Origin of the sequence: Gardnerella vaginalis (assembly GCF_001546455.1) — a bacterium.
Classification (GTDB): Bacteria; Actinomycetota; Actinomycetes; order Actinomycetales; family Bifidobacteriaceae; genus Bifidobacterium; species Bifidobacterium vaginale_B.
The window spans coordinates 74433-167246 of sequence record NZ_KQ956825.1 but is presented as its reverse complement, the minus strand read 5'-3'; the positions used below and the strand labels follow the sequence as shown (position 1 = coordinate 167246).

The window sequence follows — 92814 nt, the reverse complement described above, 5'->3', positions numbered from 1 at the left end:
CCTCTGCGTTAGGGGCGCAGAGAAAAATTTGCCTTTGCGGTTTCCCGCGTAGTTCCCCGTGAACTAGGGATTCACTGGTAACTGACTTAAAAGATACAGCATGCTATGGCAAAAATCAACCAAACATTCAGCTAACGTTAAGGTTTGGTCTAAATATTTTATTGTAAATCTACTAAATTAAGAGTTTTTACCGTAAATTTTACACATAAATCGCGAATAAGCCGTAAAAATACGCATTTCAAGGTTTTTAAAGAATTTTCCCAGGTTTTTTTAAGGAAAGACTTTTCGGGTGTGTCGCACGCGACGACCTGCCTTTTCGCTTGAGAAGCGTAGCGCGAAAAGGCAATTCGGAGCGCTGAGCTTGCTCAAAGTTGAAAGCACACCGTGCTTTCAACGCAAGCGAAGACGTGAGCGCGGCTAATCTGCGTGCGAGTCGACGATTTCGAGCTGCATAATGCGCGAGAAATCACCTCGACTCGCTGAGCCGCTCAGGCAGAAGCACTGCTTCTGCGCGGCGAAGACGTTCGCGCGCGTAGACCGCGCGAACGACGACCTACATTTCCGCTTTTTGTTGCTAATTTTGGCGTTTAGAACTACAAAGTCGGGAAAAATTTGCGCTTTTTGTAGCTGATTTTGTGGTTTTGAACAACATTCTCGGGAAAATCGGGTATAGGCCAACAAAAAAACGCCACTGTGCGAGCAGTGGCGTTTTTGCGTTTGTGGAGTCGCGGGGAATTGAACCCCGGTCCGGAAACCGTACCCTCGGTCTTCTACGTGCGTAGTCTGCTGGCCATTCGGCAATTTTTCTGCCCCCATGTTATTGCAGACAATTCATGGCGAGCATATCTACAGTAAAAGTCCCTGAATCGCCCTGCAGCTCGGCAATTCAAGCAAGTCTTCTAATGACGTTTAGCACCACCCCGAAGACGTGAGTGGGTAAACGGAGCAGCTGCTCACTGGTTAATCCTGGCGCGAAGCTCAGGCAGCAAGAGCGAACTCAGTGCGATTAGATTTAGCACTTATTCTTTTGCGAAAGGACGTTTACGAGCGGACTTTCGCATTCTCGGCACGCTTCCCCGCGGCGAACAGATCACCGTCGAAACCGATCGACCCCTTTTAATTTATCAAACTGGTTTATCAAACTAATGATTAAACACTAACCAATGATTAAACACTGGCAAAAGCCAGAATAATTATTATAAATAAATACAGTGATAGAGTCAACCTGTTTTAAGTTTAATTGCTATCGCCAGCAGTGCCACTATCGCCAGCGCCACCAGCAGCGCCCTCAGCACCAGCACCGCTAGCAACGCCCTTGGCAAGCTTCTTCGATTTTTCAACAAATCTTCTATTAACAACAAACGTACAAATTGACACAACAAACACGCAAATAAATATTGTAACGTTTCTAGCTCTAGCATTTCCAAGGCTCTTTACAGCATTAGCATGAAGAGCAACAGCAGACTCCGCCGCAATAGTGGTCTCTACCTTACCGCCGCTAACGCTAACGGTTTTACTGCAATCTTTAGACTCGTAAACATTGCAATATTCGCCGTCTGGCAAATCGGTTTTATAACTCACTTTTTGCGGCTTTTCCGTGTTGTTAATCGCAAGAAAACCCTTGTTTCCTCGGCTAAACGCAACGTTATTATCGTCGTCATCTTGCCAATTAGTAACCTTAGTGCCCTTAACAGCGTTGTAGAACCCAATCATTCCGCGAATCGAAGTCCACCTTTGCGTACACTGCCATCTGGAACCGCTTGCACAACTTACATCTGGAATCGAAGTGCTTGTTGCCCCAGGCGCTCCCTCGTCTCTTTGCGTAAACTCATACCCCGAAAACACGTTTGGGGTCCCGTACGGGTACGCAAGCATAAACGCATTTGCAAGCTTATACTTTTCGCCATCTTTGTACGTTAAAACTCTGCTTGCATTATCTCGCTCAGTATCCCAATTTGTAACAAAAATCGCAGCTTTTTTGCTTGGAATCAACTTATCTGTAATATTCTTAAGATTTTCAATAGAACCGTAAAAATAATTACGCAACCTGTAGGAGTATTGAAACTCCTTAACTTCGCCCGTTTCCAAGTATTGGTCTGGCTCAATTCTAGGGTCTTCTTCCCCAGGCGCCCCGATTGTTTCTTGCATCCACCAAATCTTATCTGGCGTTGTTCCAGCAGCCTTAGCCGCCGCCGCTTTTATGCCTTTTACATCTTGCGGAGACATATGCTTTACGGCATCTACCCTAAACCCAGCAACTCCAAGCTTTAGCATGTACGCAAAGTATGCTCCCAAAGTTTGCTGAACGTGCTTGCTAGACGTGTCTAGGTCTAAAAGCCCAACAAGCCTATTATTCCAAACAACTTCAGCTTTTTTGTAGGTTCCTATGCTTTCTGTAGATTTGTGAAAATCATCTTTTGTATACCCAGCATCTGGGAACGATTGATTTGCAGCATCATACTTGCTTCCACCAACGCCAACGGTATCTTTGTTTGCAAAACCACTAGTGTGATTTATTACAGCATCTACTACTATTCCCACTCCAGCAGCTTTGCAAGTTGTTACCATATTTTTAAATTCTTCTTCGTTGCCAAGCTTTGAGTTGACTTTATAGCTTACTGGCTGGTAACTTGTCCACCACTGATTGCCCTTAATATGGTCTTGAGCTGGCGATACTTGCACGTATTTTACGCCTTCTGGGCCGTACGTTTTTTTGCATTCCTTGGCTATGCTTTTCCAATTTTGTTGGAATGCTGTTACGATTACGCCTTTTTCTGCAGTTTTTTGAGATGATTTTGAGCCAGCATATGCGATCGCTGGGCTGCTTGCGACTACTGCTCCCGCCAAAACGGTAGCAACACAAGATGTTATAGCCGCAACTCTTGCCAACACAAACTTTAACTTTACAAACGCCTTTTTATTAAAGCCTGTAAATGCTTTTATGCCGTGGATCATCGTTGTTCCTTTCTGCAAGAATTGCGGCTTTGCTTTGTTCTTACTTCACTCCTTATATATAGAGCTATGTAGGACTATATTAGTCCTATCTATTCCCACTCTTCTTTTCCAAACGTCCGACATATCCCAAACCATTAAAAATACTAGACTCTATTTTTTAGAGTATCACCAAATCCACCTAATTATAAGACGTTTTCAGATTTTTAGTCCCGTCCCAGTCCCAGTACCGGAGAAATTATAATTGTTCCGAACTAAGTTTATATCAATGTTTAATCCGAAAGCCTTGGGACATAGTTTTTAAATATTCCAAATACTTCCTCGTGTTCCTTATTTCGCAAAATAGAAATAACTGTATTTAAGTAATCATTGTCTTTTAAACTAAGATAATGGCCTATTGATTTAGCTAAGCCTTTTTCATTAAACATTTCCAACACTTTTTTGTAATTATTACTTATCAATGCTTCTTCATATGAATTTAATGTTTCTTCATAAATACTGTCAGCATTAATACTTTCAATAGCATTAGTGAAACTATCTTTTGTATTTATTTCAGAAATTTCAGCCATGGATAATTCATACTTTATCTGAGATACTACATTTTTCCTAACCTGACTATAAATTTGATTACCAAATCTTTGCTTAATTATATAATTATTAATATTACTAAAAACATCACTAAAATTCTTACCTAAATGATTTGCTACAAAACTTATCAGTTCTTCTATAACAAATAAATTTTCCACTTCTGAGACCTTTAATGTATAAATATTATCTTTTTCTAATTTATTTATTTCAACCTCTGTCCTAAAGTCGCGGTCAATTATTCCATAAACATTATAGTTATGAATATTTTGAGTTGATTTAAAGGATTTTGTTCTCATGATAACCTGCATACAGCTTCCACAAGGAATAATAAAATAATTAGGGTATAAGATAGAGTACAATTGAGTATCAAAACTACTCTCTTCTCCTTCTACAAACAAAATATTTTTACGTGACCCTAAAATATCAAATAGCAACTTTTCTGGTAATTCATTAGAAATTATTTTTTCTAAATCCCAATTTTCCCCATCGTAATATTTCACCCATATCTTTTCTGAATTTTTATGAGAGGCAGCAAAATTTGTATCATGTGTTATATAAATAAATAAGCAATCAGAGCGATATTCTTCTAAACTTTCCCATAACTTATTCATTATTGTTCCATGAAGATGTATTTCAGGCTCGTCGATTATTAGTGTTTTATTTTCAGGAATAGCTAAAACTTGTGAAGCCAAGTATAGTACTGCTCTTTCTCCGTCACTCATTTGATTTGCAGAATACTTTTCAGAAGGCTTGATTACTTCATGGGCATAAAATTTAGAATCTTCAAACAGAAGATTTCTTTGCGGAAATATACTATTCCATATTTCCATTAGTTTGTCTATGACAGTCAAGGGAGTTTTTGGCTTAACTAAATTGTTTTTTTCCGCATTTTTACAATTTTTAAAATATTCTAATGTCTCATTGTGATACATTGCTATTAAAGCTGCCAATACATCATCAAAATCATCTATCAGCTTAGTAGTTTTAGACTTTCCCCAATTCCATCTAACTGTTTTATCACGTCTTTTAACGATATCTTCATCATCTGTTCCGTAAATTATTTTATTCTTTGCATCATCATAATTACTAAGCGGTAAATTAGGATTAAAATTAAGATTTCTTTGGGCTCCAATTCGGTGAACAATATCAGAATCTTGATCTTCTATCCACGCTCCTAATTTACTTTTCCCACTACCATTTGCTCCTATAATTATTACTGAATTATTATTTATTGTGTGTTCTTCAATACCACCATTAGTTTTAGGTAGCTTATATTTATAACTTTTCAAATTCTTCAACATATTGCTCACCTCTTAAACTTAGCTTCAAATTAATACAATCGTTTTATTTAAATCTAACTTGAAGATTTAACTTAATAAAATGGTTCTATAATAAATGTTGGAGTCTAGGTGGATCTCAACATTTATTATAGAACCATTTAAACTACGGTCTAATTTTTTGTTCAAATCTAAACCACTTGGAACTATTATTTAGTTTATTCTTTTTTACTTCCAGTACCATTTGAGTACCAGTAGCCATTTTTCATTCTCTTTATAGCTTGTAATTAAGGCATTTTAGAAAATTTTGCGATTACTCCCACTCGATTGTTGCTGGTGGCTTAGATGTAACGTCTAACACAACGCGATTAATCTGGCGACATTCGTTTGTGATTCGAGTAGAAATCTTGGCTAGAACATCGTATGGAACTCGCGACCAATCAGCGGTCATAGCATCCTCAGAGCTTACTGGGCGAAGCACGATTGGCGAGCCATATGTGCGCTCGTCTCCCTGAACTCCAACAGAGTGAACATCTGCCAAAAGAACAACTGGGCATTGCCAAATATCGCGATCTAATCCAGCTGCCGAAAGCTCTTCGCGCGCAATTGCATCTGCTTCTCGAAGCACAGCTAAACGCTCGCGCGTAATCTCGCCAACAATGCGAATTCCCAACCCTGGGCCTGGGAACGGCTGGCGCCACACAATAGCGTCTGGAAGCCCAAGCTCCGTACCAATTGCGCGAACTTCATCCTTAAACAAAGTGCGCAAAGGCTCAATAAGCTTAAACTTTAAGTCCTTTGGCAAGCCGCCAACATTGTGATGCGACTTAATATTTGCAGCGCCATCCCCGCCGCCAGATTCCACAACATCTGGGTAAAGCGTGCCTTGTACAAGGAACTTAACTTCTGCTCCAGATTTGCCAGCTTCTTCAATAACTTGTCGCTGCGCTTTTTCAAATGTGCGAATAAACTTTTCGCCAATAATCTTGCGCTTGCGCTCTGGCTCGCTAACACCCTTAAGCGCATCTAAAAAGTCATCTTCTGCGTCTATTGCAATAAGCTTAATTCCAGTGGCCTCAACAAAATCGTGCTTAACCTGCTCAACTTCGCCTTTTCTAAGCAAACCGTGATCCACAAAAACGCAAGTGAGCTGATCTCCGATTGCTTTATGCACTAGGGCTGCTGCAACAGCGGAATCAACTCCTCCAGAAAGTCCGCAAATAACCTGCGCACTGCCAACTTCTGCGCGAATCTTTGCAACCTGATCTTCAATTATGTTAGAAGGATTCCAATCATTTTCCAACCCTGCGCACTCGTGCAAGAATGTGGAAATAAGCTTTTGACCTAAAGGCGTATGCTTGACTTCTGGATGCCATTGCACTCCGTAAAGCTTGCGATTTTTGTCTTGCATAGCCGCAACTGGAGCGCCTTGAGTGTGAGCAAGCACCTCAAATCCTTCTGGCGCGCTCTTAACTGCCACTCCGTGGCTCATCCAGGTACTTTGATCTGCTGGAGAATTAGCAAGCAATCCTTCTGCATCGTCAATAGTTGCATGCGTTTTTCCGTACTCGCCCAATGCAGCTTTATCTACAACGCCGCCAAGCTCGTGAGCCATAACTTGGAATCCGTAGCAAATTCCAAGCACTGGAACGCCCGCATTAAAAATCTTTGTGTCAATTTTTGGCGCTCCTGGCTCATAAACGGAAGCAGGGCCGCCAGAAAGAATTATGGCTTTTGGATCTTTTGCCAGCATCTCTTCTACTGGCATGGAGTGTGGAACAAGCTCCGAATAAACGTTTGCTTCCCTCACTCTTCTAGCGATTAGCTGGGCATATTGGGCACCGAAGTCAACTACAAGTACCGGACCGTTTGCCATGATTCTCCTTATATATAAGAAACACATTTAGAAACACATTTATAGGTGATTCAATTTATACTAATGGCGCTTTTAGACGTTGGCGTTGTGCGAAACGCCGCAACTTAACAAATCATAAAAATTGTAAAAATAAACAACCTTGACATAACAACAAAGTTAACATCAAATATAACATAATTGATACTTTTAAGGTGATTTTTGTTAACACTTTAACACATTTTTTCAACAAATTCGCACGTAGTAACTAATCAAACGCACAAAAGTCAAAAGCTATTACTATACTGAAAAAGATGGAAAAAGAGGCGAATACGTTTGTTTTTTAGCCTCTATAACCAAATGGTAATGATTAAAATTGCACTGAAAAGTGCTTGAGTACAGGAGTACACATGACGAGTCCTGTTATTGGCACCCCTTGGAAGAAGCTTAACGCTCCAGTTTCCGAGGCGGCCATCGAAGGCGTAGACAAGTACTGGCGTGTTGCCAACTATCTTTCAATCGGCCAAATTTATCTTCGTAGCAACCCTCTAATGAAGGAGCCGTTTACTCGCGAAGACGTTAAGCATCGTCTAGTGGGTCACTGGGGTACCACTCCAGGCCTTAACTTCCTTATTGGCCACATTAACCGTTTCATTGCTGAGCATCAGCAGAACACTGTGATTATTATGGGTCCAGGCCACGGCGGCCCAGCTGGTACTGCTCAGTCTTATCTTGACGGTACCTACACTGAGTACTATCCAAAGATCACCAAGGACGAAGCTGGTTTGCAGAAGTTCTTCCGCCAGTTCTCTTACCCAGGTGGCATTCCTTCTCACTTTGCTCCAGAGACCCCAGGTTCCATCCACGAAGGTGGCGAGCTTGGTTACGCTCTCTCCCACGCTTACGGCGCTGTTATGAACAACCCAAGCTTGTTCGTTCCAGCAATCGTTGGCGACGGCGAAGCAGAAACCGGTCCTTTGGCTACTGGTTGGCAGTCCAACAAGCTCGTTAACCCACGTACCGATGGTATTGTTCTTCCAATCTTGCACTTGAACGGTTACAAGATTGCTAACCCAACCATTCTTTCCCGCATTTCCGACGAAGAGCTTCACGAGTTCTTCCACGGCATGGGCTACGAGCCATACGAGTTCGTTGCTGGCTTCGACGATGAGGATCACATGTCCATTCACCGTCGCTTCGCCGACATGTTCGAGACCATCTTCGACGAGATTTGCGATATTAAGGCCGAGGCTCAGACTAACGATGTAACTCGCCCTTACTACCCAATGATTATCTTCCGCACTCCAAAGGGTTGGACTTGCCCTAAGTTCATCGACGGCAAGAAGACTGAAGGCTCTTGGCGCTCTCACCAGGTGCCACTGGCTTCCGCTCGTGATACCGAAGCTCACTTTGAGGTTTTGAAGAACTGGATGAAGTCCTACAAGCCAGAAGAGCTCTTCGACGAAAACGGCGCTGTGAAGGAAGACGTTCTTTCCTTCATGCCAAAGGGCGAACTCCGTATTGGCGAAAATCCAAACGCCAACGGTGGTCGTATCCGCGAAGATCTTAAGCTTCCAAAGCTTGAGGATTACGAGGTTAAGGAAGTTAAGGAATTCGGTCACGGTTGGGGTCAGCTCGAAGCTACCCGTCGCCTTGGTGTTTACACCCGCGACATCATTAAGAACAACCCAGATTCCTTCCGTATCTTCGGCCCAGATGAGACCGCTTCCAACCGTTTGCAGGCTGCTTATGAAGTAACCAACAAGCAGTGGGACGCAGGCTACCTCTCCGAATTAGTCGATGAGCACATGGCAGTTACCGGTCAGGTAACCGAGCAGCTCTCCGAGCACCAGATGGAAGGCTTCCTCGAGGCTTACTTGCTCACTGGTCGTCACGGCATTTGGAGCTCTTACGAGTCCTTCGTACACGTTATTGACTCCATGTTGAACCAGCACGCAAAGTGGCTTGAGGCTACAGTTCGTGAGATTCCATGGCGTAAGCCAATCTCCTCCATGAACTTGTTGGTATCCTCTCACGTATGGCGTCAGGATCACAACGGCTTCTCGCACCAGGATCCAGGCGTAACCTCCGTGCTCTTGAACAAGACCTTCAACAACGATCACGTAATCGGCATCTACTTCCCAGTAGATTCCAACATGTTGCTCGCTGTTGGTGAGAAGGTTTACAAGTCCACCAATATGATCAACGCAATCTTCGCTGGTAAGCAGCCAGCTGCTACTTGGTTGACCCTCGACGAAGCTCGCGAAGAGCTCGAGAAGGGTGCTGCAGAGTGGAAGTGGGCTTCCAACGCTAAGAACAATGACGAAGTTCAGGTTGTTCTTGCTGGTGTTGGCGATGTTCCACAGCAGGAATTGATGGCCGCTGCCGACAAGTTGAACAAGCTTGGCGTTAAGTTCAAGGTTGTTAACGTTGTTGACTTGCTCAAGTTGCAGTCCGCTAAGGAAAACAACGAAGCTTTGACTGACGAAGAGTTCACTGAGCTCTTCACCGCTGATAAGCCAGTCCTCTTCGCTTATCACTCCTACGCACATGACGTTCGCGGCTTGATCTTCGATCGTCCAAACCACGACAACTTCAACGTTCATGGCTACAAGGAGCAGGGCTCCACCACCACGCCATACGATATGGTTCGCGTGAACGACATGGATCGTTACGAGCTTACCGCTGAAGCATTGCGCATGGTTGATGCTGCTAAGTATGCCGACGAAATCAAGAAGCTCGAGGACTTCCGCCTCGAAGCCTTCCAGTATGCAGTGGACAAGGGTCTTGATCACCCAGACTACACCGATTGGGTATGGCCAGGCGTTAAGACCGACAAGCCAGGCGCTGTCACCGCTACCGCTGCAACCGCTGGCGATAACGAGTAGTTTTAAGCTATCAACGCTAAAATTGCTTAGCTGATTTTTAGGGAGTCAATCGAAAGGTTGGCTCCCTAAAAAATTAGTCGCACAAAAAAATTAATAATAAAACACATAAAAAATCAGAATTTCCGCTTGTTGTTCTACAAATAGCCTTAAAATAGCTAAGGGTTCTTCGTTCGATATGCAATTTTCAACGTTGAAATACGAAGAATAGCAAAACCGAAAATGCAAAGCAAAATAAAAATGCGAAGCAAAATAGAATAAACACAGACGCATCAAAGGAGAAAAGTCGTGTCGTTAGTTAACGTAACTATTATCAGCTCCGACTGCGCGCAAAGTCGCAATGTTGTAGCACTGGGAGTTACAAAGGCTCTTTCTAATCATTATTCAACAACTGTTTTTAGACCATCTGCAAAGCATGATGACGCGTTTACAAGCGAATTGATAGCAGCAAGCAACACAAAGCCAACGCTGGAACAGGCAATTGCCGCATGCCCATGCGCAGTTCGTAAAAACAAAGACGCTCTAAGAGGAGACATTGTAGCTAGCTACAACGATCTGATTAGCGCAACAAACGCTCAAGGATGCGTTATTGTAGCTAGCGATTCCACTTCCGTATTTGACCCAGATTTGTTTAGATTCGATGCATCTGTGGCAGCCGACTTAGCTTCCCCAGTGTTCTTAAGCGTTTGCGCAGAAGGCAGAGATAGCAAGCAAATCTTGCAAACAATCGAAGCACAATCCGCAAGCGTTAGCAAAGAATACACAAAAGTATTTGGCATATTTGTAACTGATTGCAAAGAAGACTTAGCAAAAGAATTAAAAGAAAACTACGCTCAAAGCAATAATGGCACTCCACTTTGGACTTTGCCTTCTATAAGCGAATCCGAATCGAATAAATTCAGCGATTATGTTGCAAACGAAGAGATTATTAGCGCTTTGCAACAGCCATTTAACGCCCCTACTACCCCGTACGCCTTCCAATACAGCTTGCTTGGAAAAGCCAAAGCAAATAAGAAAACAATTGTGCTTCCAGAAGGCGAAGAAGATCGCATTCTAAAAGCAGCTGACTATTTGCTAGAGCGAGACATTGTAAATCTTATTATTGTTGGCCAAAGCGAATCTATTCTTGCACGCGGAAAAGAACTCGGCTTAAAGTCTCTTAACAAAGCAAGCTTCCAGTCTATGAGCGACGAGGCTGTTCTTAGCAAGATGATTAGCAAGCTCTGCGAGTTGCGCGCAAAGAAAGGCATGACCGAAGAGCAAGCTAGAGAACAGCTTAAAGATGCAAGCTACTTTGGCACAATGCTAGTGGTACTTGGATTAGCAGACGGACTTGTTTCTGGCTCTGTTAACTCAACGGCAAATACAGTTCGCCCAGCTCTTCAAGTTATTAAAACTAAGCCAGGATCTAAGCTTGTTTCTGGAGCATTCATTATGTGCTTTAAAGATCATGTGGCTGTGTTTGCAGATTGCGCAATCAACCTTAATCCAGACGCGCAGCAGCTGGCAGATATCGCTTTGCAGTCTGCACAAACTGCTAAGGCTTTTGGCTTAGACCCTAAGGTTGGAATGCTATCTTACTCCACTCTTGGATCCGGAAAAGGCCCAGACGTTGATCTTGTAGAAGAAGCAACAAAGATTGTAAAAGAAAGCGACCCAGACTTAAAGGTTGTTGGATCTATACAGTTTGACGCTGCATGGTCCGAAACTGTTGCTGCGTCCAAAGCTAAAGGAAATGATGTTGCAGGCCACGTAAATGTGTTTGTGTTCCCAGACTTATGCGCTGGAAACATTGGATACAAGGCCGTTCAGCGCTCCAGCGGCGCATTGGCTGTTGGACCAATTTTGCAAGGACTAAACAAGCCTGTTAACGACTTGTCTAGAGGAGCGTTGGTTCAAGATATTATTAACACTGTTGCTCTTACAGCATTGGAAGCGCAGTTCTAATAATCGCAAGAAATAATCGCAAGTTCCTACAATGATTTGACTTAACAAAAGCATTCATTGTAGGAACTTACATGTACACTTAAATGTGGCAATTTACTAGCCTTATCAACACTTTATGGAGGATGCCCTCATGGCAAAAACCGTTCTTGTTATCAATTCTGGTTCTAGCTCGATTAAGTACCAGCTCGTCGATTTGGAAAGCGGCGAAGGTATTGCGTCTGGTATTGTAGAAAAAATTGGCGAGCCAGTTGACGGACACTACAAGCACGTATTCAATGGCGAAAAGCATGAGTTTGACGAGCCAGTGCACGATCACGAGCAGGGCTTAAAGCGCGTACTCGGCTTCTTTGAGGAATATGGTCCAAATCTTTCCAAGTCTGGAATCGTTGCTGTTGGACACCGCGTTGTTCAGGGTGGCTTAACCTTCCCTAAGCCAGCATTAGTGAACAAAAAGACAATTAATAAGGTAAAGGATTTGGCCGTTTTGGCTCCACTTCACAACGGTCCAGAGGCTGTTGGCGCTGAAGTTATGACTGAACTTTTGCCAGACGTTCCACAGATTATGGTGTTCGATTCTTCGTTCTTCCACGATTTGCCACAGGTTGCTGCGACTTACGCATTGAACAAAGATATTGCAAACCAGTACCACATTCGTCGCTACGGCGCTCACGGCACTTCCCACGAGTACATTGGCTCTGTAGTTCCAAGCGTTGTTGGAAAGCCTGCAGAAGGCTTAAAGCAGATTGTTTTGCACATTGGAAATGGCGCTTCTGCTTCTGCTCAGATTTCTGGCAAGCCAGTTGAAACTTCTATGGGCTTAACGCCTCTGGAAGGTTTGATGATGGGCGGCCGCACTGGAGATATTGACCCAGCTGTAGTGTTCCACCTTATTCGCAACGCTCACATGAACGTGGACGAGCTTGATACGCTCTTTAACAAGCGTTCTGGCATGATGGGCATGACCGGCCACGGCGATTTGCGCGATATTCACGAGCTAATCGCAGAAGGCAACGAAGACGCTAAGCTTGCTCTCGGCGTGTACGTTCACCGCATTGTTGGCTACATTGGCAACTACACCGCTCAAATGGGCGGCGTGGATGTAATCACATTCACCGCTGGCGTTGGCGAAAACGATGAGATTGTTCGCGCTCTTGTGTGCGAAAAGCTTGCTCCATTCGGCGTTAAGCTCGATAAAGAGAAGAACTTGGTTCGTTCTAAGGAGCCACGCGTTATTTCCACTCCAGATAGCTCTGTGATTATTGCTGTAATCCCAACCAACGAAGAGTTGGCAATCGCTAGAAAGTCTGCACAAATCGCAGAAGCTGGCGTGGATTCTTACGGCAACAAGTTTGAGCGCTAAATCGTAGTGTAAAACAACGTAACGTAAAACGTAACGCATAAATAATCCCGGGTTAAAAAACTCGGGATTATTTGTTATTTAAGCATGTTATTTAAGCACACTATTTAAGCATGTTATTCCACATTGTTGGAAAATCTGGAAGTGTTTTACGCGTAGTGGCAATGTTTTTAACATTAATGCCATTAATTCTAAGCCCGAGCATTGCTGCAAACGTGGCCATTCTGTGATCCGCATACGTCTCCATTACTTCCCCATGCATATTTTGGCTAGGAATAATACGGATTCCATCTTCTAGCTCATCAGCGCATATTCCAACGCGATTTAGTTCTGCAACTATTGCACTCAAGCGATTTGTTTCGTGGCCTCTTAAATGCGCAATACCGTGCAACTCGCTTACACCATCTGCAAACGCAAGAATCGCAGCAATACTTGGCGCAACCTCACCAGCAGCAGCCAAATCAAGTGACTTAATGGCATGAATTTTGCCGCTACCAGTTACGCATAACGTTGAAGAATCTGCGCTAGAATGCTCAAAAACGATTTTTGCACCCATCCGCTCAACAATCCCAGGCAACAATCCCCCAGGCTGAGTAGTTTTAAGCGGCCAATTAGGGATTTTAACGCATCCGCCAGCAATCAACGCTGCCCCAATAAAAGGCGCTGCGTTAGAAAGATCTGGCTCCACAACAACTTCATCTGGCAAAGTTAAATCATGTTCTCTAACACGCCAAATTCCACTTTCTGGCATATCTACTACTCCGCCAGCTTTACGCACATCTTCCATTGTCATTTGAATATGCGGCATACTAGGCAATTTGCTTCCAATATGCTCGATTTGTAGACCTTTTGGAATACGCGATGCAATCAACAGCAGCGCAGATATAAATTGAGACGAAAGCGAAGAATCAATGCGAACAACACGATTGCTGCCAGCAGTTTGCTCGCCATCTACCCCATATTCCACAAGATTTTTAGGAGGTGTAACGCTAAATGGTAAGAAGCCCACTTCTCCGTGATATACGATTTTTGCACCCAACTGTTCCAATCCATCTAGAACAGGCTTCATTGGGCGAGCATACGCTTGCTCATCTCCATCAAACTTTACAGACTTATTTGCAAACAGCGCTAAAGCCGTTACAAAACGCATAACTGTTCCAGCCAAGCCACAATTAACAACCGCACAATCATCTACGCTAAAAACGCCATTTTTAGGCGGAATAACGCAAACTGTTGTGCCATCTTCGCTTAATGATTTGCAAGAAACTCCAAATACGCTTAGCGCATTAATCATAAGTTCCGTATCTCTAGAACGCAGCAGCCCCTTTAAAACAACTGGTTTTTTACCAAGAGCTGCCAGAATCAAATATCGATTAGATAACGACTTGCTTCCAGGAACAGAAACTAAAGCATTAATCGCACTATTTGAAAATGGTGCTTTCCAAAGATTGTTTACATCTTTTGCGTTTAAATTCGTAACGTCACTCATACTATGAATTATCTAAGAACGTGTAGAAAACAAGCAGATATAAAAAAGTCGGGGTGACAGGATTCGAACCTGCGACATCCTGCTCCCAAAGCAGGCGCGCTACCAAACTGCGCTACACCCCGATGCTTTCTAGCTGATTACCAGCTCCAAGCACAATCAAATACAATAGCGCACATTGCAGACAAAAGCAAATTTGCAACACGCGCGATAGAATAGAATCAGCATTGAAAATAGGCAACGGATTTAGAGGTTAGCATGGGGCGTTTTCAACGTGCGGAGGCAGCGGGATTAATCGCTTTTCTTGCATGCGCAGTATTTGGCATGATTGTAATGTCTATATACATAAACACAATGCCCGCAATATGGCAGGTTACGCAACGCTTGTTTACAATGGCATCTGGAGTTGTGGCAGCTTGCAGCATGTGCACTTTTATAGTCGGATATTTAAGAACACACAAAGGATTACTTAAAAAGAACTGGCTGCAAATTGCAAAACATGCTTTTGAAATAATCGCACTTTCTACGATTTACGGCGCAACAATGCTATTAATGTCTTTTGCTCTTCTTTCTATAATCAACAGCATTATTGGAAGAAGCGCTGTAAATACTTATCTTCCTGTTCTTTGCTGCGCATTAAGCGGAATTGTTGGGTATGCAACTCTTGTTCAGGCAGAACTTTTAGAGGCAAAAACCGTTGCCTCACTTCTTCCACTATTTGTGATTTCTGGAGCAGCAACTGCTGGATTAACCTCCGACGACCCATATTGGTATAACAATAACTTCTCCCAACTTGGCGACAGAACAACGTTTGCTGCAAGCATGTTTAATGCAACGCTGATTCTAGCTGGAATATGCATTATTATTACAAGCTACTTTGCTATAACCGAGTTTGTTGCTACACAGCACGAAATCTTGCAAAATAAAGGCACTAACGCTACAAAGCATTTTAAAGCTCGAACAACTATTATGGCAGCTCTGCTTATTCTTGGAGGAATAGCATTTATTGGGATTGGAACTTTCCGCTATACCCCACACCCCGTTATACACGATTTATGCGCTAGAGGCGTTACAGGACTTATTTGCACAATGCTTATATGCCTTCCGTGGCTTGCGCCTAGGCTTTCTAAAACATTCTACGTTGCTTCGGATTTAGCTGTTATTCTTACAGCCTGGGTTGGAAACCAATGGGTTCATGGCAATAACACTTTAACAAATGTAGAAGCTTTGTCTTGTTTACTATTTTTAGGATGGATAATAGTGTTTTCCAGGCAAGTGGCAGCTATGCAAAGTGACCGTTTAAGATTTCAAGTCAAATCTTAAATAATGTCTTAAATCAAGATATTAAAAATGTGACCTACGGCTGGCTAAAAGCGCAACCATAGGTCACAATCAATTTAATCCTTAATATTATTCTTGATTATTCTTGCTTTTCGCTCATAAGAAGAAGGAAACTTCTTGATTGAGCAACAATATTAAAACCAGATTCGTAATGCAATTGCGGACCTTTTGGATTATGAGTGTCTACAACAAGAGTCCACTTTTCTCCATAACGCTTATCTGGCAAAGTGAAAGTTATAGGCTCGTAATGCGCGTTGAAAATAAGAATAAAGTCGTTATCGACCATTCTACTTCCATACCAATCGGTTTCTGGAATATCTGAACCATTTAAATAGATCATAACCGAAAGCGCATGAGTATTACTCCAAGCTTCCATATCCATTACGGAACCAGTGTGATCAAACCACTCTACTTGCGGAATCTCTGAGGCATCATCCGAAGGCATACGACCAGTAAAGAACCTACGCCTATGCAAAACGGGGTGATCCAGCCTTAAATGAATAAGCTTGGAAACAAAGTCAAACATATCTTTTTGAGTGGAATCAAAATCCCAATTAATCCAAGAAATAGCATTATCTTGGCAATATGCGTTGTTGTTTCCATTTTGAGTGCGCATGGTTTCATCTCCAGCGCAAATCATAGGAATACCCTGGCTCATTAGCAAAGTGGAGAAAAGATTTCGCATCTGGCGCTGACGAAGCTCGTTAACATCGTGAATATTTGTAGGGCCTTCTACTCCACAATTCCACGAACGATTGTCGTTAGCACCGTCGTTATTGCCTTCTTTATTAGCCTCGTTATGCTTTTCGTTATAGCTCACTAAATCGTTCATAGTAAAGCCGTCATGAGCGGTAATAAAGTTTACAGACGCAACTGGCTTACGGCCGTTTTGCTCATATAAATCGGAGCTTCCCATAAGTCGGCTTGCAAACTCAGGCAAAGTCGAAGGCTGCGAGCGCCAAAAATCTCGCACGCAATCGCGGTATCGGCCATTCCACTCGGACCAGCTTGGAGGGAATCCACCAACTTGGTATCCACCAACGCCAATATCCCAAGGCTCTGCAATAAGCTTTACGCTAGAGATAATAGGGTCTTGCTCAATAATGTCAAAGAATGCAGAGAGCTTATCTACCTCTTGGAACTGGCGAGCTAGCGTTGCAGCCAAGTCGAATCTAAATCCGTCTACGTGCATTTCCGTAACCCAATATCGCAAGCTATCTGTGATTAATCGCAGGGCTTTAGGGGAACGCATAAGAAGCGAGTTTCCTGTGCCAGTGGTGTCAAAATAATGACGCTGATCGTTGTCTACTAAACGATAGTATGCACGGTTATCGATTCCACGGAAGCTTAAAGTTGGGCCTCTATCGTTTCCTTCGGCAGTGTGATTGTAAACAACGTCTAGAATAACTTCCATTCCTGCAGCATGGTAAGCCTTAACCATTGCTTTAAACTCGTTAACCTGCTCGCCGCGCTGACCAGAGCTAGAATAAGAATTTTGCGGAGCAAAGAAGCCAATTGTGTTATATCCCCAATAATTGCTTAAGCCCTTATTTTGCAAGAAAGAGTCGTTTACAAACTGGTGAATAGGCATAAGCTCAATGGCAGTAATACCAAGCTTTTTTAAGTAAGATATTACGCTTGGATGAGCCAATCCTGCGTACGTTCCGCGGATTTCTGGAGGAACATTGCGATTTAGATTCGTCATTCCCCTAACATGAGCCTCGTAAATCACGCTATCGTGATACGGGATCATTGGATGCTGATCGTTTCCCCAATCAAAATATGGGTTTATAACAGCAGCTTTCATAGTGTGGCTTGCAGAATCCAAAGTGTTCATTGCCGATAAATCGTCTGGATTTGCAAACCAGTAGGAAAACAGGCTCTCGTCGCCGTCAATATTTCCCTCTATTGCCTTAGCATATGGGTCTAAAAGAAGCTTGTTTGGATTACACCACAATCCATGATTTGGGTCATACGGCCCGTAAACTCTATAGCCGTACCTTTGGCCTGGCTGTATGCCAGATATGTAAGTATGCCAAACGTAAGAATTCTGCTCCGTCATGTCAATACGAGTTTCGTTGTCTTGCTCGTCAAACAAGCACAGCTCAACGTGCTTTGCCACTTCGGAGAATAACGCGAAGTTTACGCCTGCGCCATCGTAGGTAGCTCCAAGCGGATACATAGAACCTGGTCTAATTTGCATAGTTCCAGTATGGCATATATTTATATAGTTTTCATCAATACCATAGGCGATTCTTAAAAAAGATTAAACTTTTACAAAATGCAAGAGTCTTTTAGAAAATAAAAAAATCTTTTATATAACATGCTGATTTTTCCCTAAATTAAAGGCAACACGCCGAAGTATAGCCTTTAACCACATTGCTTAAAAAACATAGCAAAAAAGCTTTAAGACTGATGAAATAGCAACATGATAAACCAACAAAACATTGCAGCAGAACAATCTCAAGAAGGGCTATTAAGCCGCGTAGCAAAAGTCGAAGAACAACTATGCGACTTTTCAACGCCCAATAAAACAATAGGGAGTCTTGGAGAAGAATACACATCAATAAAACTAATGCTTAAAAATTGGATTCTTCTAGATAGAAATTGGCATAGTCGTTTTGGAGAGCTGGACGTTGTAATGATGGATATTTTAGGAACAATCGTATTTATAGAAGTAAAAACACGTAGAAGCGTACGGTTTGGCACTCCTCTAGAAGCGGTAACAGAAGAAAAACGCATAAAAACACACAAAGCTGCGTTTAAATGGCTAGAAGATCACAAGATGTTTAAACATAGAAGAATACGATTCGACGTTGTATCAATCCTTATTTCAAAAAACAAAAACATTCAAATACAACACATTTTAGGAGCATTCTAATGGTTATTGGCAACGCATTATCTGTAGGACTACTCGGATTAAAAGCCTTTACAATACAATTACAAGCATTTATATCTAGCGGTCTACCTGGATTTTCGATTATTGGACTACCAGATACTTCTTTAAGCGAAGCAAGAGAACGAGTTAAATCGGCATACATGTCTTTACACTGCACTTGGCCAGACACAAGGCTAACAGTAAATCTTTCACCTGCATCTATGCCAAAAAGCGGATCTTCTTACGACCTTGCAATCGCTGCAAGCATACTAAGCGCTAGAGGAATTATTCCACTTAACGAGCTAGAAAACACTATTATTTTGGGCGAGCTTAACTTAGACGGATCTGTTTTGCCAATTCAAGGCATGCTGCCAATCGCACTGTATGCTAAGCAAAAAAATATTACAAAAATGATTATTCCATACAAAAATCTTGCAGAAGCCAAGCTAGTAGACGGCATTGAGGCGATTGGGATTAAGCATATTTTGGATTTAGTAGACGAGCTAAATGGAAAATTAGAAGACGAAGATAGGCCTATTGCCGAAAAGAACAGAGAACGCGCATTAAATGCGATTAACCCGTACGACCACATTATTGTGGAAGAAAGGGAAAATCCTGGAGATTATTGCAATCCTAATAATAACGGCCTTAACAATACAAACTATAAAAAAGAAGACAGCGAAGAGCCACAAAATAACAATAGGCCATTAAACAATAGGCCATTAAACGCTATTGGAGATATGTCGGAAGTTTTAGGCCAAGAGCACACAAAGTGGGCTTTGCAAGTGGCAGCGGCTGGGGGTCATCATGTTATGATGATAGGCCCTCCTGGATCTGGAAAAACCATGCTTGCTTCCAGAATGCCAAGCATAATGTGCCCACTCACCGAACAAGAGCAGCTAGAAGTGGCCTCTATTCGCTCACTTTGCGGAACTCTTGACTACTACGGAATAACGGACATTCCACCTTTTGAAGCACCTCATCACACTTCTTCTGCAGCATCTCTTATAGGAGGCGGCGCAGGACTTGCAAAACCTGGAATAATAACTCGCGCGCATTGCGGCGTTTTATTTATGGACGAAGCTCCAGAATTTTCTCCGCGAGTTTTGCAAACACTTAGAGAGCCATTGGAATCTGGCCACATTGCTGTTTCTAGATCTAAAGGAACAACGCTGTATCCTGCTAAATTCCAGCTTGTTATTGCAGCAAATCCATGCCCGTGCGGATACGCGTACGGAAACGGCGAGCGCTGCACTTGCAAAGAAAAAGAACGCATACGCTATTTTTCTAGACTTTCTGGGCCGATTTTAGACAGAATTGATATTCAAATGGATGTTCCGCCTGTAGAAAAAATCATAACTAAAAAAGCCATGTTAGAAAACGGCGCAAGTCAAATGTCTGGAAAAATTTTGACTAGCAAAATGATGCGTCAAAACGTAAAAAACGCAAGGCTTGTTGCACAAGATCGTTTTAAAAAACTTGGTTGGAGTTGCAATGCTCAAGCCTCTGGAACATGGCTTAGAAAAAACACTTCGCAAGATGCGATTGAGTTAATAAATAGATCACTTGAAAACCACAAACTAAGTTTGCGTGGAGCAGATAGAGCACTCAGACTTGCCTGGACTTTAGCGGATCTTTGCGGGCACACTTGCCCAGATTTAACAGATATGGCTCAAGCAATTAGCTTAAGGACAAGAATATGATTAGCGAAAATAAAACAAACAGCGCAAACAGCACAAGTAGCACAAACATAGCAAACGCGCAAACGGCAGACGTTTATTCAATAGATAACGAAACTTTAGCGCGCGCAATCCTAACGTTTTGCGTAGATGGAGCAGACGCCATAATGTACACGCTTACTATAGGAACTCTTAATGCTGCAAGCATTGTAGACGCGCTATATTCTATTTGTGAATCAATTACTAAAAGCAAAGGCAAAATAAGCAGCAAACAGCTAGAGCTTGATTTTAAAACAAACAGCTATAAGAATAATGGCGATTCAAGCGCAGATGATTTAGACAATGCAATTACAAAGATTGTAAAAAATCACCCGCAAATCAAGGTTTTAGAAAAATACTTTTTGGAAGGTCTTAAAATCTGGGGCGGTAAAAATGCAGACAATAAAAACGAAGTAAATAATTTTGCTGTATTGCATAAATCCGTTAAAAAGTGGTGTTTAAGAATGCAAAACCTACCTTTTTGGGATGCAAATAAACTCAAAAAATGGTTTAGCTCAAACGGAACGCAGTGGATTATATCTCCAAAAAGCAAGTATTGGCCTAAGCAATTGCAAGATTTAGCAACAAAATGTAAGGTTGCTCCCCCACTTTGCTTATGGGGAATTGGAGACCCAAATGCTCTTGTTCAATGCAATCAGCCTCTTGCAATTGTTGGATCTAGAGGCTGCAACGACTACGGGTACGAGCTTAGCTTTACATTTGCTAAATCATGCGCTAAAAAAGGACACACTATTGTTTCTGGCGGAGCATACGGAATTGACGCTGCAGCGCACTGGGGAAGCTTAGACGCATTGGATTGCCACGCAATAAACGCAAGCCCCGTAGGCAAAACAATAGTTGTTTTTGCTGGAGGCCTAAACAATATGGGGCCAACATGCAACGCTCAGCTTTTTAACGCAATTCTTGCAAGCGGCGGAGTGTGTATAAGCGAGCTTTGCCCCGAAACTATTCCAGAAGCACGCAGATTCTTGCTAAGAAACCGTCTTATTGCAGCAATCGCCAGCAAAATCATAGTATCGCAAGCAAGATTAAGATCTGGTGCATTAAACACGGCAAATTGGGCATTGGAACTAAACCGAGAATTGTACGCAGTTCCAGGAGATGTAACTTTACCAAATAATGCTGGCTGCAACATGCTTATTCACGACGGAAAAGCTATGATGATATGCTCACACAGAGATATAGAAAACATCTACCCTACTTCACACCACTATTTACCACATTCGCTAGGAAATAACGAAAGCATTCCAGAAACTTGCACAAACTTCCAAAAGCTTATATTAAAAGCGATTTACAATTGCAAGCACAACAAAATCTGCGCAAATATAGATAACATTAGTGAAACCATTGCAAAAGCAGAAACAAATGACGACTTTTCAATATCAAAAATCTCTGGAGAGCTTGCGATTCTTGAGCTAAACGGTGTAATTAAAAATCAGAATGGAGTTTTTAGCATAAATAGAAAAAAGTCTTAAAGTCTTAATTAAAAAACAAAAAATATGAGAAAATAAGTAGTATGCAGTCAAACTTTAATGAACAAAACGGATTAAACGTAAAAAATCAACAAAAACGCGAGCAGATAAAATTAAATAGCTCTTTTTACAACGTTTTAATTATTGGAGCTGGAGCTGCAGGACTTTCAGCCGCATTAGGCTTAGTAAAGTCTAAAGAATACAAAGAGCTAAAAACACACGGAAAACAGCCTAAAATACTAGTGATTTGCAAACTTCAAGCGTTAAGATCTCACACGGGCTCTGCCGAAGGTGGAATAGCTGCAGCACTAGGAAATGTAGAAAAAGACTGCTGGCAATGGCACTATTACGACACTGTTCACGGAGGAGACTGGCTAAGCGATCAAAATGCGGCAAAAATGCTAGCAAAAGAAGCTAGAGAAACAGTTATTGAGCTTGAACACTTTGGCGTTGCTTTTTCTAGAACAAAAGATGGGCATATTAATCAAAGATTCTTTGGAGGCCACACAGCAGACTTTGGAAAACAGCCAGTTAAAAGAGCCGCCTACGCTGCAGATAGAATTGGTCACCAAATTTTGTACAGTTTGTGGCAAAAATGCTTAGAAGAAAACATTGAAATTAGCGAAGAAACTTACGTTACAGACATTGCAATCAACAGCGAAACAAGTAGCGTAGAAGGAGTTATAGCGCTAAACGAAAAAACGGGAAGCGTAGAAAAAATAATCGCAGATAACGTTCTTATAGCAACGGGTGGAGCTGGAAGACTATTTGAAACAACTTCTAATTCCTGGGATTTAACAGGAGATGGAATGGCTTTAGCTCTAAATGCTGGATTGCAATTAGAAGACATAGAGTTTATACAATTCCACCCAACTGGCTTAGCACACACTGGAATACTGCTTTCGGAAGCGGCGCGTGGCGAAGGCGGAGTGCTTAGAAATTGCAAAAACGAAGCATTTATGAAGAACTACGATAAGATTCACGCGGATTTGGCACCAAGAGACGTGGTTAGCAGGGCGATTATAGCCGAGGTTGACGCTGCCAGGGGCGTAGAAGACACCACCAGCAGCGTTGACAAAAAAGATTGCGTTTGGCTAGACATGACTCATATAGAAAAACAACATATGCAAGAGGCTCTTCCGCAAGTTGTAGAGACGATTGAAAAATACGCGCATTTAGACCCATCAAAAGATTTTGTGCCAATTAAGCCTACTGCACACTACACAATGGGCGGAATACCAATCAACCTTAACGGACAAGTGTATAAATTAGATGGAGGCAAAAAACAAAGCATAAACGGATTATATGCTGCTGGAGAATGTGCATGCTCGGGAGTACATGGGGCTAATCGCCTTGGCGGAAACTCTCTTCTTGACGCTTGCTTATTTGGAAAGCTCGCTGGAAAATCTATTGCAAAGAACGTGCAAGAACAAAGTCAAAATCAAAATAATCAAAATCAAAATAATTTACAAAGCAAAACCAAGAACGAAACTAAAAATCTAGACGAATTAGCTAAAAATCGAATACAAAAAATACAAGATTTTATGCAAATTCGTAACGATGATAGCGCAAATCAAAATCCGTATAGTCTTCTAGACAACTTAGAAAACATTATGGAAACTGCGGCAGCTGTTAGATGTAGCGAAAAAACACTTAAAGATGCTTTGCAAAAAATCGATACGATTATTATTCCAAAAGCTAAAATGCTTGCCGTACATTCTAAAAATCTTGTTTTTAATCAAGAACTAACAGCTATTTTGGAATTGCAAAATATGATTACACTTGCAAAAAGCATTCTAAACGCATCTTTAGCAAGGCATGAATCTAGAGGATCTTTTACAAGATTGGATTATCCAAATCGCAATAACAGCCAAAATCCTCAACATTCTATAGTAGATTTAAGCGGAAACGTGCAGAATATGCCAGTTGTAATCGTTGATTTTAACCCAAATCAGCCAATTAACGGGCAAAATACTAGCGAAATTAAAGAAATTATTGCAAAAATCAATTAATTTTCAACACGCCGAAGCAAAGAGTCAAAAAAGATGTTATAGTTCTATCTGTTGTCTAAAACACCCGTCCGGGTGGCGGAATGGTAGACGCGCTAGCTTGAGGTGCTAGTGCCTATTTGTACAGGCGTGCGGGTTCAAGTCCCGCTCCGGACACAGAATAAAGCCTTGCTGAGAAATCGGCAAGGCTTTTTGCGTATTAATCCCAAGCGCGGGGCTATGGGTTATAGCCCTAATCACGCTAGTTAGTCACGCTAGTTAGTCACGCTAATTAATCACGCTAATTAATCACGTAATTCCAAGGGTCAAATGCCCTACCAATCCACAAGACATCAATCGATTCTCCAAGATTTTTATAAACACTATCTTGAATATCTTTAACTGCGTACTCAAACCACAAAGACTCAATAGCGCTATGAGGGGTGTTTATAAGCATAGGCTTAGCAATACTGGAGTTGGCTAATTTCGATTCATAAACGGCCTGCTCATACGCGTCTGTTGCAGGATGATGCCTTAAATCACTTGTTACATACACATCTGCACCGCAAGCGCGAACAGCATCGAATAAAGAATCGCCCGAACCTGGAAGAACAGCTATTTTGCTAACAATTGCATTAACATCTCCGCACACTTGAACGCCTAACTTAGTAGCAGGCAAAGCGTTAAAAACGCGCATTGCAAACTCTTTAAGAGTGATTTCTTTTTCTAGCACGCCAACTCTGCCAAGCCCAAGAGAAGGGTTGCCATTGCTTGCAGGAACAAGAGGCTGCTGATTTTTAATGCCAAAAGCACTAGCTGCGGCAGCAGCCACTCCCCTAAAAGCCGCGTCCGCATTAGTGTGCCCAACCCACAATCCACAACGATTTTCAATAAGAGTTTGAACTATTTTCCCGCGAACAGAAAAACCAGAAACTTCATGAACTGATCTAAAAAACAAAGGATGATGCGAAACAATCAAATCCGCACCCATTTTGCATGCTTCATTAACAGCCTCAAGCGTTGAATCCGATAAGCAAACGATTTTATTAACTTTATGCGAAGGATCTCCAACAATTAATCCTGGATTATCCCAAGACTCAGCAAGACTTAAAGGATACAAATCTTCCAAAATCTTAACAATATCGCTTAAAGTTGCCATTATTCCTATCCTTTGCAATAGACCTCTACAACAGATTTCTACAATAGACTTCTACATTAGATTCCTACATTAGCCTAAATGGTATTTATAGTAATTTACAAACACACTCAGTGCGCAGCAAGCTGCCAATCGTCGCCCAAACCAGTAGAAACACTAAGCGGAACAGAAAGCTCTACAGTATGCTCCATAGCGTTTTTAACAATATCTTGAACAACATCTACTTCTCCGTGCGCAACTTCAAGAACAAGTTCATCGTGAATCTGCAAAATCACACGACTTTTAACATTAGCGTTTCGCAAATCATCGTCTACTTTAATCATTGCAAGCTTCATAATGTCTGCAGCACTTCCCTGAATAGGCGCGTTTAAAGCAGCTCGCTCTGCAGCTTCTCTAGATGCCCTGTTTGTGGAATTTAGCTTAGGGAAATATCTTCTTCTGCCAAACATTGTTTGCGTATAACCAAGCTTTCTTGCCTTGTCTACCAAAGACTCCAAATAATCGTGCACAGAGCCAAAAGTATTGAAATACTTTTCTTTAAGCATCTCGGCAGCCGCAGGACTAATGCCTAATTGTTTTGCAAGACCGTATGTGCTAAGACCATATGCTAACCCATAGCTCATTGCTTTAACATGACTGCGCTGATCTGAGCTAACTTGTTCTACTGGAATCTTATAAACCAAGCTTGCTACAAACTTATGGAAATCAACTCCAGACTGGAATGCATCAATAAGTGTTTGATCGCCAGAAGCATGTGCCATAATCCTAAGTTCCACTTGCGAATAATCACAGCTCATAAGTTGTTGGTAATTACTTCCTGGAACAAAAGCCGCTCTAATCTCTCTTCCAGCAGCGTTTCTATTAGGAATGTTTTGCAAGTTTGGATCCGAAGAACTTAAGCGCCCAGTAGCAGCAATAGTCTGCTCAAAAGTGGTGTGAATCCTACCATCTTTATATCTTGCAGCATCAATAAGGCTTTGAACAATTTGCTTTAACTTATTAGTTTCACGATATTTTAACAATGCACCCAAAAATTGGCTTGACTTTTCATCTGGATTAGTCTTTGCATACAGCTCTTGCAAAGCCTCGGCATTAGTAGTGTAAGAGCCACTTTTTGTTCTACGCGTAGGCTTTAGACCCATGTCTTCAAACAATAATTGCTGAATCTGCTTAGGACTTTGCAAATTTATTGGCCTGCTGGCAACGTCTAAAGCCATTTTTTGCGCAAATTGAGCTTCGCTTGCAAAATTATCTCGCATAGACGTAAGTCGAAGCATATCTACAGCAGCGCCCGCATCTTCCATTCCTCGTAAAACCCTAGAAACAGGCATTTCAACGTCTACCATTAAGCCAGTTTGCTTGCGTTCATCTAGTTTATTTGCGTACTGCTTAGCCAATAAGCGTATAATCACAGCTGTTTCTAGCATGCCTTTTTCTAATTCTTGGCTATCTTGGCTCTGCGACTCTTGTTCTTTAGAATCCTCGCCGCTTTCTATATCAAAATCAAGCTTGCCCTGCGTTGGCTCAGCGTTTAATTCCGCACCACCTATATGAATGTTTAAAACATGTTCGGCCATATTACAAAGATTTTCATTCTTAAAATCTGGCTCAATTAAGTAAGATGCTAAACGAGTGTCAATTAGCGGACTAAACGAGTAGTTGTTTTCCACAATTTTCAATGACTTTAAAAGAGCAATATTCTTTTTGTAATCATGCAAAACTATTGAAGACTCATGCTTTTTTATAAAATCTTTTAGCTTAGCGCAGATTGTATCGCTATTTTTATTAAGAACATCGGCATACACGATTGCTGCATCATTACCAGCTAGGATTATTAACGCTTTTGCAAAAATGCCAAACTCTTGAGTGTTATTTGGCTCTTCTAAAGCAAATAATGATATTTCTTTGTGCTCTTTTATTGTTTTTGCGCAAGACAAGTCGTTTCTTATAAGATTTGTGCTATCTGGAGCAGAAAAATCGCAAGTCTCCGCCACACAAGAATTTGCTAGATTAATCCAAACATCTAAATCGGATTCTGAATTAATTTTATGCACGTTTATTCGATCTATCAGCTCTTTAATGTCTTCTAAATCTTCTGAATTATCTAACTCAGACGAACTATTATTCTCTGCGTTCGCGCTTGAAGCAGAAATCATCATTTTAATATTCTCGTCTAAAAGCTCTTTGCTTCCGCGCGTAAACTCCTTTAAGATCTTTCTTCTAGTACGCGTACCAAATTCAAGATTTTCAAACAACTCGCCTACAGCTGCAGCGTCCACATTTCCAAATTCAAGATCGCTAATGCTAACACCAAGGTCTAAATCTTTAACAAGAGTATTAACCTTTTTGTTCAAACGAATCTGATCAATACTTTCTCGCAAAGATTCACCTTTTTTACCAGTGATTTGATTTGCGTTTTCAATAATGCCCTCTAAACTACCAAACTGATTAATCCACTTGGCAGCGTAGCCGTCTCCAACTCCTGGAACTCCTGGAATATTATCAGATGTTTCTCCACGCAATGCTGCTAAATCTGAATACTGACTAGGCGTAACGTTGTACTTTTCAATAATCGCATTAGGATCCATTTGCCTTAAATCTTTAAAATGCCTGCCTGGGTACAGTACGTTAATATTGTTATCAATAATCTGAAAAGCATCACGATCGCCAGAAAGAATAAGCGATTTATAGCCAGCATTAGCGCCCATTGTTGCCAGAGTTGCAATAATGTCGTCGCCTTCGTAGCCCTGTTTTGTAATATACTTAACACCTAACGCGCTAAGCATTTTTTGAATAACGGGAAGCTGCGCTATAAGCTCTTCTGGAGCTGCATCACGAGTGCCCTTATATTGAGGCAAAAGCTTGTTTCTAAAAGTTCCGCCTTTAACGTCGAAAGCAACCGCAAGCTTATCTGGTTTCTCTTTTTCTATAACTTGCGAAAGCATAGTAGAAAAGCCCCATATTGCATTAGTTGCAAAACCAGACTTTGTGGAAAAATTATCCGCGGATATTGCGTAGAAAGCACGAAACGCAAGTGAGTGGCCATCTACCACCAACAACGTTCCTTTTTTATAATTGTTCTTAAAAGAATCTTCGTTTGAAACGATGCTGGTATCCACTTAACACCCACCTGCGTTTTCGTAAAATAAATTTTGAAATTATTCAATGCACGCTTGCATACAATCTGCAACGATTATTAAATTTTGTTTTTACTAACTATGACTATTCTTCGGCAGCTGGCTTATCTTCGCCGTACTTAGCAATAATAGCCAAAGCAAGACGCTTCTTAGGAATACGCTGATCCATTGAAGTTTTTTGAATCCAACGGAAAGCACCCTGCTCCGAGAATCCAGCCTTATCCATAAGCAAGCCCTTTGCTCTATCTACAAGCTTGCGTTCTTCTAAGGTATCTTCGGCTTTTTTAAGCTTTTCTTCTGCTTTACGAAGCTGATCTTGAGCATCTTGCAACTTGCTTTCTGTGCGCTCAACACTATCTAGCAAATCGTTAATCTCACTAAACCTACCCATAGCCACTTCTAAGGCTGGCAAGAGCTTTGACTCTTCGTAAGGCTTTGTAACATAAGCCATTGCGCCCGCACCCGTAGCACGCTTAACTAGATCAGCTTGAGAAAAAGCAGTTAGCATAACAACTGGAGCAATATTTTCGTCGCAAATAGCAGCAGCCGCTTGAATTCCATCTACAACAGGCATTTTAACATCCATGCAAACAACGTCTGGACGATATTCGCGAGTAAGATCAACCGCCTCTTGGCCGTTAGCAGCTTGCCCCACAACCTTATATCCGTTGTCTTCTAGCATAGCTACAAGATCCATACGGTTAACTGCTTCATCTTCGGCAACAACAACAGTTTTTGCAATATTTTCGTTTTGTTCACTAGCGTTCTTATTGCTTTCTACGCCATTTTGCGCCCCAGCCGCATTACGCAATTCATCATCTGTAAGCACAACAGGCGCCTTCCCCATCTCTTCATCGCCATTTTCAGCCGACATTTTAACCTCATTTCCTTACCATAAAACACAAGGCAACAGCGCTATGCATTCCACCAACACGTACATTCGCACACTTTAATACTCGCCATCTTTGCGTTTATTTTTAGGCCAGCATCATGCAAGTTTTATGCACAAACACTAAAAAGCACACTGTGCGCGTTGCCACATGATTTTACTCGCATGCGTGTATAAAAATACGTTATAAACCGCATTTTAATGCGGCAAACTGCATGCAAATATTGACAATACAAAAGTCAAGGCACCTAGCATTGCCAGCTTTACGCATAGCGGAAAAGCATTAGCATAATCACTATTAGAAACCGCGCATATTAGCAAATGTGCTTTCTTAATAAACACATAGGTAATCAATAATAACAGAATGCAAGAAACAATAAACACACCTTTATTAAGCAATCCGCTATTTAACGTGCAAACAATTTTATACGGATTACCAATATTTAAAATTACGCCTATAAATCGCGTATAAAACACGTATAACAGCACATATGCAGATTGCAAAATCACCAGAAAACCAACAACGCAAGAAAATACAACACTACCCTTGCGCTTTCCAAGCAACGCCATTGCTGTGATTTTTTTATGACGTATGTCACTTTCTGCGTCTCGCAAATTGTTAATCATCATAAGACAAGCAGAAAATCCACCTGGAATAAAAGATAATAAAACGCAAAATGCGATTTGACTTACGCTAGCTAACGCAATTGAATCTTTAGAAAAACCACTTGCATAAAAAAGCGCGCACAATGTTCCTAAAAACGCAACTGGCCCAAAGAACAAAAACGCACTAAACTCTCCCCAACCGCAGTATCCATATGGATGTGATCCTCCAGCATAAAACCACGCTGCAATCAAGCAGACTAAGCCAAGAGGAATAAACAGCCAAACACCACTTTTAATAGTAATAATCAAGCCAAAAATGCATGATATTAAAGCAGATATTCCAACAGCATACAGCACTGATTTTGGCTTAATACCAGCGTCTGCAAGCCTCCAAGACACATCGCATAATGCTTTACCATCTGCACTCAGTTCTCGCTTAGATCTTTGATTATCTAGCCCGCGCAAACCGTCGCAATAATCGTTTGCATAGTTTACGGAAATTTGCATAAAAGCAGCAACGCCTATGCATAACAGCGATTGAATAACAAAATTTTCAATATTGTATGGTTTAACAAGTATTTGCCCACTAAACAAATATCTTGCAAAAATCGAAATTGCCATAACAACTGGCACAATTCCAATCGGAAGCGTATAAAGTCTTGCACCTTTAATCCAAAACTTAATATTAGTCATTAAAAATCGCCTAAATTCTAGAATTCTTTAACTTATTCTAGATTAGTTTAGACTATTTTAGATTATTTGTGGAGCAAACGTAGACGCAAGAATTGGCAAAGCAATCATTAACGCAGACACAACAAGAAGAACAAATCCACGCCATCCAAAAGAATACTTTTTAAAGGAGGATTTTCTAGTGCGCAAATAGAACCCACGCTCTTCTGCAGCCAGCGCACAACTATCTGCTTTACGAACAGACAAAACCAAAAGAGGCACAATCAAAGGCATCATAAGCTTAATCTTTTTAAAAGGATTTTTAGTATCAAACTCCACTCCTCTAGCCATTTGCGCTTGCGTAATTTGAGACATTTCGTACGCAAAAATAGGAACAAATCGCACAGCAGTAGTGATTGTAAAAGCATAGCAATACGGAATGTGGAAGTATTGAACAACTGCATTAGCTAAATCGTTTAGTTTTGTAATGCTAAGAACGCTTACAAGAGGCAATGCAAAGCAAAACAGCCTTAAAGACGCCCGCAATGCAACAGAAATGCCCTTTGTGCTAAACCATAAGAACATGTAGTTTCCACCTTGGGCAATAACTGTTTGCAAAAAGAACATTACAACGCCAAGAATAAGCATTGCGCGCACAAGAGGAAACAGCGTTTTAAGAATTCCAGCCATAGCCATACCAGCAAGAATAAGAGCTGCAATAACAACAAGAACAGTAAATTGTTGAGCTATAAAAGCAGAAACAACAACACTTATAGCCAGTATGAGTTTTGCAATAGGATTTGCTTTGTGAAGTAAAGTTGAACCTTCGTTATAAGTTAAGATTTTAGTTTGCATAATTCACACCTTGCTTTACAAATTGCAACTCTTTTTAAGAGCATTAACCAGCATATCCCTTTTATATAAGCCTCTGCATGCACTAAAACCGTGTTCCACTAATCCTTTAGACACAGCGCATAAAAGCGGAGCACATAATGCAGCTTCTTTGCAAATGGCGTTGTTTTCAAAAACGCAACTTATGCTGCCGTCTTCTAAAATTTTGCCATCGTTTACTACGATTAAACGCGTTGCAAAGTCAAGAACCACTTCCATATCGTGGCAAACCATTATTACACAGCAACCGTGGTCTCTAAGGTCTTCTACAACTTGCATAATGCGCAAGCATTCCATGTAGTCTAAGCCACACGTTGGCTCGTCTAAAACAAGAATCTTAGGATTTGTTACAACAGTTGCAGCCAAAGCCACCATTTGACGCTGACCTCTAGAAAGCATAAATGGGCTTGCACTAGGATTTAGATTTAGCTTTTTAATCACCTGCATTGCATGATCATTAGCTTCTTTAACAGATTCGCCTAGAAGAATGCAACTAAACGCAACTTCTTCTAAAACAGTGTCTTTGCAAAGCTGACGGTCTGGATTCTGGAAAAGCGTAGAAACATAGTGAGCAATCTGGCTAATCTTCATATTGCTAGTGTCTTTGCCGTCAATAAAAATGCTGCCGCTGCTGGCCTTAAGCAAACCATTGATTAGCTTAGTAACAGTTGTTTTTCCAGCACCATTTCTTCCAACAAGCGTTACAAGCTCCCCAGCATAAGCTTCAAAAGATACATCTTTTAAAGCATTAACGCCACTAGGGTAGGAAAAACTGACGTTTTTGAGCGAAAGGCACGGAGAAGAGTTTTGTTTGGAGACTTGTTTGGAGACTTGAGATTCATTGGAAAAGTCGCAAGCAGCCGAGCATTCAGCATCTGCACATTCGCCATCCGCACAATCAATATTTGAATCTTTACTATTAAAATTGCTGCCATTAATCGTATTAACAATAGTATTTACTGTATCTTCTACAGACACAGGCAAATCACTTTTAGCGCAAATATTTTCACGCTGCAAGTCGTTAACCAAATGCGTAGTGCGTGGATAATTTATTCCAATAGAATAAAGCAAATCCATACTTTTCAACGCTTGGCTAACAGGCAAATCAAGCGACAAAGTGCCGTTAGAAAGCACAACTAAACGCTTGCAATACTCGCTTAAAAGCGCCACTTTTTGCTCAATTACAACAACCGTTATTCCAAAATTCTTGTTTAAATCTTTAAGAATCGAAAAAATCATTCTAGAAGAAACAGGGTCTAAAGCACACGTAGGCTCATCTAACACCATAACTTTAGGCTTTAGCGCAAGAATAGCAGCAATCGCAACCTTCTGCTTTTGGCCGCCAGAAAGAGTGTCTAAATCGCGGTTACGCAGATCGCTAATGCCAACAATTTGCAAAGCTTCATCTATTCGACTTGGTATTTCGCTATGTGCAACGCCAAAGTTTTCTAGCCCAAAAAGAATCTCATCTTCTACGTTTGCAGCCACCATCTGTGCATCAATATCTTGAATAACAGATCCAATTAAACAAGCTATATTAGTTAAAGCAAGATTATTAGTGTCTTGACCAGCAATTTTAACGCTTCCAGAAAGTTCGCCAGAATAATGATGCGGAATAGCTCCAGAAAAAAGCGAAGCTAACGTTGTTTTACCAGACCCAGAAGGCCCGATTATTCCAACAAATTCGCCAGATTCTATGCTAAGACTTACATCTTTTAAAGCAAAAGCGGAATTTTGCGCCTTTGAAGAATTGAAAGAATCATCCTTATTACGATTCGCATACTTAAAAGATACTTCTTTTAATTCCAGCAAAGGCACAATAATTCCTAACTCTTAAAACCAATAAATTGATTACTAATTATTGATTAGTATCTAACGATTATATAATTTACCAAATATTCCTAACACATATTGCGTAACACAAACTATGCTACTTGTGCAAAACGAGTCGGATTGGAGTGTAAAGAACTTCAACAACAACAGCATTAAACACAGCAGTTCCCAAAATGATTGGAAGCATAACAAGAACAGTGTTTGGAGAATGAAGAATAAAGAAGGATGCGATTGTTGCAAAAATCATTCCAGAAATAACAGTTGCAATAAACGTAGAAATAAATGGGAACACGCTAAACTTTCTAGCAGCATCCTTAGGGAAAGCTTTTAAGTATCCCATAAGCATTAACGTCATAATGATTGCTGCTGGAATATCGCAAGCATATTCAAGACCAGGAATTGAAGTGTTAAATTGAATCAATGTAGCAGCCAAAGCACCAATAATCGCGCCCTGAATAACATTTGGTCGAACAAGCAAAATAGACAAGCAGAACGATGCAATAACAAATTCTGGCTGAATGTTTCCAATTGAAAGAGACTTTGCAACCGTAAAGTCAAGAATGCATCCTGCTGCAAAAAGAACAGCCACCAGCACCAAAGACGTAATATCTAAAGCGTGCTTTTTAACATTTACACCCTTAAGCAAAGTCGCTGCCTGATTAATCTCTGGTTCTACAGATGCTTCATTTGCGTTAGCTACATCTTGCTGTGCATTCTGATTAAATTCCTGATTCATGATTTTCTCCTTTACGTAATTTTTACGTTATCTATTTTCAACAATTTTGTTTTATAAATTGTTATTGGTTTTAGATTGTTTAGATTGTTTAGATTGTTTTAGATTTGGATTAAACCCAAATGGATTTTGGCTTAGGGATATAAAAAAGACCCCTAGGTTTACCCTAGAGGTCTTTTATAAGCCTAAACAAGCAGCTTCTAAAACTTTAGAGTAAACTACGCCAAAGAGAAGTCTGCCACCACCACATACGAGCAGCATCAAAAGAAGAACGAGCTTGAACATTCATGTTACGCATGATAGCCGCCTCCTTAAATACTTTAGCTGCAAAAGCTAAATGCCTATGTGGTCAATCACAAACCTAACACCGTAAAATTTACGATATGTGTTTGTGTTGTGTTCGATGCTAACACTATAAAAGTACAAATGCAAACAAAAAGATAAAATTAGCAAAAAATCACACAAAATGCGTAAAAATATCCCCGCTTAAATCCGCAAAATTCCAGGCAAAACGCCGTAAACGAATAAAACAAGCAGAACAAGCTTCTTGAGCTTTTGCAAAAGATTAGAAAAAACAACCCCAATCCCTAGCAACGTGTATACTTTCACGAGTTATGGGCTCGTAGCTCAGTGGATAGAGCGTCTGCCTCCGGAGCAGAAGGCCGTGGGTTCAAATCCCATCGAGCCCACGTTTTGCGTTGATTAATTTCCACCAAGAAACGCAAAAGTACCATAGTAAACAGCTGCGATTAATGCAATTGCAGGAATAATTAAGCATCCAGCCATAAACACATAATCGCGCTTATTTACATAGCTTATACGTGCATGAGATCTTGGATTTTCCCCTCCAAAACCGCGAGCTTGCATTGCTGTTGCCAAAGTACTAGACCTACGAATCGAAAGAACAAGCAGCGCAAAAGCTTGAGGCATAAATGCGCGAATCTTACTATCGTCTCCAAGACCGCGAGATCTTCTAGAAGCGGTAAGAGCCGCCCAATCATCTTGCAAAACGCTAAAAAGCCTCATTCCTGCTAATCCGCCATAAACAAACTTATCTGGCAAGTGCATAACTTGACTAAAAGCATCTGCTAAATCGGTAGCATCAATGCCAATAACCGTAACGATTGCAGGAACACCAATCGCCAAAATACGAATAAACGTTGCAATTGCAAGAGTTGTGGAGTGTTCGCTTACTTGAATAATTCCCCAATTAAAGAAGATTTCGCCGCCAGGCTTACCGTACAACCACACAGCCAGAGCAGACCCAGGCGCACCAACCCAAACAGGCCAAGATTGCTTAATAACGCGCCAAGGATTCATTCCAACAATCCATAAAATTACAAACTCTAGAACAAGTGCAATAGACGAAGAAAGCCAATCTAGAGTAAATATAAGCGGAACAGAAAGCAAAAAAGCTCCAAGCATGCGGTAAACAGGGTTTAACGAAGCCAAAAATGGCGAGCAGCTTGCCGCTCTTTCTTGCTCATCGCGCTTATTTACCGCGCTAACCTTTATTCGCGATATATTGGTTGCACAAGTTGTAGAAGACAGAGCTTCGGAAGAATCGCAAACTGCGGCTGCTGGCGATTCTTGTAAATCGTCTAAATCGTCTAAATCGCCTAAATCGCCAGAATCACTATTCTTAGCATTGTTAACTGGCAAAAGTTCAACCAAACGCGCGCCAAGAGCGTCTACTAGCTCTTTATCGTGAGTAACAACAATAACGCTAACGCCGTCTGCCCTAAGACTTGCAATCAGCTTTATAATTTGCATCCAAGTTTTTCGATCTTGGCCAAAAGTTGGCTCATCTAAAATCAAAACTCTTGGAGCTGCTGCCAAAGACGCTGCAACTGTGAGCCTTCGCTTTTCTCCTCCAGAAAGAGTGTACGGATTTGCGTTGGCGTATCTAAGCAATCGGAATCGTTCTAGAAGCTCTTGAGCCTTAGAACGAGCGTCTTCCTCGCTCATGCCTGTTCTAATAGGTCCTAACATAACCTCTTCTAAAACAGTTCCGCACGCAAATTGATGTTCTGGATTTTGAAAAACATACGAAATTCTTTTAGCAAGTTCAGTTGACTTCCATTTTATAGGATCACTTGAGTCTAAATCTTTACAAAGATCCTCGCTTGCTACGACTTCACCTTCTAGAGATGGAATTAATCCTGCCAGAGTTAGCGATAAAGTAGATTTTCCAGCACCGTTTGCACCAACCAAAGCCGTTATTTGGCCAGAATTAAACTCAAGATTAATGTTTTTGGCTATTGGAGTATCCGTATGACTAATCGCAAGGTTTTTTGTAGATAAAACTACTTTTCCATCTCCTACAGAAGGGTCGCAATCAGGCTCTCCGTTAACGTGAATCCTAGTTATATTGCGATTTTTTGGATCCTTGTACTTGTCTGGAAGCCATATTCCAAGATCTTCAAAGTCAAGATCCTTGCGATTAAACACCTGGTCTGGAGTGCCATCAGCTACGATTATTGTTTTAGCGCTCTCGCCTCTTGCAATATCGTCATCGTGAACAAAAGTTTCACCTTTATTGCTGCCGCCATTTTTGTTGTTATCAAGCCCAAGAACAATTACTCGGTCTATTAAATCAATCCAAGGCTGAGCATGATGTTCTACAAGAACCATTGTTGCATGAGTATTATCAAGCACCTTTTTAACGGCTGCAACGATTTGCTCAACGCCGTCTGGATCAAGATTTGCTGTAGGCTCGTCTAAAAGAAGAACACTAGGCTTCATTGCCAGCGCGCCAGCAAGAGCCAATCGCTGCATTTGACCACCGCTTAAATGCGCTGTAGAGCGATGAAGTTGCAAACCATCTAAGCCAACCTCTTTAAGACTTTCGTCAACAATATTCCAGATTTCTTTACGTGGAACATTCATATTTTCTGGCCCAAATGCAACGTTATCGCCTAAACGTTGAAAAATCGCTTGCGCTTCTGGGTCTTGCAAAACTAAGCCAACGCGTCCGCGAGCCTTATGAACTGGTACATCGTCTACAAATACTGCACCTTCACTCACTCCGCCATCTTCGTCTTCTACTAAAACATTCTGCTTTAAAGAAGACTGGCTTGAAGAAGATTGATTGTTTTTAACGTTTGAATTGGATTTAAGAATAATATCGCTGCCTATTAATCCAGCAGCGCCTTCGAGAATAGTAGACTTGCCTATGCCCGATGCTCCTAGTAGCAAAACTCTTTGCCCTGCTTCAATAGTTAGGTTCAAACCACGAACAGCAAACGCCTTGCGAGAGGCATGACGATAACCCCAATTCTCAAAACGCAACTGAGCAGCACTAAAAGCCGATGGAAGGAAAGTTTCAGCTTTATGCTGTTTGGTTTCGTTCAAAACCTGCGTTTTAAATGCATCGGGCATAGCAAATCCTTTATGGCAATGATTTTTAGGCAGGGGAAAAACTGATCTCCGTGCGCCAGCATTATCTGGATTCACGTTCAAGCGGTTTCTCTCAGCTTTACGAATTACGCAAAGCACCCGTGTCGACTGAAAATTTTACGGCACTGTGTAGACTCGCGCACAAAATCAACGTGTTCGCGCGCTTTGTGCGCAAGCCAAAATTTATAACACTACTTCACTACTTAGCTAAGCGACTAAGCAGCAAAGCTTCCGTTACAATATTCGATTCCAAGCCAGAAAGAGAAATCGACTCGTTTGGGCTATGAGCATTAGACTTTGGATCTTCTGGACCCGTAACCAAAACCTGTGCTTTAGGGAAGATTCGTTGCAATTCTGGAATAAATGGAATCGAACCACCTTCGCCCTTGTTAATAGGGTCTACACCAAAAGCGTCCTTCATAGAAGCGAGCGCATCTTTAGTTGCAATTGCATTTGGATCCATAGCCCAACCCATGCCATTGTCTAGAGGCTCTACAGTTACTTGCGCGCCAAACGGAGCGTTTGCAACTAGAAAATCACTCAACGCTTTTTGTGCAGCCTCAGGGCGCTGGCAAGGCGCAGTTCTAAGCGAAAGTCGCAAGCGTGTTTCGTGAGCAATAACGTTAAAGCTTTCCTCTACTGGATGCGCGTCCATTCCAATAACAGTCAAACTTGGCTTAGTCCACATTCGTGCAGCAAGCGAGCCAGTTCCTGCAAGCTTATAAGAATCCACTACCGAAGAATCGGCTCTAACTTGCGATTCGTCTAAATCGCGTTGCAAGCCGCCAACAGGCTCTTGCGATTCAATTCCAGGCACATCCAAATCGCCGTCTTTATTGTAAAGAGAAGCAATCAGCATTGAAGCGAGCGTGTAGGCGTCTAAAATAGGTCCACCAAACTGACCAGAGTGAACTTGATGACCAAGAACCTTAACCTTAACGTCTACAGTAGTGTTTCCGCGCAAGCTAGTTGTAAGGCTTGGAATTTCGGCAGACCAATTGCCAGAATCCGCAACAATAATCACATCGGATTCAAACTCAGCTTTGTGAGATTCAATAAACGGAATAAAGCTTGGAGAGCCCATCTCCTCTTCGCCTTCAATAAACACCTTAATGTTTACGCCTAAATCTTCGCTTAAAGCACGCAAAGCGCCGTAGTGAATGGCAATTCCGCCACCATCGTCCGCGCTACCGCGACCGTACAATCGCCCATCTATCTCGGTTCCTTTAAAAGGATCTGTGTTCCACTCGCTTGCATCTGGAACAGGCTGAACATCGTGATGAGCGTAAAGCAAAACTGTTGGAGCATTTGGGTTTACTATACGAGATCCAACAACCTCAAATGCGCCTGGAGTACCGTCTGGATTCTTGGACTGTTCAACTCGAGCATCAACACCAACTTCGCGCAATACTCCAGCCACGTATTGCGCCGAAGCGCGCATATGATCTCCAGTAATGCCTTTAGCAGAAACAGCTCCAAGCTCTATCTTTTTACTAAGAACAGATATAACATCGTTCCACGCAGCGCTAACACGATTCTTAACGTCTTCCACATTAAGATTAGCCATACAAATCTCCTTAAAACAAATAGCCAAAACAACTGCTCAAGCAATTAACTACTATCTAACCACTATCACACTATTAACAACATTAATATTAACAACATTAACAGCCAGCAAAATCTATGGAACGCGTCTAGTCTGTTGGGTAATCTGCAAACATGACATGGAATCCATTCGTAAAAAAAGATGCTGATAATAATGCGCAAAATGGCAATCAATCAGCAGCCAATGAAAATAGCGAGAATAAAGCAGAAAACAATGCAAAATCTCGCACAAAAAATGCGCCAACTCCTAAAAGGAACGAGGCTGCAGCGCAAAATCTTAGGCCGCTTGTGCCAAAAGACCGCAAAGCTAGCGCAAAGGCTGCACGCGCCAGAATTCGCCAGCGCGAAAATGAACAGTATGACGCTATGAAAAATGGCGATTTAGCGCATATGCCAAAGTCGGAGCAACTTCCATGGAGAGTGTATATTCGCGATTACGTAGACGCACGCTTTAATGTTGGAGAATTTTTTGTTCCGTTTGCAATCGTAATTATGATTTGCATCTTCTTTACACAAAACTTCTTGTCTACTAAGTATATTGTTCTTTATTTTGCGCTTGCGATTATTCTTTACGCGTATCTTTTTGCTGCGATTATTGACGTTTTAATAATGTGGCGCAAACTTAGAAAAGAACTTGTTAAGAAGTACGGCCAGGCGGCTGTTGCTAAAAGCTCTAGGTCGGCAATGTATGCCTGCAGTCGCGCAATACAAATGCGTAGGTGGAGGTTACCAAAGCCAAGCACACCAAAACGCGGAAACTGGCCAAAGTAAAGCGCTAGTATACCAACAAAGATATGATTTATAGCAATGTGTGTTTGTAGCATGCTGCTTAAGTAATAGCGGCACAAACGTGGTACAAGCCTTGCAATAAGCACAAAACAAAAATAACGCGAATATCGTATAGGGGATAAACGCAAAATGGCAAACGAAAAGTCAAAGAATACTAAGAAATCGGGCATGATTTCACAGATTATGCGCATTTACAAGTACACGCATACAGACGATAAGCAGCTTCCACTTTGGCTTGGATTGGCTTTTGCAGCCCCTGTAGTTCTGTGCGTTATAGCTGGCGTTATTTTGCGCTGGTCCATTTTTACATGGATTATGATGGTTGTAACAGCGCTTATGCTGGGGCTTTTGCTTTTTACGGTTGTTTTAACAAAGCGCGCAGATAAAGTTGGATACGCAAAACTAGAAGGCAAGCCTGGAGCTGCCGCTGGAATTCTAAGCGCAATCAATAAGGGCGGTTTTACATTCCCACAGCAGCCAGTTTGGGTTGATCCTCGCACAAAAGATGCTATTTGGCGCGGAACTGGCTTTAACGGAATCTTTCTTGTTGGAGAAGGCAATTACGAAAGACTAAGCCAAGCTATGAATCGCCAGGAGCATGCAATTAAAAGCGTTACAGCTGGGTCTAGTATACCTGTGTACCGTATTTGCGTTGGAAACGGACAAAATCAAATTAAGCTTAGAGATTTAAGAACCACAGTTTTAAAGTCTAAAACTTTAATTCCTACAAATCATAAGTTTGCTCCTCTTGCAGCAATTCACCCAAACCGCAGATTCTTCCTTACTAAAACGGAGCTTGCGATTCTAAACGACCGCTTGCGCACTTTGCAAGGAAAGCTAGGATTTGGAATTCCAAAGGGAATTGACCCTACGCACACGCCACGCGTGAGCCGCAGAGCTTTAAGAGGAAAATAAATCCTATTATTCTCGCGTTATGTGCGCTTCTACCCAATCAACAATGTACGGAGCGCACTCTTCTACTTGATCCATTGCAATCTCAAACTCTTTAGGGCCTCCATACCAAGGATCCGCCAAATCTAAAGCAGCTTCGCGCCCAGCTTGTGGCTTTGGCAACTGTGGATCAAAAGACCTGTACATGTGTACAAGACCACGCTTTTGCGGCGGAATAATCCTAAGTAAAGATTGCATATGCGAAGCCGTCATTGGAAGAAAAAGATTCGTCTCTTCTATTTCGTCTCGCTCAATCCTATGCGCAAAATGGCTTAATGGCAAAGAATATCCCCTACTTTTAAGCTCTCTTTGCGCACGCGGATCAATAGGATTTCCGTATTCTTCATCGCTTACTCCGCATGATTTTACAGCAACAACATCGCTTAATCCCCTAAGCTTAAACTCGTTGCGCAAAACAATTTCTGCCATTGGAGACCTGCAAATATTTCCCGTACAAACCGTCATAACAACATACGGATGCTTAGCGTCTACGTGAATTTTGTTTAAAGATTCCATACATATCCTTAATCTGGCTTATTTCTTAGATTTAACTGGCTTATACACCATAAACTTATATTTTGCATTAAATTGATTTGCGCCAACTTTTATAGGCGATTCCTGCCAATCGTCATCGCGCGCTATAGTCCACAATCCATCATCTACAAGTTTTTGAATGTTTGGAGCAAACGTATCTGCTTCTACTCTAGTATCAATCTGAGTTACGTAGGCAGCGTCAACGATTTTTGAATTAATCACTTCTTTAAAGATTGCTCCGCCGCCAATAATCCAAATTGCTCTGCCATCTTTTGGCAAATCCGAAGAATCTACAAGCTCAATAGGATTATCTTCAATCCACTTTTTTGCGTAGCAGATTGCATCTTGTATATTTGTAAAGCTTTTCGCTCCATTTGGATTAAAATCTGGATTCCTAGAAACAACAATATTTTCGCGACCAGGAAGAGGCCTAAATTTTTCTGGCGTAGCATCCCAAGTTCCCCTACCCATTATTACTGGGCAAGAGATTGTCATTGCCTTAAAATAGCGCAAATCTGGGGAAAGCCTCCAAGGCATGCCACCATTAACACCCATTGCGCCTGCTAGGCCTTGCAAATCGTATGCCTGACCCCAAATTAAACGCACAGGAATATTGCTAGTCACAGTATTGCTAATCACAGTATTGCTAGTCATAAAACTCCTACGTAAATCTACTAATCAATTACTAAATAAAGCAAACAGTTAAAAGTCACACTGCTACAGGAGCTTTAATCGTAGGATGATGCTTATAATCAACAACCTTAAAATCGCTATAGTCGTAGCTAAAAATAGAATCAGCTTTATTAATTTCTAGCTTAGGATACGGGTACGGCTCTCGCGAAAGCTGCTCAAGCACTTGCTCTACGTGATTGTCGTAAATATGGCAATCGCCGCCCGTCCAAACAAACTCTCCTGGCTCAAGGCCTGCCTGCTGAGCCATCATCATTGTTAAAAGCGAGTAAGAGGCAATGTTGAATGGCACGCCAAGGAACATATCACAAGAACGCTGATAAAGCTGGCAAGAGAGCTTGCCATCGGCAACGTAGAACTGGAAAAGCGAGTGGCATGGAGGCAAAGCCATATTCTCTACTTCCGCAGGATTCCAGGCGCTAACAATCATTCTTCTAGAATCAGGATGATTTTTAATAAGATCCATAACGTTTGCAATCTGGTCGATTGTTCGATTTGGATTTTGCTCTGTTGGAGCTGGCCAACTACGCCATTGAACGCCGTAAACAGGGCCTAAATCGCCGTTTTCATCTGCCCACTCATCCCAAATATGCACACCGTTTTCTTGCAACCAACGCACATTGCTGGAACCTTTAAGGAACCAAAGAAGCTCGTATGCAAGCCCCTTAAAGAACACGGTTTTTGTTGTTATAAGCGGAAAACTCTTGCTTAAGTCAAAGCGAATTTGCTGACCAAAAAGAGATATTGTTCCCGTGCCAGTGCGATCCGATTTTAACGTTCCTTCCATAAAGATTTTTCTAACTAAATCTTCGTAAGGAGTAGGAATATTGGATACTGGTTTTTGCGGCACGCGCGCGCGCAAATCTGCAAGTTCTTGTTGAGTTAAAGCCATACGTTTATTCTAGCATTAGCTAAATTCAACACCACCAATGTATGTGCAAATAACTGTATATCTTTATATAATTGTTTTATCTAAACACAACAACTGCAAAGGAGCAAAAATGGCTAGAAGAATATGGGTTGAGCGATTAGAAGACGGCTCTTGGATTGCAAAAAGCGAAGACGGAGCAACTTTGGAATTTGGCAAAGGCGAAGGACAATTCTCGCCTGTTGAGCTAATGCAAATAGCGCTAGCAGGATGCACGGCTTTAAGTAGCCAATATGCAGTTGAACACGCGATTGGAGAGGGAAAAGGCGCGCGCGTAGTTGTAAATGGCACTTACGACCCCGAAGAAGGAACTTACTTAAGATTCCAAGAAGACTTAACAGTAGACGCCACAAACGCAAAACCTGCGCTAACAAGCGAAGATGCACAAGCGCTAAAAGAACGCATGGAAAAGCATATTAGCAAGGGTTGCACAGTTAAGCACACGCTTGAGCGCGGAGCTGTTGTACAAGTTAGCGTAAATATTCGGCATTAATGGGAAGATTGGCGCCAGCACTTTTAGAGCGCGGAAAAACAACCAGCAACCTAGCGTCAAGAAAACGCCACTAAAGTGGCAAAAAATAACGATTTGTGGCACAATGCTAAACACAATGCTACACTTTTAAGGTTGTTAGAGCTATTTATGTAATCGGAGGAAACTTTGAAAATCGCTATTTTTACGGAAACGTATCCACCATACATAAACGGCGTAGCAACACAATCCTACATGCTTAAAAAAATGTACGAGGAACTTGGGCATGAGGTTCTTGTTGTTACGGTTGGCTCCGAAAAACAGCGTAAAACAAAGCTCGTAGACGGCGTTGTGTACGTTCCGGGTATTCTTTTAAAAAAGCTCTACAAATATAGGGTTGCGATTCCAATTGGAAATATGCGCAAAAAATTCCCGATTAACTTTAAGCCAGACATTATTCATATTCAAAACGAGTTCGGCATTGGAGAAATCGGCCTAGAAGTGGCCAAAAAAGAGCATATTCCAGTTGTGTACACGCTACACACCGAATACGATAAATTCCTGTTTTACATTGGCTTAAAGCATTTTACCGAGTTTTCGAGGAATATTTCGGCAAAATATTTTACGCGATTTTCTAAAAACGCAACAATTATTACAAGCATGTCTTCTAAGGCTCAGGCTTATATTGACCGCCAAAAAGTTGACAAAAAGGTTGTTGTTCTTAGCAATGCCGTTGAATACAAAAAATTCTTGCCTACGCCAGAACGAATTGCTTTTAGAGAAGAATTCCGTAAAAAATACGGTATTGCAGATTCTACAAAGTTGTTTGTTTTTGTTGGAAGAATTGGCGCAGAAAAGAACATTAGCGAGTTAATTGACAACTTTATGTACTGCGATTTTCCACGCGATTTGGCTCGATTGGTTGTTATTGGCGGAGGCCCTGATTTAGATGACTTGCGCAATAAGGTGGCAAGCAAAGGTTTTGAAGATAGAATCTACCTTCTAGGGCCTATTGACCACACGCAAATTCCTAAGTATTTGCACGCAATGGACTACTACACCACCGCTTCTTTATCGGAGATGCATTCGCTTTCTATGCTGGAGGCAATGGCCTCTGGCTTATTTGCGCTTGTTAAGCACGACGCTCCTAACGAAAATCAGATTATTAGTGGCAAAAATGGCTATCAGTGGGATTCTAAAGAAGATTTTAAGCAAGTGTTTAGCCGCGTTCTTAATATGAGCCAAGAAGAGCAAGCAAAGCTAAAAGAAAATGTTCTTGAATACTCAAAGAACAATGATTTTAAAAAGCAAGCTCAAGAATTAATTAAGATTTATCAGCGCGCAATTAGCATTAATAATCAAGAAATGGCTAAAAAGCGTGCTGCTCGCGAGGCAAGACGAGCACGATTCTTGCTTAAGAAAAACTAAAAGCATATTAACAATACAAGCTTGAAAAAATCGCGTATAAAACACAATTAGTGCCTTATACGCGATTTATGTTTTAGCGCTTAGCGTTACTACTCTAGTGAAGCGGATCGATTGTTTGCTCAATCTGCTTAGCTTCTTCTACACCAGCCTTTGGAACATCAACTTTATGAACGCCATTAATAGAGTCAATAGGCGCCGCGTTGCTACTAGCAATAGCCTGCTGAGCCACTTGCGCTGCGCTTAGCTCCACATACTTGCGTGGAACAACATACACTGGCCTAGACGAATGCTGAAGCAAACCTTGGCTAATGGAGCCAAGAAGCAAACCAGTAAATCCGCCCCTGCCCCTAGAGCCAACAACAACCAAATCGTTGTTTAAGCTGGCTTGAGTCAAAGCGTTTACAGCAGATCCTGGAACCACGGAACGATGAATCTTTAGGTTTGGCAAACGCTGCAAAATCGGCTTTACGCGCTCATCAAGATCTTCCATATAAGATCCCATAACTGCCGTATCTCCCTCAGCACCCTGAACGCTAGGAACAGCGGAGATAACGTCTAACTGAGCATTCCAGCTATCTGCCAAGTCGGCAGCAATCTCAAGCGCTTTTAAGCCCCACTTAGATTCATCGGAGCCAACTGCAATCTTAGAAATCTTATTGTTCAAGTGAATTCTCTGACCATCATCGTCGGTGTATGGAACAACAACAATTGGGCAATAGGCATAAGCTGGTAGCGAAGAACTTGTTGTGCCAAGCAAACGCTCTGCTAATCCACCTTTTCCGCGGTTTCCAATAACAATAAGCTGATAGTTTCTAGAAAGCTCCACAAACACGGAAGAAGGGTCTCCCGTAACAATAAGAGTTGTTGCGTCAACACCCTGCTCTAAAGCTACGGCTTTGGCTCTAGATAAAATCTCTTGCGCGTCTTGATGAGCAACGTTATCGTCTCCAATGGCGGTATAAGTTGCATCAAAAGACACAGCCGCATAACTTGGCAAAGAATATGCGCAAACAATTTGAAGCTGCAATCCAGCGTGCTTAGCGTAGTTGGATGCCCACCAAACAGCCTTATAGCTTGCATGAGAACCATCAACGCCTACAAGAACAGCTTTTTCTTGTGTAATAACATTCTGTGTCATCTAGATCCTCCTAGTATGCGCGAATTTTGCAACCTTTGCTTAAATACTACAATAGCCGTTTAATTGTTTTGAGTCTATTGCGACACAGCAGATTTACAATATAACAATATAAGATTAAACGTCACTTTTGCGCGCAAAAATAACTAGAAAACTCTGCGAATTGAGTAGGCAGATGTAAAGACGTAAGGAATAGGACTATACTTTGTTCCGCCGTATTGCGAATTAATAACCATTCCGTTGCCTACGTAAATAGCAGCATGAGTGCCATTTGCAATAATGTCTCCAGGAGCCGCCTGATCCAGGCTTGGAACAGCTGTGCCAACAGTTGCTTGCGCACCAGAAGTTCGAGGCAAAGAAATACCCATATTGGCAAAAACATACTTTACAAAGCCCGAGCAATCCCAACCAGCAGGAGTTGTTCCGCCAGAACGATAAGGAACTTTGTCTACAAATTGAGCGGCAAAATTAAGCATTGAAGAAACAGAAGAGCCATCTGGAGGAGCAACAAAATAATTTTGCGACATTCCTCTAACGCCAGAACGGCTTGCTGCAAAATCGTAATCGCCAGCATTAGCGGCATTACGTGCATTTTCTGCGGCCACTTCTTCGGCACTCTTAGTCTGAGGAACGTTCAAAGACTCAATACCACCCCAATGCGAATTAGAATCAACACTTGTAGAAGTGGATTCAGTAAGCAAATCTCGCTTAACAGAGGTGAGTTTAGGGAAAGAACGCGTAGAAGTAACAGCAGATTCTTTGGCAGAAGCATAAGCAAACGGAACCATAGTAGCAAGAAGCGTTACACATGCAGCGCCCGCAACTATAGAAGAAAAAATCTTATTTTGCTTAATATTTTGCTTAACCATCATTAGCGATGTTAACACATTAACAATACAAAGCGGCAAAAATCGCGCGATAAATCAACAAAAGTTGATGAATCTAATCTTTATACTAGTAAAGTTTTAAAAGCCATAGTGGCGAATTTAGTAGTGAATTTAGTAGTGAATTTAGTAGTGAATAAAATCAAAAGCAGAAACGTCTTTAGCACTAACAACTCTGGAATAAGTTCTACCATGATATTCAGCGCTAGATTCAGAGGTTTCTATAGAACCATCTTGATTAATCTTTTCTACAATTGCAACATGGCCATAATAGCGATTAACACCAGCCTGACCACGGCCAAACACCATAATGTCTCCAACGTGGCGAGGAGTACGATCAACCCAATAGCCGAGCTTACGAGCAGACCAGCCCCACATCCAGCCATCTCCCATATTGGAGCCAACAGGAAGACCTAACTGATGCCTGCGAATATAAACCCACCACGTGCATTGGCTGAATTCATAAGCGTTTCCAGAATCGCCAGAATCGTGATTTGGATTAAAGCCAGCTGGCAAAATCTTTGCGTCTGAATCCATAAAAACAGCAACATTTGGATTATTTGCTGCCGACTTAGACATTTCCGACACTTTAAAATCGGAGATGGAACCCAAATCCCACTTAGACTTATGAGAAGACTTAGTAGAAAACGCATTTAAATCGGATTCAAGACCAGCAACAGCACTACTAAAGTTTAAATACTTACTAGCGCGATCAATGCTCTCTCTAGCACTAGAACGAGATGCTGCTTGAGCAGAAGAATCGTCTACAAAACTTAAATTAGAAGAATAAGACTTAGAAGCCAAAGAATCCATATTATTAGGCTTGTTTAAAGTCATAGAAGTTAAAGCAGCTCCAACTAACGCAAACAAAGAAGCCGAAACAATCATACGATTCTTACGCTCTTTAGTAGCACGAGCCATTCTGCGCTGACGGCGTGTTAAAGGAACAGCAAATTCTTGTAAATCTACATTTTCCAAACCTACAACAGCGCCATTATTTGACAAAACTGCAGCAGCGCGATTTGTGGAAGAGGCATGCGAACCACGTACAGAAGCAAAAAGCATAAAAGGCGAACCAAACCGCCCCTTTGCTTTATTAGCGCCGTGCTCAGCATGCTTCATAAAAAATCGCTCCTAAAATCTTCTAAAGCGTATTCACAAATTTACACTTACAAACTTAAAGAATACAATGTGGTACGGATACAAAACACAGTACGCAATGCAATTCTTAAAATTGATATTGAACACGCAAAGATGTATGGTTAATCATATGAAGCTAGCACCGATTATTAATCCAGACGCACGCAGAGAAGCGCCAAAGCCGTTGCGCGTAGACTTGTGCAAAGCTTTTATGGCTGGAACAATTATTTGGCTAATAGCATCATTAATCACCGTTCTACTTGCGATTTTGCATTTTATACTGTGGTTTATTGCGGTGGTGTGCCTTAGCGGATTTGTAATTGGAATTTTGCTTTTAGTCTGGGAACACTTCGACCGCTGGGATTATAGAAGACTCGGAAAATAAGTCGCTTAATCTAATTTACATCCGAATTTGCAAGCGAATTTGCAAGCGGAATAGCAAAGTTAACCGTAGTTCCCTGCCCTGGCCTACTCCACAATGTTATACTGCCATGATGCGTAAGAGCCACGTGCTTTGCAATAGCAAGACCCAATCCAACACCATCTTGGCTAGAATCATTTTGATTGCTCGACCTGTAAAAACGCTCGAAAATACGCGGCTGATCTTTTAGTGGAATTCCAATTCCAGAATCAACAACGCGAATCACAGCAAATCTATTATCGTTTGACTTTAAAGCGCAGAGCGCCACACTGCGATTTTTGGGCGAGTAAATAATAGCATTTTCAACAAGTTTTCTAACAGCAACTATTATTTGGCTAGCATCTGCTAAAACGTTAATGGAAGAATCTGCCTTAACAATTACATTAACATTTTTGCTTTGCACAAGGCTAGAAACCTGTGATTTAACTTCCTCCAACACTTTCAAAACGTTTACAACACTAGCCTTTGAAGAGTCTATAGGACTTTGCGCGCGCATAAGAAGCAGCAAATCTTCTAGCATATGCTCCAAGTGTTTAGATGATTTTTGAGCAGACGCAGCAACATCTTTAATACGGCTTGCACTAACATCTTTAGTTTGCAAAACATTAGTAAGACTGGAAATCATGCGTGTTGATTTAATAAGTTGATTAGAAACATTACTTATAAAATCGTTACGCGTTTGCTCAAAGCGATGCGCTGCACTGGAGTCGTTTATAATAACAACAACCTTGCCTGCTCCAACGCTTCCAACCGTAACGTTAAGCCAGTTAGGTCTAGAAATTGTAGAAGGATTAGACGCGGGTACTGTAGAGCCAATTGCAGTAGGGTCAATTGTGCCAGAATCGATTGCAGTAGAATCGATTGAACTAGAGCCAACTTCGGCAGAGTCGGAGTCAATTGTTACATATTGTTTTGGCGTATAAGTCACCAAGTCAAAGCTTTCAGACCCTCCAGAGAAACGAACTTTATTTACGGCTTGTAAAACGCGCGGCGAAACAATCGAATCGTCTAAAACAACGCCGAGAGTATAGCTTTGCGAACTTGCGCGCAAAACGTCGTTATTTTTATCAACAACAATGGTTGCGCCTGGAAGCATAGCCAAAACCGCGCAAGCGTCGGAGCTAATATCTTCGGAACTATCGTCTAAATCAAAATCGGAATCGGAACCAGAATCTAAATCGCCAAAAGCTTTTTTTATCTTCTTAAAATTGCCTCTAAAAATTCGCTTAAAGATGCGCCTAAAATAACGCCTAATAGCTTTAAAAACGCGACTTAAATCGGATGTAAAAAACGGAACAAAAACATTGCGAAATGTTTGCAAAATAAAGTCAAATGCAAACATAACAACAACGATTGCAACGCAAAGTGCAATCAAAGCAAAAACAACAAACACCATTAAAGGCGAAGATGGCGAATCTTGAAGCATACTCTTAAAGAATACTCTAACGCGCTCACATTTAAGCGATTAATCTGTTTAAGCACGTGCGCACAGTAGTCTATAATTTATTACAGCAAGAATTTATTATGGCAAGTTTAAAAACGCGAATATGCTTCAAAATGCAAATCGCAAGAAAGGACACACCATGCGAGTGATTTTCAACGAAGAGATGAAGGCTGTTGCATCAAACATTGAACGCATGGCAGAGCTTGTTGCAAAAGCTATGAACAATGCTGGAAACGCGCTTGTAAACGCAGATATAGAATCCGCGCAAACAGTTATAGATAACGACGCAAAGTTAGACGCTCTAGAAGCAAACGTTATAGATCAATGTTTAATACTGCTTGCTCGCCAAAACCCAGTTGCAACAGATTTGCGAGAAGTAGTTGCAACTATGAGACTTGCTGCCACTTTTGAACGCATGGGAGATTTAGCTAGCCACGTTGCACAAATCGCAAGAAGAGATTGGCCAGAGTCGGCAATTCCTAGCCAGGCAAAAGAAACTGTTGAAAAAATGGTTGACTTTTTGCATGTTCTTGCAGGTCAACTAACAGACATGCTTTCGAATAGAGACGTTAATGTAGCAGATGCTATTATTCACGGCGACGACGTAATGGATAAGTTGCACGAAGATATTTTTGCTCTTGTAGAAGGCGAAGATTGGAACGGCACCAGAAAACAACTGATTGACTTGGTGCTTTTAAGCCGATTTATGGAACGCATAGGCGATCATTCAGTTGCAGCCGCAAGACAAGTAGTATTTATTGTCTCGGGATTTGACCCAACTAAGAAGCCAGAACCAGATAAAGATACGGTTGTTGCATAAAACAAAATAAACAAAATAAACAAAAGTAGGTCTGCAAAATTAATTGCAGGCCTACTTTTTTAATCAAAACTAACTTAAACTAACAAAACTAACTTAAGCTAATCAAACTTACTTCTGGCCTTGAGCCGCAACGGCAGCAGCACCAGCAGCCGCAGCTTCTGGATCCAAATACTCGCCGCGAGGCTTAATTGGCTTAAAGTTCTCGTCCAACTCGTAAAGAAGAGGAATAGCCGTTGGAATGTTTACCTTAGAAATCTCTTCTTCGCTCAAACCGTCGAGCATCTTAACAATTGCGCGCAAGCTGTTGCCGTGAGCTGCAATCATTACAGTCTTGCCAGACTTAAGCTCTGGAATAATATCGGACTCCCAGTAAGGAGTTACGCGAGTCACAACGTTTGCCAAAGCCTCAGTTTCTGGAACTGGGTCTCCTGCGTAACGAGGGTCATTTGTTTGAGAATACTCGTCGTTTGGATCAATCTCTGGAGGTGGGGTTGCATAAGAACGACGCCAGATCATAAACTTTTCATCGCCATATTCCTGACGAATCTCAGACTTGTTCTTACCTTGCAAAGCACCGTAATGACGCTCGTTTAAACGCCAGCTGCGGCGAACTGGAATCCAAAGGCGGTCGGCGGCATCAAGCGCGTAATTCGCGGTATTGATAGCGCGACGAAGCAAAGAAGTGAACACGATGTCTGGAAGAACGTTCTTCTCTTTAAGAAGCTCGCCACCATGCTTAGCTTCCTCAACACCCTGCTCAGTGAGAGGTACATCAACCCAACCAGTGAACTGATTGGTCTTATTCCATGCGCTCTGACCATGTCGGAGCAATACTAATTTGTATGTCATAATTACCTAGTCTATTAGTTTCGTACGACTACATGAATTAAATTTGACTTTACGTCAATTAGCGAAGAGGCTTTACGAGTGGGAATGTAATCGTCTCGCGAATGGTTGCGCCCGTAAGGGCGATTAGCAAGCGGTCAATACCCATTCCCATGCCGCCAGCAGGAGGCATACCAACACCGAGAGCCTCAATGAAGTCCTCGTCAATATCCATTGCCTCAACGTCTCCAGCCAAAGCGTCCTTAGCTTGAGCCACAAAGCGCTCACGCTGCACAACTGGGTCGTTAAGCTCGGAGTAGCCGGTTGCAAGCTCAAAGCCGCGCACGTACAAATCCCACTTTTCAACCATTCCTGGCTTTGTGCGGTGACCCTTAACAAGCGGGCTGGTTTCCACTGGGAAGTCGCGCACAAACGTCGGCTCGTAAAGCTTATCTTCGTAGAAGTGTTCCCACAAGTGCTCAACCAACTTGCCGTGATTTTCCACTTCGTCGCGCTCAACGCCAAGCTTGTCTGCGATTGCGCCCAAATGCTCAACAGAAGTCTCTGGCGTAATTTCCTCACCCAAAGCCTCGCTAAGCGATCCGTACATGGTAATCTGCTTCCATTCGCCACCAAAATCGTACTCTTCACCGTTAAGCAAAGTCACCTTAGTGGAGCCAAAAGCGTCTACAGCAGCCTTTTGAATCAGCTCTTTAGTAAGATCGCCAATTGTATCGTAAGTACCGTAAGCCTGGTACGCCTCGAGCATTGTAAACTCTGGAGCGTGAGTTGCGTCCACGCCTTCGTTACGGAAATCTCGGTTAATTTCAAACACGCGGTCAATGCCACCAACCAAGCAGCGCTTAAGGAAAAGCTCTGGAGCAATTCGCAAATAAAGATCAATGTCAAAAGCGTTCATATGAGTTGTAAACGGACGAGCAGCAGCACCGCCGTGAACCGTTTGCAACATTGGAGTTTCGACTTCCAAGAAGTCGTGAGTCTCAAACGTGCGGCGAAGAGAAGCCACAGCACGCGAACGCCTACGAACCATATCGCGAATCTTCTCGTCTGCAATCATGCCAATATAAGGCTTGCGAGTACGAGTATCGTCGCTTAATTCCTTGTGCAAAGCTGGGAGTGGCTGCAAAGCCTTGGCAGCAATTGCCCACTCGGTTGCAAACACGGAAAGCTCGCCCGTCTTAGAAGAAATCACGCGACCGCGAACGTACAAATGGTCACCCAAATCTACCATCTGCTTAAAGCTCTTAATGGATTCTTCGCCGATTTCCTTCTTGGAAACCATGGCCTGAATAGTAGTGCCATCGCCCGCAGCAAGCTTAACGAAGCACAAGCCGCCAGCATTACGCAAGAAGAGAACGCGGCCAGCAATACCAACCTCGGTATCGGTTTCTTCGCCAGCTTGAAGCTTGCCATCAAAATCGGCGCGTACTTTTTCGATAGTATCTGTAACGTTAAGGTGCACTGGGTATGGCTGCACACCTTCCTTAAGCAACATCGCTCGCTTTGCAACGCGCATTTGCACCTGCTCTGGGTGTGCAAGAGGACCAAACTCTTTATTGCTTGGATCAATTGCTTCATCCAGGCTTGCACCCTCATTTACGCGCTTTGCAATGGCCTCGTCTTGAGCGAGCAGCATTTCGGCATGCTCAACGGTGTCCATTTCGTTTGCGTTGTCTGTTGATTCATTTTCTGCTGCGGCGTTTTGCGCGGCGAGCATTGTAGTATTCGTGTCACTCATAGTCGCTAATTGTAGCCACTAGGGAATACAGCATGTAACGCAGTTAAGCGAGCAGTTACTAATGCCAAGCTAAGCGAACGCAATAAAATATTTGTATGCGCCAACCTGTAACATTACGGACGTTGTTAGAACTTGTATGCAAGTACTTTGAGTGGGTACTTTGCGTGGGTACTTTGAGCAAGTACTTAGCGCAAGTACTTAGAGCAAGTCTAACATCGGGCTGTAGCGCAGTTTGGTAGCGCGCTTCGTTCGGGACGAAGAGGCCGCGGGTTCAAATCCCACCAGCCCGACTTTTGGTTTTTGCCAGTCGTAAATGTTTTAGTCAACTGCTTGCTAACTATCTGGCTGCAAATTTACGAGTTGCAATTGCAAGACCAGCAAAGAATCCAGCAAACAGTGCTGCGATTGAAGAAATAATCCAACATGTTGCTGCAGTTCCAGTAGTTATTAAATACCCTCTACGCACGCCGTCACTGGAAGAATCATCGCTCTTATTGAGCTTATTTTCTTGAGCATTAGGGCATATGCACTTACTTTGCCCTGGTGTTTTATTTGGTATTGCAGGCTTTCCGCCGAAACCACTAAATCCGCCAAAATCTGGAGTAGAATCAGGCTTCAACTCTTGTTTTGGCTCTGGAAGAGGCGTTGGACTTGGGCCAGGCTGCGGAGCAGGATTTATAATCTGCGGAATGCATGGTCTAGGCTCAGTTTTCTTGCTACTCCGCGTAACTATTGCAGTAAATACTGTATCAGCAAGAGCCTTTAACGAAGTTTGCCCTACAAGTTCATTGGAAACAAACTGTTGAAAACTCGGCGAGACAAGTATTGATTGACTACTAAATCTAGTCGATTGCACATATGCATTGTTATATCCCTTTTTAATAAAGTCGTATGGTATAAGTCGATCAATATTCCAAACAGCAGTATCTTTTTTATCAATTCCAAGAACAGCTTTTACTTGATCAAAAGTCATAGGAGCAGACCTAGAAGACTCTGCTTCTTTAAGAAGATTCTTTAATGCCGAAAGAGAACTACTCTTAGAATTACGAATTAACTTAGCAGTATAACTTAAGCCTATGCTTTCTGCATACTTTGCTAATTCTTCTCTTTTTTCACCTAGCTCTTTTGCAGAAATTTTTTTATCATTCTCTTTATCATCATTTATGCTAGAACTATTACTGTCATTATGGACACAATCGAAAAGTCTAGCATTGTTTAAATTATAAGTTTTGTTTTTACCTTGTAAAACATCAACAGCACATGTAACAGAACCATACTCAGCTCTATTAAAAGTTACTTTAATATAATCGCGAACTATACGAATATACTTTGAATCATCAGCAGAACCTGAAATTATGTTTTCACCTGGAACCTTACCAGTTTTACCTTTAAACCGTCTCCAAATACCAGGAACAAGACCAGATATAAAAGCTTTTGAAAGATTGCCTCTTTTATCTAAAACATCATACGTAGCATCACAAGCCGTGTTTGGATTAGTATAATCACACACTTTTAGTTGCTCGTCTTTATCTACAGGAAGAGATAAATCTCGAAGCCCTACCGAATCAAACATAGCGCCTATAGAATTATGCACTATACTACTAGTTCCCTGCTCAGGAACATCTTTATTCGGGAACTTCCATTTACTCAAATCTAAAACTTCAACACCACTGCCTTGGAACATTTCTGCCATATCTTCAGCTTTTGAGGTATCCCAATCTTTTATACCATTAATCTCTTTTAGCTTTGAAGTAAAGTAAAACATTTTCTTCATAGTTGTCACATTTTTGGTATTAAATTTTTCTAAGCCTTCTACACTTGAAAGCTTGGACTTAACTCTCTTCCAACTCATGTTGAACATATCGTTTATTTTTGTTAACTTTCCACTTTGGGAAGCAAATAACTTAACACTTTCTAAATTAGAACACATTTGAAACATGCCACTAGCGTCGCTTATATTAACGTTCTGCCACTTGGATAAATCAATTGATTCTAATTTTTCGCAAAAAGCAAACATTGAACTAGCGTCTTCAACATTTTCCATATTCCAGTTTTCAATGCCAGTTAAACTTAGCAAACTACCGCAACTATAAAACATTTTAGAAACATTTACAGCTTTTCCATCTTTTTTGACGAACTTTATCTTTTGCAAGCCTTCTACAGATTCAAGACTGGAAAAATCAAAAAACATACTATCTGCATTATTTATTTTAAAGTCAGTTCCGTCTATAACGACCTTTTTGACGCTTTTATATTTATCATCATTAACCAAATCTTTAAGATTACTTGCATCAACTGAATCATTAGAACTATTTGCTTGCAAATGCAAAATTGAGTTGTTTTCTCCGCTTAATCCCCATTTAAGATTGCGATTGGAATCTGTAGTCCAATTTAAAGGCTGCGGATCCGCATCTGATGATCTAGATTGAGCAGAAGAACTTACGGCAGACCCAGAAGCCGAAGAAGACGAAGAAGAGGAACGAGTTGAAGTAGCAGAACTAGAAGCAGAAGCTGCATTATGATTGGAATTGCTAGAAGCAGACGAGCCAACAGCACTAGAAACAGTCGGAACCAGCATTGCCAGAGCAGCAATAACAGACGCACAAATCGCAATGCTTTTATATAGTCTACTTTGATTCTTCATCTTCTAATCCTATGCAAAATAAAATGCTATCCCTAAAATATCAACGCTAGCACTTAAAAAAAAAAAATGGAATAGAAAATGTAAAATACACTAAAAAACAACTATTTTTTATAAAAAACTAACCTTAAACAAAAATAGTTAATGTAAATTATTACAAATCTTTAAAAAATAAAACAAGAATCACGCACGTTGCAACACTCTTATAAACAAATAATTCGCTATGATTAAGTAGTGAATAAAACAGAATTTAATCGCAAGAAGCAGGGTGGCTTAAATGTTAGACGTTGTTCAATTATATAAAGAGCTTGACAATATGTTTGCTGCTCACACAAATGCGCAAGAAATCGAAAAATACTTGATGGATGCGCTGCACGAAGCAAATTGCGCATATGGCGAATCGCAAGAATCAAGCGAAGAATCAAACCAAGAAGAATCAAACCAAGAAAAAGCAAACGCTCAAGCATTGCAACTATCTGTATTAAATGAGTTGATGGGATTTTATAGGTCTAGAGGAGAACACACAAAAAACAAGCCAATCATTGATAATGCGCTAGATTTGGCAAAAAAGATGGATTTAGCAGGCAGCGAAGCAGGCACAACCACGCTGATTAACGCTGCTACAAGCCTTCGCGCAGCTGGCGATTATGAACGCGCAACAGAAATATATTCTCAAGCTATTAAAGAATCATCGAAAACGCTAAAACCAAACGATAGAAAACTCGCTGCCCTTCACAACAATCTTTCAATGCTTTACAGCGAAACAGGCAGCACTGCAAAGGCTGTTGAGCAGCTTAAAAAAGCGCTTGAAATCTTGGAAGAAACGAGTTTAAACACTTCTACCGATATTGACGTAGCAGCAACTCACACAAATATTGCGTTGGCGATTTTGCAAGAAGCGCGGGAAGTACAAGAAGCGCGGGAAGTACAAGAGACACAAGAGGCGCAAAATAGCTACTCTTCCCTAGTAAATCTTGCTTTTAGTCATGCGCAAAAAAGCATAGACATTTATAAAGCTGGCGGCAACCAGAATCAGCCGCATTATGCATCCGCTTTGGCAGGTTTTGCGCAAGTTCAATACGCAATGGAAAACTACACTAGCGCGGCACAAAGCTACAAAGAAGCACTTGATTTGATTGCACAATGCTACGGGGAAGATAGCGAGTCGTATGCGATTACGCTGGAAAATTTGCGGCAAGCGCAGAAGGCAGCAGAAAAGTTTACGGCTGGCGGCGTGGCGGATGCGATTCAGTGTGCTGCGGAAAAATCGCAAGCAACCACACAAGCACAGCCAGAGTCAAATAAAACTACACAATCAAACAAAAATATAAAAGCAGAAAATAATCCAAAAATAAAAAACGGCATGCAACTTGCAAAAGAATATTGGCAAACCTACGGAAAGCCGCTGCTTGAATTACCAAAATTTAAAGACTACAAAAACCGCATAGCTGCAGGATTAGCGGGCCACGGATCGGAATGCTACGGATTTGACGACGAGATTTCACGCGACCACGATTTTGGACCAGGATTCTGCTTATGGCTTACAGATGAAGACTATGCGAAAATTGGCGACGATTTGCAAGCAGCTTACAACGATTTGCCGCAAGAATTTGCTGGATTTGGCTCTCGCGAAGAAACGCCGCGCGCTAAATCATGCGAAGGCAGCAAGCGAGTTGGCGTATTTAGTATAGCTAAGTTTTTTGAAAACATAACAGGATTTTCCGCCGCGCCAAGCCAAAACGAGCCGTATTTATGGCTTTCGCTAAGCGAGTCAACACTTGCTGCAGCTACAAACGGCCAAATTTTTGCAGACCCACTTGGAGAATTTAGCAAAACGCGGCAAAGTTTCAAACTCATGCCGGACGATGTGAGAATCTCGCTGATTTCTAGAAGACTTGGCATGATGGCTCAAGCAGGCCAATACAACGTTCCACGAATGCTAGCGCGAAAAGATGGAGCTGCAGCGTGGCTTTCTATAAACGAGTTTGTGCATGCAACAGCTTCAATCGTGTTTTTGCTAAATAACCCAATAAGTGCGGGATATTTGCCATATTACAAATGGCAATTTGCAGCACTTCGCAAGCTAAGCGCGCGAATGGCGTCTAGACTTTCTGGCGTGTGCAATCAACTTGAATCGCTTATGCGACTAAGCTCCGCAGCATGCTTTGGTGGAATCGGATTTGGCGAAGGCACAAAAGGCGGCAGCGAAGCCGAATCTAAAATAAACGAAATTATTCAAAACGTGTGCAACGAAGTAGTGCAAGAGCTTAAATATCAAGGCTTAAGCGATTGCAGCGAGACGTTTTTAGAATGGCAACGCCCGTATGTTGAAGCGCATATTAATTCGCGCGCTACGTGCTTAAGGAGCTTATGATGTGCAATTCATTATCAAATTCGAAAACACAAAATCCAAAAACGCAAAAGCTTGCAGAAGAAATTACAAAACTAGAATGGCAGCAATTCCAGCTTACGCAAAACGAAGGCGGACGCGCGAACTGTCAAGGAAACTGGCCAACATTCCACATTATGCGAATGAGCCAATTTTTAACTTGGCCGCGCGATTTGCAAGAGTCTTATAAAAAAGATCTTGAGCGCGCAAATAGCGATGGCGGTAATTTGATAACAGAAAAATATGCAAGAATGATGGAGTCTACTGCTCCAGAAATTTTTGAGCGCACGATTAAGCCTTATATTAAGCCGATTTTGGAGCCTAGAAAAAGCGAGCAAGAGAAGATTATTTTAACGCAAGTTAAATGGGCGGACGATTTTCGCAATCGCTACCCTCATTTAGGTCTTGCAATGCGCGTTTTAAAAACAAGCGAAGATACAGCAGAAAATACGTCTTTTGAAACGTATTTGCGAGGAGAATTAAGCACGTATTCTGCCGATACTTTTGCTAAATATAAGGATTTTATAGAAGATTTAGCAGCAAAAAATCTAAATCTTACGCAAATGATTATTGAAAATACTGTGCACATGTATGGCTACGATTCACTTGAATCCGCCGACAAATGTTGAGGCAACTATAGTGTGAATAGTTTTATTACAGTGTGAATAATTTTGCAGATGCACAGTCAATTCTTTGCGCAGTTTTTAAGCTACGCAAATCCGATTCAACAAAAACGGTGGAAGATACACGCAAACCATTTTTGTGCAAAAAATCTCGATAAATCATAATATTCGGCTTGCGCAAATGCGATTCGCAAGATGCACTAACGCCATTTATCTCGCCAAGTATTGGGCAAGTTGCGCGCGCACAATCAATCCACTCTTGCGAAGCATTTCCCAACGCCCAAACGCGCACACCTTTTGCAATCAAATCGCGAGCAAGAGACGCAAAACGCGCTCGCTCCCCTAAAAATCCGCGTGAAAAATTCTTAAAATACAGGCGATAAAGCCAAGTTACAGCAGGACCGTGATGCTCGCTAAACGATTCCAGCGCGCGCTGGCTGCTCCATGCCGCCTCTCGCAAAGCCTCATGAAACTCAAAACCCCATTCTGGCTCGTAGCTAAACAGAACTTCGCCAATATAATCTGGATAATCCGATTCCAACGTGCGCCGCGCATCCCAATCAACAAGAAGATGCAAGTCAAAAACAACATCCGTTATGCTGTTTTCAACAATTTTTTGCGCACACAAATCGCAGCAGCCATCACTATTCTTGCAATCATCACTATTCTTAAAATCATTGCGATTAGGCGAAAAATCTTCTGCATAAATCATTAAAAATCCTAAATTATTCGGTTGGAGAAATTCCGCCAGCGTAGGATGACATTCCAGAAACACCAGCGCCAAAGCTAGCAGGCAAATTGTTCAAATTATACCCAAGCGCCTCAAGCTGCGCGCGCCCATCTTCCGTAATATTTTCAACACTCCAACGCGGCTTCCAAGTCCAATCAATTCTAAATTCGTCTACAAGCCCCACCAGCGCACTCGCACACTCGTCTTCAATCAAATCCGTAAGCGGGCAAGCAGGCGTTGTAAGCGTCATTGTAAGAATCGCGCGACCAAGCTCGTCAATTTCAATCCCGTAAACCAAGCCCAAATCAACAACATCAATACCAAGCTCTGGGTCTAAAACATTGTGCAAAGCCTCTTGAATATCTTCCTCGCTCACGCGCCCAATATTGTTTGCGCTAAGAGTTGATTCTGCTTGATTTTCTGCCATCTTGTTCCTTATTTTTGGTGTTACACTGCGATTTTATAAAGCCACATACGATTTTATAAAGCCTCAATAGCCTTTGCAATACCGTCTTTTAAGCCTTCCCATGCAAGCAACGCGCACTTGATTCGCATTGGATATTTAGAAACGCCTTGAAAAACCATTGCATCTTCCAAATCATCCTCGTCTTGCTCGCTTTTTAACCCCGCTCCCCTAGATTCCATAAGCTTGTGGAAAAGAGCGGCCAATCGCAAGGCATCCGCAACAGTTTTTCCCTCAACCAAATCAACCATAATCGAAAGACTCGCTTGAGATATTGAGCAACCGTGGCCATCCCACTTAATACTTTTAACAAGCGCATTGCTTGAATTATCAGCGTTTTTAGCGAGTTCCACATGCATTGTAACCTCATCTCCACAAGTTGGGTTAAATTGATGAGATTCGCCAAATGCGTAGCCTTTATTAGCTTCTACAGCACAATTTTCGTGATGATTTGTAATTGTTATATTAGAATCGTTTTTTAACTCTTCAGCTGCTTGCGACTTTTCCGCAACATCCGCAACTTTCTCTTCCTGCATTTCTGCTTTTAAAAGACTCTCTGTGCTCAAAAAATGCGTTTTTCCATGCGGATTTCTAGCAGCATCCAGAATCACTTCTTGATACATGCTTTCTAAGCCACTACCATCATCAAAACTCATATCGAACATACGCACTCCTTGCTTTAAAATATTAGACTATGCGCCAAAATATGCGCGAACGCGGGAAACGGCTTCCACAAGCACGCTAGCTTCTTCGATTGTGTTATAAACACCAACAGATGCGCGATTGGAAGCATACACGCCAAAATGGCGATGAATCGGCTGAGCGCAATGATGCCCAACGCGAATCGCGATTCCTTGCGCATCCAAAAACTGGCCAACGTCGTGCGGATGCACGCCTTCAACTTCAAAAGAAACTGTGCCAATGCGATTGTTTAAATCAAGCGGTCCAAGAATGCGAACGCCTGGAATATCTTGTAATTCCAGTAATTTAGCTGCAATGCACTTCTCGTGTTCTGCAACTTTTTCCATATTTAACTCGCGCAGCCAATCCGCAGCAACTCCTGCCGCAACCATTTGTGCAACTGGCTGAGTTCCTGCCTCAAAACGGTAAGGCGCATCCATGTATTGTGCCGGCTTGTTAAGCCATGCAAGCTCCACCATAGATCCTCCAAAATTGGCTGGCGGAAGTGCATCTAAAAGATTGCGGCGGCCATACAAGAATCCAACACCCGTAGGACCGTACATTTTATGCGCACTAAACGCTGCAAAATCAACGTCTAGAGCGTGAAAATCAACTGGAATATGCGGAACAGACTGGCAAGCGTCAAGAACAAAAATTGCCCCAACTTGGTGCGCACGCTTGCAAATTGGCGAAACATCTGTGATTGCGCCTGTAACGTTGCTAATATGCGTAACAGCAACGATTCTAGTGCGCTCATCAATAACAGTGCTTAGATAATCCGCGTCCGTTCGCACGCGGCCATCTTCAGTTACATCAATCCAGCGAAGCTCCGCGCCTGAGCGAATCGCAAGCTCTTGGAATGGCAACAAAACGGAATGATGATCTGCCCTAGAAACAACAATATTGTCTCCCTTATTAATCACAAAATTATGACTCAAAGTTAAGTTATCTTCCGTAAAACCAGGGCGATTTAGCCTAGCGTTAATCGTTGCATTTCCAATAGAAGTGGCGAGAAGATTCAGCGCTCCTGTAGCCCCAGGTGTAACAACAATCTCTTCGCTGCCTTCTTTGCTACAAGCGCCAACCAACTTTGCAACTTTTGCACGCGCTTCTTCAAAAGCAACTGTGCTAAGCGCTGCCAACTCGTGCGCTCCTCTATGCACGCCAGCATTAATCGTTTTATAAAACTCGCTTTCGGCGTTAATCACAACTTGCGGCTTTTGGGAAGTTGCTGCAGAATCCAAGTAAATCAAGGGTTTTGAATGTACTTTGCGGCTTAAAATGGGAAACTGATAGCGCAAATCTTCAAAATCGCACATTAACACATTATCTGTTTTAAGATTTTTATGATTAAACATTCAAAATCCCCTTTTAAGCAAATTTATAACTTAAAAGCCGCTCCCCCAAAACAAAGATTGAAGGAGCGACTTTCAAGACTTAAATCTTAATAATTAGCGCTTTACGAACAGCCAAGCATAAAAGCCTAAAAGCATAAAACATAAAGCATAAAGCTAATATTAGAATCCAAATTGCGCTGCAGCCTGACGAAGAGTCTCTGCAGAACGCTTCAAAGCAGCAAGCTCACGATCCGAAACTGGAGTGTTTAGACGAGAGTTAACACCGTTGCGGTTCAACAAAGTTGGAACCGACATGCAAACGTCCGAGATTCCATGGAAGTCGTCAAGCAAAGAAGACACTGGCAAAATGCGGTTGGTGTCGCGAAGAACAGCCTCAACAATATCTACACCAGACATTGCAATAGCGTAGTTTGTAGCGCCTTTACCGTTAATAATCTTGTAAGCTGCGTTCTTAACTTCTTGATGGATTTCTTCGCGCTTAGCTTCGTCCAATGGCTCGTGGCCTGGAAGAGCATTCCATTCGCACATTGGAACGCCACCAATAGTTGCAGAAGCCCAAAGTGGAACTTCGGAATCGCCATGTTCGCCAGCAATATAGGCGTGAACGTTCTTAACATTTACACCCGTGTGCTGAGCAATAAGGAAGCGCAAACGTGCAGAATCAAGGTTTGTACCCGATCCAAACATCTGATTAGCAGGAAGACCAGAAAGCTTCATAGAAACATGCGTAACAACGTCAACAGGATTTGTAATCAGCATGTAAATTGCATTTGGAGCAACCTTAACAACGTTAGGAATAATCGACTTCATAATGTTGATAGTTGCGCCTGCAAGCTCCAAACGAGTCTGGCCAGGCTTTTGACGAGCGCCAGCAGTAATAACAACCATATCCGCATCGCGGCAGATTTCAACGTCGTCGGAACCAGCAATAGAAACAGCTGGATAGAAGCTGGAACCGTGCTGCATGTCTAGAACTTCTGCCTCAACACGTTCCTTAGCGATATCCTCAAGCACAATTTCACGAGCAACACCGCGCTGAGCAGCAGCAAACGCAAGCGTAGAACCTACTGCACCAGCACCAATAATCGCAAGCTTTGTTGGCTTAACCTGAGAATTCACCATTAGAAAACCCCTTTTCCAAAAACAGAGTCAACCCTCTAGCTAAATAAATAACTCAAAATATAAGGGCTGCTCTCACAATAGAGATATATGCATGAACAGCTTTTACTTTAATCACACCTACGGAATTTTGCTTAAACCGCAATTTGCATAAGTTTTGCCGCTAAAGAATCGTTAACAAGAGCATCTAAATACACTCCAGAATCCTTGTATTCCGCCGATTTTACAATGCCATTTTCCCTAACTTTAGATAGCAGAGATCCCGAATAATCGCTGTAAGGAAGAGTGACTTTAACGTGAACATGTGGGGAAGGTAACAAATTTTCCATACGCGTTTTTAGTCGCTCAATATTTTCGCCACTTGCGGCAGACACAATTAAAGAATCGGGGTACAAAGATTGCAAACGCAAACGCATTGGCTCTTGCATAACGTCCGACTTATTAAACGCAATAATCTGCGCAATGTCTTCTACACCATCAATCTGAGCCAAAACCTCGTTTACTGCTTCAATCTGAGATACTGGGTCTGGGTGAGAACCGTCAACAACGTGCAAAATAACGTCTGCCTGTCCAACCTCTTCCAAAGTTGACTTAAACGCTTCTACAAGCTGAGTTGGCAGCCTTCGCACAAAACCGACCGTGTCTACAAGCGTGTACGTGCGCCCATCTTTAGTTAAAGACTTTCGAACAGCAGTATCCAAAGTGGCAAAAAGCGCGTTTTCTACAAGCTCTTTAGAGCCAGTAAGTCTATTTATAATCGAAGATTTCCCAGCGTTTGTATACCCCACTACTGCAACGGTTGGAATATCTTGACGACGCCTAGATCCACGTTTTGTTTCGCGAGTTGGTGCCATTAGCGCAATGTCGTGACGCAATTTTGAAATTCGATTCCTAATTGCGCGCCTATCCATCTCGATTTTTGTCTCACCTGGGCCTCTAGAGCCGATTCCAGCGTCTCCAGCAGCGCGACCTCCAGCCTGCCTAGAAAGAGCAGCACCCCAACCTCTAAGTCGCGGAAGCATGTATTGAAGCTGAGCAAGCTCGACTTGCGCCTTTCCTTCCCTGCTTGTTGCATGCTGAGCAAAAATGTCTAGAATAACAGCCGTTCTGTCTACAACTTTAACTTTAGTGGCGTCTTCCAAAGCTCTTCTCTGGCTTGGTGGAAGATCGTCATCTACAACAATAGTATCCGCATCATTTTGCGCCACAACCGCCGCAAGTTCACGCGCTTTTCCAGAACCAACATACGTTGCTGCATCTGGTCTGTATCTTTGCTGCAACATGCCGTCACACACTACAGCTCCAGCTGTTTTTGCAAGCGCCGCCAATTCTCTAAGAGATTCTTCTGCCTGGCTTAAAGTTCCGCGAGCGCTAGACCATACGCCTACTAAAACAACGCGTTCCAGCCTTAGCTTTCTGTATTCAACCTCTGTTACATCTTGCAGCTCGCCAAGACCCGCAACTCGTTTTAGCGCATTTCTTGATTCGCGCTCTTGCCAAGCTTCGTCGTGGATTTGCGCACTTAAATCAGCATTTGCAGTGTCTAGTAGTACTTCGGAATGTCCTGAAAGAACGTTGTTATGCTCATCTTTATGCTCAGGCATATTAAAACCACTTGCTAAATCACTGTTTTCTAGAGTGTCTACCAAATTTACGCCCTTTGCTGTTTTGTTTTAACCGTCACGCTAAATACGTTGTTAATATACGATTTACAACGTTTGTTTTATTATTGTGATTCTAGAAGACATAATTTTTAAATCAACAACAAAATGGCCATTAACACTTACAACAAAACCCAAAATACGAGTAATAACAAAGCTCCTAAAACAAATAAAATCGCTAAAAAAGCTAAGACTGGCGGAGAACAGTATTTTTCTGCTAACCCAAATTCTTTAGACTCAAGACGAACTTTGCACGTTGATTTGCGCGGGCGCAATTTTGACGTACAGGTGTCTAACGGCGTGTTTAGCGCTTCTAGACTAGATTTAGGAACCGCAGTTTTGCTTAAACACGCGCCACAACCCCCAGAAAATGGGCGTTTCTTCGACATTGGCTGCGGCTGGGGTGCAATTAGCTTGGCTCTAGGATTTGAATCCCCTAATGCACAAATTTATTCTGTAGACGTTAACGAACGCGCATTGGAACTTACTAAGTTAAATGCTAAAAATGCTGGATTAAACAACATTCACACCTATCTTGTAGAAGATGCGTTAAAAGAAGATTCATCTAAAAACATTGATCTTATTTGGTCTAATCCGCCAATTCGCGTTGGAAAAGATGTTTTGCACAATATTTTGCTCACCTGGCTTCCTCGCTTAAAAGTTGGAGGAGCTGCGTATTTGGTTGTTCAAAAAAATCTTGGTTCCGACTCGCTAATCCCTTGGCTTTCTATAAATCTTGGAGAAGATTTTAGTGTGGAAAAATACGCAAGTTCTAAAGGATACAGAATTATAGAAGTCTTAAGAAAATAGATTTATAAGGATTTAGCAAGATTTAGCAGGATTTAGCAGGATTAAACCATGAACTTTGACTACCCTAGTGAGCTGCCAATAAGCGCTGCCCACAATCAGATTATTGAGGCTATTAAAGAGTCGCAAGTTGTAATCGTATCTGGTCAAACTGGTTCTGGAAAAACTACTCAAATACCAAAAATGGCTTTGGAGCTTGGAAGAGGAGGGCGTGGAAAACAGATTGTTCACACTCAGCCTCGCCGACTTGCTGCACGCACAGTTGCCGAGAGAATCGCAAGCGAAATGGGCGTTAAGCTTGGCGAAGAAATCGGCTACCAGGTGCGTTTTAACGACGAAAGCTCATCTAAAACAAAACTTCGCATTGTTACAGACGGTATTCTACTTGCACAAATTCAGCGCGATCCACTTCTTACTAGATACGACACGATTATTATTGACGAAGCTCACGAACGCAGCCTAAACATTGATTTTTTGCTTGGATATTTAACAACCCTTTTGCCAAAGCGCAAAGACTTAAAGCTAATTATTACTTCTGCAACAATTGACTCCGCAAAGTTTAAAGACCATTTTGAACAAGCTTTGCATATTAAAGTTCCTGTTATAGAGGTTTCTGGGCGAACATACCCCGTGCGAATACTTTACGAGCCTCTTGGAAGCGCACCTTCACTTATGAAGCACGTTCCAGGTTTTGCCGATATTTCTATGGATGATGAAAGCGTGGCACAAAGCCAAAATCTTTCGGAAAGCGGCGATATTTGCGACGAAGACATTGCTTCGGCTGTAACTCGCGCATGCGCTCAGCTTGTGATTCATTCCAGCCACACTCAAGGCGCGCGAGATATTATGGTTTTTGCTTCTGGCGAGCGCGATATTCGCGAGTTTGAATCCGCATTGCGCTCCTATTTTGGCGCGCGTGCAAGCAACATGAGTCGCAGTGACGCCATTGAGATTGTTCCGCTTTTTGCACGTCTTTCTTCTAAAGACCAGCATCGCGTTTTTGAACATCACACGCATCAGCGCATTGTAATAGCCACTAATGTTGCAGAAACTTCTCTTACGGTTCCTGGAATTCGCTACGTTGTGGACCCTGGTTTTGCCAGAATTTCGCGCTATTCCAAGTCTGCTAAAGTTCAGCGCCTTCCTATAGAACCTATTTCTCAAGCAAGCGCAGATCAGCGCTCTGGTCGTTGTGGGCGAATCGCAGATGGCGTTGCTATTCGCCTATACTCTAGAGAAGATTACGAGACTCGCCCCCGCTTTACCGACCCAGAGATTCTTCGCACTTCACTGGGATCAGTTATTTTACACATGCTTTCTGTTGGAGTTGCTAAAACTGGCGAAGACATAACAAACTTTGGTTTTATTGACCCTCCAGACATTAAGGCTGTTAGCGACGGTTTTAACGAACTTAGTGAACTTGGCGCAATTACGCGAAAATCTGGAGTTATAAGCCTAACTCGTATTGGACGCGAGCTTAGCCGTATTCCAATCGACATTCGCCTTGGACGCATGATTATTGAGGCCGCACGCAATACTACACCAAATACTTTGGCTGCAATTCTTGTTATTGTTGCATTTTTGAGCTTACAAGACCCACGCGAGCGCCCAGAAGACAACCGAGAAGAAGCAGATAGGCTCCACAATCGATACTCAGACGAGTTAAGCGACTTTTTAACCGCTTTAAATATTTGGGATTGCATATTCCAGGCAGACGGCGAAATCAGCAACAACGCCCTAAGGCGACTTTGCAAATCGGAATTTTTCCACTTTTTACGCCTAAAACAGTGGAAAGATTTAGTTAATCAGCTTAAAGATTTATGCAAAGAGCTTGATTATAACGTTGGCGAACCGCTGCCTGTTAAACGCGCGCCACTAGAAATCCGCCAATTGCCAAACAATCAGCAGGCGGCTCACAGTCTTTGCTGCACGTGGGATTACCAGGGAATCCATTCTTCTATGCTTTCGGGCTTGCTTTCTATGATTGGCATGCAAGTTATTCGCGAGCCTAAGGCTTCGGATTTTGCAGGTCTTCGCGGAACAGCCAAGATTCGCGCAATTAAACGCGCTCAAAAAATGGCAAAAAACGATTATCAAGGCGCTAGAAGCACACGATTTGCGATTTTCCCCGCTTCCGCTGTTTCTAAATCTACACCTTCTTGGATTATGTGCGCGCAGCTTGTTGAAACTTCTAGGCTTTGGGCTAGATATTGCGCGCAAATCGACCCAGCTTGGGCAGAGCCTTTGGCCAAGAATCTTACTCGCGTAAACTATTCAGATGCTCATTGGAGCGCAAGCAAAGGCTGTGCAATCGCCCAATCGAAGGTGCTTTTGTACGGCCTGCCAATTGTGCAAAATCGCACTGTTCAGTGGTCTAAAATCAACCCTTATGAATCTCGTATTATTATGATTCGCCAAGGTCTTGTAGAAGGAAATGTTCAACAGCGTTTTCCATACAACGATTTTATCTCCTCAAATATTAACGTTTTAGACGATGCCGACAATCAAACAAACCGCACTAGGCAGGCAAGTGAAACCGTAAACGACGAGGATTTATTTACTTTCTACGATAATAAACTGCCTCAAGAAGCTACCACTATTGCAGATTTGGCTAAATGGTGGAAAAATTACCGGCTTAAAGACCCGCATTTTCTTGATTTTAACGCAGATTCTGTTGAGCGCCTGCAATATACAAATGACACTGATTTAGCAGACTACCCAGATACTTGGCATACGATTGGAACAGACGGCCAGAAAATTAATTTGCGTTTAAGCTACATTTACGATCCAAATAATCCTTTAGACGGCGTAACTGTGCATGTTCCGCTACATACGCTTTTGCGATTAAAGCCGCAAGAGTTTACGTGGAACGTTCCAGGATTATTAGACGAGCTTATTATTGGCATGATTAAGTCGCTCCCTAAAACTTTACGTGTGCAATTTGTTCCTGCTCCAGATACCGCGCAAAAAATACGTGAGTGGATTGACGAAAACTACGATTTTCTTCCGGGAATAAGCGAAAATCCGCAAGAAGACTTTAACTGGCAAGACTTTAGCGAAGTCTTTACTAAAGCTGCGATTAGCGTTGTTGGAGCACAAATCCATCCGCAGGTTTTAAGCGAAGAACAGCTGCAGCGATTATCGCCTTATCTGCGAGTAACTTTTAGTGTTGAGCAAAAGAAAACTAATCCAAACAATGCCAATAAGCAAAACCACAAAAGAATCAAGCCTACTGTTTTAGGAACAGATAAGTCGCTAGAAAACCTACAAAAACGCTTCGCTAAAGATGCACAAGACTGTGCGCTAAGTGTTGTTAACCGTAAAGCAGTTAAAGCTGCAGCAGCTGGAAATGTTGTTGAACGAGCAGATTTATTACACAAGTCGGGTGCAACTAATATTTCTAGGTGCCAAATGGTTTGGCAGGGCGCTCTTAATATGCTTAAGTTAGACGATAAGCGAATTACATCTAGATGGCTAGGATCCGAAGCTCTAATACTTGCATCTGCACCTTATAAGTCTTCTAAAGATTTGGCTCAAGATTTGCAAATGGCTGCCGTTAAGCGCCTTATACCAGATACTAGCAAGATAACTAATGACGTTGAGCTTAAAGAAGCTGTGGCAAACGTTGCCGAAGTTTACGAAGATACAGTTTATAGCATTGCACACAGTGTGATTGCTATTTTAAAACGATATGCTCAAGTTGAATCCGCCGTTAGCGGCAGAGCCGATTTGCCTATGCTAAGCGTTCTTCAATCAATTAGAGAACACGCATCTTCGCTTGTTTTCACTGGTTTTATTGCGAATGCAGATTCTAATGCACTTAGTTCAATCGACCGCTATTTACACGCGGATTTGATTCGACTCAATAAAGCTAAAGTAGATAAAAACAGAGATGTTCAATGGGCTTGGCAAGCAAGCGAGGCTCATCAAATTGTAATAGAAGCTCAAAAAACGGCTTGCAGCTTGCCTGCAGGTCCAAATAGAGACGAAGCTCAAGAAAAAGCGCAAAAACTAAAGTGGATGTGCGAAGAATTTTATGTTTCTCTTTGGGCACAAGAGCTTGGAACCGCATACCCAATTAGTATTCAGCGCATGAAAAAGCTTTGCTAGAGCCCAAAACGCGCAAAACAATACAAAACAAAAATGGCCACTAACCGAGCCGCAAAATACGACTACTGGTTAATGGCCATTAACAAAACAGCAGTTATTACTTAACCATTACGCTACGAACTAAGTAAACTACTAGTCCAATAATGGCAACAACTGCACCCATCATAATCAAGTTGGAATATCCAGCTGCTAATCCACTAATGTTTGCAAACGAGAATCCCTTAAACAGATTGCCTCCAAAGAAGCCGCTGAAAATAGAGATACCAATTGATGCGGTAACGTTCATAACCAAATCGTTCATACCGCAGCCACGACCCGATTCTTCAACAGGCAATGCGCTAAGAACCGTGGAAACGATTGGCGAATACATAAGTCCGCAACCAGCGTAGTAAATGCATGCACACAAGGTTAGAACAAGGAATCCGCAATTGATGAATACAGCAGCTCCAACCCATCCAAGAATCATAAGAATGGCAGCTGTAATAATGCCCGCTTTTCTACCAATAATGCCAATGATTGCGCCAGAGCAGGTTCCAAACACAGCGGCAACAACAAATGCCCACACGAGGTAGGAAGAAACTGCCTCAGTGCTCATATGATACAAAGCTCCACCAATAACATTGTAGATTGGAGGCATGCAGTAGTTAGTAAAGTAGAATATAAAGATCAAAATAATACCCGAAAGCCAACGCTTATTCTTAAAGAACGCAGGCGTTACAAACGGGTTCTTTGCCTTTACAATGTACACAGCAAACACAATAAACAGAACAATGGAACCAAGCAGCAAGCCCCAAGCCTTGTAAGAGAAGAACAAAGTTAGCAATGCAACGGCAACGCCAAACACGGTAAAGCCAAGCTTATCAATCTTTCCACCAATACCATTCTTTGTAGGCAAGCACTTAACAAGAACCGGCAAGAACAAAATGGTGATTGCAGGAATTAAGAACAAATACTGCCAAGCAATAGAGCTAAGAGCACCAGCAGCAAAAACGCCAATGGATGCAGAAAGCTGGTAAGCTGCAGTAAAGAGTCCAAAGAAAATAACCTTTAAATCGTTGCGCAAATACTTAGTTGCAATAACAAGGAATGAAGAACCTGCAACCTGCTCGCCAGCGGTTTGCAAAATACGCGCAATAATAACAGTCCACAAGTTTGGAGTAAAGAAGAAGTTTGCAATAAAGCCAAATAGGGATCCAACAAACAGTGTTACAAGGCCGATTGTTATAAGCCTACGAAGCGAAACAAAATCGCCTAAAGAGCCGTAAATAAAGCAAACAATACCTAAAACAATAATCGGCAAGCTTGTAATAAGCGAAGCCTGATTTGGAGCGCCAACAGCTTTACCAATCTGGTCAAATACCAAATTAAAACCCTGAAGGCATAGAGTTCCAAGAATAAATGTAATCAAAAGCAAAATAAGCGAATAAATTGCCACTTTATCACGCGTTTTTGGATCCTCGTATGGATCTAACGCTGTGGACTTTTCAATTTCAGTCATAATAATCCAATCAATTAATATTTTTAGTTTTTAGATTGACTAAGACACGTCGTATATTGCGGAAAATGTTGCGATTTACGACGCGCAGAGCAACAAAAAGCGGAGTTAAAACGCGTAAAAATCTGCACTCAGCCTGCGATTTTTGCCAAGCCAGAAATACGAGTCATAAACTCGTTCAAGAATCGTGGAACATCAACGCCAACAGCAACTTGCATGGTCTTAACAGGGTCATTCAAGCGCGTAACGTCTCCAATAGTGCGTCCACGAGTTGGGCCTTCAACATCTACCTGCATATTGATTGGCAGCGTTGTAACAAGCGTTGGGTCCACAGCTACAGCAACAGCAAGAGGGTCGTGAAGACCGCATCCACCAAGATGTGGAGCCGTTGTCTCATATGCCTTAATGTAAAAATCGGTCATATCTGCAAGGAACTTGCCAGCCTTGGTGCCAAGATCACGCCATTGCTTTGTCTCCTTGTAGGTAAGCAAAGTCTGTAAAGTAACATCCAAACCAATCATTGTTACTGGAGCACCAGAGCGGAATAGTACATCTGCAGCATCTGGGTCTTGAGATATATTCGCTTCGGTCCAAGCGTTTACGTTTCCATGAATGGTAAGCGCTCCGCCCATAAGAACAATCTTTCCGATTTCGTCCTTGATTTCTGGAGCTTTCTTCAACGCAGCAGCAATATTTGTCATTGGTCCTGTTGGAACATACACCAAGTCCTTGCCATATTTCTTTACAGAATCGATAATAAAATCAACAGCTGATTCATCTTCTGCTTTGCGCGCAGAATCTGGAATCTCAACATCGCCAATTCCGTTATCTCCGTGAATAAATGCAGAAATTGGAAGAACTTCAAAAGAATCTTTTTTGCTTGCGTGCGAAAGTCCCTTATAAACTTTTACTTCTGGATGCCCAAGTAAGTCTGTGATTGCAAGCGCGTTACGAACACCTTGCTCCATTAAAACATTGCCATACGTGCCAGTTATGCCAATCAACTCCATCTCGGGGCTTCCAAGAGCATAAGATATAGCAAGAGTATCGTCAACACCAGTATCAAGATCAAGAATAAGCTTCTTCACTTGAGTTACCTTCCTTTGTGTGTGTTAGGCATGATTTACGTCTGCTGTAAATCATGAGTTGCACGAATATCTTTGATATTATTCAAATGTAACCATTCAAAAATTTTATTCTCATAATTTTGAAAATCAACATTACAATTGATTAATTTCCTACACATAATTGTTGTTTTATTTTGCAATAATTTGCGATTTTTGTTGCAAAATGTTCTAATAATCAACAAATGTTAAGTTAAATAAACAAACATTTAGATTATGTTTAAAAAGTTATATTCAAACATAAACATTCAAATATAACAAATCGAAAAAATCTTGCAAAAAATGTTAAAAAATAATCAAAGAAATACATAAAATAAAATGCGCGACACGCCACAAACAGCATATCGCGCATTTTGCAAAAGATGCGAAACTAAAGCCGAGGCAAATACTTTTCTAGCTCGTAAGGTGTAACCTGCCTGCGGTATTCCTCCCACTCCTGATGCTTGTTGCGCAAGAAATACTCAAAGGCATGCTCGCCTAGAACGCTAGCCACAAAATCAGACTTTTCCATAATCTTCAAAGCTTCGTCCAAAGATTCTGGAAGAGGCTGAATACCCATAGCCTGGCGCTCAGCATCCGTAAGCTCCCAAACATCATCGCTTGTAGGATCGCACAAAGTCATCTGCTTTTCAATGCCATCTAAACCAGCAGCCAAAAGCACAGAGTAAGCAAGATAAGGATTAGCAACTGGGTCCAACGCACGGAACTCCATACGGCAAGAATTACCCTTGCCTGGCTTGTATTGCGGAACGCGCAAAAGTGCAGAACGGTTGCTATGACCCCAGCAAACATAGCTAGGAGCCTCCGCGCCTCCCCACAATCGCTTATAAGAATTAACATACTGATCTGTTACTGCACAAATTTCAGCCGCATGATGCAAAATACCTGCAGCAAATTGGCGAGCAATAAGCGACATATTAAACTCTTGCCCAGACTCGTAGAAAGCGTTGGAATCGCCTTCAAAAAGACTCAAATGAGTGTGCATACCAGAACCAGGCTGGTCAGTTAGCGGCTTAGGCATAAAGCTTGCATACATTCCGCGCTCAAGCGAAATTTCCTTAACTACAGTGCGGAAAGTCATAATGTTATCTGCGGTAGTAAGAGCATCCGCATAGCGCAAATCAATCTCGTTTTGACCTGGGCCGCCTTCGTGGTGAGAATATTCTACGGAAATTCCCATTTGCTCAAGCATGCTCACAGCGCTGCGACGAAAGTCCATTGCCGAGCTTCTAGGAACGTGGTCAAAATAGCCACCTTCGTCAATAGGCACTGGAGCCTTAGACCAATCATCTTGTGCTTCAAAAAGATAAAACTCAATTTCTGGATGAACGTAAAAAGTAAAGCCCTTATCTTTAGCTTTTGCAAGCGCAGTTTTAAGAACGTGACGAGGGTCTCCAAGAGACGGCTCTCCGTCTGGAGTTAAAACGTCACAAAACATGCGTGCCGTGCCTTCTGGGCCTCCATGCCATGGCAAAATCTGGAATGTAGAAGGGTCTGGCTTAACAATCATATCGTCTTCTAAAACTCGAGTCATGCCTTCAATTGCAGAGCCATCAAAGCCAATTCCCTCTTCGAAAGCCGCCTCCAACTCTGCTGGAGCAATTGCAACCGATTTAAGAGTTCCAAGAACATCCGTGAACCATAGTCGAATAAAACGAACATCACGCTCTTCAACCGTACGCAAAGCGAACTCTTGCTGTCTATCCATATCTACAGTCCAATCAATACTTAAGGATTATACTTTTAGCATTTTAAGCAAAATGCAATGATTATATTATTTATATTATCCATTATTTTTTGCTTTTATTTAGCAATGTCGCAATGAATTTACTTATTTTTAATTTAGCAATTTATTACAACTTGCTCACATTTTTTTGCCGTATTTATAAAAAATCTCTTTAGCTTTATCTTCACTTAAATCATCTGTGCTTGTAACTTCAATCCCAGATTCTTTAAGATCTTTAACGCTTGAATAGCAAACCATAAGATCTTCAACGCATCTAGCAGACATTGCAAGAATCATAGGCGGAACAACGTCTAGAACGTCTTGCTCATATTCATAAACTTTTGCATCAATCTTATTAGCACGATTTACCATTAGCACAGCTGGCATTCCTCGAAAATAATCGGTAAATTTTTTAACTGATTTTTCTGGATTATCTTCGTCTAAATCACGTAAAACTGCGACTCCCCCATTTTCGTCGCTAAAGCAATCAGCATTAATTCCAGCCATCTTACAAAAAGCAGCAAGAAGCTCCCCTGGCTCTACAACCGTTAAAAATAGCGCACACTTTGCCTTTTTTCCAAGCAAACCTTCCAAATCTTCTTCAAAACTTGCTTGCTCAATCTTTTTAACAGCATCATCGATTGAATCGCGATTTTGCTCTTCGCTAAACTCTTTTTCGAATCCAAGCAATGCGTCTTCAAGCTCTTTATCGGTAAAAGACGTGCGAACCTGAGCAGAATCATTAGAATCAACGCCATTATTGTCAACATTTTTGTTGTTGCTACTATTGCCGTTGATATTTTTATTCAAATCATTGTTATCTTTACACATATCTTTCACTTTCTAACGCAAAAAGCCGCTGCTTAAACTACTTCTTAAAACGCTTAAAAATCACTTTAGATTACTCTAAGAATAATTTACGCGCTCGGCAAGCAAGCTGGTCCAAACAATATTTTTAGCTCTGCAAAAAGCGATGTATCTCGCTTAACTCTAAATCTATCTCCAAAAGATAAGACTTTTGCACAACCCTTAGAATCAATCAATGCAAGATTTACCTCGCAACATCCAGGATGCCTTGTAACAATGTTTTCAAGCTCCTTAATACGCGACTTTTCTAGCGCTTGAACTGGCAAAACAATAGTAACGGGCTGAGCATCTTGAGCTTCTAGGTTTGGAACTTCAAACTCAGTGGCTCTTAAAGAAACAGTTTCATCCCTAACTTCTACCAAACCTCTAATTCGCACAACTTGATCGATAGCAAGATCTGCAGCAGAAGACTCATAAACCTTGCCAAAGAACATGCATTGTATGGAACTTTCCATGTCTTCAATGGTTACTATTGCCCAAGCATTGCCCTTTTTAGAAACTCGTCTATCAACGCTAGTAACAAGTCCTGCAAGAGTTACTGGCTGATTTTCGCCAATCTGCTTAGCGCGATTTAAAAGCTGCGCAATAGACATTTCCCTAAGACCAGCCAAAACGGCAGAAAGTCCACTAAGCGGGTGATCCGAAACATAAAGTCCAAGCATTTCTCGCTCAAAGTTTAGCTTCGTTTTTTTATCCCACTCTTCAACATCTGGAATGTTGATTTGAGCATCTCCAAGGTCATTATTTGAATCGTCTAAATCGGCAAAAAGATCAAACTGACCGCCAGCCTGCTTCCGTTTAATAGAAGAAACAGAGTCGATTAACGGGCCGCAAACTTCGAAAATGGCTCGCCTACAAGGGCTAATTGAGTCAAAAGCTCCAGATTTAATAAGCGATTCAACAAGTCTGCGATTTAACGATTCAAACGATACGCGATTTACAAAATCTTTAAAGTCAATAAACTTTCCACGCTCGCTATTGCGCTCGGCAATAATATCGTTAACCGCCTTATCTCCAACATTTCGTACAGCTCCAAGACCAAAGCGTACAACGTCTCCAACTGCAGAATATTCAAGAACAGACTCGTTAATATCTGGTTGCAAAACGCGAATACCCATGCGCCTTGCCTCACCCAAATAGAGCGCTGTCTTATCTTTATTTGTACGCTCATTTTGAAGCAAAGCAGCCATAAACTCTACAGGATAATGCGTTTTTAAGTAGGCGGTCCAATAAGAAATTAAGCCGTATGCAGCAGAGTGTGCCTTGTTAAACGCGTATCCAGAAAATGGAACTAAAACATCCCAAACTGCTTGAGCTGCATCTTTAGAATAACCATGTTCTTCCATGCCTTTAAAGAACGGGATTTTCTCTTTAGCCAACACTTCTGGCTTCTTTTTGCCCATAGCTCGACGCAGAACATCTGCTTTACCAAGGCTGTATCCAGCTAGAATACGCGCAGCAGACTGCACCTGCTCTTGGTACACGATCAAACCATATGTTTCGCCAAGAACATCTTTTAGCGGCTCCGCAACCTCTGGATGAATAGGCGTAATCTCTTGCAAACCGTTCTTACGCTTAGCGTAGTTGGTGTGCGAATCCATATCCATAGGGCCTGGTCTGTAAAGCGCAATCAAAGCCGAAATATCGTTAAAATTATCTGGCTTTAAAGTACGCAGAAGAGCACGCATGCCGTCGGAATCAAGCTGAAAAACGCCTAAAGTGTCTCCTCTTGCAAGAAGCTGATATGTTTCTTTATCGTCAAGCGGAATTTTAGTGTAATCAATAGGCTCTTTTCCATTGTTTTCAACGTTTTTAAGCGTATCTCTAATAACCGTTAAGTTAGAAAGACCCAAAAAGTCCATCTTAACAAGGCCAAGCGTTTCACAGGTGTGATACTCAAATGTTGTGGTAATCGTGCCATCGGTGCGCTCCAAAAGCGGCGAAGTATCTGTAATAGGCTCCGAACCCATGATTGTTGCACAAGCATGCACACCCGTTTGGCGAATCAGGCCTTCAATACCCTTTGCTTCTTCGGTAATCCGCTTTGTATCTGGGTCACTATCGTACATCTCGCGAAACTCGCGAGCCTCCGCATATCTCTTTGACTTTTCGTCAAAAATATCGTGGAAACTCATATCTTTGCCGTTTTTTGGAGGCGGCAAAATCTTTGTTATTTTTTCTCCAACAGCAAACTCGTAGCCCATTATTCTAGCGGCATCTTTAAGCGCTTGCTTTGTTTTAATCGTGCCATAAATCACGCATTGTGCTACTTTGTCTTTTCCATATTTTTCGCCAACGTATTCCAAAACTTTGGCTCTACCTTCTGGGTCAAAGTCAACGTCAATATCTGGTAAAGACACACGCTCTGGGTTTAAGAATCGTTCAAAAATCAGGCCATGCTTCATTGGGTCAAGCTCGGTAATTCCCATTGCATACGCCACCATTGCTCCTGCAGCGCTTCCTCGGCCAGGACCCACCATAACGCCGTGCTCTTTTGCCCAATTTATGTAGTCTGCAACAACTAAAAAGTAACCACAAAACTGCATTTGGCATATAACGCCACACTCGTAGTCTGCTTGCTTTAGAACATCCATAGGAACGTTGTTGTTATACCTACGCTCTAAGCCTTCTTCTACCTTTTTAAGAAACAGCGAAGTCTCATCCCACCCCTTAGGGCAGTCAAATTGCGGCATAAAAGCGCCATCTTCGCCGTCATCAAACATAACATTGCAACGGCGCGCAATCTCAAGCGTATTATCGCAAGCTTCGGGAAATTCCTTAAAAAGCTCGCGCATTTGCTCGGCAGACTTTAAATAGTAGCCAGAACCGTCAAACTTAAACCTATCTGGGTCGTCTAAACGAGATCCAGAATTAATGCAAAGCATTGCGTCTTGAGCTTCGCGATCTTCTTCGTGTACGTAATGCAAGTCGTTTGTAGCAAGAAGAGGCGCATTAATCTTTTTTGCAATCTCAAGCAAGTCTTTTGTTACGCGCGTTTCAATCGAAAGCCCGTGATTCATAAGCTCTATAAAGAAGTTATCTTTCCCAAAAATATCTTGGAATTCTCCAGCAGCGCGTAAAGCCTCTTTAAACTGACCCAATCTTAAACGGGTTTGAATAATACCAGACGGGCATCCAGAAGACGCTATAACCCCTTTAGAATACGTTGAAAGTACGTCTTTATCCATTCGAGGGTATCGCATTACGCGACCTTCTAAGTTTGCAACCGATGACGCTTTAAGCAGATTTGTTAGGCCTTCATCGTTTTCGGCCCACATTGTCATATGCGTAATTAAGCCACCGCCAGAAACATCATCGCTTCTTTGTGCTTCGGTTCCCCAATGAACCTTGCTTTTATCTTGTCTAGCTGTTTCTGGAGTAACGTATGCTTCAATTCCAATAATTGGCTTAATTCCAGCTTTTACAGCCGTACTCCACATCTCGTACGCGCCATGCATGTTTCCATGATCCGTAATTGCCACAGCTGGCATGCCTAATTCTTTTGCGCGCGAAACTAGGTCTGGAATCTTTGAAGCACCATCCAAAAGCGAATAATGCGTGTGATTGTGCAAATGTACAAAGTTTGTTTCTGGCCTAGTCATGGTTGCTATTTTATAGATGCAATATGACCTGTTTTGCTAAATACGCCTACTTTTATAATTGCCGCACGGCCTGCAAAGCGTGTTGCAAATCTGGCGGATACTGCGATTCAACTTTAATCAGTTTTCCCGTTCTAGGATGCGTAAATTCTAGCTTAGTTGAATGAAGCCATTGGCGTTGTAATCCCAGTTTTTCTGCGAGTTTTGGATTTGCTCCATACATTTGATCCGCCACTAACGGGTGACCAATCGAAGAAAAATGCACTCGTATTTGGTGAGTTCTACCTGTTTCTAGATTTACGCTAACTAAAGTTGCTATTCCAAAGCGCTCTAAAACATCCCAATGCGTTATAGCTGGCTTGCCATCTTTTGCTACTGTAAATCTAAAATCAGATACTTTTGACCTTCCAATTGGAGCATCAATAGTGGCCTTGTTCTGCTGCAAATTTCCTTGCACTAATGCCGTATAAGTTTTTTTAACACTATGACTTGCAAACTGTTGCTTCATCTTTTCGTACGCTAAGTCCGTTTTGCAAACAAGCATAAGGCCACTTGTTCCAACATCTAATCTGCTTACAATTCCCTTTCGAGATTCGTCGCAAAGCGTTGTGTTTATTTTAATGCCAGCGGCTTCTAGGCTTTCTGGAACCGTAGGCCCACTCCACCCTTTTGCTGCGTGAGACGCCACAGAAACAGGCTTGTTTATTACTACAACATCGTCATCGTTATATACGATTTCTAAATCGCATATAGAAGGCTGGCTTTGAGAATTACTGGAAGAATCGCAAGTAGAATCTTCATTTTTGTTTACAACAATCACATCTGATTCTTGCAAAATAGATGATTTTTGCGACTTTCTATTTAAGATTTTTGCTTTGCCGCGCTCTATTAGCGATATTGCGTTTGCACGCGATACGCCAGCAAGCTTCGACAAGCATACGTCAAATCTGCAGCCAGCAAATTGACTCGTAACCGTAAAGCGAATATCACTCATCAGCGCGCTCTATAAGAGGAATCCCAATCAAAATAAGGCATATAACTGCGATTCCTGCAAACATAAGCTCAATATCTGCAACATTTCCAACGGACCAGCCATAGTTTATAAAATCTACGACTTTTCCGTTTAAAAAGCCTTGAGCATATTGCGCTCTATCAATAAGATTTCCAAAGGCTCCAGCAAAAGCCAAAGCAAGCGCAATAGTCCAATACAAGGATTTTGTATGCTTAATAACCGCTGTCATTGCACCACAAGCAGCACAAGCCAATACGCTAATAACCCATGTAAAAGAAGAACCTAAGCCAAAAGATGCTCCAGGATTTCTAACAAGAGTAAAAGAGAGCAAGTGTGGAAGAATATCAATGTTTTTTCCACCGCTAAGCGCCTCTAATGCCCAAACTTTGGTTATGCGGTCTAGAACCACGCCAATAAAAGCAATCAGTGCAAAAACGGCTGCGCGATTACGCAGCCGTTCTACACGCACATAACTATGCGTCAATGTATTTTCCAATCTAACGGGATTTAGTAGATACTACTCATCCTGCTTATCTTGATTTTCCATAGATGTATACGTGTTCTCGTCGGAAACTTGAGCAACAAGCTGACCCAAGAAGTCGGTCAAGCGAGTACGATACTCGGTTTCAAACTGCTTAAGGCTTTGAATGTTACCTTCAATAACCTTAGTTTGCTTTTCGAGATTTTCACGTACCTGACGAGCATATGCATCTGCAGACGTGCGAGTAGTGGAATCGTAATCCGCAGCCCTATGCTGAACTTCTGCTTCGTACTGATCAGCTTGATCGTGAGTCTGCTTAGAGTAATCGTCTGCAGCCTGACGAACCTTGCCAGAGTAGGCATCTGCCTCGTTGTGAGCGCGAGCTGCGTAAGCATCGGCATCGCTACGAGTACGAACCGAATAATCATCGGCATCCCCGCGAGTCTGCTTATTGTACTCATCGGCTTCGCCGTGAGTACGCTCAGAGTATTCATCTGCCTTGGCAATTATCTCGTTATAACGGGTCTGGCTTTCTTCAACAATCTGCTGAGCCTTTGCCTTGCCCTTGTCTACGTACTGATCGTGCAGCTGCATTGCAAGAGTCAACATAGCAGTAGCGCGTTCTGGCTCCGAGCCTTGAGCTTCTGCACCAGCACCTGCAATCTTCTGCAAGCTACCAGTTTCTGTGCTTGGTTCCATCTTAGAAACTTGCTCGCGAAGCTGTTCTTCTCGCTGATGCGATTCTTCAAGCTGCTTGCTAAGATCTTGAACCTTAGCGTTTTCTTGCTGCGTTACAACAAGCTGCTGGCGAACCTCTTCTAGCTCACGACCCAAGTTTTCACTGCTTGCACGGAAGTCGTCGCGTTCGCGCGTAACGTTTTCAAGCTCTTCTTGAATCTTCTTGTCTGCATCAGCCTTAGCGCTATCTGCAGTTGCGGCCTGAGCAGTAAGCTGATCAACCTGAGCACCCAACCCATCCAACTGCTCCTTAAGCTGCTGATTTTGCTCGCTCAATGCGCGGTTATTTTCTTCCGCTTCCTTAAGCTTTGCAGCAAGATCGTTGTCACTCTTGCTTGCGTTGCTAGATGCAGTCTTTAAATCATTATTCTCCTTAGTTAAGGATTCAACCTGATTTGTTAAGTCCGCAATCTTATTATTTAAGCTAGCAACATCGGCGCCAAGAGACTGCGTGGAAGCTCCAAGACCTTGCACGGCCTGCTGACCAAGCGCCTCGATTGTTTCTGTAACCTGATCTAAAAAGTCATCAACTTCGTCAACGTCATAACCACCCTTAAATCTAACGATTTGGAAGGTATGCTCGCGAATGTCTTTAGGCGTTAACAGAGCCATAATGCATTACACCTCACTTTTGGGCGCGCAGCCCTTTTGATATATCTCTTCGATGCTATCACGTCCATAGAAAAAATAGAGCAAAAAATGATTATTTTTTACGAAATCTGCCAATATTTTTCTAAATTAAAAACTATCATGCCGCTTCATTAAAAAAACAACATTAATAAGCACTAATAAAGAACGCTTAAAACGACCTGTAAAACAATTATCAAAAAGTAAACCGCCATAAAACTCACGTCTAAACTTATGTTTCCTAGCCTTACAGGAGGTATAAATCTGCGTGCAAATCGCAAAAGCGGTTCCGTTAAGTAATATATGATTTGGGCAAATTTTCTAATAACTTCATTTGGCCTAAAAGAATGGAATACGATTGGAATCCAGTCTAAAATCGCTCTAATAAACAGCACTGTTAAGTATGCGCTTAAAAAAAGATTAACAACTAACATTAAGATATTAAAAATCATAAATTCACTTCCATAGATAAACCAAATAAACTTCTGCAATCAATCACAAGTAAGCAATCACAAGTAAAACTTAATCAGATTTTGTTATAGATAATTTAAGGCAGAAATCTCAAAGAGACTCTGCCTTAAACTCAAGTTACGTCTAACAATGAATGCTGTAAACCGCCATTCATTCTGCGTGTGTAATTACGAGAACAAATCGCGAGCAGAACCGCCATTAGGAGCGTCTTCAACTTTTATGTTTACCTGCGAAGGGCTTAAAAGAAACACTCTTGGCGTTACTCGCTCAATAGATCCACGAACACCAAACACAACTCCAGCAGAGAAGTCAACTATGCGATACGCAACAGACTCACTAACGCCAGTAAGATTCAAAACAACTGGAGTTCCGTCCCTTAAGGCACGGCCAACTAATTGAGCATCGTCATAAGACTTTGGATGAATCGTTGTAATGCGACTCATGCGGCCTACTCCAGCGCGAGAAACAGATCCATTACCCGACTGCGATTCTGAATTATGCAGATTCATAGGAGCAACGTTGTGATCGTTGTCAAACGAAGTTTCCTGCGCTTGAGAATCAACGAAATCATCGTCGTCTTGAACATCACTCATGCCTACGTAAGACATCATATTCTTCATAAAGCCAGCCATTAAGCTGCCCTCCTATCGCTATGCTTAACGTAGAAAATCAGGAATATCCAATTCGTCTGGTTCATCTTGTGGCTTATCTTTAGAAGCCGACGATTGATACTGCTGGCTTGAATCAACAGAATCAAACATAGAAGAAACAGGTTCCGAAGATTCTTCAGCAACAACAGGCTTTACATCGCGAACAGCTGGAGTTGTTGACTGAGCTGGTGCAACAGATTCAACGCCAGCTTGCATGTCTACAAAAGCACCTGCTTTATCGTCTTCCACCTTAGGGTGGGAATCAAAGCCAGCTGCAATAACTGTAACGCGAACTTCGTCTCCGTAAGAATCGTCCAAAGAAAGACCCCAAATAATCTGGGCTTCTGGATGAATTGCCTTGCGAACAAGCTCGGTTGCTGCGCTTGCTTCTTGCAGCTTTAAATCACTTGGACCTGCAATGTTAATCAAAGCACCATGAGCGCCTTCAATGCTTTCTTCAAGCAATGGGGAGCTAATAGCAATTTCGGCAGCCTGAGTAGCTCTGTCTTCTCCCTTTGCAGCGCCAATTCCAAACAGGGCAGTACCTGCACCGCGCAAAACGGCGGTAACATCAGAGAAATCAACATGAATATAAGAATTCATAGTGATTAAATCTGTAATACCTTGAACACCTGCAAGCAAAGCTGTATCTGCAGTCTTAAAAGCCTCAATAATTCCGATGGTTCGATCTGAAATTTCCAACAAACGATCGTTTGGAATAACAATCAAAGCATCGACTTCTTTACGAAGATTTTCAATACCAAGTTTCGCTGAAGCAGCACGCTGAGGGCCTTCAAAGCCAAATGGCCTTGTAACCACTGCGATTGTTAAAGCACCCTGCTGGTGTGCAGCTCGCGCAACAATAGGGCTTGCACCTGTACCAGTTCCGCCGCCCTCGCCGCAAGTTACGAACACCATATCGGCGCCCTTTAATGCTTCTTCAATGTCGGATTGATGGTCTTGTGCCGCCTTAGCGCCCTTTTCTGGATCAGCACCAGCACCGAGACCACGACTTGAAGCATCAGATAATGAAATCTTTACATCAGCGTCGGAACGCAACAAATCCTTAGCATCAGTGTTGATTGCTACGAATTCTACGTTCTGCAAACCCTCGGTGATCATTCGGTTGACGGCGTTACCACCGGCTCCACCGACGCCGACTACCTTGATTATGGTTTTGTCGTTGAAATTGTCAGTCTGGGCAATCTCGCTCACCGTTGTCTCCTGTCACTCACACGCACGTTTACGCAATACTTTAGCGCAAAACGCTCGATAATGGCGACGTTTTACAAATAAAAACTTAAAAAATGTCACCGATTCGATAATACACCGTGCTATACGCAAATATTTAAAGCGTTTTATCAACAAAAGTTTGGAACATTAAGCAATAGTTTAAAGGCCATTTTTAACAGCCTCTAAGCCCTAGAAAACATTAGAAAACTCTAGTAGCTGGCATCCATTGGGTCATTGCCAAAAAGCTCTTTGCGCTCCTCGCTGGTGGTAATTCTTGAATCTAACCAGCCATATGGCAAATGAACTTTTTTTGCAAAACGAACTCGGCCACGCGGCGTGTCTAAAACCTGCTCAGGGAGCTTAAGCGAGGAATCTAACGCATCAATATTGCGCTGAACATCTTCAATGGACTCGCATTCCATAAAGCTTTTGCGAGTTCCGCCGCCAACTGGGAACCCCTTTAAATACCACGCAACATGCTTTCGCAAGTCATGAACAGCCATTCGCTCGTCGCCGTCATAAAAGTCAACAAGAAGATTCAAATGCCTTAAAATCACCTTGCCAACTTGCCCAAGACTTGGATTAACGCGATTATTGCTACCATTGCAAGCAGAGCGAATATCGGCAAAAATCCAAGGACGCCCCTGGCAGCCGCGGCCAATGGCAACTCCCGCGCATCCTGTTTCTTTAAACATTGCAAGAGCATCTTGCGCTCCCCAAATATCGCCATTACCAAAAACAGGAATATTCAAGGCCTCTACAAGCTCGCCAATGCGGCTCCAATCGGAATGACCTCCGTAATATTCTGCAGTCGTGCGAGCGTGCAAAGTAACGGCAGCACAACCCTCTTCTTGCGCAATATGGCCAGCTTGCATAAAAGTCTGGTGATCTTCGTCAATTCCAACACGGAACTTAGCAGTAACCGGGATTCCTGCTGGATTACACACGCTTACAACACGATGCAAAATCTCTTGAAGCAAATCTGTTTTCCAAGGAAGAGCCGAACCGCCGCCGCGCCTTGTAACTTTAGGAACTGGGCAGCCAAAGTTTAAGTCAACGTGATCCGCCATATTCTCATCAACAACAATTCGAGCAGCCTGCTCCACAATTAAAGGATCTACTCCATAAAGTTGCAAAGAGCGCACTTTTTCGCTAGGAGCAAAACGGCAAAGTCTAAGCGCCTTAGGATTTCTTGCGACTAACGCGCGCGCAGTAATCATTTCTGCAACATACAAGCCATCTGGCCCGTATTCTCGGCAAAGAACTCTAAATGGCCAATTAGTAATACCGGCCATTGGAGATAAAACAACAGGAGTTGCAATATGAATTTTCCCTAAATCCACTGGTTTAATAGAAAAATCCATATTGCTTTAACTCCATTCACTTTAATATTTTGCTAGTTATTTTGATAGTTATTTTGTTAGCATTTAGCTAGCAATTTAACTAGCGACTTATCGATTTTTACTAGGCGCGTATTAGTACAAGCCTCCAGCCTGAGCAATCTTAACAGGCTGCGACTCGTCTACACCAGCTTCCTTAGAAACATCCACACCGCCGTCGGCAGCACGCGTACCAACAATCTCTACTGGGCCTTGTGGGTACTTAACGCGCTTTTCGTTAATGCGGCTAGCTACGTAATCCGCAACCTTATCCAAAGAAACGCGCTCTTGCTGCATTGTGTCTCGCTCACGAATTGTAACAGCGTTGTCTTCCAAAGTATCGAAGTCAACTGTTATGCACAAAGGAGTGCCAATCTCGTCTTCGCGGCGATAACGGCGGCCAATAGCACCAGCCTCATCGTAATCAATAACCCAATCATGCTGGCGAAGATCCGCAGCCAAATCTTGAGCAACCGATTGCAATTCTGGCTTCTTGCTCAATGGCAAAACAGCAGCCTTAACAGGAGCCAAACGAGGGTCAAGTCTAAGAACCGTGCGCTTATCTACGCCACCCTTAGTGTTTGGAGCCTCATCAACGTCGTAAGCGTCTACAAGGAAGGCCATAAGCGAACGGGTAAGGCCAGCAGCCGGCTCAATAACGTAAGGAACGTACTTTTCGCCCGTTGCCTGGTTAAAGTAGCTCAAATCCTCGCCAGAATGCTTAGCGTGAGCAGACAAATCGTAGTCGGTACGGTTTGCAATGCCTTCAAGCTCTCCCCAGTCAGACCCTTGGAATCCAAACTTGTATTCAATGTCTACCGTACGCTTGGAATAATGGCTTAGCTTCTCTTTAGGATGCTCGTACATACGCAAGTTTTCTGGCTTTACACCCAAATCAACGTACCAATTTACGCGAGTGTCAATCCAATACTGATGCCAAGCTTCGTCTGTTCCAGGCTCTACAAAGAACTCCATTTCCATCTGCTCAAACTCGCGAGTACGGAATATAAAGTTTCCAGGCGTAATCTCATTACGGAAAGACTTACCAATATTCGCAATACCAAATGGTGGCTTTTGACGAGTAGAAGTCATAACGTTCTTAAAGTCAACAAAAATACCCTGGGCTGTTTCTGGACGCAAATAGTGCAAGCTGTTTTCGTCTTCTACAGGGCCCAAATGAGTGCGAAGCATCATGTTAAAGTCGCGAGGCTCCGTCCAGTTTCCGCGAGTTCCGCAATCTGGGCAAGCAATGTCTTTTAAGCCATTCTCTGGCATTTTATCGCCATGCTTTTCGGCATAAGACTCTTCAAGCTTGTCTGCACGATGGCGCTTATGGCAATTTAAGCATTCAATAAGAGGGTCGTTAAACACAGAAACGTGACCAGAAGCAACCCAAACTTGAGAAGGCAAAATAACGGAGGTATCTACTCCAACAACATCGCCACGAGTAGTGACCATATAACGCCACCATTCGCGCTTGATATTATCTTTTAAAGCCACGCCCAAAGGGCCATAATCCCACGCGGAGCGGGTTCCGCCATAAATCTCGCCAGCTGGAAACACAAATCCTCGGCGCTTAGCTAAGGACACCACTTCATCAAGCTTTGAAACAGCCACAATGCACCTTTTCGTAAATCTAGAAAATTCGGGTGAAACGGTGTTAATTATAGAAAAACCCTGTGACGCTGATAAAAATAAATATAAGCTAAACGAATAGAATAATGTATAAGCATAGTTTTGCGCACACATTTGCACTTAGAAAGGATTGAAGATGAGCGAAAACGCGGTTAGCAATAAAGGCATTAAAGAAGATAATAAGAATGGCCACAAAACTAATACTGTTGCAGCATTATGCATTTCTCCTAGCGGAGTTGGCGAAGAACTTAGCGAATACGTGGCAGACTGCGTTAAAGTGATTCGTGATTCTGGATTAAAAAACGAAACAAACTCAATGTTTACAAACATTGAAGGCGAATTTGACGACGTTATGCAAGTTGTAAAAGACGCAACTATGGTTCTTGTTGAAAAAGGCTATCGCACAGGTGTTATCTTAAAGTTAGATATTCGCCCTGGTTTTAGCGGGCAAATGGAAGCAAAAGCCGCTCTTGTAGACAAGATTCTTGAAGAACGCGAAAGCAACAACGATTAATCGCGGTTAAGCACAATTAAGCGTTTAAGCATTTTAAGCGTTTTTTACGCCACCAAACCTTCGGTCGCGATGCGCATAACGGTCAATAGACCTCCAAAGCGCTTCGCGGCCATAATCTGGGAAGAGTTCTGGCACAAAATCAAGCTCCGCATAAGACGCCTGCCAAGGCAAAAAGTTGCTTGTTCGCTGCTCTCCCGAAGTGCGAATAACAAGATCGCAATCTGGAATATCTGGATTGTATAAGTGTTCTGCAATCATTTTTTCGCTTATACGATCGCCCTTAATTTTGCCACTTTTAACTTCCCTAGCAATTGCCGCGCAAGCGTCTGCGATTTCCGCGCGACCACCGTAGTTTAAGCAAAAAACAACGTCAATAGTAGTATTATTTTTTGTAATCTCTTGAGCTTTTTCCAACTCATCAATAACAGACTTCCACAATTTTGGTCGTCTTCCAGCCCAGCGCACGCGCACTCCCCACTCGTTCATCTGTGCAACTCGGCGGTGAATAATATCTCTAGAAAATCCCATCAAAAAATGCACTTCTTGAGGAGATCTCTTCCAATTTTCGGTAGAAAACGTGTACAAGCTTAAGTAACGAACCCCTGCTTCTATAGCGCCCGCAATAGTGTCGAAAACCACTGGTTCCGCCGCTTTATGCCCTTCTGTGCGAATCATTCCGCGCTCTTTAGCCCATCTGCCATTGCCGTCCATAATCACACCTACATGGCGAGGAACTTTGCCTTTAGGAAAATCTGGAACGCGGCTAGGATCACTAAATGGAGCCGCTGGAATATTTAACGACGTGTAATCAACGTTTTCAAAACTCATATTTAAAATCTAACAACCCCATTGAACGAATAGCTAAAGCGTTTTGCAAAGCACACCAAAAGGCACACTAAAAGCACACCAAAAAAAAATCCGTTATATTTTTTGCAAAACTTCTGTTAGATAATTCAAATATCTTTCTCCAAAGCAAGATTTATACCATCTAGCATGCTCCAAGAAGCCAGTATCGTAGCCCCAAATCTTAAAATCGTAAGACCCATTTGACTTTAAGTAATAGTCTACAAATTCTACGCATTGCTCGATTTGACTTACGCTAAGAACAAGTGGCAGCAATTCTTTTTCAACATCTGTTAGTGCTCGAACACTGGAATATCCTTGCAAAATTGCTTCTACTAAGTCTGTTCTATACGAATCTTCTTTGCCGTTTGCAATATCTACCCATTGAATTGTGTTGCGTTCTAAAGTCATTGCCAAATCGTAGATTGCTGTGTTTTTATAGGCCATTGCAAGGTCAAACACTGCGCTTGGAGCACTACCTTCCCACATAAAATTAGATATATGCGGGTCTCCATGAGTCCACTGCTTTTTTAGATTTGCGTAGCCTAAATCGTAGATTTTTCTACATGTTGGAGCAAATTCGCCTATATCTTTTATAAAATCGCGATTCTGTTCTTTTAAGAATTTTGCTAAATCAGGTCTATTTTTTAACCAAACTTCTGCAGCTTTTTGCACGTCTTCGCTTGCACAAAGACTAAATCTTGATTGAAACGCGTTAAATTCCTTAGGATTTGGCTCGTCAAAACCTTGCGAAGCTAAGGCGATTTTTGCCATCACTACTCCAAGATTTTTGGCTTCTTCGCACGTTTTAGGCGGATCCCAAGTGTATGCATCTTTGTAGCGATCTTCTCCGCTAGCTTTTAAGGTGACTTCGTAAGCGCAATCGTCTATTACAAGAAGAGTTCCTTCTATTTGAACATTTTTTTCTAAGACTAAAGACTCGCTATTTTTATTAAAATACAAGTACTTTGGTGTGCTTATTTTGTTTTTTAAAAGATGTTCCGCAAAACGATGATACGGCCTAATTGTGCTTGCTTGCCTCACTTTTGTGCTGCATCTTTTAATATAAACGTCTAAACTTTGTGATTCCTTTAACGAATCATCTTTGTAATGTGCACGAACCAATGAACCTGCGGCCATTGGACGCAAACTATGGCTTAGAATGCAATCTACTTTTAACGGCTCCTCTAAAAGCGAGCAAACCGTGTTTGCTTCATCTAAATCAACATTTGCCCATCTTTGAGCAACAATATCTAGCTGAGGGTCGTTGCTTTCGTTTTCCATATTTGCTCCAATTATTGCCACAGGTTCATTGAATTGCGATATTTAATTGCAATATTTAATTGCAATATTTAATCGCGATTGCGCTTTTGCTTGCAATTGTTATTACGCTTGCGATTCGAGCATATGCTATCCGACTATTCTGGCAAATACTCGTTTGTTACGCATCCGTTTTCTAGGCTCTTAAGAGCGCAATCAAGAGGCACGCTCAAATGGCCATTTTCGCTCATCCAACGAGTGTAATTTTCCACCAATGCCATGTCTGCTGTACCCCAGCGACCGTTCTTGTCGTACCAAGATGGAATCACTTCGTCTAGCGAGGCGCGCAAAGCCTCTGGGCTAATGTGGCAAAGCGCATTTTGCAAAGCGTCAACGCCAGCCTGAGGATCTTTTCCTGCCATCTCATAGCCCTTAACGGTAGCGCTTGCAAAATTGCGTATTAGCTGCGGATTTCGCTCAATCATTTCTTGGCGAGCGCAAACATAGTAAGAATGATGCGGCGCCACACCAATCGAATCAAACGGAAGAACAACAACCTGGTCAAATGGCAAAGATCCCTGGTATGGCTCCCACCAAGCTACGTTAATAAACGCATCGCACATTCCGCGCTCTACAGCTCGAATATCTGGCTCCCATGGGCCTGGGTCAATTGTAATCAGCTTGCTAAAATCACCGCCGTCGGCCGCAACTGCCTGCTGAAGCTCCGTGTATAAGCGCTTAACTCCCATAGGAATAACTACGCGCTTTCCTTCTAGATCTTTAAAACGCGTGATTCCTGTGTTTTTGTTTGTTATGATTCCACCAATTTGAGATTGATTCATTACAGCAAATGACGTTAGCTTGTTTGCACCATTTTGATGAGCCAAAAGCTGATTTAATCGAACAAGAGCTATATCTACTTCTCCACGCTCCAAGCATGCTGGAACATCGCCGCGCTCTGTATCTGTGCTTGTAAACTCTACATCTAATCCGTATTGCGCATACAATCCGCGCTTTCTTGCAAGATACATACCTGCGTGATTCGTCCATGGATGCACGTATTCGAGGCGCACTCTTAGCATATTAACTCCTTTGTTTTATTGATTTATTTTAAACTTTACAAAAATGGGCGAGGTAATGCCCCGCCCACTAAATCAAATTTTACCAGCAAAAATCAAGCGCGTACTTCTTTGCCAGAAGCAAAACGGCTCAATGCGCCAGTGGCTGCAATACCCTTGTACAAGTACCACATAACTACGCCACCGATTACAGCACCAGAAATCATGCTGCAAATGGTGTGAATAATCATGAATGCGCCAAAGATTGGAACACCTGCATAGTAGAACGGATAAACGGCTACGATGCCACCCAAACCAGCTAATGCGCCAGAAAGTGCAGTCAAACCAACATTCCACTTGCGATACATAACAAACAAGAATGCAAACTCAGCAAACAAGCCCTGAACAAAGCCAGGAAGAACGGTACCAATACCGCCCCAGTGGCTTCCAACGGTTAACTCAACCATTGCAGCAATAAACTCGCCAAACAGTGCAGCGCCTGGCTTGCGAACCATAATAGCAGCCAAAGGACCGGCAAAGTAGAACAAACCGTAGTACAAAGCGCTAACGCCTGGAACTGGGATAAGCTTAAGAGCAGCAGAAATAGGCTCGCTAATCAAACCAATTCCCCAGAAGATAATACCGGAAGCTACAGCAACAACAACCGTGAGCGTAACATCGGCTACGTTCCAACGCAAGGATGGACGAACGGTTTCTTCTTCAACAGATGCACCCATTAGGGTCTCCTTTCATCTTTAACCAATCAAACAAAGGCGACCCTGCAGAAAACTCCGTACGTCGGCATTACCCGATTCACGTTAAACGGTTAGACAGTATCTTCTCAGCTCTTTAAAAGAGCACCCGTGCCTGATATCATTCATATTGCATCAGACGGCGAGGACAAATTTTATAAGATTCAAACATAAAACTAACAAAAACGCTCATTAATATAGTCAATAGAAACGCTAATCAAAATACAGTGAATTAGAATTTTTTTCGCTTAAACGCATGGATTTAATAGGCTTCTCTAGCCAATACTCACACCATTGTTCAATGCATTTAGACGTTAAATCGTCAATATCTATTCCATCTAATTTTTGCCAATCGCCATTAAGCAAAGAAACCATTTGAAAACGCGCTAAATCATTACATTTGATGGATTCTAATGCGTGATCTTTAGAACACATAACTCCGCCAGAAGATGCAGAAAAATAGTTTAAATCACTGCATGTTGAACAAATAACACATTCATTTAATCTTGGAGACCAACCAGCCAACCGCAATGCCCTTAAAACATACGAAAATGCGATTGAGTCAGCGCTGTGCAAATTTCTAGAAAGAGCAGATAACGCGGCTACAACAAGATTGTATTGCGCAGAAGAATCCATATACTGCCCAGAAGATGAAACTAAATCGTCTGCAACTTCTACAATCATGTTTGCATTGCTGTACAAGTTGTAATCCGCGCAAATTCGCCCAGCATAAGCCGAAACAAGTACCGCTTGAGAAATAACATCAAACGTTTTGCCAGTTGCAAAAAGAGCATTCACGCGCATAAATGGCTCTAAGCGGCCGCCAAATCTAGATTTTAATCGCCTAACACCTTTTGCAACAGCACGAACCTTGCCATGCTTTTTAGTGAGCATAACAACAACTCTATCTGCTTCCCCAAGAGGAAAAGTCTTAAGAACTACAGCTTCATCGTTATATAACGGCATTAAAATCAATAACTCTTAGCTTGTATAATCCTTAAAGCAAAATGCAAACAACTAATTAATTATGATTAGGGTTTACAAATCCGCCAAAATTAGATTCGCCAGTATCGTCAAAACCGTCTGAATCCTTATTTTCTTCGCTAGAAGAATCTTCCATCGAAGCATCAAAATGATTCATAACAGGGAACGAAAGATCTGGAATATCTAAATTAAGACTATGCGATGGCTCAAATTTAGGAGAAGCAAGAAGCGAAAGATTTAAATCTCCAACAGTTTTGGAGCCATTTCCATTATTGCCATTATTGCTCTGGTTGTAAGAATCGTAGCTAGACGAATCAGCATCATTATTTGAATTCGCAGCTTGAGGAGCATAAGACGGAGGGAATGCTGGGGGCATAACAGTGGATGCTTGCGACATTTCGTCATCCGTATCGTCACTTGGCTCTACACCAGCCGAATGAGGAGTAAAAATCGCCTTATCTGCATGATGCAAATCGCTAAAGTAATCATCGTTATTTTCGTTAACGCTATTGTCTACGTGCGCAAAAACGCTCTGCTTATCTTGAGGAGATTCCTGATAATCCTGCGAATCTGCAAAATCTTGCTCAGAAGACTTAGGGTAAACGTTTGGTACAGAATCATTAGCCGCAGGCTCATTGTGATGCTCAACAGGAATGGACGGAGGCATTAACACAGGAGCCTTAGGCTCAGCAGGTGCTTGAGCCGCAGCATTAACAGCGCTTTCTTGCAAACCATTATTGACTGTAGCAGAACCGCCAAAATTGCCGGATTCAACAGATTCACTGGAATCAAAATCTGAATACTTAGAGACTCGATCATAAGATTCAAGCCTGCTTAATAAGCGAACGCAAGCATTTAGATAATAATCCACCTGGCGCTCGTCGTAC

68 protein-coding genes, 4 tRNA genes, 1 other RNA gene and 2 riboswitches (1 of these 75 cut by a window edge) are annotated in these 92814 nt (G+C 42.2%); of the genes, 22 read left to right on the top strand and 51 right to left on the bottom strand.

Annotation, left to right across the window (positions count from 1 at the left end; all coding sequences use genetic code 11):
• Positions 1 to 717 precede the first annotated feature (717 nt).
• The 4 genes from ssrA to guaA all read right to left on the bottom strand — a co-directional run bounded on the left by ssrA (position 718) and on the right by guaA (position 6693).
• Positions 718 to 1114, bottom strand: a transfer-messenger RNA (tmRNA) gene (gene ssrA / locus HMPREF3216_RS05945).
• 122 nt (positions 1115 to 1236) lie between these two features.
• Positions 1237 to 2955 (bottom strand): alpha-amylase, encoded by a 1719-nt coding sequence (locus HMPREF3216_RS05940; protein ID WP_081091021.1) that lies wholly within the window; start codon positions 2953 to 2955, stop codon positions 1237 to 1239.
• Between the two features lie 269 nt (positions 2956 to 3224).
• Positions 3225 to 4841, bottom strand: coding sequence for a DUF4435 domain-containing protein (locus HMPREF3216_RS05935; protein WP_060787365.1), 1617 nt, complete (start codon positions 4839 to 4841; stop codon positions 3225 to 3227).
• 289 nt (positions 4842 to 5130) lie between these two features.
• A complete protein-coding gene (guaA, locus tag HMPREF3216_RS05930) occupies positions 5131 to 6693 on the bottom strand; it encodes a glutamine-hydrolyzing GMP synthase (RefSeq protein ID WP_060787364.1) in 1563 nt (520 codons plus the stop codon).
• A gap of 386 nt (positions 6694 to 7079) precedes the next feature.
• Here guaA and HMPREF3216_RS05925 point away from each other — a divergent pair, with 386 nt between their 5' ends.
• The 3 genes from HMPREF3216_RS05925 to HMPREF3216_RS05915 all read left to right on the top strand — a co-directional run bounded on the left by HMPREF3216_RS05925 (position 7080) and on the right by HMPREF3216_RS05915 (position 12861).
• On the top strand, positions 7080 to 9557 hold the full coding sequence (locus tag HMPREF3216_RS05925; RefSeq protein ID WP_060787363.1) for a phosphoketolase: 2478 nt from the start codon (positions 7080 to 7082) through the stop codon (positions 9555 to 9557).
• A gap of 285 nt (positions 9558 to 9842) precedes the next feature.
• Positions 9843 to 11501 carry a phosphate acetyltransferase gene (gene pta / locus HMPREF3216_RS05920; protein WP_060787362.1) on the top strand — a complete coding sequence of 553 codons (1659 nt, stop codon included), beginning with the start codon at positions 9843 to 9845 and terminating at the stop codon, positions 11499 to 11501.
• 130 nt (positions 11502 to 11631) lie between these two features.
• A complete protein-coding gene (locus HMPREF3216_RS05915; RefSeq protein ID WP_060787361.1) occupies positions 11632 to 12861 on the top strand; it encodes an acetate/propionate family kinase in 1230 nt (409 codons plus the stop codon).
• A 100-nt stretch (positions 12862 to 12961) separates the two neighbouring features.
• Here the strand turns inward: HMPREF3216_RS05915 and aroA are convergent, their stop codons facing one another.
• Both aroA and HMPREF3216_RS05905 read right to left on the bottom strand, forming a co-directional pair.
• The gene (gene aroA, locus HMPREF3216_RS05910; RefSeq protein ID WP_060787360.1) at positions 12962 to 14347 is read right to left on the bottom strand and encodes a 3-phosphoshikimate 1-carboxyvinyltransferase; all 1386 of its coding nucleotides are present in this window, start codon (positions 14345 to 14347) and stop codon (positions 12962 to 12964) included.
• A 48-nt stretch (positions 14348 to 14395) separates the two neighbouring features.
• Positions 14396 to 14469, bottom strand: a tRNA-Pro gene (locus tag HMPREF3216_RS05905).
• A 133-nt stretch (positions 14470 to 14602) separates the two neighbouring features.
• On the opposite strand from HMPREF3216_RS05905, the gene HMPREF3216_RS05900 reads away from it, so the two are divergent.
• Entirely contained in the window at positions 14603 to 15667 is a 1065-nt protein-coding gene (locus HMPREF3216_RS05900; protein WP_060787359.1) for a hypothetical protein, read from the top strand.
• Positions 15668 to 15764: 97 nt separating this feature from the next.
• On the opposite strand, the gene glgX is transcribed toward HMPREF3216_RS05900, so the two are convergent.
• A complete protein-coding gene (glgX, locus tag HMPREF3216_RS05895; RefSeq protein WP_060787358.1) occupies positions 15765 to 17888 on the bottom strand; it encodes a glycogen debranching protein GlgX in 2124 nt (707 codons plus the stop codon).
• Positions 17889 to 18113: 225 nt separating this feature from the next.
• Here glgX and HMPREF3216_RS05890 point away from each other — a divergent pair, with 225 nt between their 5' ends.
• The 5 genes from HMPREF3216_RS05890 to HMPREF3216_RS05870 all read left to right on the top strand — a co-directional run bounded on the left by HMPREF3216_RS05890 (position 18114) and on the right by HMPREF3216_RS05870 (position 23939).
• The gene (locus HMPREF3216_RS05890) at positions 18114 to 18566 is read left to right on the top strand and encodes a YraN family protein (protein ID WP_060787357.1); all 453 of its coding nucleotides are present in this window, start codon (positions 18114 to 18116) and stop codon (positions 18564 to 18566) included.
• The gene (locus HMPREF3216_RS05885; RefSeq protein WP_060787356.1) at positions 18566 to 20266 is read left to right on the top strand and encodes a YifB family Mg chelatase-like AAA ATPase; all 1701 of its coding nucleotides are present in this window, start codon (positions 18566 to 18568) and stop codon (positions 20264 to 20266) included. The genes HMPREF3216_RS05890 and HMPREF3216_RS05885 overlap by 1 nt, the downstream gene beginning before the upstream one ends.
• Positions 20263 to 21777 (top strand): DNA-processing protein DprA, encoded by a 1515-nt coding sequence (locus HMPREF3216_RS05880; RefSeq protein ID WP_060787355.1) that lies wholly within the window; start codon positions 20263 to 20265, stop codon positions 21775 to 21777. Before HMPREF3216_RS05885 ends, HMPREF3216_RS05880 begins: the two co-directional genes overlap by 4 nt.
• Before the next feature lie 41 nt (positions 21778 to 21818).
• Entirely contained in the window at positions 21819 to 23786 is a 1968-nt protein-coding gene (locus tag HMPREF3216_RS05875) for an FAD-binding protein (protein ID WP_060787354.1), read from the top strand.
• A 66-nt stretch (positions 23787 to 23852) separates the two neighbouring features.
• A tRNA-Leu gene (locus HMPREF3216_RS05870) sits at positions 23853 to 23939 on the top strand.
• Between the two features lie 124 nt (positions 23940 to 24063).
• On the opposite strand, the gene HMPREF3216_RS05865 is transcribed toward HMPREF3216_RS05870, so the two are convergent.
• The 7 genes from HMPREF3216_RS05865 to HMPREF3216_RS05835 all read right to left on the bottom strand — a co-directional run bounded on the left by HMPREF3216_RS05865 (position 24064) and on the right by HMPREF3216_RS05835 (position 33679).
• A complete protein-coding gene (locus HMPREF3216_RS05865; RefSeq protein WP_060787353.1) occupies positions 24064 to 24921 on the bottom strand; it encodes a Nif3-like dinuclear metal center hexameric protein in 858 nt (285 codons plus the stop codon).
• A 107-nt stretch (positions 24922 to 25028) separates the two neighbouring features.
• Positions 25029 to 28037 carry a DNA polymerase I gene (gene polA, locus HMPREF3216_RS05860; protein WP_060787352.1) on the bottom strand — a complete coding sequence of 1003 codons (3009 nt, stop codon included), beginning with the start codon at positions 28035 to 28037 and terminating at the stop codon, positions 25029 to 25031.
• A gap of 103 nt (positions 28038 to 28140) precedes the next feature.
• On the bottom strand, positions 28141 to 28929 hold the full coding sequence (locus HMPREF3216_RS05855) for an ANTAR domain-containing response regulator (protein ID WP_060787351.1): 789 nt from the start codon (positions 28927 to 28929) through the stop codon (positions 28141 to 28143).
• A 213-nt stretch (positions 28930 to 29142) separates the two neighbouring features.
• The gene (gene menA, locus HMPREF3216_RS05850; RefSeq protein WP_060787350.1) at positions 29143 to 30243 is read right to left on the bottom strand and encodes a 1,4-dihydroxy-2-naphthoate octaprenyltransferase; all 1101 of its coding nucleotides are present in this window, start codon (positions 30241 to 30243) and stop codon (positions 29143 to 29145) included.
• 57 nt (positions 30244 to 30300) lie between these two features.
• Positions 30301 to 31074, bottom strand: a complete 774-nt coding sequence (locus HMPREF3216_RS05845; protein WP_060787349.1) for an energy-coupling factor transporter transmembrane component T family protein — start codon at positions 31072 to 31074, stop codon at positions 30301 to 30303.
• Between the two features lie 15 nt (positions 31075 to 31089).
• Positions 31090 to 32928 (bottom strand): ABC transporter ATP-binding protein, encoded by a 1839-nt coding sequence (locus HMPREF3216_RS05840; protein ID WP_060787348.1) that lies wholly within the window; start codon positions 32926 to 32928, stop codon positions 31090 to 31092.
• Positions 32929 to 33040: 112 nt separating this feature from the next.
• Positions 33041 to 33679: a hypothetical protein gene (locus HMPREF3216_RS05835; RefSeq protein ID WP_060787347.1), complete on the bottom strand. Its 639-nt coding sequence runs from the start codon at positions 33677 to 33679 to the stop codon at positions 33041 to 33043.
• Positions 33680 to 34292: 613 nt separating this feature from the next.
• Here HMPREF3216_RS05835 and HMPREF3216_RS05825 point away from each other — a divergent pair.
• Positions 34293 to 34365 (top strand) — tRNA-Arg (locus tag HMPREF3216_RS05825).
• 13 nt (positions 34366 to 34378) lie between these two features.
• Here the strand turns inward: HMPREF3216_RS05825 and HMPREF3216_RS05820 are convergent.
• Both HMPREF3216_RS05820 and HMPREF3216_RS05815 read right to left on the bottom strand, forming a co-directional pair.
• Complete coding sequence (locus HMPREF3216_RS05820) at positions 34379 to 37057, bottom strand: ATP-binding cassette domain-containing protein (protein ID WP_060787346.1); 2679 nt, start codon at positions 37055 to 37057, stop codon at positions 34379 to 34381.
• 30 nt (positions 37058 to 37087) lie between these two features.
• A riboswitch (TPP riboswitch) is annotated at positions 37088 to 37188 on the bottom strand.
• Between the two features lie 86 nt (positions 37189 to 37274).
• Positions 37275 to 38642 carry a dipeptidase gene (locus HMPREF3216_RS05815; RefSeq protein WP_060787345.1) on the bottom strand — a complete coding sequence of 456 codons (1368 nt, stop codon included), beginning with the start codon at positions 38640 to 38642 and terminating at the stop codon, positions 37275 to 37277.
• 152 nt (positions 38643 to 38794) lie between these two features.
• Here HMPREF3216_RS05815 and HMPREF3216_RS05810 point away from each other — a divergent pair, with 152 nt between their 5' ends.
• Positions 38795 to 39451, top strand: coding sequence for a DUF3043 domain-containing protein (locus HMPREF3216_RS05810; protein ID WP_060787344.1), 657 nt, complete (start codon positions 38795 to 38797; stop codon positions 39449 to 39451).
• 147 nt (positions 39452 to 39598) lie between these two features.
• Entirely contained in the window at positions 39599 to 40384 is a 786-nt protein-coding gene (locus tag HMPREF3216_RS05805) for a DUF4191 domain-containing protein (protein WP_060787343.1), read from the top strand.
• Between the two features lie 6 nt (positions 40385 to 40390).
• Here the strand turns inward: HMPREF3216_RS05805 and HMPREF3216_RS05800 are convergent, their stop codons facing one another.
• The 3 genes from HMPREF3216_RS05800 to HMPREF3216_RS05790 all read right to left on the bottom strand — a co-directional run bounded on the left by HMPREF3216_RS05800 (position 40391) and on the right by HMPREF3216_RS05790 (position 42536).
• On the bottom strand, positions 40391 to 40936 hold the full coding sequence (locus HMPREF3216_RS05800) for a low molecular weight protein-tyrosine-phosphatase (RefSeq protein ID WP_060787342.1): 546 nt from the start codon (positions 40934 to 40936) through the stop codon (positions 40391 to 40393).
• Positions 40937 to 40954: 18 nt separating this feature from the next.
• Positions 40955 to 41578 (bottom strand): dihydrofolate reductase, encoded by a 624-nt coding sequence (locus HMPREF3216_RS05795; RefSeq protein ID WP_060787383.1) that lies wholly within the window; start codon positions 41576 to 41578, stop codon positions 40955 to 40957.
• An 85-nt stretch (positions 41579 to 41663) separates the two neighbouring features.
• On the bottom strand, positions 41664 to 42536 hold the full coding sequence (locus HMPREF3216_RS05790; RefSeq protein WP_060787341.1) for a thymidylate synthase: 873 nt from the start codon (positions 42534 to 42536) through the stop codon (positions 41664 to 41666).
• Positions 42537 to 42645: 109 nt separating this feature from the next.
• Between HMPREF3216_RS05790 and HMPREF3216_RS05785 the strand changes: the two genes are divergently transcribed.
• Together HMPREF3216_RS05785 and HMPREF3216_RS05780 are read left to right on the top strand one after the other, a co-directional pair.
• Complete coding sequence (locus HMPREF3216_RS05785; protein WP_060787340.1) at positions 42646 to 43065, top strand: OsmC family protein; 420 nt, start codon at positions 42646 to 42648, stop codon at positions 43063 to 43065.
• Between the two features lie 165 nt (positions 43066 to 43230).
• Positions 43231 to 44469 carry a glycosyltransferase gene (locus HMPREF3216_RS05780; protein ID WP_060787339.1) on the top strand — a complete coding sequence of 413 codons (1239 nt, stop codon included), beginning with the start codon at positions 43231 to 43233 and terminating at the stop codon, positions 44467 to 44469.
• A 94-nt stretch (positions 44470 to 44563) separates the two neighbouring features.
• Here HMPREF3216_RS05780 and HMPREF3216_RS05775 read toward each other — a convergent pair whose 3' ends face one another.
• The 3 genes from HMPREF3216_RS05775 to HMPREF3216_RS05765 all read right to left on the bottom strand — a co-directional run bounded on the left by HMPREF3216_RS05775 (position 44564) and on the right by HMPREF3216_RS05765 (position 47610).
• Positions 44564 to 45607, bottom strand: a complete 1044-nt coding sequence (locus HMPREF3216_RS05775; RefSeq protein ID WP_060787338.1) for a universal stress protein — start codon at positions 45605 to 45607, stop codon at positions 44564 to 44566.
• A 143-nt stretch (positions 45608 to 45750) separates the two neighbouring features.
• Positions 45751 to 46473: a C40 family peptidase gene (locus HMPREF3216_RS05770; protein ID WP_415689280.1), complete on the bottom strand. Its 723-nt coding sequence runs from the start codon at positions 46471 to 46473 to the stop codon at positions 45751 to 45753.
• Positions 46474 to 46614: 141 nt separating this feature from the next.
• Positions 46615 to 47610: a CHAP domain-containing protein gene (locus HMPREF3216_RS05765; protein WP_060787336.1), complete on the bottom strand. Its 996-nt coding sequence runs from the start codon at positions 47608 to 47610 to the stop codon at positions 46615 to 46617.
• Positions 47611 to 47758: 148 nt separating this feature from the next.
• On the opposite strand from HMPREF3216_RS05765, the gene HMPREF3216_RS05760 reads away from it, so the two are divergent.
• Positions 47759 to 48013: a hypothetical protein gene (locus HMPREF3216_RS05760; RefSeq protein WP_060787382.1), complete on the top strand. Its 255-nt coding sequence runs from the start codon at positions 47759 to 47761 to the stop codon at positions 48011 to 48013.
• Between the two features lie 10 nt (positions 48014 to 48023).
• Here the strand turns inward: HMPREF3216_RS05760 and HMPREF3216_RS05755 are convergent, their stop codons facing one another.
• On the bottom strand, positions 48024 to 49475 hold the full coding sequence (locus HMPREF3216_RS05755) for a sensor histidine kinase (RefSeq protein ID WP_060787335.1): 1452 nt from the start codon (positions 49473 to 49475) through the stop codon (positions 48024 to 48026).
• Positions 49476 to 49632: 157 nt separating this feature from the next.
• On the opposite strand from HMPREF3216_RS05755, the gene phoU reads away from it, so the two are divergent.
• The gene (gene phoU, locus HMPREF3216_RS05750) at positions 49633 to 50313 is read left to right on the top strand and encodes a phosphate signaling complex protein PhoU (protein WP_060787381.1); all 681 of its coding nucleotides are present in this window, start codon (positions 49633 to 49635) and stop codon (positions 50311 to 50313) included.
• A gap of 108 nt (positions 50314 to 50421) precedes the next feature.
• Here phoU and HMPREF3216_RS05745 read toward each other — a convergent pair whose 3' ends face one another.
• Positions 50422 to 51162, bottom strand: coding sequence for a phosphoglyceromutase (locus HMPREF3216_RS05745; RefSeq protein ID WP_004128801.1), 741 nt, complete (start codon positions 51160 to 51162; stop codon positions 50422 to 50424).
• A 58-nt stretch (positions 51163 to 51220) separates the two neighbouring features.
• The gene (gene lysS / locus HMPREF3216_RS05740) at positions 51221 to 52897 is read right to left on the bottom strand and encodes a lysine--tRNA ligase (RefSeq protein WP_060787334.1); all 1677 of its coding nucleotides are present in this window, start codon (positions 52895 to 52897) and stop codon (positions 51221 to 51223) included.
• A 216-nt stretch (positions 52898 to 53113) separates the two neighbouring features.
• On the opposite strand from lysS, the gene HMPREF3216_RS05735 reads away from it, so the two are divergent.
• A tRNA-Pro gene (locus HMPREF3216_RS05735) sits at positions 53114 to 53187 on the top strand.
• A 47-nt stretch (positions 53188 to 53234) separates the two neighbouring features.
• Here HMPREF3216_RS05735 and HMPREF3216_RS05730 read toward each other — a convergent pair.
• The gene (locus HMPREF3216_RS05730) at positions 53235 to 55541 is read right to left on the bottom strand and encodes a BspA family leucine-rich repeat surface protein (protein WP_060787333.1); all 2307 of its coding nucleotides are present in this window, start codon (positions 55539 to 55541) and stop codon (positions 53235 to 53237) included.
• Positions 55542 to 55815: 274 nt separating this feature from the next.
• Between HMPREF3216_RS05730 and HMPREF3216_RS05725 the strand changes: the two genes are divergently transcribed.
• Positions 55816 to 57912: a DUF4037 domain-containing protein gene (locus HMPREF3216_RS05725; RefSeq protein WP_060787332.1), complete on the top strand. Its 2097-nt coding sequence runs from the start codon at positions 55816 to 55818 to the stop codon at positions 57910 to 57912.
• Positions 57912 to 58556, top strand: a complete 645-nt coding sequence (locus HMPREF3216_RS05720; protein WP_060787331.1) for a DUF4125 family protein — start codon at positions 57912 to 57914, stop codon at positions 58554 to 58556. The genes HMPREF3216_RS05725 and HMPREF3216_RS05720 overlap by 1 nt, the downstream gene beginning before the upstream one ends.
• Before the next feature lie 25 nt (positions 58557 to 58581).
• On the opposite strand, the gene HMPREF3216_RS06560 is transcribed toward HMPREF3216_RS05720, so the two are convergent.
• The 6 genes from HMPREF3216_RS06560 to hflX form a co-directional block, all read right to left on the bottom strand.
• Positions 58582 to 59262 carry an HAD family hydrolase gene (locus HMPREF3216_RS06560; RefSeq protein ID WP_060787330.1) on the bottom strand — a complete coding sequence of 227 codons (681 nt, stop codon included), beginning with the start codon at positions 59260 to 59262 and terminating at the stop codon, positions 58582 to 58584.
• Between the two features lie 13 nt (positions 59263 to 59275).
• The gene (locus HMPREF3216_RS05710) at positions 59276 to 59707 is read right to left on the bottom strand and encodes a metal-sulfur cluster assembly factor (RefSeq protein WP_060787329.1); all 432 of its coding nucleotides are present in this window, start codon (positions 59705 to 59707) and stop codon (positions 59276 to 59278) included.
• Positions 59708 to 59760: 53 nt separating this feature from the next.
• Positions 59761 to 60408, bottom strand: a complete 648-nt coding sequence (gene sufU, locus HMPREF3216_RS05705) for a Fe-S cluster assembly sulfur transfer protein SufU (RefSeq protein WP_060787328.1) — start codon at positions 60406 to 60408, stop codon at positions 59761 to 59763.
• A gap of 27 nt (positions 60409 to 60435) precedes the next feature.
• A complete protein-coding gene (locus HMPREF3216_RS05700) occupies positions 60436 to 61782 on the bottom strand; it encodes a SufS family cysteine desulfurase (RefSeq protein WP_081091015.1) in 1347 nt (448 codons plus the stop codon).
• Between the two features lie 159 nt (positions 61783 to 61941).
• Positions 61942 to 62904, bottom strand: a complete 963-nt coding sequence (locus HMPREF3216_RS05695; RefSeq protein WP_060787327.1) for an L-lactate dehydrogenase — start codon at positions 62902 to 62904, stop codon at positions 61942 to 61944.
• A gap of 131 nt (positions 62905 to 63035) precedes the next feature.
• Positions 63036 to 64550 (bottom strand): GTPase HflX, encoded by a 1515-nt coding sequence (gene hflX / locus HMPREF3216_RS05690; protein WP_060787326.1) that lies wholly within the window; start codon positions 64548 to 64550, stop codon positions 63036 to 63038.
• A gap of 120 nt (positions 64551 to 64670) precedes the next feature.
• Between hflX and HMPREF3216_RS05685 the strand changes: the two genes are divergently transcribed.
• Entirely contained in the window at positions 64671 to 65372 is a 702-nt protein-coding gene (locus HMPREF3216_RS05685) for a class I SAM-dependent methyltransferase (protein ID WP_060787325.1), read from the top strand.
• Positions 65373 to 65420: 48 nt separating this feature from the next.
• Entirely contained in the window at positions 65421 to 69479 is a 4059-nt protein-coding gene (gene hrpA, locus HMPREF3216_RS05680) for an ATP-dependent RNA helicase HrpA (protein WP_060787324.1), read from the top strand.
• Between the two features lie 97 nt (positions 69480 to 69576).
• On the opposite strand, the gene HMPREF3216_RS05675 is transcribed toward hrpA, so the two are convergent.
• The 13 genes from HMPREF3216_RS05675 to HMPREF3216_RS05615 form a co-directional block, all read right to left on the bottom strand.
• Positions 69577 to 70977 (bottom strand): MFS transporter, encoded by a 1401-nt coding sequence (locus HMPREF3216_RS05675; RefSeq protein ID WP_060787323.1) that lies wholly within the window; start codon positions 70975 to 70977, stop codon positions 69577 to 69579.
• 128 nt (positions 70978 to 71105) lie between these two features.
• Positions 71106 to 72062 carry a nucleoside hydrolase gene (locus HMPREF3216_RS05670; RefSeq protein ID WP_032813541.1) on the bottom strand — a complete coding sequence of 319 codons (957 nt, stop codon included), beginning with the start codon at positions 72060 to 72062 and terminating at the stop codon, positions 71106 to 71108.
• Between the two features lie 406 nt (positions 72063 to 72468).
• On the bottom strand, positions 72469 to 73806 hold the full coding sequence (gene glnA / locus HMPREF3216_RS05665) for a type I glutamate--ammonia ligase (RefSeq protein ID WP_060787322.1): 1338 nt from the start codon (positions 73804 to 73806) through the stop codon (positions 72469 to 72471).
• A 156-nt stretch (positions 73807 to 73962) separates the two neighbouring features.
• Positions 73963 to 74655, bottom strand: coding sequence for a hypothetical protein (locus HMPREF3216_RS05660; protein WP_060787379.1), 693 nt, complete (start codon positions 74653 to 74655; stop codon positions 73963 to 73965).
• Positions 74656 to 74741: 86 nt separating this feature from the next.
• Positions 74742 to 78293: a DNA polymerase III subunit alpha gene (gene dnaE, locus HMPREF3216_RS05655; protein ID WP_060787321.1), complete on the bottom strand. Its 3552-nt coding sequence runs from the start codon at positions 78291 to 78293 to the stop codon at positions 74742 to 74744.
• Between the two features lie 52 nt (positions 78294 to 78345).
• Complete coding sequence (locus HMPREF3216_RS05650) at positions 78346 to 79284, bottom strand: RluA family pseudouridine synthase (RefSeq protein ID WP_060787320.1); 939 nt, start codon at positions 79282 to 79284, stop codon at positions 78346 to 78348.
• Entirely contained in the window at positions 79277 to 79771 is a 495-nt protein-coding gene (locus HMPREF3216_RS05645; RefSeq protein ID WP_060787319.1) for a signal peptidase II, read from the bottom strand. Before HMPREF3216_RS05645 ends, HMPREF3216_RS05650 begins: the two co-directional genes overlap by 8 nt.
• A gap of 48 nt (positions 79772 to 79819) precedes the next feature.
• Positions 79820 to 81133: a DivIVA domain-containing protein gene (locus HMPREF3216_RS05640; protein ID WP_060787318.1), complete on the bottom strand. Its 1314-nt coding sequence runs from the start codon at positions 81131 to 81133 to the stop codon at positions 79820 to 79822.
• 173 nt (positions 81134 to 81306) lie between these two features.
• The gene (locus tag HMPREF3216_RS05635) at positions 81307 to 81600 is read right to left on the bottom strand and encodes a YggT family protein (protein WP_060787317.1); all 294 of its coding nucleotides are present in this window, start codon (positions 81598 to 81600) and stop codon (positions 81307 to 81309) included.
• Positions 81601 to 81786: 186 nt separating this feature from the next.
• Positions 81787 to 82251, bottom strand: a complete 465-nt coding sequence (locus HMPREF3216_RS05630) for a cell division protein SepF (RefSeq protein ID WP_060787316.1) — start codon at positions 82249 to 82251, stop codon at positions 81787 to 81789.
• Positions 82252 to 82275: 24 nt separating this feature from the next.
• Positions 82276 to 83484 (bottom strand): cell division protein FtsZ, encoded by a 1209-nt coding sequence (ftsZ, locus tag HMPREF3216_RS05625; protein ID WP_060787315.1) that lies wholly within the window; start codon positions 83482 to 83484, stop codon positions 82276 to 82278.
• 227 nt (positions 83485 to 83711) lie between these two features.
• The gene (gene dusB / locus HMPREF3216_RS05620) at positions 83712 to 84866 is read right to left on the bottom strand and encodes a tRNA dihydrouridine synthase DusB (RefSeq protein ID WP_060787314.1); all 1155 of its coding nucleotides are present in this window, start codon (positions 84864 to 84866) and stop codon (positions 83712 to 83714) included.
• A gap of 111 nt (positions 84867 to 84977) precedes the next feature.
• Positions 84978 to 86498: a glycine--tRNA ligase gene (locus HMPREF3216_RS05615; protein WP_060787313.1), complete on the bottom strand. Its 1521-nt coding sequence runs from the start codon at positions 86496 to 86498 to the stop codon at positions 84978 to 84980.
• 154 nt (positions 86499 to 86652) lie between these two features.
• Here HMPREF3216_RS05615 and HMPREF3216_RS05610 point away from each other — a divergent pair, with 154 nt between their 5' ends.
• On the top strand, positions 86653 to 87030 hold the full coding sequence (locus HMPREF3216_RS05610) for an MTH1187 family thiamine-binding protein (RefSeq protein WP_060787312.1): 378 nt from the start codon (positions 86653 to 86655) through the stop codon (positions 87028 to 87030).
• Between the two features lie 33 nt (positions 87031 to 87063).
• Here the strand turns inward: HMPREF3216_RS05610 and HMPREF3216_RS05605 are convergent, their stop codons facing one another.
• The 6 genes from HMPREF3216_RS05605 to HMPREF3216_RS05580 form a co-directional block, all read right to left on the bottom strand.
• Positions 87064 to 87858: an isoprenyl transferase gene (locus HMPREF3216_RS05605; RefSeq protein WP_004112377.1), complete on the bottom strand. Its 795-nt coding sequence runs from the start codon at positions 87856 to 87858 to the stop codon at positions 87064 to 87066.
• Positions 87859 to 87951: 93 nt separating this feature from the next.
• Positions 87952 to 89157 (bottom strand): phosphotransferase enzyme family protein, encoded by a 1206-nt coding sequence (locus HMPREF3216_RS05600; RefSeq protein WP_060787311.1) that lies wholly within the window; start codon positions 89155 to 89157, stop codon positions 87952 to 87954.
• Between the two features lie 134 nt (positions 89158 to 89291).
• A complete protein-coding gene (locus HMPREF3216_RS05595; RefSeq protein WP_016827343.1) occupies positions 89292 to 90215 on the bottom strand; it encodes an ABC transporter substrate-binding protein in 924 nt (307 codons plus the stop codon).
• A 92-nt stretch (positions 90216 to 90307) separates the two neighbouring features.
• The gene (locus HMPREF3216_RS05590) at positions 90308 to 90928 is read right to left on the bottom strand and encodes an ECF transporter S component (protein WP_060787310.1); all 621 of its coding nucleotides are present in this window, start codon (positions 90926 to 90928) and stop codon (positions 90308 to 90310) included.
• 36 nt (positions 90929 to 90964) lie between these two features.
• A riboswitch (TPP riboswitch) is annotated at positions 90965 to 91066 on the bottom strand.
• Positions 91067 to 91156: 90 nt separating this feature from the next.
• Entirely contained in the window at positions 91157 to 91909 is a 753-nt protein-coding gene (gene recO, locus HMPREF3216_RS05585) for a DNA repair protein RecO (protein ID WP_060787309.1), read from the bottom strand.
• Between the two features lie 55 nt (positions 91910 to 91964).
• Positions 91965 to 92814: the 3' portion of a DivIVA domain-containing protein gene (locus HMPREF3216_RS05580; protein ID WP_060787308.1), read on the bottom strand. It continues 551 nt past the right edge of the window; 850 of the gene's 1401 nt are visible here — the last part of the coding sequence; its start codon lies off the right edge, out of view; the stop codon is at positions 91965 to 91967.

Bases quoted from the DNA above. Each gene is read 5' to 3' on its own strand.
- HMPREF3216_RS05600 (WP_060787311.1), bottom strand. From the start codon at position 89,157: ATGGAAAACGAAAGCAACGACCCTCAGCTAGATATTGTTGCTCAAAGA.
- HMPREF3216_RS05890 (WP_060787357.1), top strand. From the start codon at position 18,114: ATGATAAACCAACAAAACATTGCAGCAGAACAATCTCAAGAAGGGCTA.
- HMPREF3216_RS05915 (WP_060787361.1), top strand. From the start codon at position 11,632: ATGGCAAAAACCGTTCTTGTTATCAATTCTGGTTCTAGCTCGATTAAG.
- dusB (WP_060787314.1), bottom strand. From the start codon at position 84,866: ATGGATTTTTCTATTAAACCAGTGGATTTAGGGAAAATTCATATTGCA.
- HMPREF3216_RS05935 (WP_060787365.1), bottom strand. From the start codon at position 4,841: ATGTTGAAGAATTTGAAAAGTTATAAATATAAGCTACCTAAAACTAAT.
- HMPREF3216_RS05815 (WP_060787345.1), bottom strand. From the start codon at position 38,642: ATGGCTAATCTTAATGTGGAAGACGTTAAGAATCGTGTTAGCGCTGCG.
- aroA (WP_060787360.1), bottom strand. From the start codon at position 14,347: ATGAGTGACGTTACGAATTTAAACGCAAAAGATGTAAACAATCTTTGG.
- HMPREF3216_RS05760 (WP_060787382.1), top strand. From the start codon at position 47,759: ATGAAGCTAGCACCGATTATTAATCCAGACGCACGCAGAGAAGCGCCA.
- HMPREF3216_RS05700 (WP_081091015.1), bottom strand. From the start codon at position 61,782: ATGTTTAATCATAAAAATCTTAAAACAGATAATGTGTTAATGTGCGAT.
- sufU (WP_060787328.1), bottom strand. From the start codon at position 60,408: ATGTTCGATATGAGTTTTGATGATGGTAGTGGCTTAGAAAGCATGTAT.
- HMPREF3216_RS05900 (WP_060787359.1), top strand. From the start codon at position 14,603: ATGGGGCGTTTTCAACGTGCGGAGGCAGCGGGATTAATCGCTTTTCTT.
- HMPREF3216_RS05745 (WP_004128801.1), bottom strand. From the start codon at position 51,162: ATGACATACAAATTAGTATTGCTCCGACATGGTCAGAGCGCATGGAAT.
- HMPREF3216_RS05725 (WP_060787332.1), top strand. From the start codon at position 55,816: ATGTTAGACGTTGTTCAATTATATAAAGAGCTTGACAATATGTTTGCT.
- HMPREF3216_RS05785 (WP_060787340.1), top strand. From the start codon at position 42,646: ATGGCTAGAAGAATATGGGTTGAGCGATTAGAAGACGGCTCTTGGATT.
- dnaE (WP_060787321.1), bottom strand. From the start codon at position 78,293: ATGACTAGGCCAGAAACAAACTTTGTACATTTGCACAATCACACGCAT.
- HMPREF3216_RS05675 (WP_060787323.1), bottom strand. From the start codon at position 70,977: ATGACTGAAATTGAAAAGTCCACAGCGTTAGATCCATACGAGGATCCA.
- HMPREF3216_RS05685 (WP_060787325.1), top strand. From the start codon at position 64,671: ATGGCCATTAACACTTACAACAAAACCCAAAATACGAGTAATAACAAA.
- HMPREF3216_RS05835 (WP_060787347.1), bottom strand. From the start codon at position 33,679: ATGAATCAGGAATTTAATCAGAATGCACAGCAAGATGTAGCTAACGCA.
- glnA (WP_060787322.1), bottom strand. From the start codon at position 73,806: ATGGATAGACAGCAAGAGTTCGCTTTGCGTACGGTTGAAGAGCGTGAT.
- HMPREF3216_RS05805 (WP_060787343.1), top strand. From the start codon at position 39,599: ATGGCAAACGAAAAGTCAAAGAATACTAAGAAATCGGGCATGATTTCA.
- HMPREF3216_RS05595 (WP_016827343.1), bottom strand. From the start codon at position 90,215: ATGCTAAGAGTGCGCCTCGAATACGTGCATCCATGGACGAATCACGCA.
- HMPREF3216_RS05590 (WP_060787310.1), bottom strand. From the start codon at position 90,928: ATGGGTGCATCTGTTGAAGAAGAAACCGTTCGTCCATCCTTGCGTTGG.
- HMPREF3216_RS05800 (WP_060787342.1), bottom strand. From the start codon at position 40,936: ATGGAATCTTTAAACAAAATTCACGTAGACGCTAAGCATCCGTATGTT.
- glgX (WP_060787358.1), bottom strand. From the start codon at position 17,888: ATGCAAATTAGACCAGGTTCTATGTATCCGCTTGGAGCTACCTACGAT.
- HMPREF3216_RS05770 (WP_415689280.1), bottom strand. From the start codon at position 46,473: ATGGTTAAGCAAAATATTAAGCAAAATAAGATTTTTTCTTCTATAGTT.
- HMPREF3216_RS05610 (WP_060787312.1), top strand. From the start codon at position 86,653: ATGAGCGAAAACGCGGTTAGCAATAAAGGCATTAAAGAAGATAATAAG.
- HMPREF3216_RS05875 (WP_060787354.1), top strand. From the start codon at position 21,819: ATGCAGTCAAACTTTAATGAACAAAACGGATTAAACGTAAAAAATCAA.
- HMPREF3216_RS05940 (WP_081091021.1), bottom strand. From the start codon at position 2,955: ATGATCCACGGCATAAAAGCATTTACAGGCTTTAATAAAAAGGCGTTT.
- recO (WP_060787309.1), bottom strand. From the start codon at position 91,909: ATGCCGTTATATAACGATGAAGCTGTAGTTCTTAAGACTTTTCCTCTT.
- HMPREF3216_RS05755 (WP_060787335.1), bottom strand. From the start codon at position 49,475: ATGCTTCAAGATTCGCCATCTTCGCCTTTAATGGTGTTTGTTGTTTTT.
- HMPREF3216_RS05845 (WP_060787349.1), bottom strand. From the start codon at position 31,074: ATGCAAACTAAAATCTTAACTTATAACGAAGGTTCAACTTTACTTCAC.
- HMPREF3216_RS05865 (WP_060787353.1), bottom strand. From the start codon at position 24,921: ATGGCAACTTTAAGCGATATTGTTAAGATTTTGGAAGATTTGTATCCT.
- guaA (WP_060787364.1), bottom strand. From the start codon at position 6,693: ATGGCAAACGGTCCGGTACTTGTAGTTGACTTCGGTGCCCAATATGCC.
- HMPREF3216_RS05810 (WP_060787344.1), top strand. From the start codon at position 38,795: ATGACATGGAATCCATTCGTAAAAAAAGATGCTGATAATAATGCGCAA.
- HMPREF3216_RS05630 (WP_060787316.1), bottom strand. From the start codon at position 82,251: ATGGCTGGCTTTATGAAGAATATGATGTCTTACGTAGGCATGAGTGAT.
- HMPREF3216_RS05710 (WP_060787329.1), bottom strand. From the start codon at position 59,707: ATGGCAGAAAATCAAGCAGAATCAACTCTTAGCGCAAACAATATTGGG.
- lysS (WP_060787334.1), bottom strand. From the start codon at position 52,897: ATGAGTGACACGAATACTACAATGCTCGCCGCGCAAAACGCCGCAGCA.
- HMPREF3216_RS05885 (WP_060787356.1), top strand. From the start codon at position 18,566: ATGGTTATTGGCAACGCATTATCTGTAGGACTACTCGGATTAAAAGCC.
- phoU (WP_060787381.1), top strand. From the start codon at position 49,633: ATGCGAGTGATTTTCAACGAAGAGATGAAGGCTGTTGCATCAAACATT.
- HMPREF3216_RS06560 (WP_060787330.1), bottom strand. From the start codon at position 59,262: ATGATTTATGCAGAAGATTTTTCGCCTAATCGCAATGATTTTAAGAAT.
- HMPREF3216_RS05765 (WP_060787336.1), bottom strand. From the start codon at position 47,610: ATGAAGCATGCTGAGCACGGCGCTAATAAAGCAAAGGGGCGGTTTGGT.
- HMPREF3216_RS05650 (WP_060787320.1), bottom strand. From the start codon at position 79,284: ATGAGTGATATTCGCTTTACGGTTACGAGTCAATTTGCTGGCTGCAGA.
- HMPREF3216_RS05730 (WP_060787333.1), bottom strand. From the start codon at position 55,541: ATGAAGAATCAAAGTAGACTATATAAAAGCATTGCGATTTGTGCGTCT.
- HMPREF3216_RS05660 (WP_060787379.1), bottom strand. From the start codon at position 74,655: ATGTGTAAAGATAACAATGATTTGAATAAAAATATCAACGGCAATAGT.
- HMPREF3216_RS05790 (WP_060787341.1), bottom strand. From the start codon at position 42,536: ATGGCTTTAACTCAACAAGAACTTGCAGATTTGCGCGCGCGCGTGCCG.
- HMPREF3216_RS05695 (WP_060787327.1), bottom strand. From the start codon at position 62,904: ATGGTGAATTCTCAGGTTAAGCCAACAAAGCTTGCGATTATTGGTGCT.
- HMPREF3216_RS05775 (WP_060787338.1), bottom strand. From the start codon at position 45,607: ATGACACAGAATGTTATTACACAAGAAAAAGCTGTTCTTGTAGGCGTT.
- HMPREF3216_RS05640 (WP_060787318.1), bottom strand. From the start codon at position 81,133: ATGGCTCTGTTAACGCCTAAAGACATTCGCGAGCATACCTTCCAAATC.
- HMPREF3216_RS05855 (WP_060787351.1), bottom strand. From the start codon at position 28,929: ATGTCGGCTGAAAATGGCGATGAAGAGATGGGGAAGGCGCCTGTTGTG.
- menA (WP_060787350.1), bottom strand. From the start codon at position 30,243: ATGACTAATATTAAGTTTTGGATTAAAGGTGCAAGACTTTATACGCTT.
- HMPREF3216_RS05635 (WP_060787317.1), bottom strand. From the start codon at position 81,600: ATGATTTTTAATATCTTAATGTTAGTTGTTAATCTTTTTTTAAGCGCA.
- HMPREF3216_RS05880 (WP_060787355.1), top strand. From the start codon at position 20,263: ATGATTAGCGAAAATAAAACAAACAGCGCAAACAGCACAAGTAGCACA.
- HMPREF3216_RS05925 (WP_060787363.1), top strand. From the start codon at position 7,080: ATGACGAGTCCTGTTATTGGCACCCCTTGGAAGAAGCTTAACGCTCCA.
- HMPREF3216_RS05605 (WP_004112377.1), bottom strand. From the start codon at position 87,858: ATGAGTTTTGAAAACGTTGATTACACGTCGTTAAATATTCCAGCGGCT.
- hrpA (WP_060787324.1), top strand. From the start codon at position 65,421: ATGAACTTTGACTACCCTAGTGAGCTGCCAATAAGCGCTGCCCACAAT.
- HMPREF3216_RS05820 (WP_060787346.1), bottom strand. From the start codon at position 37,057: ATGCCCGATGCATTTAAAACGCAGGTTTTGAACGAAACCAAACAGCAT.
- HMPREF3216_RS05720 (WP_060787331.1), top strand. From the start codon at position 57,912: ATGTGCAATTCATTATCAAATTCGAAAACACAAAATCCAAAAACGCAA.